Annotated in this window: 92 protein-coding genes, 3 tRNA genes and 1 pseudogene (2 of these 96 cut by a window edge); 64 read left to right on the forward strand and 32 right to left on the reverse strand. The window is 45.0% G+C overall.

What is annotated here, in order from left to right; translation table 11 throughout:
* From LWP20_RS05900 to LWP20_RS05910, 3 genes are all read left to right on the forward strand, one after another.
* On the forward strand, positions 1 to 718 hold the 3' portion of the coding sequence (locus LWP20_RS05900; protein WP_242927200.1) for a restriction endonuclease. 140 nt of this gene lie to the left of the window's left edge; 718 of the gene's 858 nt are visible here — the last part of the coding sequence; its start codon lies beyond the left edge, outside the window; the stop codon is at positions 716 to 718.
* Positions 719 to 794: 76 nt separating this feature from the next.
* Entirely contained in the window at positions 795 to 2309 is a 1515-nt protein-coding gene (locus LWP20_RS05905) for a thymidine phosphorylase family protein (RefSeq protein ID WP_242927201.1), read from the forward strand.
* A complete protein-coding gene (locus LWP20_RS05910) occupies positions 2306 to 3184 on the forward strand; it encodes a ribose-phosphate pyrophosphokinase (RefSeq protein WP_242927202.1) in 879 nt (292 codons plus the stop codon). Before LWP20_RS05905 ends, LWP20_RS05910 begins: the two co-directional genes overlap by 4 nt.
* 60 nt (positions 3185 to 3244) lie before the next feature.
* On the opposite strand, the gene ppsA is transcribed toward LWP20_RS05910, so the two are convergent.
* Positions 3245 to 5695 carry a phosphoenolpyruvate synthase gene (gene ppsA, locus LWP20_RS05915; protein WP_242927203.1) on the reverse strand — a complete coding sequence of 817 codons (2451 nt, stop codon included), beginning with the start codon at positions 5693 to 5695 and terminating at the stop codon, positions 3245 to 3247.
* A 623-nt stretch (positions 5696 to 6318) separates the two neighbouring features.
* Between ppsA and LWP20_RS05920 the strand changes: the two genes are divergently transcribed.
* Together LWP20_RS05920 and LWP20_RS05925 are read left to right on the forward strand one after the other, a co-directional pair.
* Positions 6319 to 6957, forward strand: coding sequence for a superoxide dismutase (locus LWP20_RS05920; protein ID WP_242928015.1), 639 nt, complete (start codon positions 6319 to 6321; stop codon positions 6955 to 6957).
* Positions 6958 to 7718: 761 nt separating this feature from the next.
* Entirely contained in the window at positions 7719 to 9179 is a 1461-nt protein-coding gene (locus LWP20_RS05925) for a M48 family metalloprotease (RefSeq protein WP_242927204.1), read from the forward strand.
* A 105-nt stretch (positions 9180 to 9284) separates the two neighbouring features.
* Here the strand turns inward: LWP20_RS05925 and glgP are convergent, their stop codons facing one another.
* Positions 9285 to 10937 carry an alpha-glucan family phosphorylase gene (glgP, locus tag LWP20_RS05930; protein ID WP_242927205.1) on the reverse strand — a complete coding sequence of 551 codons (1653 nt, stop codon included), beginning with the start codon at positions 10935 to 10937 and terminating at the stop codon, positions 9285 to 9287.
* 261 nt (positions 10938 to 11198) lie between these two features.
* On the opposite strand from glgP, the gene LWP20_RS05935 reads away from it, so the two are divergent.
* Positions 11199 to 12395: an MFS transporter gene (locus tag LWP20_RS05935; RefSeq protein WP_242927206.1), complete on the forward strand. Its 1197-nt coding sequence runs from the start codon at positions 11199 to 11201 to the stop codon at positions 12393 to 12395.
* A 28-nt stretch (positions 12396 to 12423) separates the two neighbouring features.
* Here the strand turns inward: LWP20_RS05935 and LWP20_RS05940 are convergent, their stop codons facing one another.
* From LWP20_RS05940 to LWP20_RS05955, 4 genes are all read right to left on the reverse strand, one after another.
* Positions 12424 to 13293, reverse strand: coding sequence for a pirin family protein (locus tag LWP20_RS05940; RefSeq protein ID WP_242927207.1), 870 nt, complete (start codon positions 13291 to 13293; stop codon positions 12424 to 12426).
* Between the two features lie 66 nt (positions 13294 to 13359).
* A complete protein-coding gene (locus tag LWP20_RS05945) occupies positions 13360 to 14010 on the reverse strand; it encodes a response regulator transcription factor (RefSeq protein WP_242927208.1) in 651 nt (216 codons plus the stop codon).
* A gap of 103 nt (positions 14011 to 14113) precedes the next feature.
* The gene (locus tag LWP20_RS05950; protein WP_242927209.1) at positions 14114 to 16888 is read right to left on the reverse strand and encodes a PAS domain S-box protein; all 2775 of its coding nucleotides are present in this window, start codon (positions 16886 to 16888) and stop codon (positions 14114 to 14116) included.
* Between the two features lie 171 nt (positions 16889 to 17059).
* Positions 17060 to 18481, reverse strand: a complete 1422-nt coding sequence (locus LWP20_RS05955) for a hypothetical protein (RefSeq protein ID WP_242927210.1) — start codon at positions 18479 to 18481, stop codon at positions 17060 to 17062.
* A 430-nt stretch (positions 18482 to 18911) separates the two neighbouring features.
* Between LWP20_RS05955 and cphA the strand changes: the two genes are divergently transcribed.
* From cphA to LWP20_RS06005, 10 genes are all read left to right on the forward strand, one after another.
* Positions 18912 to 21551, forward strand: a complete 2640-nt coding sequence (gene cphA, locus LWP20_RS05960) for a cyanophycin synthetase (protein WP_242927211.1) — start codon at positions 18912 to 18914, stop codon at positions 21549 to 21551.
* Positions 21552 to 21713: 162 nt separating this feature from the next.
* Positions 21714 to 22688: an isoaspartyl peptidase/L-asparaginase family protein gene (locus LWP20_RS05965; protein ID WP_242927212.1), complete on the forward strand. Its 975-nt coding sequence runs from the start codon at positions 21714 to 21716 to the stop codon at positions 22686 to 22688.
* Between the two features lie 97 nt (positions 22689 to 22785).
* Complete coding sequence (locus LWP20_RS05970) at positions 22786 to 23112, forward strand: hypothetical protein (RefSeq protein WP_242927213.1); 327 nt, start codon at positions 22786 to 22788, stop codon at positions 23110 to 23112.
* 101 nt (positions 23113 to 23213) lie between these two features.
* Entirely contained in the window at positions 23214 to 23855 is a 642-nt protein-coding gene (locus tag LWP20_RS05975; protein WP_496197211.1) for a DUF8091 domain-containing protein, read from the forward strand.
* Between the two features lie 231 nt (positions 23856 to 24086).
* Complete coding sequence (locus LWP20_RS05980; RefSeq protein ID WP_242927215.1) at positions 24087 to 24836, forward strand: DUF72 domain-containing protein; 750 nt, start codon at positions 24087 to 24089, stop codon at positions 24834 to 24836.
* A gap of 129 nt (positions 24837 to 24965) precedes the next feature.
* Positions 24966 to 25979, forward strand: a complete 1014-nt coding sequence (locus LWP20_RS05985) for an NAD(P)/FAD-dependent oxidoreductase (RefSeq protein WP_242927216.1) — start codon at positions 24966 to 24968, stop codon at positions 25977 to 25979.
* The gene (locus LWP20_RS05990; protein ID WP_242927217.1) at positions 25979 to 26302 is read left to right on the forward strand and encodes a 2Fe-2S iron-sulfur cluster-binding protein; all 324 of its coding nucleotides are present in this window, start codon (positions 25979 to 25981) and stop codon (positions 26300 to 26302) included. Before LWP20_RS05985 ends, LWP20_RS05990 begins: the two co-directional genes overlap by 1 nt.
* Before the next feature lie 198 nt (positions 26303 to 26500).
* Positions 26501 to 27790, forward strand: coding sequence for an erythromycin esterase family protein (locus tag LWP20_RS05995; RefSeq protein ID WP_242927218.1), 1290 nt, complete (start codon positions 26501 to 26503; stop codon positions 27788 to 27790).
* 88 nt (positions 27791 to 27878) lie between these two features.
* Positions 27879 to 28445: a dihydrofolate reductase family protein gene (locus LWP20_RS06000; protein ID WP_242927219.1), complete on the forward strand. Its 567-nt coding sequence runs from the start codon at positions 27879 to 27881 to the stop codon at positions 28443 to 28445.
* An 82-nt stretch (positions 28446 to 28527) separates the two neighbouring features.
* The gene (locus LWP20_RS06005; protein ID WP_242927220.1) at positions 28528 to 29082 is read left to right on the forward strand and encodes a GNAT family N-acetyltransferase; all 555 of its coding nucleotides are present in this window, start codon (positions 28528 to 28530) and stop codon (positions 29080 to 29082) included.
* A gap of 89 nt (positions 29083 to 29171) precedes the next feature.
* Here LWP20_RS06005 and LWP20_RS06010 read toward each other — a convergent pair whose 3' ends face one another.
* From LWP20_RS06010 to LWP20_RS06045, 8 genes are all read right to left on the reverse strand, one after another.
* Entirely contained in the window at positions 29172 to 29777 is a 606-nt protein-coding gene (locus LWP20_RS06010; protein WP_242927221.1) for an START domain-containing protein, read from the reverse strand.
* Between the two features lie 104 nt (positions 29778 to 29881).
* Complete coding sequence (locus LWP20_RS06015; RefSeq protein WP_242927222.1) at positions 29882 to 30184, reverse strand: hypothetical protein; 303 nt, start codon at positions 30182 to 30184, stop codon at positions 29882 to 29884.
* Between the two features lie 124 nt (positions 30185 to 30308).
* Positions 30309 to 31205: a cyanophycinase gene (locus tag LWP20_RS06020; protein WP_242927223.1), complete on the reverse strand. Its 897-nt coding sequence runs from the start codon at positions 31203 to 31205 to the stop codon at positions 30309 to 30311.
* Between the two features lie 22 nt (positions 31206 to 31227).
* Positions 31228 to 31638, reverse strand: a complete 411-nt coding sequence (locus LWP20_RS06025; protein ID WP_242927224.1) for a hypothetical protein — start codon at positions 31636 to 31638, stop codon at positions 31228 to 31230.
* A 25-nt stretch (positions 31639 to 31663) separates the two neighbouring features.
* Entirely contained in the window at positions 31664 to 32542 is an 879-nt protein-coding gene (locus tag LWP20_RS06030) for a TIGR02587 family membrane protein (protein WP_242927225.1), read from the reverse strand.
* Positions 32543 to 32576: 34 nt separating this feature from the next.
* Positions 32577 to 33359: a transporter gene (locus LWP20_RS06035; protein WP_242927226.1), complete on the reverse strand. Its 783-nt coding sequence runs from the start codon at positions 33357 to 33359 to the stop codon at positions 32577 to 32579.
* 688 nt (positions 33360 to 34047) lie between these two features.
* A complete protein-coding gene (locus LWP20_RS06040; protein ID WP_242927227.1) occupies positions 34048 to 34788 on the reverse strand; it encodes a (Fe-S)-binding protein in 741 nt (246 codons plus the stop codon).
* A 2-nt stretch (positions 34789 to 34790) separates the two neighbouring features.
* On the reverse strand, positions 34791 to 35636 hold the full coding sequence (locus LWP20_RS06045) for a hydroxymethylglutaryl-CoA lyase (RefSeq protein WP_242927228.1): 846 nt from the start codon (positions 35634 to 35636) through the stop codon (positions 34791 to 34793).
* 266 nt (positions 35637 to 35902) lie between these two features.
* On the opposite strand from LWP20_RS06045, the gene LWP20_RS06050 reads away from it, so the two are divergent.
* From LWP20_RS06050 to LWP20_RS06065, 4 genes are all read left to right on the forward strand, one after another.
* Positions 35903 to 36748 (forward strand): SDR family NAD(P)-dependent oxidoreductase, encoded by an 846-nt coding sequence (locus tag LWP20_RS06050; RefSeq protein ID WP_242927229.1) that lies wholly within the window; start codon positions 35903 to 35905, stop codon positions 36746 to 36748.
* A 9-nt stretch (positions 36749 to 36757) separates the two neighbouring features.
* Entirely contained in the window at positions 36758 to 38176 is a 1419-nt protein-coding gene (locus LWP20_RS06055; protein ID WP_242927230.1) for an aldehyde dehydrogenase, read from the forward strand.
* Between the two features lie 117 nt (positions 38177 to 38293).
* Positions 38294 to 38689 (forward strand): hypothetical protein, encoded by a 396-nt coding sequence (locus LWP20_RS06060; protein ID WP_242927231.1) that lies wholly within the window; start codon positions 38294 to 38296, stop codon positions 38687 to 38689.
* Positions 38690 to 38818: 129 nt separating this feature from the next.
* Entirely contained in the window at positions 38819 to 39445 is a 627-nt protein-coding gene (locus LWP20_RS06065) for a class I SAM-dependent methyltransferase (protein WP_242927232.1), read from the forward strand.
* A gap of 55 nt (positions 39446 to 39500) precedes the next feature.
* Here the strand turns inward: LWP20_RS06065 and aceA are convergent, their stop codons facing one another.
* Positions 39501 to 40781: an isocitrate lyase gene (gene aceA, locus LWP20_RS06070; RefSeq protein ID WP_242927233.1), complete on the reverse strand. Its 1281-nt coding sequence runs from the start codon at positions 40779 to 40781 to the stop codon at positions 39501 to 39503.
* A gap of 36 nt (positions 40782 to 40817) precedes the next feature.
* Entirely contained in the window at positions 40818 to 42416 is a 1599-nt protein-coding gene (gene aceB, locus LWP20_RS06075; RefSeq protein ID WP_242927234.1) for a malate synthase A, read from the reverse strand.
* A 162-nt stretch (positions 42417 to 42578) separates the two neighbouring features.
* Here aceB and LWP20_RS06080 point away from each other — a divergent pair, with 162 nt between their 5' ends.
* The 4 genes from LWP20_RS06080 (at position 42579) to xseB (ending at position 46603) form a co-directional block, all read left to right on the forward strand.
* Entirely contained in the window at positions 42579 to 44075 is a 1497-nt protein-coding gene (locus LWP20_RS06080) for a helix-turn-helix domain-containing protein (protein ID WP_242927235.1), read from the forward strand.
* 25 nt (positions 44076 to 44100) lie between these two features.
* Positions 44101 to 44637, forward strand: coding sequence for a GNAT family N-acetyltransferase (locus LWP20_RS06085; RefSeq protein ID WP_242927236.1), 537 nt, complete (start codon positions 44101 to 44103; stop codon positions 44635 to 44637).
* Positions 44638 to 44793: 156 nt separating this feature from the next.
* Positions 44794 to 46368 carry an exodeoxyribonuclease VII large subunit gene (gene xseA / locus LWP20_RS06090; protein WP_242927237.1) on the forward strand — a complete coding sequence of 525 codons (1575 nt, stop codon included), beginning with the start codon at positions 44794 to 44796 and terminating at the stop codon, positions 46366 to 46368.
* Positions 46346 to 46603 carry an exodeoxyribonuclease VII small subunit gene (gene xseB / locus LWP20_RS06095; protein WP_242927238.1) on the forward strand — a complete coding sequence of 86 codons (258 nt, stop codon included), beginning with the start codon at positions 46346 to 46348 and terminating at the stop codon, positions 46601 to 46603. Before xseA ends, xseB begins: the two co-directional genes overlap by 23 nt.
* A gap of 75 nt (positions 46604 to 46678) precedes the next feature.
* Here the strand turns inward: xseB and LWP20_RS06100 are convergent, their stop codons facing one another.
* Positions 46679 to 48886, reverse strand: a complete 2208-nt coding sequence (locus LWP20_RS06100; protein WP_242927239.1) for a bifunctional alpha,alpha-trehalose-phosphate synthase (UDP-forming)/trehalose-phosphatase — start codon at positions 48884 to 48886, stop codon at positions 46679 to 46681.
* A gap of 277 nt (positions 48887 to 49163) precedes the next feature.
* Here LWP20_RS06100 and LWP20_RS06105 point away from each other — a divergent pair, with 277 nt between their 5' ends.
* Positions 49164 to 50246 (forward strand): mechanosensitive ion channel family protein, encoded by a 1083-nt coding sequence (locus tag LWP20_RS06105; protein ID WP_242927240.1) that lies wholly within the window; start codon positions 49164 to 49166, stop codon positions 50244 to 50246.
* 614 nt (positions 50247 to 50860) lie between these two features.
* On the opposite strand, the gene glgB is transcribed toward LWP20_RS06105, so the two are convergent.
* From glgB to LWP20_RS06120, 3 genes are read right to left on the reverse strand one after another with little or no spacing between them, the layout of a single operon-like run.
* Positions 50861 to 53185, reverse strand: a complete 2325-nt coding sequence (gene glgB, locus LWP20_RS06110) for a 1,4-alpha-glucan branching protein GlgB (RefSeq protein ID WP_242927241.1) — start codon at positions 53183 to 53185, stop codon at positions 50861 to 50863.
* Positions 53178 to 56513 (reverse strand): maltose alpha-D-glucosyltransferase, encoded by a 3336-nt coding sequence (treS, locus tag LWP20_RS06115; RefSeq protein ID WP_242927242.1) that lies wholly within the window; start codon positions 56511 to 56513, stop codon positions 53178 to 53180. Before treS ends, glgB begins: the two co-directional genes overlap by 8 nt.
* Before the next feature lie 19 nt (positions 56514 to 56532).
* The gene (locus tag LWP20_RS06120; RefSeq protein WP_242927243.1) at positions 56533 to 58554 is read right to left on the reverse strand and encodes an alpha-1,4-glucan--maltose-1-phosphate maltosyltransferase; all 2022 of its coding nucleotides are present in this window, start codon (positions 58552 to 58554) and stop codon (positions 56533 to 56535) included.
* Between the two features lie 212 nt (positions 58555 to 58766).
* Here LWP20_RS06120 and treZ point away from each other — a divergent pair, with 212 nt between their 5' ends.
* From treZ to LWP20_RS06145, 5 genes are all read left to right on the forward strand, one after another.
* Positions 58767 to 60596, forward strand: a complete 1830-nt coding sequence (treZ, locus tag LWP20_RS06125) for a malto-oligosyltrehalose trehalohydrolase (RefSeq protein ID WP_242927244.1) — start codon at positions 58767 to 58769, stop codon at positions 60594 to 60596.
* A gap of 2 nt (positions 60597 to 60598) precedes the next feature.
* On the forward strand, positions 60599 to 63022 hold the full coding sequence (locus tag LWP20_RS06130; protein ID WP_242927245.1) for a DUF3536 domain-containing protein: 2424 nt from the start codon (positions 60599 to 60601) through the stop codon (positions 63020 to 63022).
* 6 nt (positions 63023 to 63028) lie between these two features.
* Positions 63029 to 65758, forward strand: a complete 2730-nt coding sequence (treY, locus tag LWP20_RS06135) for a malto-oligosyltrehalose synthase (RefSeq protein WP_242927246.1) — start codon at positions 63029 to 63031, stop codon at positions 65756 to 65758.
* Complete coding sequence (gene malQ / locus LWP20_RS06140) at positions 65755 to 67272, forward strand: 4-alpha-glucanotransferase (protein ID WP_242927247.1); 1518 nt, start codon at positions 65755 to 65757, stop codon at positions 67270 to 67272. The genes treY and malQ overlap by 4 nt, the downstream gene beginning before the upstream one ends.
* A gap of 362 nt (positions 67273 to 67634) precedes the next feature.
* Entirely contained in the window at positions 67635 to 68198 is a 564-nt protein-coding gene (locus tag LWP20_RS06145; protein ID WP_242927248.1) for a thioredoxin family protein, read from the forward strand.
* Here the strand turns inward: LWP20_RS06145 and LWP20_RS06150 are convergent.
* Positions 68173 to 69000 carry a murein L,D-transpeptidase catalytic domain family protein gene (locus LWP20_RS06150; protein WP_242927249.1) on the reverse strand — a complete coding sequence of 276 codons (828 nt, stop codon included), beginning with the start codon at positions 68998 to 69000 and terminating at the stop codon, positions 68173 to 68175. The two genes, LWP20_RS06145 and LWP20_RS06150, sit on opposite strands and share 26 nt — an antisense overlap.
* A 263-nt stretch (positions 69001 to 69263) precedes the next feature.
* On the opposite strand from LWP20_RS06150, the gene LWP20_RS06155 reads away from it, so the two are divergent.
* Complete coding sequence (locus LWP20_RS06155; RefSeq protein WP_242927250.1) at positions 69264 to 70163, forward strand: Ppx/GppA phosphatase family protein; 900 nt, start codon at positions 69264 to 69266, stop codon at positions 70161 to 70163.
* Between the two features lie 118 nt (positions 70164 to 70281).
* Here the strand turns inward: LWP20_RS06155 and ppk1 are convergent, their stop codons facing one another.
* The gene (gene ppk1 / locus LWP20_RS06160; protein ID WP_242927251.1) at positions 70282 to 72387 is read right to left on the reverse strand and encodes a polyphosphate kinase 1; all 2106 of its coding nucleotides are present in this window, start codon (positions 72385 to 72387) and stop codon (positions 70282 to 70284) included.
* 366 nt (positions 72388 to 72753) lie between these two features.
* On the opposite strand from ppk1, the gene LWP20_RS06165 reads away from it, so the two are divergent.
* Positions 72754 to 73704 (forward strand): DUF5996 family protein, encoded by a 951-nt coding sequence (locus tag LWP20_RS06165; protein ID WP_242927252.1) that lies wholly within the window; start codon positions 72754 to 72756, stop codon positions 73702 to 73704.
* A gap of 129 nt (positions 73705 to 73833) precedes the next feature.
* Here LWP20_RS06165 and LWP20_RS06170 read toward each other — a convergent pair whose 3' ends face one another.
* Positions 73834 to 74163: a DMT family protein gene (locus LWP20_RS06170; RefSeq protein ID WP_242927253.1), complete on the reverse strand. Its 330-nt coding sequence runs from the start codon at positions 74161 to 74163 to the stop codon at positions 73834 to 73836.
* A 153-nt stretch (positions 74164 to 74316) separates the two neighbouring features.
* Between LWP20_RS06170 and LWP20_RS06175 the strand changes: the two genes are divergently transcribed.
* The 8 genes from LWP20_RS06175 to LWP20_RS06210 all read left to right on the forward strand — a co-directional run bounded on the left by LWP20_RS06175 (position 74317) and on the right by LWP20_RS06210 (position 82647).
* The gene (locus tag LWP20_RS06175; protein WP_242927254.1) at positions 74317 to 74958 is read left to right on the forward strand and encodes an SIMPL domain-containing protein; all 642 of its coding nucleotides are present in this window, start codon (positions 74317 to 74319) and stop codon (positions 74956 to 74958) included.
* A 320-nt stretch (positions 74959 to 75278) separates the two neighbouring features.
* Complete coding sequence (gyrB, locus tag LWP20_RS06180; RefSeq protein WP_242927255.1) at positions 75279 to 77234, forward strand: DNA topoisomerase (ATP-hydrolyzing) subunit B; 1956 nt, start codon at positions 75279 to 75281, stop codon at positions 77232 to 77234.
* Positions 77235 to 77937: 703 nt separating this feature from the next.
* On the forward strand, positions 77938 to 78591 hold the full coding sequence (locus LWP20_RS06185) for a helix-turn-helix domain-containing protein (protein WP_242927256.1): 654 nt from the start codon (positions 77938 to 77940) through the stop codon (positions 78589 to 78591).
* Positions 78592 to 78650: 59 nt separating this feature from the next.
* Entirely contained in the window at positions 78651 to 79970 is a 1320-nt protein-coding gene (locus LWP20_RS06190) for a serine hydrolase domain-containing protein (protein WP_242927257.1), read from the forward strand.
* A gap of 441 nt (positions 79971 to 80411) precedes the next feature.
* Positions 80412 to 80975, forward strand: coding sequence for a hemerythrin domain-containing protein (locus tag LWP20_RS06195; protein ID WP_242927258.1), 564 nt, complete (start codon positions 80412 to 80414; stop codon positions 80973 to 80975).
* Between the two features lie 188 nt (positions 80976 to 81163).
* Entirely contained in the window at positions 81164 to 81589 is a 426-nt protein-coding gene (locus LWP20_RS06200; protein ID WP_242927259.1) for a hypothetical protein, read from the forward strand.
* Positions 81576 to 82250, forward strand: a complete 675-nt coding sequence (locus tag LWP20_RS06205) for an SCO family protein (protein WP_242927260.1) — start codon at positions 81576 to 81578, stop codon at positions 82248 to 82250. The genes LWP20_RS06200 and LWP20_RS06205 overlap by 14 nt, the downstream gene beginning before the upstream one ends.
* The gene (locus LWP20_RS06210; protein WP_242927261.1) at positions 82237 to 82647 is read left to right on the forward strand and encodes a c-type cytochrome; all 411 of its coding nucleotides are present in this window, start codon (positions 82237 to 82239) and stop codon (positions 82645 to 82647) included. The genes LWP20_RS06205 and LWP20_RS06210 overlap by 14 nt, the downstream gene beginning before the upstream one ends.
* Positions 82648 to 82663: 16 nt before the next feature.
* Here the strand turns inward: LWP20_RS06210 and LWP20_RS06215 are convergent, their stop codons facing one another.
* The 5 genes from LWP20_RS06215 to LWP20_RS06235 all read right to left on the reverse strand — a co-directional run bounded on the left by LWP20_RS06215 (position 82664) and on the right by LWP20_RS06235 (position 85385).
* Positions 82664 to 83563: a carboxypeptidase-like regulatory domain-containing protein gene (locus LWP20_RS06215; RefSeq protein ID WP_242927262.1), complete on the reverse strand. Its 900-nt coding sequence runs from the start codon at positions 83561 to 83563 to the stop codon at positions 82664 to 82666.
* A gap of 90 nt (positions 83564 to 83653) precedes the next feature.
* Positions 83654 to 84577 (reverse strand): NAD(+) diphosphatase, encoded by a 924-nt coding sequence (gene nudC, locus LWP20_RS06220; RefSeq protein WP_242927263.1) that lies wholly within the window; start codon positions 84575 to 84577, stop codon positions 83654 to 83656.
* A gap of 389 nt (positions 84578 to 84966) precedes the next feature.
* Positions 84967 to 85040 (reverse strand) — tRNA-Arg (locus LWP20_RS06225).
* 66 nt (positions 85041 to 85106) lie between these two features.
* A tRNA-Pro gene (locus LWP20_RS06230) sits at positions 85107 to 85180 on the reverse strand.
* Positions 85181 to 85298: 118 nt separating this feature from the next.
* Positions 85299 to 85385: transfer RNA gene (locus tag LWP20_RS06235), tRNA-Ser, on the reverse strand.
* Positions 85386 to 85731: 346 nt separating this feature from the next.
* On the opposite strand from LWP20_RS06235, the gene LWP20_RS06240 reads away from it, so the two are divergent.
* From LWP20_RS06240 to LWP20_RS06260, 5 genes are all read left to right on the forward strand, one after another.
* A complete protein-coding gene (locus LWP20_RS06240) occupies positions 85732 to 86706 on the forward strand; it encodes a VWA domain-containing protein (RefSeq protein WP_242927264.1) in 975 nt (324 codons plus the stop codon).
* Positions 86703 to 87671, forward strand: a complete 969-nt coding sequence (locus LWP20_RS06245; protein WP_242927265.1) for an aerotolerance protein — start codon at positions 86703 to 86705, stop codon at positions 87669 to 87671. The genes LWP20_RS06240 and LWP20_RS06245 overlap by 4 nt, the downstream gene beginning before the upstream one ends.
* A 161-nt stretch (positions 87672 to 87832) precedes the next feature.
* The gene (locus tag LWP20_RS06250) at positions 87833 to 88435 is read left to right on the forward strand and encodes a TetR/AcrR family transcriptional regulator (RefSeq protein ID WP_242927266.1); all 603 of its coding nucleotides are present in this window, start codon (positions 87833 to 87835) and stop codon (positions 88433 to 88435) included.
* A gap of 54 nt (positions 88436 to 88489) precedes the next feature.
* A complete protein-coding gene (locus tag LWP20_RS06255; RefSeq protein WP_242927267.1) occupies positions 88490 to 88999 on the forward strand; it encodes an acyl-CoA thioesterase in 510 nt (169 codons plus the stop codon).
* Between the two features lie 121 nt (positions 89000 to 89120).
* Positions 89121 to 89759: an HD domain-containing protein gene (locus LWP20_RS06260; protein ID WP_242927268.1), complete on the forward strand. Its 639-nt coding sequence runs from the start codon at positions 89121 to 89123 to the stop codon at positions 89757 to 89759.
* A 54-nt stretch (positions 89760 to 89813) separates the two neighbouring features.
* On the opposite strand, the gene LWP20_RS06265 is transcribed toward LWP20_RS06260, so the two are convergent.
* Positions 89814 to 90203, reverse strand: a complete 390-nt coding sequence (locus LWP20_RS06265) for a VOC family protein (protein ID WP_242927269.1) — start codon at positions 90201 to 90203, stop codon at positions 89814 to 89816.
* Positions 90204 to 90300: 97 nt separating this feature from the next.
* Here LWP20_RS06265 and LWP20_RS06270 point away from each other — a divergent pair, with 97 nt between their 5' ends.
* A complete protein-coding gene (locus tag LWP20_RS06270; RefSeq protein ID WP_242927270.1) occupies positions 90301 to 90750 on the forward strand; it encodes a PaaI family thioesterase in 450 nt (149 codons plus the stop codon).
* A 226-nt stretch (positions 90751 to 90976) separates the two neighbouring features.
* Positions 90977 to 91582: a hypothetical protein gene (locus tag LWP20_RS06275; RefSeq protein ID WP_242927271.1), complete on the forward strand. Its 606-nt coding sequence runs from the start codon at positions 90977 to 90979 to the stop codon at positions 91580 to 91582.
* 87 nt (positions 91583 to 91669) lie between these two features.
* Here LWP20_RS06275 and LWP20_RS06280 read toward each other — a convergent pair whose 3' ends face one another.
* Entirely contained in the window at positions 91670 to 94573 is a 2904-nt protein-coding gene (locus LWP20_RS06280; protein WP_242927272.1) for an alpha/beta hydrolase family protein, read from the reverse strand.
* A gap of 296 nt (positions 94574 to 94869) precedes the next feature.
* On the opposite strand from LWP20_RS06280, the gene LWP20_RS06285 reads away from it, so the two are divergent.
* From LWP20_RS06285 to LWP20_RS06315, 7 genes are all read left to right on the forward strand, one after another.
* A complete protein-coding gene (locus LWP20_RS06285) occupies positions 94870 to 96054 on the forward strand; it encodes an acetyl-CoA C-acyltransferase (RefSeq protein ID WP_242927273.1) in 1185 nt (394 codons plus the stop codon).
* 124 nt (positions 96055 to 96178) lie between these two features.
* Complete coding sequence (locus tag LWP20_RS06290) at positions 96179 to 96712, forward strand: HEAT repeat domain-containing protein (protein WP_242927274.1); 534 nt, start codon at positions 96179 to 96181, stop codon at positions 96710 to 96712.
* 31 nt (positions 96713 to 96743) lie between these two features.
* On the forward strand, positions 96744 to 98066 hold the full coding sequence (locus LWP20_RS06295) for a toxin-antitoxin system YwqK family antitoxin (protein ID WP_242927275.1): 1323 nt from the start codon (positions 96744 to 96746) through the stop codon (positions 98064 to 98066).
* 175 nt (positions 98067 to 98241) lie between these two features.
* Positions 98242 to 98916 carry a hypothetical protein gene (locus LWP20_RS06300; protein ID WP_242927276.1) on the forward strand — a complete coding sequence of 225 codons (675 nt, stop codon included), beginning with the start codon at positions 98242 to 98244 and terminating at the stop codon, positions 98914 to 98916.
* A gap of 156 nt (positions 98917 to 99072) precedes the next feature.
* Positions 99073 to 99624 carry a DUF4256 domain-containing protein gene (locus LWP20_RS06305; protein WP_242927277.1) on the forward strand — a complete coding sequence of 184 codons (552 nt, stop codon included), beginning with the start codon at positions 99073 to 99075 and terminating at the stop codon, positions 99622 to 99624.
* A gap of 124 nt (positions 99625 to 99748) precedes the next feature.
* The gene (locus LWP20_RS06310; protein ID WP_242927278.1) at positions 99749 to 100393 is read left to right on the forward strand and encodes a trimeric intracellular cation channel family protein; all 645 of its coding nucleotides are present in this window, start codon (positions 99749 to 99751) and stop codon (positions 100391 to 100393) included.
* Between the two features lie 95 nt (positions 100394 to 100488).
* Entirely contained in the window at positions 100489 to 101178 is a 690-nt protein-coding gene (locus LWP20_RS06315; protein ID WP_242927279.1) for a 2'-5' RNA ligase family protein, read from the forward strand.
* A gap of 54 nt (positions 101179 to 101232) precedes the next feature.
* Here the strand turns inward: LWP20_RS06315 and rlmH are convergent, their stop codons facing one another.
* Positions 101233 to 101706, reverse strand: a complete 474-nt coding sequence (gene rlmH / locus LWP20_RS06320; protein WP_242927280.1) for a 23S rRNA (pseudouridine(1915)-N(3))-methyltransferase RlmH — start codon at positions 101704 to 101706, stop codon at positions 101233 to 101235.
* 207 nt (positions 101707 to 101913) lie between these two features.
* Here rlmH and LWP20_RS06325 point away from each other — a divergent pair, with 207 nt between their 5' ends.
* Positions 101914 to 102249: a carboxypeptidase-like regulatory domain-containing protein gene (locus tag LWP20_RS06325; RefSeq protein WP_242927281.1), complete on the forward strand. Its 336-nt coding sequence runs from the start codon at positions 101914 to 101916 to the stop codon at positions 102247 to 102249.
* A gap of 97 nt (positions 102250 to 102346) precedes the next feature.
* On the forward strand, positions 102347 to 103978 hold the full coding sequence (locus tag LWP20_RS06330; protein ID WP_242927282.1) for an amidase: 1632 nt from the start codon (positions 102347 to 102349) through the stop codon (positions 103976 to 103978).
* Positions 103979 to 104069: 91 nt separating this feature from the next.
* On the opposite strand, the gene LWP20_RS06335 is transcribed toward LWP20_RS06330, so the two are convergent.
* Complete coding sequence (locus LWP20_RS06335; protein ID WP_242927283.1) at positions 104070 to 104828, reverse strand: GNAT family N-acetyltransferase; 759 nt, start codon at positions 104826 to 104828, stop codon at positions 104070 to 104072.
* Positions 104829 to 105256: 428 nt separating this feature from the next.
* On the opposite strand from LWP20_RS06335, the gene bioB reads away from it, so the two are divergent.
* From bioB to LWP20_RS06370, 8 genes and pseudogenes are all read left to right on the forward strand, one after another.
* A complete protein-coding gene (gene bioB, locus LWP20_RS06340; protein WP_242927284.1) occupies positions 105257 to 106258 on the forward strand; it encodes a biotin synthase BioB in 1002 nt (333 codons plus the stop codon).
* Between the two features lie 67 nt (positions 106259 to 106325).
* A complete protein-coding gene (locus LWP20_RS06345) occupies positions 106326 to 107456 on the forward strand; it encodes an aminotransferase class I/II-fold pyridoxal phosphate-dependent enzyme (protein WP_242927285.1) in 1131 nt (376 codons plus the stop codon).
* Positions 107453 to 108067: a dethiobiotin synthase gene (gene bioD, locus LWP20_RS06350; RefSeq protein ID WP_242927286.1), complete on the forward strand. Its 615-nt coding sequence runs from the start codon at positions 107453 to 107455 to the stop codon at positions 108065 to 108067. Before LWP20_RS06345 ends, bioD begins: the two co-directional genes overlap by 4 nt.
* A gap of 72 nt (positions 108068 to 108139) precedes the next feature.
* Entirely contained in the window at positions 108140 to 109420 is a 1281-nt protein-coding gene (bioA, locus tag LWP20_RS06355; protein ID WP_262914549.1) for an adenosylmethionine--8-amino-7-oxononanoate transaminase, read from the forward strand.
* 53 nt (positions 109421 to 109473) lie between these two features.
* Positions 109474 to 110640 carry a beta-ketoacyl synthase N-terminal-like domain-containing protein gene (locus LWP20_RS06360; RefSeq protein WP_242928017.1) on the forward strand — a complete coding sequence of 389 codons (1167 nt, stop codon included), beginning with the start codon at positions 109474 to 109476 and terminating at the stop codon, positions 110638 to 110640.
* A gap of 728 nt (positions 110641 to 111368) precedes the next feature.
* Positions 111369 to 111644, forward strand: a pseudogene (locus tag LWP20_RS18330) (immunoglobulin domain-containing protein); the annotation flags it as partial.
* A gap of 51 nt (positions 111645 to 111695) precedes the next feature.
* Positions 111696 to 113561 carry a T9SS type A sorting domain-containing protein gene (locus LWP20_RS06365; RefSeq protein ID WP_242927287.1) on the forward strand — a complete coding sequence of 622 codons (1866 nt, stop codon included), beginning with the start codon at positions 111696 to 111698 and terminating at the stop codon, positions 113559 to 113561.
* A gap of 520 nt (positions 113562 to 114081) precedes the next feature.
* On the forward strand, positions 114082 to 115343 hold the beginning of the coding sequence (locus LWP20_RS06370) for a T9SS type A sorting domain-containing protein (RefSeq protein WP_242927288.1). It continues 3064 nt past the right edge of the window; only the first 1262 of its 4326 coding nucleotides appear in the window; its start codon is at positions 114082 to 114084; its stop codon lies off the right edge, out of view.

The raw sequence follows: 115343 nt of genomic DNA on the forward strand, positions 1-115343 counted from the left end.
GCCCACGTTGTATGAAGGGATTCCCACCAAAAGAATTTATCGCCAGGCTTTTAGTATACTTAAGTCACTTTCTAAGCCAACGGCAGCCCGCTATAGTTTAAAACAAGGCATTATGCAACTGGGCCCTTCGGGGTTTCCGTTCGAAAAATTTGTTGCCGAAATATTGAAAGTTCAAGGCTATGCCACACGTATTGGTGTGTTCGTAGACGGGCATTGTAACCGCCACGAAATTGATATAATTGCTGTTAAAGACGGTTTCACACACATGATCGAGTGCAAGTTTCATAACCTGAGCGGCATTAAAAGCGATGTCAAGATACCGATGTATATTCAGTCGAGGTTTAAGGATATAGAGAAAGTACAGCTGTCGGAAGAAGAATTTGAAGTGCGTTTTCACAAAAGTTGGGTCGTAACAAATACCCGCTTCACCGATGATGCTGTGCGGTATGGCAACTGCATGAAAATGCAGCTGATGGGTTGGGACTATCCTGCCAATGGCAGCCTGAAAGATTTTGTAAACTCATTTGAACTATATCCGCTTACCTGCCTCACCTCGCTTACGCATACAGAAAAACAGCAACTTCTTGAGCAGCGCCTGGTGCTTTGCAAAGAGCTGCTGCATAACAAACAATTACTGCTACTGGCCGGCATCAAGCAAAACCGGTTAGAGAACATTCTGAAAGAAGTCAGGAATCTTTGCGGCCACAGCGAAGTATAAACCTGTTTTTATACTTATCAGCTATCTTTTTTACTTCACTCTCGCGCAAAATCGTTTAAGTACCAAAGTGTAAAGTATGCCAGAGCAATACAGCAATATCCTTAAGCTTCGTAAATTAGGGATAGACACCCACAGCGAGAACATCATATTTGTGCGATTCGACTCACAGATTTGTCGCTCCGAAGGCTTTACAGCAAGCACCCGCGTTGTTGTTAGTTTTGAAGGCAGAAGTATAATTGCGACTCTGAACGTGATCACATCGGGTTTGCTGCAGGATGGTGAGGCCTCTCTCTCTGAGTATGCATTTGAGCGCTTGAAGGCGCGCGAAGGCGATCTGATAACGGTTGTTCACCTGCGTCCAATACTTTCTTTCAGTGATGTGCGGGCCAAAATGTTCGACAAAAAATTTAACGAGCATGCACTGCAATCTATTATTTCGGACATCACAAAAGGCTATTACTCCCACATCGAAATTGCAGCGTTTGTAACGGTTTGTTCCGGCGATAACCTGGCCCTGGACGAAGTTATTTACCTGACAAAGGCCATGATAAATTCCGGCTCTATGCTAAGCTGGCCAAAACCGCTGATCATAGATAAACATTGTGTTGGCGGGCTGCCGGGCAACCGCACAACCCCTATCATTGTACCCATTATTGCTGCTGCCGGACTCACGATACCCAAAACTTCATCAAGAGCTATTACCTCCCCGGCCGGAACCGCCGATGTGATCGAAACCATGACCCCTGTTGATTTAACCTTAGAACAGATTCAGGATGTGGTAAGAAAAGAAGGCGGATGTATGGTTTGGGGTGGCGCAGTTAAAATAAGCCCTGCCGATGACATTATTATTTACGTTGAAAAGGCGCTTGACGTAGACAGTGCAGGGCAGATGATAGCGTCTGTGTTATCTAAAAAAGCAGCTGCCGGCTCTACTCATACTATAATCGATATTCCGGTTGGCGATACGGCTAAAGTGCGAACTAAAGAAGAAGCGTTCCTGCTTGAGTATTACTTCCGTGCAGTTGGCTTATCTATCGGCCTTGAGGTTGAGGTGCTCATTACTGATGGCTCTCAGCCTGTTGGTCGAGGCATTGGCCCAGCCCTGGAAGCCCAGGATGTACTGGCTGTTCTTCGCAACGAGCCCAATGCGCCACCAGACCTGCGGAACCGTGCTTTAAAACTGGCGGGTTTGATGCTGGAAATTGCAAATGTCGCTCCAAAAGGCAATGGTATAATACAGGCACAACAGCTGTTGGAGAGCGGCGAGGCATTAGCTAAGTTTTACAGGATCTGCGATGCACAAGGTGGCTTTAAGGAACCTGTACATGCCCGACTTTACCATCATGTGCCTGCCATGAGCAACGGCATCGTAACAAAAATTGATAACCGCAGGTTGGCGAAAATTGCCAAGCTGGCAGGTGCGCCAAAATCGCCGGGATCCGGCATTCATTTTAAAGCTCCTATCGGAAGCCGTGTTCAGCTGGGCCAGCCATTATTTACTATTTATTCCGAGTCGCAGGGCGAGCTTAATTATGCTTTAAGCTTTCTGAACAGCACTAACGATGTTATTCAAATTGATTCTGAAAGATGAAGAAAGTCTTCTTTTCATTGCCAGGAAACGAAACGTTAACGCAATCGTTGGCGGCTATACTTGGTGCAGAACTTGGCGAAACCGAGATCCGGCATTTCCCGGATGGCGAATCCTATGTACGTGTGCTATCTGATGTGAAAGCAAAATCTGTTGTACTGGTCTGCACACTCCATCACCCGGATACTAAATTCCTGCCTTTATACTTGCTGGCACAAACGCTACGTGAGCAGGGCACAACTGATATTTGTTTGGTTGCGCCCTACCTGGCTTACATGCGCCAGGATAAACAGTTTAAACAAGGCGAAGCTGTCACGTCCCGCTACTTTGCCCGACTCATCGAAAGTATAGCTGACAGCCTCATTACCATAGATCCTCATCTGCACCGCTTTCATACTATAAGTGAGCTTTATACTATACCTGCACGCGCCTTGCATGCGGCACCGCTCCTGGCCAGTTGGGTGCAACAGCATGTATCCAAACCTATACTTATAGGCCCCGACGAAGAAAGTATGCAATGGGTAAAAGAAGTGGCCATACTAGCCGGCGCCCCTTATCTGGTACTACATAAAACGCGCCTTGGCGATGAAAACGTGCAGGTTTCGCAACCACAATTAGCAGCTTATACTAACCATACGCCCGTACTGGTAGACGATATTATTTCTACTGCGCATACCATGATTGAAACCATACAGCATCTTAAACAGCTTACAATTCAGAAGCCTGTATGTATCGGTGTGCATGCTGTTTTTGCAGGAGGAGCTTACGAAAATCTGGTGCAGGCTGGCGCAGCAGCAATTGTAACCTGCAACACCATCCCACATTTTTCAAATGCAATTTCTGTAGATAAGCTGCTGGCCGAAGCTATACTTATTTAGTTTAAAGAGACTTAAGAAAATTAAAAGTATAAGCCAGGTATGAATTCAGAAACGAGTCTTTTATAGTGTATACTTTTGATTTTCTCTTTCCGGATCAGCCTGTTTTGCCTGCACTTTTTTCTCTGAGGCAAGTATGTTTTCTACCCCACGAATGAAGGCATCCGGATTAAAGGAAATACTATCAATGCCATTCTCTACCAAAAAAGCAGCATAATCCGGATAATCGCTGGGAGCTTGCCCGCAGAGGCCTGTTTTGGTACCTGTTTTTTGTGCTTTCCGCAAAGTCATTACAATAAGTTGTTGCACGGCAGGGTCAAAAGGTGTAAAGATATCGCTCAGCAAGCCGGAATCACGGTCAGCACCCAGGGTAAGTTGCGTAAGATCATTGGATCCTATGGAGAAGCCATCAAACAAGGCTGCAAACTCTTCGGCTAATAGTGCGTTGCTTGGTATCTCCACCATCACGTAAAGCTCAAGGCCATTCTTACCACGTTTAAGCCCATACCTGGCCATTCTGTCTATCACTTTTATCGCTTCATCCAAAGTTCTGCAGAATGGTATCATGAGCTTAACGTTTTCAAATCCCATTTCTTCCCGCACCTTCTTCATAGCCCGGCACTCCAGTTCAAAGCCTTCTTCATACAAAGGGTGATAGTAACGGGATGCCCCCCGAAAACCGATCATCGGGTTCGATTCGTCTGGCTCAAACTGGCGCCCACCTACCAGGTTGGCGTACTCATTCGACTTAAAATCACTCATGCGCACAATTACATCCTTCGGGTAAAAAGCCGCTGCTATTATAGCCGTGGCTTCGGCCAGTTTATAAACAAAATAATCTTCTTTATTGGCGTAATGGTGCGTGAGCTCTTCAATCTTTTGGTGTGCTGCAGGATCAGTTAACTTATCAAAATGCTTGAGTGCCATGGGATGTATCTGGATAGAGTTGTTGATGATAAACTCCATGCGCATAAGCCCTACGCCATCTGTGGGCAGAAAGGAGAATTTAAAAGCCTGTTCCGGGTCGCCAAGTATAAGCATGGCTTTTGTTTTTGGCTTCTCAAGCATACCAAGGTCGGTGCTGGTTTCGGTCCAGTTCAGTTTGCCTTCGTATACATAACCTGTTTCTCCATCGGCAGTAGATACGGTAACTACCTGCCCATCTGCAATAGCAGTTGTCGCATTGTCGGTGCCCAGTACGGCTACGGCACCAACTTCCCTTGCAACTATGGCAGCGTGGCTGGTGCGCCCACCCTGGTCGGTAATGATGGCGCTGGCTTTTTTAAGTATAGGGTCCCAGTCAGGATCGGTTTTTCGCGTTACTAAAACATCCCCTTCCTTTAATTTGTCTATTTCTTTAGGCGAATTCAGTACCCGGGCTATACCGGTAATAATGCGGCTACTGAGCCCGATTCCTTTACATAAAACGTTGCCTTTATCCTGCAGTTTATACTCCGTAAATACCAGGTGCTTTTTGCGCTGGCTCTGTACTGTTTCCGGCCTTGCCTGCACAATGTATATTCCGCCTGTTAATCCGTCTTTTGCCCACTCAATATCCATGGGCTGGTTATAATGAGTTTCTATTTTAGCGGCCCAGTCAGCCAGTTGTATTACCTCATTATCCTGAAGTACATACTTTTCTCTCTCTTCGGGTGCCGTATCTGTGTTTACTATCGCGTCTGCAGGATGCTGCAGTTGGCCACTCCTTGCTTCGGCATAAACCATAGTTTTAGCCTTACTCCCCAGCCGGCGCGATATAATAGGTTGTTTTACTTTCCCGAGTAAAGGTTTGAAAACGATGAATTCGTCTGTATTTACGGCGCCCTGCACCACGTTTTCACCCAATCCCCAGGAACCTGAGATAATAATTGCGTTTTCAAATCCAGTGTCCGGATCAAGAGTAAACATAACACCGGAGCAGGCTTTATCAGAGCGCACCATTACCTGTATGCCCACCGACAAGGCTACTTTCATATGTTCAAAGCCGTTATCGAATCTATACTTGATGGCCCTGTCGGTAAACAGGGAAGCATAACTGTAGTGGCAGGCATTTAGTAAATTATCCAGCCCGGAAACGTTCAGAAAAGTTTCCAGCTGACCGGCAAAGCTTGCCTTTGGCAAATCTTCGGCCGTTGCGCTGCTGCGTACAGCAAGCGATATAGTATCCCCGTATTTTTGTTTCAGGTAAGTATAGCCCTGCTCAATAGCTGCACATAAAGCTTCAGGCATTACGCCCTGAAGTATAAGCTGACGCGCCTGCTCCCCTACGGTTGCCAGGTTACTAAAATCATGAGTGTTCAGGGATGCAAGTAAAGGGCTGAGTTTCTGATGCAGGTTATTATGATCAATGAAATGCCAGTAGGCAGCAGCAGTAGAAGCATAACCGTCAGGCACTTGTATGCCTGACGGCTGCAGTTGGTTATACATTTCGCCTAATGAGGCATTTTTACCTCCTACCTGGCTTATATCTGCATAGCTTATTTCACTGAACAGTTTTATATAAGGTGATGCCATGGCGCCGGTGCATTTAATAAGTTAAATATATTTAAGCTAGCCCAGGTGAGGAACACAGTGTCTTAGCACGAAACAGGATGGCAGGTGCGGTCAGGAGTTTTAAGCAAGCGGCATTTATAAGTTATATAAACAAAAGCACCCTTCCCGGATAAGATTCCGGAAGGGTATGCCAGGCTTTTGTACCGAGTGCGGTTAAAGAAATTAAATATGCGAACCGGGGTTACCAGTAATGGTCATAATGCTTGCGAGACGGTTTTTCATGGCCATACAGGTAGTATACCATGTAAGCAATGCCGTATAGCGCCAGCACCAGGCCTACGATTAACGTTTCCATGGGCTTGTATGCATAAGGTGTTACATTTAATTACTTTAAACGGAAAACAGATTTAAAGTTGAACAATATGCATAATTTTTTGCTAACCATAACATATAAACCGCTGTTATTTAGGCCGAGCGCCATGTGTATAGTATAAATCCTATAAATAGGTAATATTAATAATAGCCTTTTCTGAAAAGGGTTAGGGGATAAGGCACATAGATACTATATTGCGATATAGTATATTTAAATTACCTATACAGTTACTTACACTATGAAAATCAAAACCCTGCTGTTAACACCCGTTATGGCATTCGCATTAGCAAATGCGGCATCTGCACAATTTAAGTTACCTGAGCTACCTTACGCCACTAATGCCCTGGAAGTAGCCATAGATAAACAAACCATGGAAATACACCATGGCAAGCACCACGCCGGTTATGTAAACAACCTGAATGCAGCAATAAAAGGTACTGATGCTGAAAAGCTTACTTTAGCTGATATTCTCGCTTCTGTTTCAAAATATTCGCCGGCTGTGCGCAACAATGCCGGCGGGCATTACAACCACTCTTTCTTCTGGCAGATAATGGCCCCAAAGGCGCCTGCTCCTTCTGCAGCTTTCACAAAAGTGATTGAAGAGAATTTCGGAAGTATGGATAAATTCAGAACTGCTTTTGCCGACACAGCTGCTAAACGATTCGGCTCCGGTTGGGCCTGGTTGGTTGTACAACAGGATGGTAAACTAAAAATAACCAGCACGCCAAACCAGAATAACCCATTAATGGATATTGCCCCGGTTAAAGGCACGCCCGTACTGGCCCTTGACGTTTGGGAGCATGCTTACTACCTGCGTTACCAAAACAAACGCCCTGACTATATCAGTGCCTGGTGGTCTGTTGTGAACTGGAAAGAAGTGGAGCGCCGCTACACCGAGGCTAAAAAATAAGATTACTCTTTTTTGATCCTGCCCGGCTTACAAGTAAATTTTAAAAAATAAAGCAGGGCAGGATCAATATTTTATACTCAGCCAAGTTGATTAATCTCAATTAGTTAAAAATCAGTGTCTGAGTTTATATTATCTTCGCTTAATTTATAGTTCTAGTTACATAAAGAGATGTTTATAGATATACCGGCACCCTTCGGTACCCCAAGCGTCACTTTTCAGCTTAGTGACATTTCACGAATTGAGGTTACAACTCTTACGCATTCTGGCAACACTACCCATTGTCTCTATCTGATTTTTGGCAAAGGCAAGAACGAACATTTCTATCTTTTCAACTATAAGTGTAGTAAAAACCTACGATTAGCTTACCAGGCATTATCAGCCGCGAGGAAAAACTCCAAAGTTAAAAACATAGTGATGCGTCCGGTAGCTGTAAAACCCGGCGTTACTGCTAAGGCAAACCGATAAACTCTTTTAAAGCGCTGACTGAAACTCTTTAAATTTTCCCGATTCTATACTTTATCAGGATTATTGTATTACTGTAAATCCAGACCATCAGGTTATTAAATTAACCTGATGGTCTGGATTTACCTTCGGGTGGTTCTACATAATACTACTTTCTCTCCTTCCTAATCCTTGTTAAAATCCGGTGCAACACGGTTTGCAACTTATCAGTTGCTAAATCGTTGCAATGAGATATATAAGCATCTCAAGATGTGTACTTCACATTGGGTTTTCAGCTTGGGATCATAACCACTAAAACGATGAAAAAATATACGTTAGGCTGCTTTATGCTAGCGGCTTTCCTGTCTTTAAACTCCTGCTCCACCAACCCGGTAACAGGTAAAAAAGACGTTATGCTCATGTCGGAAGCGCAGGAAATACAAATGGGCCAGCAAGCCGACCCTGAAATTGTAGCACAATTCGGGCTATACCAGAACGATGCCATGCAGCGCTTCATAAACGAGAAAGGCCAGAAAATGGCAGCTGTTTCGCATAGAAGCAACCTCAAGTATGAATTTAAGATTGTAGATTCGCCTGTAATAAATGCATTTGCCGTACCCGGCGGTTATGTATACTTTACCCGCGGTATAATGGCACATTTTAACAACGAGGCACAGTTTGCAGGCGTACTTGGCCACGAGATAGGCCACATTGCCGCACGCCACTCGGCACAGCAGCAAAGTAAATCGGTGCTGGCGCAAATCGGCCTGGTGGTAGGTATGGTAATATCTCCGGAGTTTGCCCAGTTTGGCGATGTAGCCTCGCAGGGCCTCGGCCTTTTGTTCCTGAAATTTGGACGCGATGCCGAACGTGAATCTGATGAACTGGGTGTAGAGTATTCAACTAAAATAGGATACGATGCGCACCAGATGGCAGATTTTTTCCAGACGCTGGAGCGCCAGAGCGCACAGAGCGGACAAGGCGAAATACCTGAATTCCTGTCTACGCACCCTAACCCGGCTAACCGCTATACTACCGTACACCAACTGGCCACCGACTGGCAGAAAAAGCTGAATGTGACCAACCCGGAAGTAGACCGCAACAATTACCTGAAGTTGATTGACGGGATTATTTATGGCGAAGATCCTAAACAGGGCTTTGTTGAGAACAATATATTTTACCACCCTGAGCTGAAATTCCAGTTCCCGATACCAACAGCCTGGGGTTACCAGAATACGCCACAGCAGGTACAAATGGCTCCGAAAGATGGTAAAGCCATGATGCTATTAACCCTGGCACCTGCAGGAACGCTTGAATCCAGCGCCCAACAACTGTTGCAAAAGTACCAGCTTCAGCCAATCGAGTCTAAGAGCACCACAGTAAATGGCTTACCTGCCCTTGCCATAGTTGCCGACCAGAAATCTGAACAGCAACAACAACAGCAGCAGCAACAGGTTGTTCGTACGCTAACGTACCTGATACAGTATGGCGGTAATAACTATGCGATGATTGGGGTTACAAGCTCCGATAATTTCAACAGCTATTTCCCGCTATTCAGCGGCACCATGCAAAACTTTAAGCAGTTAACCGATCAGGAAAAGATAAACCGAAAGCCTGAACGTGTTCGCATTAAAACTTTGAAAGCCAACGGCACACTTGGGCAGGCCTTGCAGAGTTACAACATACCAAGCAAACGCCTGGAGGAACTAGCTATACTTAACGGCATGCGCCTGGACGACAGGCTGACAGCAGGCTCTTTGATAAAAGTGGTTGAACAATAAAGTATAAGGACATTCGGATCTCTGTAAAAGTGATTACATAAATAAGCCCGCTGTAACTTTGTTACAGCGGGCTTATACTTTAAAGCAATGCCGGTTATACTTACATTAATAGTTATAAAGCTGTTCGTAATACTCGTGGCCCATGCGGTCGGAGCTAAAATGAGGAACAACATCGCGCATGCTGTTTTTCATTATCTCCAGCCATCGGCCTCTGTCATGGTAGTAGATCGGGAGTATTTCCTGCTCCAGAATACGCATCATATTATGGTAATCGGTTTCGTCCTGCACAGCATCAGGCAGATGGGTATCAACTACTGGAAGTACAAAACTGTTTTCGCCATGTTGTGCAAATTCGGGCAGCCAGCCATCCAGTACTGAGAAGTTAATGGCGCCATTCATGGCTGCCGTCATACCACTAGTACCTGATGCCTCGCGTGGGCGCCGCGGCGTATTCAGCCAAACATCAGCACCATGTTTCAGCATTCTCGACAGATTGATTTCGTAACCGGTAAGTACGGCAAAATTTGGCTGCCGATGCGAGAGCTTTACCAGTTTATCAAACACATGGATGGCACCATAATCATATGGATATGGTTTGCCTGCCCATACTACCTGCACCGGACGATCCTGGTTATTTATCAGGGCAAAAAAGCGCTCCAGGTCATGTAAGAGCAGGTCGGCACGTTTATAGGCCGCAAACCGGCGGGCCCATACGATGGTAAGCACATCCGGCCTGAAAATTTTCCCGGTCTGGTCTGCAATTTCATCAAACAGGGGCTTTTTCATCTCGGTTTTACGGTACACGAGCGCATCGTGGTTATTGTGTTCCAGGGCCTGGGCAAGGTTGCGGTCCATCCAGAAAGGCACGTTTTGGGCGTTGGTGATTGACTTGATCTCGCACACGCCTTCGTTGCCGTACCACATCTGGCGGGCCACTTCGCCATGCAGCTGCGATACCCCATTCGAAACTTTTGATAACCTGAGTGCTGCCAACGTATAATCGAACATATTGCCATGCATACCGGTAATCTTCCGGGCTTCCTCCAACGGCAAACCGTTAAAAAAGCTCATGTTATGCAACAGGTGTATATCATGTTCCTCGTTACCAGCTTTTTCGGGTGTGTGGGTTGTAAATACCATATGCTTGCGCACTTCATTCACATCCCGGAATTTACCATATAAATGGAAAGCAAGCGGCAAAGCATGGCCTTCGTTCATGTGGTAAATATCAGCACCGCCCAGGGCCTCCACTACTTTTGCGCCACCAATACCCAGTACAATGCTTTGTGCGATGCGAGCCATCGGCTCAGGGTCGTATAGTTTATGAGTAATGGTACGGCCAAGGTGATCGTTTTCAGGGATATCTGTTGTAAGGAAGTATAAAGGCACCGTTCCAAAAGTTTCAGGCTTCAGAACCATGGCTTTAACAGCAACCGAGTGGTTATTTACATCTACCCGAACCGTAATGCCGCTGTCCTCCAGGTAGGCGTAATACTTTTTCTGGAAGTGAGCCCGCATGGTCTGGTCAGGGTTACGCTCTTGGTCGTAATAGCCATACTTCCACAACATGCCAATGCCAATCACATTCTGGCGCAGGTCAAAAGCACTGCGCATGTGCGAACCGGCCAGAAAGCCAAGGCCGCCAGAGTATGTTTTAAGAGCCTGATCAATGCCAAACTCCATGCTGAAATAAGCAACCCGCTTATTATACTTTTCATCTATATCGTATGGGTGATACCACCTGTTATACATTGTCATAAGCTACTCTAGTTAATACCGTGTAACTGCACAGTTGCTTCAGAAAGTTTCTTTAGCCTCTATTAAATACAAAAATCAGATTTTATTCTCCCGATAGTGCTATTTGCAGAAGCTTCCGTTCATGCAGTTAAGTTTGTATATTGTTAAAGATTAATTTATTACGTACGTATTTTTTATACCTTTTAACCTGATTTATTACGAATAACATCAATTAGATATTTTAACTCCTGCAAGATTTGTACAATTATAGAGCCGAACCGGATGCCCTCACCGAAAATAATTACGCGTAATATCTGGATACTATCGTTGGTTAGCCTTTTTACAGATGTGGCCAGCGAAATGCTATACCCGGTAATGCCTTTATATCTCAAAAGTATTGGGTTCACTATTGTCGCAATTGGCGTGTTGGAAGGATTTGCAGAAGCAACAGCCGGCTTGAGCAAAGGCTTTTTTGGCAACTGGAGCGATAAAGCAGGCAGGCGCCTTCCGTTTGTGCAGGCTGGTTATGGGTTAAGCGCTGTTTCCAAACCCATGATGGCATTGTTTACCTTCCCTTTCTGGATATTTCTGGCCCGCACGCTCGACAGGCTTGGAAAAGGCATACGAACCGGAGCCCGCGATGCACTTTTATCAGATGAAACTACCCCCGAGCATAAGGGCAAAGTATTTGGCTTTCATCGTTCTATGGATACGCTGGGTGCTGTTGTTGGTCCTGCTGCTGCCTTGCTTTTCCTGCATTACTTCCCAGATAAGTATAAGCCCCTTTTTATACTTGCGTTTATACCCGGTGCTATCGCTATCATATTTACTTTCCTGATCAGAGAACATAAGGTCAGGCAGGTAGCATCAAACAAAAAGGCTCCGGCATTTTTTGACTTTATGCATTACTGGAAAAGTAGCCCGGCGCTGTACCGCAAACTGATAATAGCCCTGCTTGTATTTACACTTTTCAATAGTTCGGATGTGTTTCTGCTGCTTAAGGTTAAAGAAGCAGGCTTTGATGATAGTATGGTAATTGGGGTATACATTTTTTATAACCTGATCTATGCCTTTAGCTCTTACCCGATGGGGCTTCTGGCTGATAAAATAGGTATGAAAAAAGTTTATGTAATGGGGTTGTTCCTATTTGCCATCGCTTATGCCGGTATGGTTGTAGCGGATGCCAAATGGATTTATTTTGCCCTGTTTCTGGTGTATGGTATGTATGCTGCCGCTACTGAGGGTATTGCCAAAGCCTGGATCAGTAACATGGTTCCGAAAGCTGAAACAGCTACGGCTATAGGTACTTACACGGCATTTCAAAGTATAGCAACTTTACTTGCAAGCAGCCTGGCAGGTTTTATCTGGTATAACGCTGGCTCTGCTGCTACCTTCCTGCTTTCGAGTATGGCGGCGGCAGCGGTAGCATTATACTTGTTAACATTTAAAGTAACAGCAACACCGCAAATGGCCAGTTAAGTATAAACTTCCTTTTTTATACTTTACGTTACTCTATCAGCATTCCCATTTTGCCCATCTGGTAGTCGCGCATGGCCTGCATAATCTCACTTTGGGTATTCATTACAAAAGGACCATGCGACGCGAGCGGCTCCTCTAATGGTTTGCCCGCCATCAGTAAGGCCTGCGTATCTTTTAAAGCGGTAAAGGTACAGCTTGTGCCATCGCGCTTAAAAACAACAGCATGCAATTCATCTGACAGGCCAAAGCCTTCTACTGATATTTTGCCGTGCAGCAAGTATAAAAAGGCATTATAGGATTCGGGAATCGGGAAAGTATAAGTAGCGCCAGCTTTCATATCGATACGTAGCGCCAGTACTGGGCTTGGCGTTTTGATAGGGCCACTGATTCCTTCAAAATTACCAGCTACTACGCCTGCTCTTACGTTGCCATTTTCAGCTTCAAATACTGGTGTATCCTGGGCTTGTAACGGGTAATAAGCCGGCTGATCCATTTTATTGGCTTTAGGCAAATTAACCCACAACTGAATAATTTCCTGCTCCCCTCCGTGTTCGTGTATATCTTTTGGCGGGCGCTCGCTGTGTACCACGCCCATACCCGCTTTCATCCATTGGGTACCACCTGCATAAACCACACTATCGTTGCCACGCGAATCGCGGTGATGAACGCCACCTTTATAAACAAATGTAACAGGAGAAAAGCCCCTGTGCGGATGCGGATCAACGCCGGATTTATGAGGTATGGCTCCTTCAGGAACTTTAAGAACAGCATGATGCAATAAAAGGAATGGATCGATCTGCTCAACGTGCTGTGTCGGAAATGCCTGCCTAACCGGAAAGCCGCCCATATCTATTTTTTCGGCATACAGCAGCCGCTCAACTGTTCTGTTCTTGCTCATACTTTAAAATGTAAGTATAACTTTTTCTTAGTTAAAATTCAGGCAGGAGATTACTTTAGCAATGCATCAGGCAATAATGCCTTTTTGCAATGCATACTTTATCAGCATGGCTGTGTTTTTGGTGTGCGTTTTTTCAAGCAGGTTCTGGCGGTGAGTTTCGATGGTGCGCTTGCTTGTAAAGAGCTTGTCAGCAATTTCTGCATTGGTAAAACCTTCGGCTATAAGGCTTAAAACCTCAACTTCCCTGCGCGATAATTCCTTGTTCATTTTTAAGGAAGTATCTCCTGAAACCGGCATGTCTGAATTGGATTTACGCAACAGGCCCATGGCAACATCAGAACAGATGTATGGCGTACCGCCAGCCACTAATTGTATAGCAGAGCAAAGCTCTTCCTTTCCCGCATTTTTAAGTATATAGCCTGAAGCACCGGCCTCCATTATTTTTGTAATGTAGCTCTCTGAATCCAGCATGGAAAGCACCAGCACTTTCAGGTTTGGGTAATGCTCTTTCAGGTAGCGGGTTGTTTCAAAACCATCTTTCTGCGGCATGTTAATATCCATCAAAACCACATCGGCATCTAGCTGTGGTAACAGTTCTATCAGCTCATTGCCGTTGGCGGCCTCCCCTACTACTTTAATGTTCGCCTCATTCATAAGCAGGGACTTTAAACCATCCCGGATTATCTTATGATCATCAGTAAGAATTACATTTACCATACTTATGTGAGGGTTATTTAAAGTAGCAAATCTTCTGTTTTATACGCCATAATAGATGCAAATGGGTTATGGTTTATACTTTGGGCGGACTATAAATCAGCAATTAGGACGCTTGCATGGCAGAAGCTGCCATATCTATTTCAACTAATGCACAAGTACCTTTGCCTGCACAGGTATCGATCGAGAGTTCACCATTTAACAGCTTCAGTCGATTCTGTATACTTCTAAGACCAATCCCGTGCAACATATAATCTTTTGCTTTGTCAATTCCTTTCCCGTTGTCGCATACGCTGAAGTATAATTTCTGGCCTTTAAAGAACACTTCAATTTCGGCAACAGTGGCACCGGCGTGTTTTATCACGTTATTTACCAACTCCTGAATGATACGATAAGCAGCCATTTCCATACTCTTCTCTAATTGGTCCGGAACGTCGTAGGTAACCAGCTGTACATTAACGCCAGCACCGGAGAACTTGCTGCACAATTCTCCTAACGCCACCCTCAGCCCAAAATCTTCCAGGATGATCGGCATGAGTTCGTGCGATATGGTGCGGGTTTCTTTAATAGCTTCTTCCAGTAAGGTTTTAACCTCATTGGTAGCTATCGGGTTATTGTTGTCTGCTTCATAACTGATCTGTTCCAGGTATAATTTTGCCGCATAAAGTAACTGCCCCAATCCATTATGCAGCGCCTCCGCAATCCGTTTTCGTTCGGTTTCCTGCGTAAAAAGTATGGCATTCATTACCTCTTTCTGCTTTGTTAACTCCTGGGTCATGGTGAGTTCTTTCAGCTTCAGGCTTTCTGTTATATCATGAACTATACAAAGGCCGCCAGTCAGTTGCTTATCTTTATCGAAGGTAGGCACTAGGTTGGCATCCCAATAGCCGGCGCGGCTACGGAAAGGCAAATTTCTCAGTTTAGCACGTTTACCACTTAGTACCTGCTCAAACTTTGCACCGATCTCGGTGTTAATGATGTGAGGGAAAACTTCGAAAATATTTCTGCCTAAAGCCTCCTCGCTTCTGATAGCCGTAAATTCTTCCAGGGTTTTATTCCAGGCGAAATAGGTCCCGTTTTTATCAAAGGCGCTGATGCCATCGGTGCTATACTCGATCAGGTTTTCGCTTAACTTTTTCTCCAGGTTCGCCTGGTATTCTGTTTCTTTCAGATGCGTGATATCGGCAAATGTAACCACTAACCCGTCATCGAGTTTAACAGCTACAATCTGATACCAGGCCTTCAGGTGGTCATGGTCGTAGTATAGGACCTGGTTAAGTGTTTCGCCTGTGTTTATAGTATGCACAAACTGGTCGAAAAGCCCGCTTGTTTTGTTACCCGGCAAAATATGAAGTACCGTTTTCCCGATGAGGTTGCTGGCAGGGTGCTTTAATAGCTGTTCTGCCATTTTATTTACGTGCACCCATTCAAAGTCTGTGATCTGATTCTTCGCATCCCGAATAGACTTTATAGCTATAATACCATGTATGGAGCTATCAAGCACGCTGTTTAACATATTCTCTTTCAGCTTTGCATCTGTAATATTGCGGCTTAGTGTGAGTACTGTTTTTATGCGACCATTTGCACCAAATTCAGGAACCGCGATGAGATAAAAATGCTTGACTCCGGTTGGCGTATCAAGTGATATATAATTATGCATTTGCTTACCCGTGCGGAAAACTGCCTTCACATTTTCTATTACAGGCAGATAGGCTGTTTCCGGAACACCGATCTGATCTACGTGCTTACCTAAAATATTTTTTGCCTTCAGACCTGTTTCAGGAAATACAGAATCGCTTACAAAAATAAGCTCCATTTCGGGATTAAAGCGGGCAATTATATCGGGGGTGTTTTGTACCAGGGTGCGCCATTTTTCCTCGCTTTCTATGAGTGCAGCAGTAATTTTTTTTCGCTCCTTTATCTCGTTCAGTAATTCCCTGTTAGTTTTTTCCTGCTCGCTGTTACGGTCTTTACATTCCTGTTCACTTAATATAGTATGTGTAATATCGCAGGCAGTACCAATCAGCAACAATTTCTTATTGCAATTTTCTATTACCTTAGCCTCTACCTTTATGTAACGCATTCTGCCATCAGGCCCGTTAAACCGGCGTACTAACGATACAGGCTGTCTTTTAAACAGTGCTCTCCTGTAATTGCTCCTTAACATTTTCCTGTCGCCTGGGTGCGTATACCGTAACAGGTTTTTGAAGCTTGTATCGAAAGCGCCGGGCTCAAATCCATGTACCCGGTACATTTGGTCAGACCATCGGAGCTCATCGTTTTCAAAATCATACACCATACTGCCTACCCTGGCAATAGCCTCCGATTCGCGTAAAAGGAGTTCCTGTTGTTTTAGCTTTTCTTTTGTATTTATCTCCTGGGTAATATCTTTAGCAATGGCACAAAAAGCCAGCGTGTCGCCTTTACTGTTTTGCACCGGTGCCAGATTAAGGCTTAGCCAGCAGTTGGCCTGGCTACTTTGGGTATACCCGATTTCATATTCCTGAATAGTTTCTCCACTAAGCAATCTATGTAAGGTATGTTCCCATCCAGGCTGCTCTTTTGTACTTAATGCAATGGTTATACTTTGACCAATAGCCTCTGCTGAAGTATAGCCAAATAGCTTCTCAGCTGCCGGGTTCCAACTTAAGATGTGCTGCTGTGTGTCAAATAAAATAATGGCATCATGAGAGGCAGCAAAAACAGAAGTATAAGTATGAAGTAAGAAGGTTGAGTCGACAGTGGGATTTGGAATTGGTTTTGAACTTTCAGGCCTGGTTTTAATACCCGGAATTATATTGCCACTGCCGCCATCTGATACCACCGCACTGCCTGTGTTGACTTCTGATCCAAGGGTTTTATGGAAGACCGGATTTGCCATTTTTATTTACATTAAAGTATAAATGAGCTGATGTTTTCATAAAAAATTAACAGCTGTTTTGCATGAAGAACAGAAGTATAAATAAACAGGAACCGGAATAAGAAGGGGTTGTTAAGAAACTAAAAAGAGCCTGCAAAGCTGCAGGCTCTTTTATCATTTATGCAGGAGTTCTTAATATCTATCGCTTTCGCTTGACCAGTTACGGTCTGATGAAGAACTATAACCTCTGTCTCTATTGTCTCTGTCTCTGCTACTGGAACTGCTTCTGCCGGATGATTCGGAGCTGCCGTAGCTGCTTCTGCCCATAGACTCAGAACCGGAACCATAGCTTCCACGACTTCCCATCGAGCCCGACCCGCCATAACCTGAACCAGAGCCGCCATAGCTGCTTCTGCCAGATGATGAACCATATTGGCCGCCACTGTATCGGGAGCTGTCGCCGTAGCCTGATTGGCCACGCGAGCCATAATCGCTTTCTCTTGCGCTGCTGTAACCTGAGCCACTCATAGAACCGGAAGTGCCATAGTTGCCCGACGACGAACCATAACTACCTCTGCCCATTGAACTGCCCTGAGAACCCGACGAGCTACTGCCATAACCGGAACCGCCATAGGAGCTACCCATACTACTGCCGCTATAACCACCGCGGGACGATGAACCATAATCTGACGAACCGCGATCGCTGCTCATAGAACCTGTGCTGCCATAGTGGCCGCCACCAAATGAACCTGCACCAGCGCCAAAAGATCCGCCGCCCATCGAGCCTGAGCCACCGCTTCTGCTATAACCAGAGTCTGATTCTCTCATGGAACCATAACCAGAAGATGAACCTCCATAAGAGCTGCCTCTTGAACCCATGTCGCCTCCTCTGGAGCCATAATCGCCACCGCTCATAGCGCCATATTCTGATGACCCGCCGTAGCCACCACGAGAACTATAGTTAGAGCCGCCATAACCTGAACCGCTGTAGCCACCCATAGAACTGGAGCCATACCCACCTGTTGAGCCACCGCCCATGGAGCCGGAGCCTCCGCTATATGTTTGTCTGCTGCCCATGGAGCTTTCGCGCCCCGAGGAGGATCCGTAATCTCTGCCCATTGAGGAAGATGAGCCATAGTTTGAACCACTTCTGTAGCCAGAACCATAACCCTCGCCAGAGCCACTGCTTCTTGAGCCCTCATAGCCTGAGCCGGTACTGTACCTACCTGATGTGCCTTGCTGCGAGCCGCCATAACCTGATGTTCCATAACCAGACCGGCTGCCATAAGATGAGCCACTTCCGTAGCTACCAGATTTGCCATAATCAGAAGAGCCATAACCGCCTCTGTCGTAATCGCCTGATCCGGAATAAGAAGATCTGCTTCCTGAGCTACCGTAATCAGAAGATCGGTATTGCCCTCTTTCGCGGTTACGATCTTCTTCCTCGCTGCTGCCGCCAGTCACATTCTCCCAAACATTACTTAAAGTTTCCCCAATGCGTCCAAAAAAGCCACGGTCCTCATCTGACTCATGTCTGTCTCTTGACGAACCATAATTTCTATCTTGGGAGCCGTAGCCACCCTCGTCGTAATTACGCTGATAATCTCTTGCCATTTGCTTTCAGTTTTAGATTATTGTAATTGAATAAAACACATGATTTTAAACGGAAGCAAATGGATGGAGTTGTCAGATCGGCAATATAAAAACTGCTTCATACAACTATATAGCTACATAAATAATATGAGCTTAAATCTTAAAATTCAAATACATAAATATAAATATTCCATCATACTCAATTCATCAATGTTTATACTTAGCCTTTTTTGCAGTTAGTAAGCCTTTAGGAATTAACTCACATAATTTAACACTAAAAGGTTATGTAAAGTAATTTAACTGGCAGCGGAGTGTTCTCAATTTGCGTACAAAACTACGGGTAGAACGACGCCAACTTTAAATAACACCGGCTAACCTGTTTTATCCTCCGTACATACTTGCTCGTTGCTTACAACTTGTGCAGGTATAGCCTATAATAAACATACATGCTATGAACATCTTAGAATTACGAATTATGCGTGGCCCTAATTACTGGTCCATTAAGCATCCAAAGATAATTGTGCTCAAACTTGATCTGGAAGACCTGCAGGATGTACTTACAAACGAAGTTCCCGGCCTGCCAGAGCGCCTGGAGAAACTGTTTCCGGGTATTTACAAACACCGGGCATCGGAAGGCACTGAAGGAGGATTTTTAAAACTTGTAGCAGAAGGAACCTCATTTAGCAAAGTGGTGCAGCATATCGCTCTGGAACTACAAACTATGGCCGGTATGGACAGTGGCTACGGCAGGCGCTATCCATCGCGCGACCAGGGTATAGACTTCGTTATTTTCTCGTACCAGCAGGAACGCGCCGGCGAATATGCCGCCCATGCTGCCGTAAAAATTACAGAAGCACTGGCCAGAGGTAAAAAAGTAAATATTGTACAGGATGTAGCCAAGCTGCACCAGATAAGGGAAGATGAGTATTTTGGCCCAAGCACCGAGGCTATCGTGATGGAAGCAGTAAGCCGAAACATTCCTTACATAAATAACCAGAAACGCAACATCATACAACTCGGCTACGGCATACACCAAAAACACATACAGGCAGCGCTTTCCAGCCAGACATCCTTTTTTGCAGTAGAAGCCGCCGGTAACAAAAACGATACAAAACTAATTCTGGAAGAAGCCGGAGTACCTGTTCCCAAAGGGCTGATAGTGCACAATACTGATGAACTAGAAGAAGCTATTGATGCACTCGACTACCCGCTGGTACTAAAGCCACTGAACGGCAACCAGGGCAAAGGCGCAAGTATAAATATACAAAACTGGAAAGATGCAATTAAAGGCCTGGCAGAGGCCCAGCGTTACTCTGAGGCTGTTATGGTTGAGCAGTTTATAGAAGGATTTGATTACCGGTTGCTTGTTATCAATGGCAAGTTTGTGGCAGCAGCCAAACGCACTCCTGCGCTGGTAACAGGCGATGGCATTTCTACCATACAGGCCTTGGTAAAAGAAGTGAATAAAGACCCCAGACGCGGCATTGGACACGAAAAAGCGCTTACACATATTAAAATAGACAAAATATCACGGGCTATTCTTCGCGAAAAAGATTTGACCATGCAGTCGGTATTGCCAGCCGGCGAGGTGCTGCACCTGAAACGCACAGCCAACCTGAGCACAGGCGGCACCGCTACTGATGTTACTGATATTGTGCACCAGTATAATGTACTGATGGCCGAGCGAATTGCAGGTATAATCGGGCTGGACATTTGCGGAATAGATGTGATGACAAACGATATTGCCATTCCGTTACCCGAAACCCGGGGTGCTGTAATAGAAGTAAATGCCGCGCCTGGCCTGCGCATGCATATATCTCCTACCGAAGGTTTACCAAGAAACGTTGCCGAGCCTATCATTAATATGCTGTTTCCGCATGGCTCGCCCAGCCGCATACCTATTGTAGCCATTACCGGCACCAACGGCAAAACCACCACTACCCGCCTGATTGCACATATGCTGAAGTTTAAAGGTTTCCAGGTTGGGTATACTACGACCGATGGCATTTATATACAGGACCGTAAGATCATTAAAGGCGATACCACAGGCGCATACAGCAGCGAGTTTGTTCTGAAAGACCCGACTGTAAACTATGCCGTACTGGAGTGCGCCCGTGGTGGCATGCTGCGCTCAGGCCTTGCTTTCAGAAACTGCGATATCGGTATACTGATGAACGTAACTGAGGACCACCTTGGTTTAGGAGATATCCATACAGTTGAAGAAATGGCCGAGGTAAAAGCTGTGATCCCGCGCACCGTTTGCCCCGATGGTTACGCCATACTTAACGCCGACGATGATCTGGTATATGAAACTGCTAATGGCCTTAACTGCAAGGTCGCTTTCTTTAGCCTTGATGAAGAAAACCCGCGCATACTCAAGCATATTGCCAAAGGCGGCCTGGCCGCAGTTTTTGAGAACGGGTTTATTTCCATCTTTAAAAACACCTACAAAATACGTGTAGACCGTGTAGCAGATATTCCGCTTACATTTGGTGGGCGCGCTAAATTCAACATCCAGAACGTGCTCGCTGCTACGCTAACCGGGTATATCAATCATTTTGAGATCGCTGAAATCAGAACATCGCTGCGTACTTTCCTGCCTTCTCCGGAAACTACGCCTGGCCGTATGAACTTGTATAAACTGCCAAAGTATGAAGTGCTGATAGATTATGCTCACAACACAGCCAGCATGCGGGCCATCGGCGATTTTATTGGTAACGTGGAGGCATCGCATAAAATTGGCATTGTAGCCGGTATCGGCGACAGACGCGATGAAGACACCCGCGATATTGGCAGGATTGCGGCAGAGATTTTTGATGAGGTAATTATCAGGCAAGATAAAGACCTGAGGGGCAAAACCGGCGATGAAATAAATCGATTGGTTATTGAAGGCTTAACAGCTGTTAAACCTGATATACAGTATAAAGAGATCAGCCAGGAATCGCAGGCGCTGGCACATGCATTAGAGTATGCACCCGAAGGCGCTTTTATTACTTTATTTGTTGAAGATTATACGGAGGCTATAAAACTCATAGAAAGCTTCCGTATTATTCAGCACCGCCAGGTAACTGCCAATCAGCACAATACTTAGCATTAAAAAGAGCAGTTTAAAAGCCAGGTCCATCCTGTTGAGGAGGTACCTGGCTTTTTTATTTCTATAACCAGCTATCAGGAGTTAAACATCCTCTTTAACCATAGTATACCTGCAAGCGTAACTAGGCTTGCTAACAATTGCTCGCATTAAAACAGACTTATGAAAAAATTCGCGATAGCTATACATGGTGGAGCAGAAAGTATAAAACCATCTGAACTGGATAAAGAAAAGGAAGAGAAGTATAGAGAAGGATTGACAGTAGCATTACAAGCCGGATATAAAGTACTGGAAAAAGGTGGTACCGCTATTGATGCCGTAGAAGCTGCCGTAATGACTATGGAAGAAAACCCGGTATTTAATGCCGGCCGCGGTAGCAGCTTAACCCAGCGTGGCGAAGTTGAATTTGATGCTGCCATAATGGATGGTAAGACCTTACGTGCGGGAGCAACCGGCGCAACCCGTTATGTGAAGCACCCGATTAGTCTGGCAAAAGTGATACTGCAAAAATGCGATCATGCACTGCTGATAGGTACAGGTGCCGAGGAGTTTGCCTTACGCCAGAAGCTGGAGCTGATGGACCCGGAATATTTTGTGACCCCCGAAAAAGACCAGGCCTGGCGGGATAAACAGCAAGAAGGCCTGAAGAAAAAACATGAAAAGATGGGCTCTATGGCAGATACGGTAGGTGCCGTAGCATTAGACATGGACGGAAACCTGGCTGCTGCTACCTCTACCGGCGGGCTTACGGATAAAATGAAAGGCCGTGTGGGTGATTCGCCAATTATTGGTGGCGGCACCTATGCCAACAACGAAGTATGTGCCGTAAGCTGCACCGGAGAAGGCGAAGTAATTATGCGGGGCGTAGTGGCGCACGAAGTATACGCAATGCTGAAGTATGCCGGAGAATCGCTGCAGGCCGCTGCTGAAAAAGCTTTACATCTGCACGACGACCTTTTGCAGGGCGACAAAGGCCTGATAGCAATGGATACTGAGGGCAATGCAGCATTTGCCTATAACACCGGCTTTATGAAACGTGGTTACCAGGAAGCGGAAGGCGAGCCTTTCATTGCCCTTTGGGAGAAAGAAGATCAAAACTATAAATCTATCGGCAAGGCTAAAAAAGCAAAAAGCTAATTTCATACTTAACCTGCAAAGTATAAACGAGCTAACGTGGAAGCCTCTGCCCTTTACAACAAAAAATAAACTTTATACCTGAACTTAATTTTTACCCATGGTAACACAAAACAGGTACCTGGCTGTAGATGATTTTCTGAACAAGCTTAACGCTACAAGTCTCACCGGCAATGAAATGTCTCAGCTTCTACTGAATGAGGTTAGACGGATAGAAAGATTAAAAATCGCGCTCGTGGACGAGGACATACATAACGATCCGGCATCAGTGGTACTGATAGTAAACGACATTGATTCTTACATCTTAACACTTCAGGAAGTATTGGCCGACCTAAAAGCAGACAGTTATTCCCGCGAAGTACTTTCTTCCTCACGCGTTAGCCAGATACGCGACCAGATCATAAAACTCATTAATAGGGAGAGCTAGTTTAAAGCGGCGGTTTATACTTTGTTTTCGCTAATCCGGAGCAGGAGGAAATACTGGCAGCTAAAGTAAGTAACGGTATAGGTATACGCAACGAACGCTCGCTGCATGCAGCCCTGAAGCAATGGTATGCCCAACCCGAAGATCGCTTTGAAGTACCCCTGGATAATTTTGTAATAGACCTGGTGCGCGGAAACTCTTTGGTAGAAATACAAACACGAAATTTCTCTGCCATCCGTGGTAAGCTGCAGGAGCTCGTACAGAAGTATAAAGTACATGTATTGCATCCGGTAACTATAGAAAAATGGGTGGTGCAGGTAGATAAGAAAGGCACCGAAATTATTTCCCGCAGAAAGTCACCTTCACGTGGAAATCTGCTTGACCTTTTCGAGGAAATGGTGCGCATACCGGAGCTTATCAACCATCCAAATTTTACAATTGAATTTCCGCTGATACGCGAGGAAGAAGTTCGTTGCAAAGATGGTAAGGGCAGCAAGCGCCGCAAACGCGAAAGTATAAAAGACCGCCGCCTGATCGATGTGATCGAAAGTAAAGTGTTTACCTGCAACCAGGATTTCCTATCTATACTTCCGCCAACGCTGCCCCAACCGTTCTCTACCAAATGCCTGGCAACTGCCCTTAATTTACCTCTCTACCGCTGCCGCCAGATTACTTACTGCCTCCGCAAAATGGATGCGATTGTGGTAGTTGGCAAAAGAGGCAACGAGCTGCTGTACGAATGGTAGGCCATGTAGCGTGCGCAGCTCCTGCGAGCGTCTGAAAATCAATCTGACTCACCTTGTCTTTTAAAATGTACCAAACCTCCAGGCGGATAAGCTTTTACTTACCACTTTATACTTGCTCACTTTTGTTGAAAGTAAACTCAGACGTGTGCAGGAGCTGTGCACGTTGCATGGTCTTAACCTAACATTCCACGCCCAAGTATACCTGTGTTAGTCTGAAACAAAAAGCACAACATGGAACAGCGGCAGATATACATCGGCACTTCGGGATGGCATTACAAACATTGGGTAGGCAACTTCTACCCGGCCGGGCTCAAATCGAAGGATTTTACCAATTTTTATCTCCGCTTCTTCCGCACTGTGGAGATCAACAACTCGTTTTACAAACTGCCCACCTCCGAAACTTTTGCAAACTGGCGCACGGCTGTGCACGATGATTTTGTGTTTGCCGTAAAAGCCAGCCGCTTTATCACGCACATGAAAAAACTGAAAGACCCGCAGGAAAGTATAAAACGCTTTTTTGAAAATGTAAATGCTTTGGAAGAAAAGCTAGGGCCTATACTATTTCAACTACCTCCGGGCTGGACTGTAAACGAGGAACGGCTGGCGGCTTTTCTGGCAGTGCTCCCACCCTACTACCGCTATACTTTTGAGTTCCGGCAACCGAGTTGGTACACGCCGGCCATACTTGATTTGCTGCGCAAGTATAATGCTGCCTTTTGTATTTATGAATTGGAATATCACCTATCGCCGCTGGAGGTAACTGCTGATTTTGTGTATGTGCGCCTGCATGGGCCAGCTGCAAAGTATGCTGGCAACTACTCTGAAAGTACACTGCAGTGGTGGGCTAACAAGCGCATCGAATGGCAGCAGCAAGGTATGGATGTATATGTCTATTTTGATAACGATCAGCTTGGTTATGCCGCTTTTAATGCGCAGCATTTACAGCAATTGGTGCAGGAACAAATCAGCCCGAAAACATAGTTGTACATACATAGGTTTACTTGTTAAAGCAGCCGTAAGCGAGGCGAAAATATAGCAGAAAGGTTTATGCTTGCTGGCTGATGCGCCTTATCTTTACTATACAATTTAACTGAACATCACGCTTAAAAGATGGACAAAATAACAACAGATATATGCATTGTAGGGGCGGGTCCGGTGGGCCTGTTTGCCGTGTTTGAAGCTGGTTTGCTGAAAATGCGCTGCCACGTGGTGGATGCCCTGCCAACTGTAGGAGGCCAGCTGGCCGAAATTTACCCTAAAAAACCAATTTACGATATACCCGGCTTCCCTGAAATTCTGGCAGGCGACCTGGTTACTAACCTGATGAAGCAAATTGAGCCGTTCCACCCAACTTTTACATTGGGCGAGCGCGTGGAGCAACTGCAGAAACAGGAAGATGGCTCGTTTAGAGTTGTCACTTCTGATGGCACCGAAATCAACTGCAAAGCGGTTGTAATTGCCGGAGGCTTAGGTTCTTTTGAGCCAAGAAAACCAGCCATTGAGCAGCTTGAAGATTTTGAAGGAAAAGGCGTGGCCTATATGGTGAAAGACCCGGAGAAGTTCCGCAGCAAGCGCGTGGTGCTGGCCGGCGGTGGCGACTCTGCCCTCGACTGGGCCATTTTCCTGTCGGGCGTGGCCGAAGAACTGACGCTGGTGCATCGTGGCACTTCGTTCAGGGGTGTGCCGGAGTCTGCAGAAAAAGTGGTAAGTATGGCCGAAGAAGGCCACATTAAACTGCTGCTGAAATCCAATGTAACCGAAGTGCACGGAAACGGCAAACTGAATGCCGTAACTGTTATGGTAGACAACGAAACGCCTTATACTATTGAGGCCGATTACTTTATACCTTTGTTTGGCCTGGTGCCAAAACTGGGCCCGATCGAAGACTGGGGACTGGAGCTGGATAAAGGCGCTATAAAAGTTAATACCCTAGACTACTCTACCAACATCGAAGGTGTATACGCCATCGGCGACATTAACACGTACCCGGGCAAACTGAAGCTTATACTTTGCGGTTTCCATGAGGCGGCCCTGATGGCGCAAAGCGCTTTTAACATTATTAACCCGGGCAAAAAGTATGTACTGAAGTACACTACCGTAAACGGCATACAGGAACTGCAATAATGGAAGACGCGATTAACATACACGTAGAACTGCACGATGGCAGCCGCGTAACCCTGGAGGCGCCAACAGATATGGGCTTATCGGTGATGGAGGTGATGAAAGCAAATGAGTTGGATTTAGCTGCCATTTGCGGCGGTATGGCCATTTGCGCTACCTGCCACGTAGAAGTGCTGCAAAGCAGCGAGCTACCGGAGCCAAACGACGACGAGGCCTACATGCTGGAAACGCTGCCTCATGCCACCCAAACCAGCCGCCTTTCGTGCCAGCTCAAAATAACCCCTGAACTCGACGGACTGGTAGTACGGTTGATGCCGGAAGCGTAAGCTGATATATAGTTTTAGAGTATAAACGCCATGCCTTTACTAGGTATGGCGTTTTTGTTTTATGCTTTCCTTCATGCAACTAATCAATTAAAATATTATATTAGAGTGATAGTACATTTACTAAACTATACATCCCGTACATAATGCAGATAAACGTAGGTATACGTTTATACAGTAGTTGAGCAAAAATCAGAAGACATGAAAAAAGTTTATGTTATAACCCTTCTTGCCTTTGTTTCCTTACACGCATTTAGCCAAGAGGCCCTAAAGAAATATATCACAACCAGCACTCACCCCATCCACAGCATTCAACCTGATGACATGGACTTTGCTGACCTTGAAGTGATTGGCCAGTCCATTGGTGATTCAAGAGTTGTTATGCTGGGCGAACAGAACCATGGGGATGGTGCGACCTTTTTAGCTAAGAGCAGGCTTGTCAAGTACCTGCACGAGAAGAAAGGCTTTAACGTACTTGCTTTTGAGAATGACTTCTTCGCCCTAAATTCTGGATGGGACCTGGTCGAAAAAGAACAACAGCAGATCACGACCTACCTAAATGACAATATTTATTCCATTTGGTCTCATAGCATGCAATGCAGCGACCTGTTCTATAACTATATTCCCGGCACTTTTCAGAGCCATACTCCTTTAACTGTTACAGGCTTTGACTCACAGGTGTATATGGATTATTCACCGCGTAACCTGCAAGACTTCGTACACAACTATCTTAAACAGAAAAATATTCCATTCACACAGACAGAAGAATATCAGGTAAAGTTCTTGCCTGCAATTGGAGGACTTACTAAAGGCTGGTTAGCAAAGGGTAAAGAGCAAGAGCTTCTGGAATTGGAAGAGCGTGCGGGGATAGTCCTGCAGCAGTTAGGTAAATACAAGAATGAGTACGAGTGGCTGCTCATCAAAAACATTCAGTCCTTCGCCGCCTCTACCCGCCTGGCCAAGGATGTAGAAAAAGCCCTTGAAATTCGGGATAAGCAGATGGCTGAGAACCTGGAGTGGGTTCTTAGGGTGAAGTTCCCGAACGAAAAGGTAATAGTGTGGGCGGCCAATGCCCATATTGCCAAAAATGCTACGACTGCCTTTAAGTTTGAAAGATCAAGGAGAAAGTGGATGGGTACAGTTTTCACCAGCAACAGCCAAAACAATGTCAACACCTATGTAATCGGTTTTTCATCTAAAAACGGCTCACAGAAAAGAATACACGAGGCTTCTCCATCTTTGGTGAGTAGACCGTTGAAGCATGGCTTTGAGAACTGGGTCTCTGATAAGCACAGCTATGCATTCATTGACTTTAAACGCTTCAGAAAGGAGAATCCATCTTTCTCAAAGCAGTTTGCCATGAAAGGCATTGGCCACAGCAGCGATATTGCCGACTGGACTAGCGTTTTTGACGGCATATTCTTCATAAAAGAAATGACTCCGAGCGAAAAAATAGAAAAAGATCTTGGCTCAACAAACCCTATAAGGTAGCTGCGCCACCTCATAGCCCAACACGTTATAATTTATTGTAGGAGAGCATCGCAACTAATTAAAGGATTAACGATTTAAGAGCAAAAATATGCGAAAGCTAGTTGCAGCAATCAATATCACACTTGACGGGTTTTGCGACCATACACTCATAACCCCAGATGAAGAAATACATCAACATTATACTGACCTGTTAGATAATTCAGGCGTTGTTCTATATGGAAGGACAACATATCAACTTATGCAATTCTGGCAAAATCTGGTAAAAAATCCTTCTGGTGAAAAATCAATGGACGACTTTGCTATGGCTATAGACAGGGTTCCTAAAATTGTTTTTTCCCACTCACTTACGAATCTAGAATGGGAAACTGCAAAATTGGCTAATCGAGACATTGAAGAAGAAGTTTTAGAACTCAAACATCAATCGGGTAAAGACATTTTAGTTGGCAGTCGGAGTTTAATTATACAGCTAATGAAACTTAATGTGATTGATGAATACCAATTTTGTGTTCACCCTATTGTTGCAGGAAGCGGTTTGCCACTATTTGAAAATATAAACAACAGGACCATTTTTAAACTCATAAAGACAAAAACCTTTAGCGGTGGTGCTGTAACGCTTTACTATAAACCGACAAACAAAACAACATTGAACCGCTAACAAGAGTATTCGTCAGGTATAAAATAAACTAAGCACTACAAAGGCTGACAAACATGCGGTTATACCGCGCAAAAAATAAACGATGGACAAACGCTTAACCGTACGCGAACTCCAGGCTGAAGACATTGCGTTAATTGCCAACTACTGGTTAGAATCTGATCCTGAGTTTTTGGTAAGTATGGGTGTCGATCTGGAGAAACTTCCGACAAGAGAAGGCCTTACCAACATGCTGACCCGGCAGGTTAACTTACCGTTGCAGGAGAAGGTATCGTACGCGCTGATCTGGCTGGCAGACGGGACTCCTGTCGGGCATACAAACGTAAATGCGATTGAGTTTGCCAGCTCTGCTTTCATGCATTTACACCTGTGGAAAACGGAAAACAGGCAACAGGGAATTGGAACAGAACTGGTAAAAAAATCGCTGCCCTACTTCTTTGAAAACCTGCAACTGCAGGAGCTCTACTGCGAACCGTATGCCCTGAACCCGGCACCAAACAAGACGCTTGAAAAAGCAGGGTTTGAGTTTGAGAAACGATACACCACCATTCCGGGCTCCCTTAATTTTGAGCAGGAGGTGAATCGCTGGAAACTGACGAGAGACAACTATGAAAAAATAATGGCGGGCACTAAAGTATAGGCACCTGCAATTGCCTGCACCATAATATTATTACAGCAATTACAGGAAGTGGCAGGCTAAACGTACGTTTCAAAAGCACTGCCCTGATGCTACTTTTTCAGAAGCTCTCGCAGGTTAGCGAAAGTTTCGTAAGGGCCTTTGGTTACAAACAGGTTAGAGATCCAGGCTGGAATGGCGCCTCCGGGATCCAGGTCGAGAAAGTAATCCACTCTGATCTTATTCCTGCCAACAGATTTAACCTCCCAGCGGGCTGCCAGGTTTGGTACACGCACCTTGCCATTATTTACAGGCATGGCTTTTGGCAAACCAACTGTATTTATAGTTAGCGACTGGTTTGCCTTGTTTTCAGTCATCTTCATCCGGATAGCGATATCGCGGTTGCTGGCCGGCCATGGTACTTCGGTTTCTACGTAATACAATAACTCTGACGCGCTTGTTTTCTTTAGCAGCTTCGAGCTTTTGGTAGCATATACCCAGTCCTGCTGTTTGCTTACATCCTGAACCACCGCCCAGAGTTTTTCGGGTGTTCCGTCCAGCACTGCAGATACTTTAATGGATTTGAGAGCAGAAGATTCGGAATCGGAAGTATAAACAAGTATACCGTCCTTATCTTTTACCAGTTGCCAGCTTTTATCAGAGGTAGGTTTGCCCCCGGATACAAGTATAAAAAGTATGATTAAGAGGTTGTGCAGCATAGGTCGGGTGAAAAAGTAAAGGTAAAAACATTCAGGCAAAGTGCCTGTGCATTTACCTTTAAAGCAACAGACTCCCGGAAATGGTTCAAAGTATAAACTTACATTCAGGCCTTTGTAGTATGGGCCAGCCCCCTCCTTCCTGCCAGCAACCAGCCTGAAATAAGTATAATTTCACCCGCAGCATCCAGCAGGTATATATTTGAGATAACATTGTTCAGGCTATAGTATACATCAATAAAAATAAGCCCGGCAGCGCTTAAAATTCCCAGCCATTTTATCTCTTCTGTAACTCGGTTTTTAAAGCCTGCTAACACTAATACTATGCCTATAACAGCAATCAGCACTGCTACCGTACGTACCAGCCACAGATCGTTTTTAGGGCCGGTTACCGCTAAAAAACTGGGCATATGCATCAAGGGCCAGATACCGGTAATCGCCCAATACTGCCCCTGCAACTTTGCTATAAAAGAAACATTTCTTATCAAACCCAAAGTATAGTTTACAGCTTTTAAGTATGAACTGATTGGAGTATTACAGGTGCAGTTGGTCGTAAATTGGCAGGTCAAAAGTTTCTTGATCGGCCATCAGATGTACCCGTAAATCGCAAACCGTAAAAGGCTCGCCGTTGCCAATCTCGTAAATAGTGGAGCGCGAAATATCAGATCCATCCACAACGGTTATTAAGCCGTTACCAACTACTTCTATATGCTTGCCTTCGGTAACAAGTATGGCAGTGTCTTCCTCAAGCCCTATGCCCACGCAACCCGGATTAGTGGATATGGCCTGCGCCATGCGCACGATGCGGCCGCGGGCAATAAAATGTGTATCAATGGCTACATTTTTCATAAACTCCAGCCCAGTTGTGATGCGTACATCGCCTTTTATCATACCTCCCTGCGTTTCGCCTTCATAAATCATAGGTGTAGACATGGCTGCTGCACCTGCACTTGTTCCGCCAACTATAATTTCTTCATAAGTATAGCGCTCCTTCATTACCTCCAGTATAGCCGTGCCTCCTAAAATAGCTGTCAGCCGCAGCTGGTCGCCGCCGGTAAACATAATGCCCGCCGCCTTTTCAATTATTTCCCGGTATTCCGGTTTTTTGGCGTCGGCGCGATCTTTGATATTTATTATTTCAACATTGGTTACCCCTAGCTTATTAAAAACCTTTATGTAGTCGTTGCCTGCTGCTTCGGGCTCGGTGGAGGCAGTAGTAATAACGGCTACCAGCGGATTTTCGCCCTTTAGTTCATCCACATATCGCTGCAGAATCTGCAAGTCAATGAAATCTTTATTTTCCTCCTGTATGTCGGTTTTTTCTATGTCTTCTCCTTTGCCTTCTTTACCACCTATTGCCAGTAACTTACCTTTCGGCACGGGTGGCTCTTTTTTGTTCAGGTGTTTTGCAGTTTCTCTTTTCTTAGCCATAACATTGAAATTTGAAATAAATCTACTCAGGTTTTTTATAGCTTATTACCCGTGCTGTAAGGGTATCGGCAGTAGCGGGATCTGTTTTAAAATTTACCCAGCCTTCGCGTTCTGAAGCCCGTGGTGAAAACGGGATCTGAAGTTCTGCCACTTCCAGTTCCTCGCCGGCCTTTTCCAAAACAAGTTCTACGTTTACTTCTTCCGCTGTTTCCCCACCCTGGTTTTTCACCAGAACATGGTAGCGGTAAGGTGCATATTTTGATGGATCGTGTTTATAAACTGCCGTCAGATCCGGAGGCGAAGACACAAAGGTAAAAGCTTTGTAGCCGAGGTAGCCAAGTATAACGATGACTAACAGTAAGCTTACATAAAACACCACCCACTCAAGTAGATTTTTGCTATCATCGGTAGTGGTATGTTCTTTATGGTTCATACGAAGTATAAATGTCTTTCAGATTTTATTTAATGAGCAAACGGCCTGCCGAAGCGCCAAGCGAGGAAAGTACCCCAAGTACAATGCACTGTGAAAAAGCCACGTAAAAATTAACGCCACCGAAGCGCCCGAAAAAATACAGGCAGACTGCTGATGCCCCCAGAGCTGTTAAGTAGGAAAGGCATGTATCAGTTATAACATTAACAGCCAAACTATTTGGCCCACCCTGTGTGGTGGCTCCTTTAAAATCACTAAAAAAAACGATCAAAGCGCTTAGCACCAGCGAAAAAACAGCCATTAACAGAATCTGGAACGGTGTTGCCTCAAATGCCATTAATACAACCTCTTCGGTGGGGGCTACATTGCCGCCTACAAGTATACTGCCGCACAAGGCCAGCACCACCAGGCCCAGTTTACGCTGCCACCATCCGGCATTTTTCCAGAACTCTTCGTTAACTTTATCACGCTCTTTTTCCTCATCGTCATCGTTGCCGCCTCCAAGTTGGGCCGTACCAATAGATACCCCGATCGATACGATCATACCTTCGACTATAGTTTTACCCACAATTTCATCCAGCGCCATACTATGCCATTCAATGCGGTTAAGTAAAAGCAGTACAAAAAATGCGATCAGTATGCCAATGCCCATCTCTTCTACCGAATCTATAAAAACGGTACGCCAGGAGGCATCTGCCCGCAAACCGGCAAAATGGTTATAGCCCAGCAGTAAAATATAGGTGGCCACAATCATGGCTATCAGTTGCAGCGGCGTAACCATAAAGCCTGTCCACCATACTTCCATAGTATAAAGCAACGGAAAACTAAACAACAGGCCGCCTGCTATGCCACGGGCATATTCTTTCAGGGATTTATCTAGTGGTCGGTTATCTCGTTTGTCCATCATATACTTTCTGCATCAGCTTATTGAGGGTCTATACTTATTCGGGGAGCCGCGCACTTATTCCGGCTGTTATAAAATAGTCAGGGGCAGCACTGGTCAGTTTTGTGCCAGCCGCTACGTCCAGCTGCAGGTTATCGCGCAACAGAAAAAGAAGGCCGCCATCGGCCTGGTGCGCTGCAGTTTCGCCTTTGGGTTTATTCCCAAAAACTTCTGCATAAACCGTAAATTTATCGGTAAAGTCCTGGCTTAAGGCGGCTGTATAACCTGTATTGCTGATTCCGCTCACCCAGCTTTGCACCAGGTTATAGTTAAAGTCTGTTTTATCTGCTAGTTTATTCGTGAATGATAACCGAAGTTGAGGTTCAGGATTATCAGGGCGCAGTGCTTTGCTGCCAACAGGTAAAGTAATCATAAATATAAAGGCGCCCTCCGGTAGCAGGCCTTGCCCTTTCCAAAGGCTGGCCTTGGCACCAACACTTACAGGCGCAATACCTTTTATTCTTTTTTCGGTTGATCGCTCAATTACGGAGTCTTTTAATGCAGTTTGTAAACGCAGTTCCAGTTTATGTAGCAGCCCGTAACGAAGCAGTACGCTTGGATAAGCAATTGTTTTCAGGGTTACCTCTCCTGCTTTGTCTTTCTGGTATAACCAGCCGGCTTCTATTTGCAACGATTGCTTTGGAACAACAGTAGACGACACACCCTGGTCCGGCCTGTCTGATTCCAGTTTCTGCTTTTCCTGGGCTTGGGCACAGTAAGGTAATAAAGTTGTAAAACCAATAATTACAAACAGCTGATGCCAATTAAGTTTACCAAACATAGCGCAGTATTTAGCATTTCAGGCTATATACGCAACAATGCTTAATAAAGTGAGGTTGCCTCACAAAGTGGTACTTTATACTAAAAGGAAAGGTGTTTTTACGTAAATATACTGCAGGCACATAGCCATACTTATACGCACAGCTTTAATCCGGAAATGCTTATTCAGGGCAATATAAGCTATAGTTTATGAAGGGAAATTTGAAGAGGATTGTAAAAGTAAAGAAAGGGAGCCAGCCCAACCACCTGTAAGTTAATCTAACTATACCGGCTCCCTTTCTAAACATGGTAATAGCTACCTATAGCACCCATTTACAGGCAGCTTACCTTTGGGGTTTAAAGTATATGGCGTAACACACAGGAAGTACCTGATTAAAGTATTTCCTGTTGAGTTGCAATTACAATCTTAGCTTAACCAACCTAAAGCTAACCTGTAATCAGCTCCTCCGAATTACCATAACTTCCTATACGGTGCACTTTCCCTTTTGTAATCCTGCCAGGCTTTAATTCAGGGCTTATCACTTTAAAATACGGATTTATACAGCACTACTACGTATTTATACGGACACCATTTATAGTACAGGAGCGGGTATCAATTTGACTAACAAGCACATAAAACAGCGGTGGCCTTACTTATGCAAGTAAGGCCACCGCTGTTTTATACTTTAAACTGATTTCAGAGTATATACTTACCAGCCGCTGGCCAGCACATCGGCAATGTGCATGGTTTTGATAGGTTTTTTCTGCTTTTGAATATAGGCCTCCAGGTGCATCAGGCAGCTGCTGTCTGTAGAAACTATGTAATCTGCACCGGTAGCAATGGCGTTATCAACTTTCTGCTCGGCCATAGCCGTTGAAATAGCTTCGAACTTAACGGCAAACGTACCACCAAAGCCACAGCATGTTTCATTGTCTGCCATCTCTACTAACTCAAGCCCTTCTACATTATCAAGTAAGGCACGCGGCCCAGCTTTTATACCGCACTCACGCAGGCCGCTGCAGGAATCGTGGTAGGTAAATTTACCCGGCAACGAAGCGCCCGGTATACTTGTAATGCCCATTACATCAGTCAGGAACTCGGTCAGTTCATACACTTTTTTCTGCATCGCCCTATACTTTACCAGGTTCGATGATTTCACAAAAATATCCTGGTAGGTGTTGCGTACCATACCCACGCAAGATGCCGACGGAGCAACTATATAATGCGAGGTTTCATTCGAGAAATCATCCAGAAACTTGATTGCTACCTCACGGGCTTCATCAAAAAATCCGGCGTTAAAGGCTGGCTGTCCGCAGCAGGTTTGGTTAGGGTTATAGTTTACTTCACAACCAACGCGCTCCAGCACTTTTACCATGTTCATAGCCGTATCCGGAAATAACTGGTCTACAAAGCATGGGATAAAAATATCTACTATAATTCTGCTTGCCATAATTAAGGAAATACAACGCCCGACTGCACCATTGCCGCCTCAAACGCTGTTTTGTTCAGGTTCAAATTTATGCCTTTATTTTCGAAGTAGCGCACCAAATTTTCGGTGGCCATATTGCCCACAAGTTCGTCTTTTGCCATTGGGCAACCACCAAAGCCACGCATGGCGCCATCAAAACGGCGACAGCCGGCTGTATAGGCTGCTTCTACTTTCTCCTGCCACGTGGCAGGAGTTGTGTGCAGGTGCGCTCCAAATTCTATACTTCCGAAAGCAGGTACCAGGTGGCCGAACAGGTAAGAAATGTTTTCGGGGTCAGAAACTCCAATCGTATCTGAAAGCGATATGATCTTAACACCCAGTTTATCCAGATCTTCCACAAAACTGATCACAGTTTCGGCATCCCAGGCATCGCCGTAAGGGTTACCAAAGCCCATGGAAATATAAGTTACCAGTGTTTTATTGTGTTTGCTGCAAATATCCTGGATGTGGGCCAATTGTTCCATTGCCTCGGCTATACTTTTGTTTGTATTGCGTTGCTGAAAAGTCTCGGATACAGAGAGCGGGAAACCCAGGTAAGTTATCTCTTTATGCTGCGCTGCTTCTTCGGCTCCGCGTATGTTGGCAATTATGGCCAGTAGTTTAGAGCTTGTAGTTTTAAGGTCAAGGTTAGCCAGCACTTCGGCCGTATCCACCATCTGGGGCATTGCCTTCGGCGATACAAAACTGCCAAAATCTATGGTATCAAAACCTACCTGCAACAAGGTATTAATATAATCGATCTTTGTTTCGGTAGGTATAAATTCTTTCAGCCCCTGCATCGCATCGCGTGGGCATTCGATTATTTTCATAAGATAAAGCTATACTTTATACTTTATACTTTGTTTTTATCGCTTTGTATAGATAAGTCCGGTTGATGTTACTAAAGCGTAATTCTCCAAACTTCGAGTATTTTCAACAAACCGTTTCTCCATTTTCAGGCACATCTATACTTTCAAAGATACAAAATTCCGGTTTGCACACTGCCTGCCGCAAGGCTATACTTTTAATTATGTATTAGGTTTTGTATATTAAAGGAAGTTTTTGCCTGCTTTCCCATACGCTTTACTTCACTAACATGACTAAAATAGCTAACAGCACCGTGCTTATAACCGGAGGTGCCTCAGGAATAGGCAAGTTAACTGCTCAGCGGTGCCTGCAATTGGGTGCTACCCGGGTTATACTCTGGGACATTAACCAAGGCAATTTAGACCACTTTACCAAAGAATTACGGGCGCAGGGCTATAAAGTATCCGGCTATGTGGTAGATGTTGCCGATGCCGCCGATGTGCAGCAGGCAGCAGAACAGGTACTACAGGAAACCGGTCCGCCCGATATATTAGTGAACAACGCCGGAATAGTGGTAGGAAAACTCTTTGCAGAGCACTCCTTCTATGAAATCGAACGTACTTTAAATATAAATGTATCGGGGGTGATGATGGTAACCCGGGCTTTTCTGCCTGCCATACTAACGCGTGGCAGCGGGCACATTGTAAATATTGCCTCGGCAGCCGGCCTGATTCCAAACCCGCGCATGAGTGTGTATGCGGCAAGTAAATGGGCTGTGTTAGGCTGGTCAGAAAGTCTGCGGCTAGAGTTGGAGCAGACAGGCAAAAACATGCACGTAACTACCATCACTCCCAGCTATATTGATACCGGTATGTTTGCCGGCGTAAAAGCCCCGGTTCTTACCCCTATTATGCAGCCGGAGCATTTTGTAGAAGCGATGCTGGATGCGATTGGAAAGAACAAGATTATACTTCGGAAACCAACTATAGTACACCTTTTACCTCTGTTTAGGGGCCTGTTACCGGCCCGTGTTTTTGACTTTATAGTTGGAAGAGGTTTTAAAGTTTATACTTCCATGCAAAACTTTACCGGCAGAGCGCCTGCCGAGGCAGTACCGGAAAAACGACACCACTAACCCATACCTATGAAAACAACATTATCACCCGCCTCCCCAGATACCAGGATGCAACAACCTATAGTTGAGTTGCTGCAGAAACAACGTGCCTTTTTCTCAACTGGGCAAACCTTATCGCTCGATTTCAGAAAGGCCCAGCTGCGCAAACTACAACAAGCGATAAGCCAACACGAACAGGAAATTTTTGATGCCCTTTATGCCGATTTCAGAAAACCTGAATTAGAGTCTTTTGTAACCGAAGTTGGTTTTATTGAGCAGGAAATTCGGCTTGTACTTAACAAAATCGGAAACTGGGTTAAACCGAAGCGCGTGAAGGAAACCCTGGTTAACTTTCCGGCCAAAAGCTATATTTACTCCGAGCCTTATGGCATTGCCCTGATCATCGGCCCCTGGAATTATCCTTTCCAACTGGTATTTAACCCACTCATCGGAGCTATTGCAGCAGGAAATTGTGCCATCATAAAACCGTCTGAATTAACCGTAAACACATCGGCCGTCATTTCGAAAATAATCAGGAAGACTTTTGATGAGGCATATATTGCAGCAGTGGAGGGCGGCCCGGAAACTACACAACAATTACTTGCCCAGCGCTTTGACACCATCTTTTTTACCGGAAGCACGCATGTTGGGCGTATAGTTATGAAAGCCGCCGCAGAGCACCTGACCCCGGTAACACTCGAGCTTGGAGGTAAAAGCCCCGCTATTGTTGCCGCTGATGCCGACCTGGACCTGACCGCGCGCCGCATTGTTTGGGGCAAGTTTCTGAATGCCGGGCAAACCTGCGTAGCTCCGGATTACCTGCTGGTGCAGGAAGAAGTTAAAGAAGAGCTCATACAACTGCTTGGCCACTATATCACACAGTTTTACGGCCAGGAACCTGCCACAAGCCCTGATTTTGCCCGCATCATAAACGGCAGGCATTTTCAGCGCCTGAAAAGTATGCTCGGAAACAGCAGCATCCGGGTAGGTGGCGCAACTAACGCGGCAGAAAACTACGTTGCCCCAACTGTTCTGGATCGGGTTAGCTGGGAACACCCGGTTATGCAGGAAGAAATTTTTGGCCCGCTGCTGCCTGTGCTTACTTTCCGGGAAATAGAAGATGCCATCCGAATGGTGAATTCGCATGAGAAACCGCTGGCTTTATACTTTTTCTCGTCTAACAAAGAGCAACAGGAGCAGGTGTTACAACATACCAGTTTTGGTGGAGGCTGTATAAACGATACCCTCTCGCACCTGGCCAACCCTAACCTGCCATTTGGTGGTGTGGGCGGCAGCGGCATTGGCAGTTACCATGGCCAGTCGAGCTTTGATGTTTTTTCGAATCAGAAAAGCATTCTGAAGCGCGGCACCTGGCTCGACCTGCCCTTGCGTTACCCACCTTACAAAGGCAGGCTGCCCATGCTGCGCAAGGTTTTCAAGTGGCTGTAGCAGACCTCTCACACATATAAAAGCAAATTTACCTATAGCTGACGGTAACTATAGTTGAAGTGCAAAGTTTTGCATTGTGCTGCGTATACTTAACAATACTCACTTTACACTTGAACTATGGAAAACCTTGTAAAATATTTGGATGAGTCGCTGGTACCACTGGAGCTGAAAGTGAAGGAATACCTGGATACGGAACGTGACATCAGGTTGCTGGAAGTTGAACTGCTATCGCTTCAAAGTATAACTCCCAATTATGACCCGGATAAAAGCGACATGGAACAAGCCCTGAAAACCGGTAGCCAGAATAATACCCTTACCGAAAAAGAACAAAAGCTATCGGACCTGCTGGAAAAGTATAAAAACCTGCGCCAGGAAGTTGTAAATATGCTGCCCGGGCCTAATCAGGTGGTTGAATTAAATCTTGGCTACGGCCCCAGCGAAGTTGGCTATTTCACTATCGATCATGAAACAGGTATAAAATTAGATGAACCCATACTCAGGGTGATACATTAAACAGCACGAACCTAAGCCTGGCGAAGTGTAAATCGGTTGCGACGCAACAGTTTATTTATACTTCGTTTTTTTATAGTATTGCAGGCAGCTTAACGGCCAACTTCAGGCCGCTTATACTTACCAGTACCCATGAATATCAGACAAGCATATAATACCTGGGCTTCGCAATACGACACCAACCATAACAAAACAAGAGATCTGGAAGGCGAAGCGCTTCGGACAACCCTGGGAAGTATACCTTTCGAAACCTGCCTCGAAATCGGCTGCGGAACGGGCAAAAACACCGAATGGCTTATTCAGAAGGCAAAACAGCTAACAGCCATAGACCTCTCGGAAGAAATGCTGGCCAAAGCAAAGAGCAAGATCAGATCTGGTAATGTTGAGTTCATACATGCCGATATTACAACTGACTGGGATTTTATTCACCATCAATACGATCTGGTAACTTTCAGCCTTGTTCTGGAGCACATCGAAAACCTGGAACCTATACTTCAGAAAGCCGCTGATGTATTAAAACCCGGCGGGCATATATACATTGGCGAACTTCATCCTTTTAAGCAATACGCAGGATCGAAAGCACGATTCGAAACCGAACAAGGTCTGCATGTAGTAGAGTGCTATAACCATCATGTATCAGACTTTACACGGGCTGCTAAAAACCACGGGCTTACACTTACTGCTATAGAGGAGCATTTCGATAATGATGACAGAAGCGAAATACCAAGAATACTAACTTTACTTTTGCAGAAAGTATAAAACACAACAGCCGCTGCATTACTGCAGCGGCTGTTGCTTTCAGTTTTATTCACTCCTAATGAAACTGTTCTTCTTCGGTAGAGCCAACCAATGCAGCAGTTGAAGTAGCGCCGGCAGTAACTGTATTCTGTACGGCATCGAAATAGCCGGTACCCACAAAAGACTGGTGTTTTACAGCTTTAAAGCCATCTTTAACAAGTGCAAACTCGCGCTCTTGCAGCTCAGAATAACCGGCCATACCACGCTCTTTATACGCTTTGGCTAACTCAAACATACTTGTATTCAGTGCATGGAAACCTGCCAGTGTAATAAACTGGAACTTGTATCCCATGGCCGCTAATTCTTCCCGGAACGTTTCCATTTCTTCTACTGAAAGTTTAGCAGCCCAGTTAAAAGAAGGAGAGCAGTTATAAGCCAGCAACTTACCCGGATACTCGGCATGTATGGCTTCTGCAAACTGTCTGGCATAGGCTATATCCGGGTTAGAAGTCTCCATCCAGATCAGGTCGGCGTAAGGCGCGTAGGCTAAGCCACGTGCTATACCTTGCTCAATACCATTCCGTACTTTGTAGAAGCCTTCGCAAGTGCGCTCCCCTTCAAGTATAAATTCATGATCGCGCGGATCGATGTCGCTGGTGATCAGGTTGGCTGCATCGGCATCGGTACGGGCAACTACCAGGGTTGATACACCCATCACATCTGTAGCCAGGCGGGCAGCTACAAGTTTATTAATGGCTTCCTGTGTTGGTACTAACACTTTACCTCCCAGGTGGCCGCACTTTTTAGCTGATGATAACTGATCTTCGAAATGCACGCCGGCAGCCCCGGCTTCTATCATCATCTTCATCAGTTCAAAAGCATTCAGGTTACCGCCAAATCCGGCTTCTGCATCGGCAACAATAGGTACCATCCAGTCTATGTTTCCTTCTCCGCTTACAGACTGTATCTGGTCGGCACGCAGCAGTGCGTTGTTTATCTTTTTAACCACAGCTGGCACACTATCAGCAGGGTATAAACTCTGATCAGGATACATATGCCCGGCCAGGTTTGCATCGGCTGCTACCTGCCAGCCACTCAGGTAAATAGCGTTCAGGCCGGCCTGTACTTCCTGCACGGCCTGGTTACCGGTAAGAGCACCCAGACCAGCCACATAAGACTCCGAATGTAGTAACCGCCATAACCGCTCCGCCCCTTTTTTAGCCAACGTATACTCAATTTTTACAGAACCCTGCAGCTTTACAACTTCTTCGGCACTGTACGTTCTCCGGATACCTTCCCAGCGTGGATTCTCGATCCAGTCTTTTTCGATCTCGTTGATTCTCTCCTTCTTGTTCATGGCAGTATACTTTATTTTTGTTTGAGATAATTGAAATCAGTCGATATACTTGTAGGCTGGTAATGTCAGAAACTCTACAAAACACTTGCTCAGAACAAGTTCAGAAAACAACTGGGAAGCACGTTCGAAGTGGCAGTTCTTGAATCTGGCCAACCCTACTTCTTCTTTAATATGCTCTGTTTCTTCTTTAATAAGCTGCAGCACACGTGCTTCTGTAATTTCCTGTCCGTCGGCGGTTTTAGTATGATCGTGGTGCAGCCATTGCCATACCTGCGCGCGAGAGATTTCGGCAGTGGCGGCATCTTCCATTAAGTTATGGATGGCCGCAGCGCCAGTTCCGCAAAGCCAGTTACCCAGGTACATAATGCCCACGTTGATATTCAGGCGTAAGCCGGCTTCTGTTATACTTGCACCATCCATTCTGAAATTAAGCAGATCAGCAGCTTTAACATCCACATCATCGCGCAGCACCTCTTTCTGGTGGGGCTTATCGCCCAGCACTTCATCAAAGGCAGCTTTGGCCACTTTTACGAGGTCCGGGTGCGCTACCCAGGTTCCGTCAAAACCATTCCTGGCTTCAAAGGCTTTATCGGCTGCTACTTTCTCAAAAGCGGTTTTATTAATGGCCGGATCGTGGCGGTTAGGTATAAAGGCAGCCATCCCCCCCATTGCATGTGCCCCGCGTTTGTGGCAGGTTTTCACCAGCAGATCGGTATATGCTTTCATAAAAGGTACCTGCATGGTAACAGCTGTCCGGTCAGGGAAAACTCTATCCTTATGGTTGCGGAATTTCTTGATAGCACTGAAAATATAATCCCAGCGGCCGGCATTAAGCCCTACAATATGCTCGCGCAACTCATACATGATCTCGTCCATTTCAAAAGCAGCAAGTATGGTTTCGATCAGAACGGTAACTTTAATAGTCCCTACCGGAATACCTAGTGCTTCCTGGGCTGCTACAAACACATCGTTCCAGAGACGTGCCTCCAGGTGGCTTTCCAGCTTAGGCAGGTAAAAGTATGGCCCGGTTTGGCGCGCTATAAGTTCTTTTGCATTATGAAAGAAGTATAAACCAAAGTCAAACAATGAAGCAGAAACGGGCTTTCCGCCAATGGTCAGGTGTTTTTCGGTCAGGTGCCAGCCCCGGGGCCGGACCAGCAGCACAGCCACTTTTTCATTCAGCCGATAGGTTTTCCCGTTCTGCACCGTAAAATCGATATCCCTTCTGATAGCATCGCGCAGGTTCAGTTGCCCTTCCAGCAGGTTTTCCCAGGTTGGGGAGGTTGCATCTTCAAAATCAGCCATGAACACGTTAGCACCAGAATTCAGCGCATTGATCACCATTTTGCGGTCTACAGGACCCGTAATTTCTACCCGACGTAGCTGTAGGTCTTGTGGTATACTTTCTACTTTCCAGTCGCTTTGCCTGATGTGTGCAGTTTCTTCTAAAAAGTCTGGAAGCTCGCCGGCATCAATTCGTTTCTGCCTTTCCGTTCGTGCCAGTAGTAACTCCTCGCGCCTGTTGTTAAATTTAGTATGGAGCATCTCCAGAAACTCCAGTGCATCTGGTGTCAGAATTTCTTCAAAGCCTTTGCTTAATTTGCCTTTTACTTCCACAGTGCTTTCTATGATCATGGCCTTAAAATAATATTGTTATACTTGGTAAATTTTATACTTTTACATCTATACGCGAATTATTTATTTTTAGCGAATTTTCGCTAATAATTATTTTTATGTTATTTCTTTAAATGTCGCTACTTCTTATTTATTCATTAAATTAGCAGAAAAGAAACTTAAATGAGGCTACAGGAAGATGTGATCCGGCTTATACTTGGATTGAAAATCAAGGAGTTGCGAAACGAAAAAGGGATTTCGCTTACAGACCTTGCAATGGCCACTGATATTTCTGTATCTTATTTAAATGAGATCGAGAAAGGTAAAAAGCATCCCAAGCCAAGTAAAATAGCCATTATAGCTGATGCCCTGGGTGTAAACTATGATTATCTTGTTTCACTGCAACTCTCGAAGCGCCTGCAACCCGTTGGTGAATTGCTGCAGTCGAACATTCTGTCTGATTTGCCATTAGAACATTTTGGCTTGGATATAAGCCGCTTGCTGGACCTGTTTGCTACTGCTCCTGCCAAACTCAGCGCTTTCGTAAATACCTTACTGGAAATGTCGAGAGCCTTTGACCTGAGTGTAGAACAATTCTACTTTTCTGCCTTACGATCTTACCAGGAACTGCACGACAATTACTTTGAAGAGTTGGAATTAGAAGCAGAGCGTTTTACAGAGAAGTATAACCTGGCCCAGAATACCTTCCCTACTCACGAGCAACTTGCACAACTGCTTCAAACCGAATTTAACATAATTATTGAAACAGAAACAATTGCCAGTTATCCGGAATTGGCAAGCCTGCGCTCTGTTTTTATACCCGGCGCTACGCCACGCTTGCTGCTAAATCCCAACCTTACTGCACCTCAACAGGCCTTTGCGCTGGCACGCGAACTGGGCTTTCAGTACATGCAATTAAAAGTGCGGCCTTATACTACTACCTGGGTTAGGGTGGGCTCCTTTGAGGAAGTGCTCAACAATTTTAAAGCATCGTACTTTGCCGGCGCCCTGCTCCTTAACCGCGATTTGCTCGTACAGGACCTCCAAACCTTTTTTAACAGCCCAACCTGGAACCCTTCCCTTTTACAGGATATACTTATAAAGTATAACACTTCGCCCGAAACACTGCTACACCGGCTTACCTCGCTTTTGCCACGGTTCTTTAACATCAAGCAGCTTTTCTTTTTACGTTTTCAGCATGGGCCGGAGCCGGACTACTTCTCGCTAACAAAAGAGCTGCACTTAGCGGGTTTGCACAACCCACATGCCTCGCTGATGAATGAGCACTATTGTCGCCGCTGGATCTCGCTCACCCTTTTTGAGGAAGTAGAACGCCATAAGCAGGCAGGAAACCTGGAGCAGCCCATAATTGGCATACAGCGCTCTTCCTACATTAATACAACAAACGAGTACCTGGTATTTGCCCTGGCACAACCTGCCGATCAGCTTAACGGAACTGTAAGTATAGGCTTGCTGATAAATGAGGACCTGCGCCGCAAAGTAAAATTCCTGAACGACCCTGCTATTCTGCACCGGTATGTTAACCAGACCTGCGAACGCTGCCCTGCCCTGGATTGCCTGGAGCGCGCTGCGCCGCCCGTTATACTGGAGAAACTCCAATGGCAGGAAGATGTGATGAAAGTGCTCTCTGAGTTAAAAGCAGGTATAAAGCAGCCTTAGCTGAAGCAATTATACGTGTATGGAAATGAAGCTTGTACTTATAAAAGATCGGCATTTCAGTCAGCTGCAACAATTGAGGGAGCTTTATGAGAATGCTTTTCCGGTAAAGGAACGTCGTAATTTTGATGATCTTCTGACAATACTACACGAGCCGGCGATGCATTTGCATGTGGTGATGGCAGAGAAGAACGTGATAGGTTTAAGCATACATTGGGAACTTGAAAATATACTTTATCTCGAGCACCTGGCCATAAATCCCGAATACCGCTGCAAAGGAGCAGGTACGAAAATAATGCGTTGGTTACTGCAGCAAACCCAACACCAGATAGTACTGGAAGTGGAGCGCCCCGAGGATGAAACTGATCAGAAACGTATTAATTTTTATGAAAAGCTCGGTTTTATACTTCATCCTGAATTCGATTACCAGCAACCTCCTTACAGACCAGGCGAAAAACATGTGCCTTTATACCTGATGGCACAGCCACATATACCAACTCAACAGGCTTTTTTAAAAATAGCAAAATTGATCAGGCAGCAGGTATACGAGCGGTTCTATACTTAACACTTCTCCTTCATCCTCTGATATATAACTAAAAAGCTATACTTATTTACTTAAAAAGCTACAGTCCTTCTTTTTGTGCTACGGTTACAATCACTTATATTCGAATGCTGAAGTATGCAAAACCGGCTGCTTCTATAATTTTTCCATTGCTACTACATGGCCCAGTTCCTTTTCCGGCAAACCACTTTTGAGGAGTTTGAAGCTCCTTTGTCGCTCTTCGAGCTGCACCAGCAGATTCGGGAGGAGCTGGAAGTGGCATTTCCGGAGAGCTATTGGGTGGTGGCTGAACTGGCCCAGGTTAGCCCGGACAGGCGCAAAGGCCATTGTTACCTGACTTTGGTTGATAAAGGCGATGATCCGCGCGGGCAGATCTTGGCACAGGCTCGGGCAACTATCTGGAGCACCCGTTACCAGATGTTGGGACGCTATTTTGAAGATAAAACCGGGCAGCCACTAAAGGCAGGTTTAAAGGTGCTGATGCAGGCAAACGTTCGATTCCATGAACTGTATGGCCTGAGCCTCGACATCGTAAACATTGACCCCAATTATACTATAGGCGACCTGGCCCGCCAAAGGCAGGAAACCCTGAAACGCCTGGAAACGGAAGGCCTGCTCACAGCCAATAAAGAACTAGAACTGCCACTGGTGCCACAACGGCTGGCCATAGTTTCATCGGCTTCGGCAGCTGGTTACCAGGATTTTATACATCAGTTGCAGCACAACGCTTACGGCTATACTTTCAGTACAAGGCTGTTTCCGGCAATTGTGCAGGGCAATGAGGCTCCGGCTTCTATTCGCAAAGCCATGGATCTGATTGCCAAATATGCCGAGCAGTTTGATGCCTGTGTAATTATACGCGGCGGAGGCTCGCAAACGGACCTGGGTTGCTTTGATGATTACAGTGTTGCGGCAGCTATTGGTAACTCGCCTTTGCCTGTACTTACCGGCATCGGCCACGAGCGCGACGAAAGTATAGCAGACCTGGTAGCGCACACCCGATTAAAGACACCAACAGCAGTAGCCAACTTTATTATAGATACCTGCCGGGATGCTGAGGAAGAATCAGAAAGCTTATACTCCAGCATCAGGATGTTTGCCGCTCAGCAATTAAAACTAACCGGCGACAGGCTGGAGCGCCATAGTTTGCGTTTGTCTAACCTTACCACCGAGTACCTGCATGGAAACAACCAGAAGCTGGAGCAATTATCGCGGTCTTTGTTACTAAAGCCGAAATCTTACCTCGATGAGCAAAAGCACCATTCCGGTATGCTGGAACAAAGTATAAAAGCTACTACCAAAGATCTGCTGCACCTGCGTGAGCGTAATTTAAGTGAACTGGCTGTTTGCGTGGAAGGCAAAAGCCAGCGTTACCTGCACATGAAGGAGCACGAGCTAAACCACCAGGTGCATTGCCTCGAAACCGAGGCCAAAGAAGATTTGAAGACTAACCAGCTTCAGTTTGCAAAGTATAACGAGCAGGTAAAGTATAAAACCCAGCATAAACTACAGGCCGAAAATCATAAGCTGAACCTGCTTGACCTAAGTATAAAAGCCAATGACCCTGAAAAATTATTGCTGCGCGGTTATACCTTAACTTTATTAAACGGAAAGATAATTAAAAGCGCCAGCCAGGTTAAAACCGGCGACGTGATAGAAACCAGACTACAAACAGGCACCCTTCATAGCATGGTCGTAAACATAGATGAAAATGACAACGAAAGACATACATAACATGACCTACCGCGAGGCCACCCAGGAGCTCGAGGAAATTCTGCGCGCCATCGAAAACGATGCCGTAGATGTAGACGAACTTACGCAGAAAGTGCAGCGCTCATCGCAGCTTATTAAGCTTTGCAAAGAGAAACTGCGCAATGCCGAAAATGCCATTAACCAGGTTTTCAATGAGGAGAACTGCGATACCAGCAAAAATAATACGGATGAAACCCCGAATGGGCGCTTGTTTTAATCTGGCTCATACTTCTAAGTAAACAAAAAAGCCTCCCTGAAATAAAATCAGAGAGGCTTTTTTGTTGAAGTAATTTTAGCTCATTTCCTGTGGTTGCTCCGATGCTTTTAGCTGCAGTAACCGCGATAATAAGCTCCGTACCTCTCCGCAGGAATCTACGTGGTACTTGGCCACCGAATATGAGTTACCTACTTTTATAGTATAAGCGTCGCGCGGCATGGCTTTAAAAATATCTTCATCGCCCCAGTCGTCGCCAATGGCAACTATAAACTCGTGCGGATATTGGTTCAGCCAATGCGCTGTAGCCCTGCCTTTGCTTACTTCCTGTGCTTTAACTTCTACCGCCATTTGCCCATCCAATACCTGCAGGTTACTATTGCTAGCCAGGAAATTCAGGTGGCTTACCAGTTCGCGGGCGCGTAGCTCGCCAAGTCCGGTTTCAACGCGTCGGTAATGCCAAACCAAAGAGTATTCTTTTTCTTCAATAAAAGAACCAGGCGTGCGGTCTACATACAGGTCCAGGATTAGTTTTATATCGCTTTTCCAGTCATCCATCAGGCTCATCATGGTTTGCCAACCGGTACTGTTCTGCTTTATCCAGACGCCATGCTCCGCTACCAAATCCACAGGAACATGTCCAAGCCACTCCTGCATATTATCTTTTTCGCGGCTGCTTACTACTACCACTTTGTTTTTTGGGTCGCTGTTCAGGCGGCTCAATAACTCTATCAGCTCAGCATCGGGCCGGGCCATGTCCGGTTTAGAACTATACTTCACAAGTGCTCCATCATACTCCAGAAAGAACAGGCGTGTGCTGGCGGTTTCGTAAGCGTCGCTCATTTCGTGGAAAGTAGCCTCGTCGAGGTAGCTGGTTGCCAGCGAAAGCTGCTTGATCTTTACATAAGACAGGCGATCCATGAACATACTTACCCAGTGGTGTATATTATAACGTCTCAGGGATTCCTGCATCAGTACCATGTGCTGTTCCTGCTCTTCTTCAGGCATGATCAAAGCTTTATGGATGGCATCAACCAGCTGGTTTATGTCGTTGGGGTTTATGAGTAAAGCCTCCGAAAGCTCTTTTGATGCACCGGCCATTTCGCTAAGTATAAGCACACCCCTCTTATCTAATTTACTGGCTACAAACTCTTTGCAAACCAGGTTCATACCATCGCGCATTGGCGTTACCAAAGCAACATCGGCCATGCGGTAAAAAGCCGAAAGCGTTTCGAGCGGGTAAGAGCGGTAAAAATATTGAATCGGGTTCCAGTTGATGTTGCTATACTTTCCGTTTATGCGGCCAACCAGTTCGTCTACTTCTTCTTTCAGCTCTTTATACTTGCCTACGGCATCGCGCGAAGGCACTACCAGCATTACCAGTGTTACCTTTTCCAGGAACTCGGGATACTTCTCTAAAAAAAGCTCGAAAGCCAGTAGGCGCTGCGGAATACCTTTAGAATAATCAAGCCGGTCTATAGATAGTATGATTTTCTGGGAATTAAGGTTAGCCTGGTAAATAGCTTGCCGCCTCTTTACTTCTTCGGAGGCAGCCACAGCGGCATACTTATCATAATCAATGCCCATCGGGAAAGAATCTACAAGCAGCGACCTGGTACCTGTATTTATCCAGCCATGCATACTGCCGTGCCCGATAATCCGGTTAACCGAACTGAGAAAGTGGCGCATGTCGTCGTAGGTATGGAAGCCGATAAGATCGGAACCAAGCATACCTTCCAAAATTTCTTTACGCCACGGCAATAAACGGAATACCTCGTAAGACGGAAACGGAATATGCTGAAAGAAACCTATTGTACTGTTTGGCAGCCGCTCGCGCAACATACTTGGCAGCAACAGCAACTGATAATCGTGTACCCAGATCGTATCTTCGGGCTCGGCCTGCGCCACAATTTCATCACAATACTTTTGATTGACAGCCATATACGTTTCCCAGAGCTGCTGTTCGTATATGGCATACTGGCTGAAATAATGGAAGGTGGGCCATAAGGTCTCGTTACTGAAACCCTCATAAAATTCTTTGATTTCGGTTTCGGTCAGGAAAACCGGGTACATATTTTCAGACTGCAGATCGTGTATTATTTTTTGCTGTTTATGCTGCTCTTCTATCACCAAACCGGGCCATCCTATCCAGAGGTTATTGCCTTCTTTATAGATAGAGCCCAAACCGGTAGCTAAGCCGCCTTCGCTGGTCTGGTAAACTAATTCACCCTCCTTTTCCTGTAATTTAATCGGAAGTCTGTTTGATACAATGATCAGTTTTGCCATGTATTAATTCAGATTGTGCTCACACAACTTTAAAGCAGCCTTTGGGTGCTAAGGTCACTCATAAGATTTGATTAGCGCTTTTAAAAAGATATAGTTTGCATACGGCATTAAATAGATACACGTTATCATGACATAACACTTTTAAAATAAAGTTAAAGCTGCATCCGAGTTAGATTTCTACTGCCTTACTTCCGAACCTATCCCTTCATATCAGAGTAACATTCCTGAAAGTTTATACATGCGTGCAGGCTTTCAGGAAGTATAACAATTGATTTTTATGAAGTTAGCAGACATATTTTTCGGCAGTTTTGATAACCTGATGATTGGTATAATGCAGCTTGTAATCGGAGCTTTTGTTGGCTTGGTGCTGGCATTTGTTTTTTTTAAGCTGCTGGACTTATACAACAAGCGCGAATCGCCTCAGTTAACCAAATCTATATCAAACCACCTGGGTGCTCCTGTAAAAGTATTTCTTCCATTGTTATTTGCAGCTTTTACGCTGGCGCTCACGCCTTTTAATATGGAGCAACGGTTGTTTTTCCGCCGTTTCCTGGAAATAATGAACATAGCTGTATTTGGCTGGATGCTGATAAAAGTAACCTATGTAGTGCAGGATATGCTGCGGCACAAATACCAGATATCCAAACCCGATAACATACGGGAGCGCAGACTTTTTACCCAGCTACAGTTCATTAAAAAGATCACCATTGCACTGATAGCTTTTCTTACAGTAGCTTTTATACTTTTCAGTTTTGAGCCGGTGCGAACGCTGGGCACAGGCTTGCTTACATCGGCGGGTATTGCAGGTGTAGTTTTAGGATTTGCAGCACAGCGCTCATTGGCTAACCTACTGGCTGGCTTGCAGATAGCATTTTCGCAGCCCATTCGCATAGATGATGTACTGGTAGTCGAAAACGAGTTTGGCCGGGTAGAAGAAATCACACTTACGTATGTGGTATTGCGCATCTGGGACCAGCGCCGGCTCATACTTCCGCTCAACTACTTTATCGAAAAACCTTTCCAGAACTGGACTCGAAGCAGTGCCGACATACTGGCTACCGTATACCTTTACACAGATTATACCATGCCTATTGATGAACTTCGCAAAGAGCTCATGCGGGTGCTGGCTGCCACCCATCTATGGGACGGAAAAGTAGCGGGCCTCGACTTAACAGACTCCCAGGCAAACTCTTTACAGCTACGTGCTTTAATGAGTGCCGATAACTCCAGTATCGCCTGGGACCTGCGTTGCCACGTACGCGAAAAGCTGATAACATTTATACAGAAAAATTATCCTGAATCGTTGCCAAAAACACGCACTGAATTTACAGGAAACCCTCTGCAGAAGTATGAGAGTTAATGAGTTAAAGTATAAACTTACCCCACCCCCTCCGAGGAGGGAATTAGGTTGATGCTATAGTTAAAAGTTATAATTCTATAATTGCAGTCTTTGAGAGCGGACAGGTCACGACATGTCCATACGGAAATACAATCAGGATTAAGTTCGAAGCTTATCCTTTCAACTTATAGAACTGCTGTGGCTATGGGAAAGATATCAGTTTTTCTGTGAGGCGCCTTGTGAGATTCTGGTGCCGTAAGGCATTGCGACGTCAGGAGCAAAAGAAGGGAACACAGCGCCGAATAGGAAAACGAGGCCGCCCGGCCTGAGGGAACCAAAGTATAAATTGAAACGAATGGCAAGTAAGACTGAGGGCAACAACTAAATTGGAAGTATAGCTAAGTGCAAGCAAGTATAAACTGCAACTATACTACACCAGATTTCTCGCTAACACTCGTAATGACAAAAGAAATAAACGCAAAGGCAGCAACTATAAAACTCAGATTTCTATCAGCTACACTAGCTCTTTTCGATCTCAAGCGGGCTTAGATTGACAGTGAATAAAGCAGATATTAAGAACCCCAACGCCTTTGCTTTGAAAGTAAAAGCGTTGGGGTTATACTTTCAAAAAACATTTATACTTTAGAAACCTGAGCAGGTTTATACTTTAAGTATACGACTGCCAAAGGCGGCAACCGAAGCTCTAGTGAGAATGCACGGCCATGGTAAGGTTCCGGAACAGATTGCAAAGGCGCAGTATTCTGTACATTACTACCTCCGAAACGGGCATCATCCGTGTTCAAGATTTGCAGCCAATGGCCCTCTTCCGGCACACCCAACCGGTAATGGTCGTGTACTACAGGTGTCAGGTTACAAACCACCAGTAAATGGTCATCCGGTGTACTGCCTTTCCTTAAAAAGCTGATAACGCTGTTATGGGAATCTTCAAAATCAACCCATTCAAATCCCCGGCCGTCAAAATTATAAGTATACAGGCTTGTTTCCTGCTGGTAGATGTGGTTTAGCTCACGAACCAATTCTTTTACTCCCGAATGAAAATCATACTGCAGCAAGTGCCAGTCTAAACTACTATCGTGGTTCCACTCGCTGCTTTGGGCAATCTCACCACCCATAAACAAAAGCTTGGCTCCCGGATGCGCATACATATAAGCATAAAGCGTACGCAGGTTGGCAAATCGCTGCCACTCATCGCCCGGCATTTTACCTATAAGCGAGCCTTTGCCGTGCACTACCTCGTCGTGGGAAAGTGGTAGCATAAAACGCTCAGAAAAAGCATAAATGATACTGAACGTGATGTCGCCCTGGTGGTATTTGCGGTAAATAGAATCGGTAGAAAAATAACGCAGCGAGTCGTGCATCCACCCCATCATCCACTTCATATTAAAGCCTAAGCCGCCATGTTCCAAAGTGCCTGTAACAGCCGGCCAGGCCGTAGATTCTTCGGCTATAGTTTGCACATCCGGATACCGGTTGTGAACGGCCTCGTTAAATTCTTTAATGAAAGTAATCGCCTCCAAGTTCTCGCGCCCACCGTATTCGTTCGGAATCCATTCGCCGTGTTTGCGCGAATAATCCAGGTATAGCATCGAAGCCACAGCATCAACGCGCAGGCCATCTGCATGGTATTTATCCAACCAGAAAAGCGCGTTACTGATCAGGAAGGATTTTACCTCGTTGCGGCCATAGTTGAAAATGTAACTGTTCCAGTCGGGGTGAAAACCTTTGCGGGGATCATCGTGCTCATACAAATGCGTGCCGTCAAAGTATACCAAGCCATGCTGATCCGATGGAAAATGAGAGGGCACCCAATCAAGTATAACACCGATGCCTTCCTGGTGCAGTACATCTATCAGATTCATCAGATCTTGTGGCGAACCAAACTGGCTGGCAGCGGCAAAGTAGCCCGTGATCTGGTAACCCCACGAACCATTGAACGGATGAAACATGACAGGCATAAACTCTACATGCGTAAAGCCCATTTCCTTTAAGTAGGCAGGTAATTCTGCGGCAAGTTCACGGTAAGTAAGCGGCCGGTTGTTATCTTCAGCTTTGCGTCGCCAGGAGCCTATGTGCATTTCGTAAACAGCAAAAGGTTGCGGTTGGCTGGCCTGTGTTTTGCGGCGTTGCAACCAGGCATCGTCGTGCCAGGTATGGTGCAGGTCGCAGATAACAGAAGCAGTTTGGGGCGGCGCTTCGCGAGCAAAAGCAAACGGATCGCTCTTCTCTACATGGTAAAAGTTATAGCGCGACCGGATATGATATTTGTATAACATACCAGCTCCTACAGCAGGTATAAAACCTTCCCAAATACCCGAATGATCTTCTCTGGCCCGCAGTTGATGGCTTTCGCGGTCCCAGCTGTTAAAGTCGCCCATTACGGAAACCTGCTCGGCATTTGGCGCCCAAACGGCAAAGTAAGTTCCTGTGGTTCCGGCATGCGCCATCGGGTGCGAGCCCAGCTTATCATACAAAGTATAATGCTTGCCTTCTCTGAAAAGGTAAATATCGAACTCGGTAAAGCGGCTGATGTTGTAGTAAACAGCCTGACCGAGTTCTGACGAGCTTATACTTTGTATTTGTTCCGAAGGTGGTGTAGCCCTTTTTCCCCGGCTTTTGGGTGTAGTTATACCTGGAGCTACTGGCGATACTACCTTATCTTTTTTACCTCTTTTCACAGGTTGTAAAGGCAAGACAGGTTGTGGCGGCAAATCTGCACTAGCAGCTTTTTTCGCTTTTCCGCGGCCAGCTGGTTTTGCAGCAATTGCTGTGCTTATACTTTCGTCAGTAAGAGGTTCAGAAGCAAGGGGCATACCCATTTCTGCCAGTGGCGCATCGGTCTTTTTAGGTCTTCCGCGTTTTGGCGTTGGTTGGTTAGCAGCTTCCTGCCCTATTCCGCCTGTCTCAGCTTCCGGTCTTATACTTTCCTTCTTTTTAGCCATTGCCATACTTCCTCATGATATACTTAATGCCCCTGATCGGGATCAATACCCAATCCGGACGATTATTCAATTCATACCCTAGTTCATAGATCGCTTTCTCAAGCAGGAAGGTCTCAATCAGCACTTCAAAATCTTCTTCCTTTGCTGGTATAACACCTGTTCCGTGTGCCTTATCCAGGTAAGCGTGCATAAAGAAACCGCTGGCATAATGGTACCATTGCTCTGCCCACTGCTCTAGGTAGTCGGCATCTTCTTTTCGCAGGTTTTCTTGCTGAAACAAAGCATTATAGGCAGCATAATGGAATGAGCGGATCATACCTGCCACATCGCGTAACGGTGAGCGCTTCAGGCGCCTTTCGCTGAACGGGCGTGCCGGTTCTCCTTCAAAATCAATGATCATGAAATCTTTGCCGGTAAAGAGCACCTGCCCCAAGTGGTAATCGCCGTGGCTGCGTATCTTAAGTGTATCTATTTTCCGGGAGAAAACTCTTTTTAACAGTTCCAGAATTTCGGTCCGCATCTGCAGTACTTCTTCCGCTTCGGCACGCACATCGTCCGGCAATTTTGGAAGATGTTTTCGGAGGCTATCGAAATTTTTACGGACAAGCGAAGTAAGCGAAGAAAAAAGCGAACGCTGGTAATGCAGCGAAAAATCTTCCGGAGCAAAATCTTTTTCCTGAGGCATTGAAGCCAAGGCCAGGTGCATTTCTGCTGTTCGAAGGCCCAGCAGTTCCACCCTTTCTACATAAGCGCCGCCTAACTGCATTTGTACTTCTTCGGGCATATCTGCAAAAGCTACCGGCCTCGACAGTGAGCCTACAGGCTCTTTCACGCGAACTTGTTCATGGCTGGTCTGCAATCGTTCCAGGAATCGCTTAAGCGAGTTTTCAAGGTATACCCAGGCATCGCCCTGGTTGGGCACCAGTTCCTGCAACATTACCAGTACCATAGGCGGGCAGCCATGCTCTACATGTTCGATAGCACCCAGAAAGCGGGGCACATTCTGGAAATCGGTTTTATTCGTGAGTGCCTGCACAATTTCCACATCCGGGTTCAGGGTGCGGTCGAGTTTGCGGTATACTTTCAGAAAAAACAGGTTGTTGTAAAGTATTGATGTATTGCTCTGCTCCGCTCCCAGAATCCTGGAGCTTACCGGCAGTTCTGCCTCTTTCAGCATTGCATTTATACTTCTGGTACCGTAGCCCACCAGCTCTGCCCCATCTGCTTTTATACTTCGGCGTTTTGCCATCATCTGTAACAGCAATTGCCGGAACTCTTCTGAATAAAGGGCATCATATAATATACCTTCCATGCCATTAACGGAAACACGGGCTATTACACTGCCTGGCTGTGTAGTCAGTAGGTTTTGTTCCTCGTCACCGGTGGCGAAAGCTATTGCCAACTGATAAAGTTCGGGTAAACCTTCGTTGTAATGAACTTCTATAAACAGCAAAGCCGCACCATTTTCACCTACATGCATCGGGGTGCTGTTAATGATCTGCATGCGTTGGATACGGCGTGCTTTGCCACCAAACCAGCGCTTGTTCAGAATAAAAGGCGGCAGCACTTTCGATTCCAGTGCCTTCAGTATTTTAACCTCAAGCGGGTTACGCAGCGAGGGTAGCTGCAATGTTACTTTTGTAAGATCCTGGCCTGTGCTGATGCCGGCTTCCTGTGGCTGTAATTCAAACCAATAATAACCATAAGCACCCATGGTAAACAGGTAACAGTCATCTTTTATAAGCGGGAATTTATTTTTGCTGAATACCTCCACCGGCACATAACCTTTAAACTCAGGCAGGTCAAGCTCTACCGCTTCCGGAAACCTGGAAAGGTTTGCAATTACAAGTATATTCTCTTCTTCATAAGAACGGATAAAGGCCAGCACTTTAGAGTTTGCAGGGTTCAGAAAACGAATGGTGCCACGGCCAAAAGCTTTGTAGCGCTTGCGCATATTAATAGTGCGGCGCATCCACCAGAGAAGCGAGTTGGAGTTGTGCTGCTGTGTTTCTACGTTCACCGATTCATACTTATACTCCGGGTCGATGATAACAGGCAAGTATAATTTCTGAGGATTGGCGGTAGAGAAACCTGCATTACGGTTGTCGTTCCATTGCATGGGCGTGCGCACGCCGTCACGGTCGCCGAGGTAATAGTTATCGCCCATTCCTATTTCATCGCCATAATATACTACCGGCGTGCCGCGCATCGAGAAAAGCAGCACGTTCATGAGCTCTATTTTACCACGGTCGTTGCCCAGCAGCGGCGCCAGGCGGTGGCGAATACCCAGGTTAATTTTGGCAAGCGGATCGCTGGCGTATACTTTATACATGTAATCACGCTCCTCGTCGGTTACCATTTCCAGGGTCAGCTCGTCGTGGTTGCGCAGGAACATGGCCCACTGGCTTGTTTCCGGAATTTCAGGTGTCTGGTCAAAAATATCGATGATCGGGTATCGGTCTTCCATTTTTACCGACATAAACAGGCGCGGCATTATCGGGAAGTGATAGTTCATGTGGCATTCGTCGCCGTTTCCAAAGTATGAGGCAGAATCTTCGGGCCACATATTTGCTTCTGCCAGCAGCAATTTGCCGCTATACTTCTGATCAACGTGTGCCCGCAGTTTTTTCAGGAAATCGTGGGTTTCCGGCAGGTTTTCGCAGTTGGTACCATCCCGCTCGAACAAGTATGGCACAGCATCCAGACGGAATCCATCCACACCCATATCAAACCAGTAATCCAGCATCTTAAACACCTCTTTCTGTACTTCGGGGTTATCGTAGTTCAGGTCTGGCTGGTGGTGGAAGAAACGGTGCCAGTAATACTGGCCGGCTACAGGGTCCCAGGTCCAGTTAGATGGTTCGTAGTCTGTGAAGATGATGCGTACCTCGTTATACTTGTTCGGGTCGTCGCTCCATACATAGTAATCGCGGTACTTGGAGCCTTTTTTGGCACGCCGTGCACGCTGAAACCATGGGTGCTGGTCGGAGGTATGGTTGATAACAAGCTCTGTAATTACTTTTAGCCCGCGCCGGTGCGCCTCCTTCACAAACAGCTTAAAATCCTGCATGTTGCCGTAGCTTGGGTTAATGCTGTAGTAATCGGCAATATCATAGCCATCGTCTTTTAATGGCGAAGGGTAAAATGGCAGCAACCAGATGGCCGTAACACCCAGATCTTCGAGGTAGTCCAGTTTTTGCATCAGGCCTTTAAAATCGCCTATGCCATCGCCGTTACCATCCTGGAAAGCTTTGATGTGCAATTCATAAATAATGGCATCTTTATACCAATGTATGTTGTCGTCTAACACGGTGTTCTTTTCTGACATATAGGTTTGTGATAGGAAATTATTCGTTTGATCCCTTTCCCTGTGCAAGCCAGGTATCGTCTAAATTCTGATGGCCCATGCCCGGTTCGCCGGCTTCGATCCGGAATACGTGCACCGGCATTTCGTGCGGGCGCAACTCCACGTAATTCCATTCATTTGTCCAGGTATACTTGCGTTCGGTAAGCAGGTCGTGTACTATGTATTGTTGCTCGTTCGGGATATTAAGCTCACGTAGTGGTACTTTTACCCAGCCGGACTGCGTGTGGTGGGCATCCATGTTTACTACCATCAGCATTTTGTTGGTGCGGGCATCATCCCATTTGGCATAACACAACAGTTGCGGGTTGTCGGTATCGGCAAAATGAATGTTCCAGGTGGTTTGCAGCGCCGGGTTTACTTTTCGTATCTTATTAATGAGCGTGATCACTTCGCGTATCTTGGTCAGTTTGCCCCAGTCCCAGTGTTTTACTTCATACTTCTCCGAGTCATAGTATTCTTCTTTGCCCGGAACCGGCTCGTTTATGCCAAATTCATAAACCGGGCCATACAAACCATAGTTTGAAGACAAGGTAGCCGCCATAATTACCCGTGTGATGTGGGCAGCTTCGCCGCCGTGTTGTAAGGATTCCGGAAGTATATCGGGTGTGTTGGGCCAGAAGTTAGGGCGGTAATAATCGCGCATATCTGATCTGGTGAGTTCAGTCAGGTACTCCCGCATTTCCTCGGCCGTATTGCGCCAGGTAAAGTAAGTATAAGATTGCGTAAACCCGATCTTGCCCAGGCGCTCCATAATGCGCGGGCGCGTAAAGGCTTCGGCCAGGAAAATAACCTGCGGGTGCTGGTGCCTGATCACATGTATAACCCACTCCCAGAATGCAAACGGTTTGGTGTGCGGGTTATCCACCCTGAAAATGTAGACACCCTGCGCTATCCAGTGCAGCAATATATTTTTAAGCTCCTGCCACAGGTTCTGCCAGTCTTCGGTTTCAAAGTTTACGGGCAATACATCCTGGTATTTTTTAGGTGGATTCTCAGCATACTGCACAGTGCCATCAGGCCGCCATTTAAACCATTGCGGGTGTTCTTTTACATACGGATGATCGGGGGAGCACTGGATGGCAAAATCAAGCGCTACTTCAATGCCATGCTCGCGTGCTTCGAGCACAAACTGCCTGAAATCGTCGAGGGTGCCCAGTTCGGGCAGTATACTTGTATGGCCACCGGATTCTGCACCAATTGCCCAGGGAGAGCCCGGTTCGCCGGGTTCTGAAGTTACAGAGTTGTTCTTGCCTTTCCGGAAACTATGGCCTATCGGGTGAATGGGCGGTAAGTAAATCGTATCGAAACCCATTTCGGCAATGCGGGGCAAAAGGCGGGCACAATCCTTAAAGTTGCCATGCCGGCCCGCTTCCTGCGCTGCCGAACGTGGGAAAAACTCATACCAGGTACTGAACAGAGCTTTCTGCCGCTCTACATCTACTTCCAGTATTTTCGAATAAGTAGTAGCATTCCGGTGTTCGCTGCAGGCATTCATCAGCTCGGTTAGTTCTTTGCTGGTGGCCAGCTCCACGGCTTCTGCAGCAGAGCCATAGTAACGTAACTGTTCTGCCCATTTCTTCAGCCTTTTACTTTGCCCTGTTTTTGCTGTGCTGGCGCTCGCTTCCAAGAACTGGGCACCAATCTGCAACTCAACACTAATATCCTGGTTGGCTTCATACTTTTTGGTAAGCCCTTTTTGCCAGGTGCAGAAATGGTCTATCCAGCCTTGCAAAGTATAAACGTAGCGGCCCATGCTGTCAGGAGCAAAGGAAGCCTGCCAGTGGTCGTTGCCCAGAAACTTCATGGGCACTTCCTGCCATTTCTTTTGCTTGGCGTGGCGGTACAGCAACATCGCCCTGACCTCATCGTGACCATCACCGAAAATGTCTGCCGTTACCCGCACCTCCTCTCCTACTACACGCTTTATCGGGTACTGCCCGCAGTTTAGCTGAGGTTTTACATTCTCGATAACTACTCGTTTTGTTCCTTCCAGTGTTTCCATGTATGATAGTTCCAGCTTTAGATTCTTGTAGTTACTACGTCAGGTCAAAATATGTTTCGACCTATATATGCTCGAAAAAATACCGTTTATACTATACTTCACTTTTAACCACGCCTGCCATACTTGTTGTATTTATGCATGATCTTAATCAAAAAAATAAAACTTAAATCCTGAGTACGCAGTAATTCTGCTAGGCATTAACGTTGTCCGAAATGGGAATTATTAGAGAGATTGGAGCAAGTTTTTCAGCAGATAAAGGCACTGTTTTTACCGTTTGGGCCCCCAGGGCCACTTCAGTAGAAGTTGTACTGCAAGCCCCTGAAAAAGAAGTATTAGCACTACAGCGTGAGGCCTACGGCTACTGGACAGGCCTTTCAGAAAAAGCCGGGCCGGGCTCGCGCTACTTTTTCAGGTTGAATAATGAACTGCAACGGCCAGACCCTGCTTCCCTATCACAGCCTGAGGGCGTACATAAGGCATCAGAAGTAATAGACCATTTTGCATTTAGCTGGACCGACCATAACTGGAAAAACCTGCCGCTGGAGCAACTGATTATTTACGAACTCCATGTGGGCACTTTTTCCGAAGAAGGCACTTTTGCAGGCATCATTAAGAAACTACCGGAGTTAAAAGACCTCGGCATAACAGCCATAGAGTTAATGCCGGTAGCGCAGTTTCCGGGTAATCGCAATTGGGGCTATGATGGCATTTACCCTTTTGCCGTGCAGGGGTCTTACGGTGGCCCGGATGGCCTGAAAAAGCTTGTTGACGCCTGCCACAATGCTGGCTTAGCCGTTGTACTGGATGTTGTATACAACCACATGGGTCCCGAAGGAAATTACCTGAACGATTATGGCCCATACTTTACTTCCAAGTATAATACGCCCTGGGGCGCTGCTTTAAACTTCGACGATGCCCACTCCGATCATGTGCGTAATTTCTTTTTCCAGAATGCGCTGATGTGGCTGCGCGATTATCATATAGATGCCCTTCGCCTGGATGCCGTGCATGCCATACTTGATACCGGTGCAAAACATTTTCTGCAGGAACTGCAGGAACATGTAAACCAGTTGGAGGAACAAACAGGCAGATACTATACTTTGATTGCCGAAACAGACCTGAATGATGTGCGCCTCATTAACCCGGTTTCGGAAGGTGGCTACGGGTTGGCAGCACAATGGATGGATGATTTTCACCACGCTATTCATACCTTAGTAACCGGCGAAAAAGATGGCTACTATGCTGATTTCGGGAAGCCCGAACACCTGGTTAAAACCCTGAAACATTCCTTTATCTACAATGGCATTTATTCTGAATACCGGAAACGCACCATTGGCAGCGATGCCACAGCTAACCCGGCCAGGCAATTTGTAGTTTGCTCCCAGAACCACGACCAGGTAGGTAACCGCATGCTGGGCGAACGCCTTACAAAACTCGTTTCCTTTGAGATGCTGAAAGTAATAGCCGGCCTGGTTATACTTTCGCCTTACACCCCGATGCTGTTTATGGGCGAAGAATACGGCGAAGAGAACCCGTTCCTATTTTTCGTGAGCCATACTGACAAAGATCTGGTAGAAGCCGTGCGTAAAGGGCGAAAAGAAGAGTTTGCTGCCTTTGCCTGGCAAGGCGAAGCACCGGATCCGCAATCAGAAAAAACATTCAAACACTCCAGGCTACAGCACAGCTATAAACAAAACGAAAAGCAGAATCAGTTACGTGAGTATTACAAAACGCTCATCCAGCTCCGCAAAACTATACTTATAAACCCCGGCAAAGAGCAGCTCGAAGTATATTTTAACGATTCAGAAACAGTATTATACCTTACCCATACCGGCTCCAGCCCTAAACTGCGCTGCCTTTTTAACATCAGTAAGCAACCACAAAGTATAACCATGGATGATAACAGAAACTGGCGTATACTTTTGAATTCTGCTGATGCGAAATGGGGCGGCTCTGAAAAAGGGAATTATACTTCTTCGGAAGCGCAACAGACACTGACTTTACAACCGGAATCATTGATCATACTTCAAAACAAAGTATAAGTATGAACCGCTACATCTGCATACACGGGCATTTTTACCAGCCACCGCGCGAAAACCCCTGGCTGAACGAAGTGGAGATACAGGATTCTGCCCATCCCTTTCACGACTGGAACGAACGCATTACCGAGGAGTGCTACGCCCGAAATTCAGCCTCGCGCATACTTGGTGCCGAAGATGCTATTGTAGACATTGTAAACAACTATGCCCGCATGAGTTTCAATTTCGGGCCTACGTTGCTGGAGTGGATGCAGAAAAAGAGCCCGGACACTTACCAGGCCTTACTCGATGCCGATAAAGAAAGCCAGAGTCGTTTTTCAGGGCACGGCTCGGCACTGGCGCAGGTATATAACCACATGATCATGCCACTGGCCAACGAGCGCGATAAGCATACGCAGGTGTTGTGGGGCATGTATGATTTCAGGAAGCGCTTTGGCCGCGACCCCGAGGGCATGTGGCTGGGCGAAACAGCTGCCGATTATGCTACTCTGGAAGTACTGGCTGAGCATGGAATCCGGTTTACTATACTTTCGCCTTACCAGGCAAAAAGCTTTCGGATGATCGGTGAAAAAGATTGGCAGGATGGCACAGGAGCCAAAATAAACCCTCGCAGGCCGTACTCCTGCAAGCTGCCATCCGGTAAAACCATTACATTGTTTTTTTACGATGCACCGGTATCACAGGGCATTGCTTTTGAAGGACTGTTATCGAGCGGCGAAAAGTTTGCTGACCGCTTGGTTGAGGCATTTGACGAGGAAGACACAGAACAACAACTGGTACACATTGCCACCGATGGCGAAACGTATGGCCACCACCACCGCTTCGGCGAAATGGCCCTTTCGTATGCCCTGAACCATATACAAACAGAAGAGCTTGCCAACACCACTATTTACGGCGAATTTCTGGAACGTTTTCCGCCTGCTTACGAAGCAGAAATAGTAGAAAACACCTCCTGGAGCTGCGTGCATGGAATAGAGCGCTGGCGTAGCAACTGCGGTTGTAATACTGGCACCCACCCCACCTGGAACCAGGAATGGCGCGGCCCTTTGCGGGCAGCCTTCGACTGGCTCCGCGACCAGCTTATACCTATATATGAGCAGGAAATGAATAAGCTCAACATCGACCCCTGGATTACCCGCAACAACTACATCCAGGTTATAATGGACCGATCGGAAGAGAATGTAGACAATTTTTTACGCACCTATACCAAGCACGAACTCAGCAAAGAAGAAAAGATACGTGTGCTAAAACTCCTCGAAATGCAGTACCATACCATGCTGATGTATACCAGTTGCGGTTGGTTTTTTGATGAAGTGACCGGCATAGAAACCATGCAGGACATTTTATACGCGGCTCGTGCCCAGCAGCTTGCCCGCGATGTTACCGGCCATGACTATGAAACAGAGTTTGTAAATATGCTGGAGAATGCAAAAAGCAATGTTAAAGAGTATGGCAACGCTGCAAATGCTTACAAAAGTGTGGTAAAACCAACCATGTTGGACCTGTTGCGGGTAGGCGCGCATTACGCCGTTTCTTCCCTGTTTTCAAATTATCCAAAGGAGCTGGACCTGTATAGTTATAAGGCAACCACGCTGCAATACAAACTGCAGGAAGCCGGCCGCCAGAAGCTGGCAGTCGGCAGCGCTTTTATCAAATCAAAAATTACGCTGGAGGAGGTTACCATCTCATTTGCAGTGCTTCACCTCGGTGACCACCAATTGTTTGGCGGCGTGCGTGAGGTGATGTCTGACGATACTTTTGAAAAAATTCAACAGGAACTATCAGAGGCTTTTAACAAAGGAAGTGTGAGCGAGGTAATCATGCTGCTGGACAAACACTTTGAAGCGCATAATTATTCTTTCTGGCACTTGTTTAAGGACGATCAGCGCAAAATACTGGACCAGGTGCTGGGCCAGACGATGCAGGGTGTAGAGAACGATTTTCAACAGGTATACGATAACAACTACCCCTTAATGGCAGCCATGAACTCACTTGGCATAAGCCTGCCGCGGCCTCTACAGCTAACTGTGGAGTACATCGTAAATGCGAAATTACAGCGGGTTCTATCGGCGCTGGAACTCAACATGGAAGAGCTAAAAAGGCTTCATGCCGAGATAGACCGCATGAAAATTAAAGCTGACCTGGAAACGCTCAATTTTACGGCTACGCAACGTGTGGATAGTATGATGAAAGAAGTTGAGCAGCAGCCCGAAGACATCGAGAAGATGAAACAATTAACGGAACTGATCAAAGTGTTGGACGAATCTCCCCTTGACCCGGATTACTGGATGGTACAGAATATCGCATTTAAAATGAAGCAAACCGTTTACGAAGAATACAAAGCCCAGACTGGCAGCCTGAACAGCCAGGCCGTTGCCTGGTGCGAAGAGTTTGATAAATTATATAACAGCCTGAATTTAAAAGCCTAACAAAATATGGTATATGTTCCATCGGCCACGTACAGGCTGCAGGTATCTCCCAAGCTTAAGCTGCGCGATATAAAAAAGCTTATTCCATACTTTCATAGTTTAGGGGTCAGCACGTTATACTTTGCGCCGCTTTTTTGTGCCCGCCCCGGCAGCGAACATGGCTATGATGTTACTAACCCGCTGCAGCTGAACCCCGAAGTAGGCACTCTGGAAGAGCTGGAGGAAATTTCTGCCTTACTGAAAGAGCATGACATGGGCCTTTTGCAAGACATCGTGCCCAACCACATGGCCTTTCACCCGAACAATGGCTGGCTGATGGATGTGTTTGAAAAAGGGCCGAAATCTGAATTTTATACTTTCTTCGATATCAATTTCCAGCACCCGGATTTTAAAGGGAAAATAATGGTGCCTTTCCTGGGCGAGCCACTGCAGAAAGTGCTCGAAGCCAGGCAACTAAAACTTGCATTCGGCGAAACCGGATTTAGCCTGCAGTACTTCGACAGCAAGTATCCGCTAAGTATAGAAAGCTACGAAAAGCTATTGCAGAACGTAGCTGCAAAAACATCAGATGTTAAAGCTAAATCAGCTTTTGCATCTGATGTTGATAAACTCCTTAAGTCAGCTTCTGCAAGTAAAGTTGCTAAAGATGAATGGGCGGAAGCAAAGGCTATACTATATAAAAACATACAGCATCATAAGGCTATAAAACAGGCTCTGGTGCAGCTGCTTGAAAGTATAAACAAAGACCCGCAAACGCTGCAACAACTCCACGATGCCCAACATTTTATACTTTGCCACTGGCAGGAAACAGAGAAAAGAATCAATTACCGGCGCTTTTTTACGGTTAACGAGCTCATCTGCCTTAGTATGGAACGTCCGGAGGTATTCAGTAAATATCATGAGCTGATTAAAAAACTGACGGATAAGGGTATTTTCCAAGGCCTGCGTGTTGACCACGTAGATGGTTTATTCGACCCGGATTCTTACCTGGAAAAACTCCGAAAACTTGCCGGTGATGAGACATACCTGGTTGTAGAAAAGATACTGGAAGGAGAAGAAAACCTCCCTGATTACTGGCCCATACAAGGCAATAGTGGCTACGATTTCCTGGCTTGGGTAAGCAACCTCTATACCGATGCTGAAGGCGAGAGAAAGCTTACAAGACTTTACAAAAAAATCGTACCCGACGCCGCCACCGATTACGATAAACTGGTTTTCGAGAAGAAGATGTTTATCCTGAAAACACAGATGCCGGGAGAGCTGGAAAACCTGTTAAAATTGCTCCAGGAAACTAGCCTGATCCCGACTGGTGAAGATGAAAATACCTGGCGAAATGCGTTGGGCATACTGCTGGCATCATTCCCGGTGTACAGAATTTATACTCGGCAGTTTCCGTTATCAGAACTGGCGGAAGAAGTGATCGCACATGCATTTAAAGAAGCTGAAAAACGAGGCCCGGAACACAAAGAAAAACTGCAGCACCTTCGCACGCTGTTTATACATGAGAATCAGGATTCGGAGCAGCGCCTGCAGTATAAGTTATACTTTGTGATGCGCAGCCAGCAGTTTACAGGTCCTCTGGCAGCAAAAGGTGTGGAAGACACAACTTTCTACAACTATAACCGCCTTATTTCGCTTAACGAAGTTGGCAACAGCCCTGAACTTTTCCACCTACGCCGCCGTGATTTTCATGAGCTGATGCAACACAAACTCAGCACTTACCCGCACTCGCTAAATGCTACGGCCACACACGATACTAAACGCGGAGAGGGCTCAAGAATGCGCCTGGAAGTACTAAGCGAGCTGCCCGATGAATGGGAAGAGCAGGTACAGAACTGGCTGGAAATTGTGCGGAAACATCCTGCTGCCAAAACACTTACAGCAAACGATTTATACTTTATACTTCAGACGTTGGTGGGTGTAATGCCGCTTGAAGGCACCGTAGATGAAACGCTTGTAGAGCGCGTACAGGAATACCTGATAAAAGCATTCCGGGAGGCAAAAGTAAGTACCAACTGGATATCGCCAAACAATGAGTACGAACAAGCAGCGAAAGACCTGGTAGCGCATTTGCTACAGGAAAAAGGGGAATTTTTGGCGGCTTTCCTGCCTTTCTTTTTTAAGCTGTCGCACTATGGCTGGCTATATTCGCTTTGCCAGACCATGCTGAAACTGAGCAGCCCCGGAGTGCCCGATATTTACCAGGGTTGCGAGCTCTGGGATTTCAGCCTGGTAGACCCTGATAACCGCCGCCCCGTAGACTACGAACTGCGACAGAGCTTTTTGGATGAACTAAAGCAACTCGACAAAAAAGAAAGTATAAAACTGCACCAGCAACTGCTGCAAAACCCTGCCGATGCTCGCGCAAAACTATACCTGATCTGGAAAGTACTAACCCTGCGAAAAACTCAAAAAGCAATATTTGATCACGGCAATTACCAGCCACTAACTATAACCGGAAAGTATAAAAACAATGCAATGGCATTCGCGCGAGCGTATGAGGGCAGTTGGTACCTGGTAGTAGTGCCGCGTTTACTTACACAGGTAATTTCAGAAAACGAGCTGCCGCTGGGGCAACAAGTATGGCAGGACACCGCTGTTACTTTACCGGCAGAGGCGCCAAAACAATGGGAAAATATCTTTGGTGAGACAAGTATAACAGGACAGGATTCTTTGCCGCTGGCAGCTATACTTCAAACATACCCGGTAGCACTTTTAACCGCAACAACAGCATGATCATAGAGAACAGAAGCAGCGGAATTTTACTGCACATTACATCATTGCCTTCTGCATACGGAATCGGTGACCTGGGCCCGGAAGCGTATAAATTTGCCGATCTGCTGGATGAGGCCGGGCAACGTTTCTGGCAGATACTGCCCCTTAACCCAACCGAAACAGGCATGGGTAATTCTCCTTACAGCAGCCACTCAGCTTTTGCCTTTAACCCGCTACTGCTCAGCCCCGACCTGTTATTCAAAGATGGCTTGCTGGAGAAAAAAGACCTGAAGCCGAACTATACTTTCAGAAATGATCGTGTAGATTTTGAGGCAGTTACAGCATTCAAAAAGGCTATCTGCACAAAAGCATACATTAATTACAGGCGCAAGGATAATTTTAAAATGCAGCAGGCTTTCGAATATTTCCGGGAACAGCACCAGTCCTGGCTGCAGGACTATAGTTACTATGTTGCTTTCCGCAATTATTTTAATGGAAAAAACTGGCTGGAGTGGGATAAATCTATCAAAAACAGGAAAGAGAAAGAATTAAAAAAGCTTGCCGAGAAACTGGAAGAAGAAATAGAACGCGAGCAGTTTCTTCAGTTTTTATTTCACAGGCAATGGGAACAGCTACAAGATTATTGTAACAAGCGCGATATTCATTTTATTGGTGATATGCCTTTTTATGTAAGCCACGACAGCGCCGATGTATGGGCAAACCCCAAAGACTTTAAGCTTGATAAAGAGGGTAGACCAACGTCAGTTTCCGGCGTTCCACCGGACTTTTTCAGCGAAACCGGCCAGCTGTGGGGCACACCAGTATATAACTGGAAAGAGCTGGCCCGGAATAATTTTGATTGGTGGATGCGCCGAATCGATCATAACCTACGCCTGTTCCGACTGCTGCGCCTCGACCACTTCCGTGCCTTTTCGGCTTATTGGGAAGTGCCTGCCGGCGATGATACTGCCATTAACGGTAAATGGGTAAAATCGCCTGGGCATGAGTTGCTAAGCCTGATCATGAAATATCATCCGGAAAAGCCAATTATTGCAGAAGATCTGGGAGATATAGATCAGCCTGTGCGCGAACTGATCCATGCATTTAACCTGCCGGGTATGGTAGTGCTTTTGTTTGCTTTTGAGAGTAATGATATCGCTTTTGAAAGTTCTTTTCTACCCCATAACCACGTTAAGAACAGCGTAGTTTATACCGGGACTCACGACAACAGCACAACCTGTGCCTGGTTTCAAAATGCTACTCCAGCTACCAAACAGATTTTCAGTGATTATACCAATCAGAAAATAACTAAAAATAACGCACACGAAGTAATGCTACGCCTGGCTTATGCTTCGGTGTCGCAGCTTGCTATAGTACCCATGCAGGATGTTCTGGGATTGGGTGCTGAGGCTACTTTTAACAAACCATCTACTATAGATGGCAACTGGGAATGGCGCCTGAAGCCCGGGCAGTTCACGAAAGCCCATGCTAAAAAACTTTATAAACTGGTGAAGCTATATGGCCGGCTACGCTGATACTTTTATACTTATACCATTACGCAAATCCCTAATGTTATCGTCCCGAGAGGATTAGGGATTTGTGTAATAGAGTGAGGCCCCGCCGCGTTACATTCTAAGTATAAAATAAAAAGTAGCCTGAGGCTAAGAGAGGCGGGCAAGTGAAATAAATTATCGCTGTTTTGGACGAGGATGTAACCATACAGGTAGCTTCCAGACAGAGATGACGGGAAGATTGAATTCTTCTTAAGTTGATGGCACTGGGACAAGCATGGTCTTAACTTTCTGGTATTTTGTTTTTTATCTTCTGAAAAAAGTTTATTTTAGATGCACAAACAGGCGTTGCCTGCATTGCCTTACACATCAGATAAACTTAAACTATGGCCTACTCTTCCAATGAATTTGCGCTGGGTACTGTTGCCCCGGATTTTGCCTTACTTGATACCGTATCAGACAAGCTGATTTCGCTGCACGATCTGGCCTCTACAAAAGCAACTGTGGTAATGTTTATCTGTAACCACTGCCCGTATGTAAAGCATATTCTGCCACAGGTTGTTGCCCTGGCAAAAGAGTATCAGCAGCAAGGTATAGGTTTTGTAGCTGTAAATGCCAATAACGCTGCCGACTCGCCTGAAGATGGCCCGGAGCAAATGAAAGCACTTGCCACAGAATTAGGTTTTTCATTCCCTTACCTATACGACCAGACACAACTGGTAGCACGTAGCTTTCATGCTGAGTACACACCCGAGTTTTATGTTTTTGACCGCAACATGCGCCTTGCCTATCATGGCCAGTTTGATGATGCCCGACCAAAGAACGAGCTACCGGTTACAGGCCAGGACCTGCGCCACGTGTTAGATGATCTGCTACAAGGCCGACAGCCTGCCGGAGAGCAAAAACCCGGTATTGGTTGTGGCATTAAATGGAAGCGTCGGGCAGCTTAGCGCTTTGCTCATTTACCAGTTCGGTAAACGCGGTGGCATGGTCCAGGTAATCCGAAGTATAAGCATCATTGGCAGCATGTATATATAGGGTGGTTTTACCCATTACCGCATTAATAATTTCTTCATGATCTTCCATTGGCAAGGCCGGGCAACCGAGGCTACGGCCTAACCTACCCTGTTGCGCAATTACTTTTTCGCTGGCATACTCGGCGCCGTGCATTACAATGCATCTGTCCAGAGCGTTAGAATTAAATGCTTCATCCATTCCATCGAGTTTGAGTGAGAGACCGTGCTTGCCGTGGTAAGTAGCCTCGGTTACATAAAAACCAATGCTGCTCATGTAGCTGGCATTATCATTCGAAAAACTCTCAGCATACTCTACTCCTGAGTTGCGGCCATGCGCTACATAGGTATTAAATAGTACTTGTTTTTTTTCCAGATCGAGCACCCACAACCTTTTTTTGGTTGATGATTTTGTAAAATCCACTACCGTGATGATGGGCTTTTCAGAGAGTTTACCATCATGTTTCAGATTATAATAACCGGTAAGTGCTTTGCTAAAAACCTCAAACCGTAGCCCGGCTTTTTGCAGGTTCATCTCATCGTATAAACCATAAGCCACCTGGTCAAATTTCATTACTTTATAGTTCAGTATTTTAGCCTTAGTACGCTTTGCATCCGACTTGGCCATGGTAGCTCCACCTACCGGAATAGAAACAGGTGTAAGTATGAGCGGCGCAAACAACGGCAACAAACGCTTGGCAACTTTCTTTTTTGTATATCTCAACCTTATTTTTTTCATAACTTTTTGGGTTGGCCTAATTTCTTTGTACGACCTACTGCTGCCATAGTTCTCAATTAAGCCCTATCTACAAGTATAACCAGCCGGTACCGTGTACAAATTCTTACTGCGTAAGCAAGTTTATGAAAGTGTAAGTGTGTAAGGCTTTTTATAAGTATAACTCCGGAACCTAAATAACCAGTTGATTCGTACCTATACGCCTGTCAGTTTTTCAGCATTTCTGTTTATCTTTACAAGCATTTCTAACATAAAATCACAAGCTTTTGAAGTTAGCTGCCATCGATATAGGATCTAACGCAGTTCGTTGCCAGATCTCCAATGTGCTCAACCAGAATGGTAACGTTATTTTTAAACGGGTAGAGTATGTGCGCTATCCCATTCGTTTCGGCGAAGATGTTTTTAATACCGGTTACATCAGCGAATACAAGATCCAGAAATTTATAAAACTACTGCATGCGTTTAAGTTGCTGCTGGATGTGCACGATGTAAACTACCACATGATCTGCGCCACTTCGGCAATGCGCTCTTCTGAAAATGCACCTGAAATACTGAACCGGGTACGCGAAGTGCTGGGCATGGAAATAGAGGTAATTGATGGCGAAACAGAAGCAGAACTGATAAACAAAGTAATTGTTAATTTCCTGGATGAGCGCAACTACCTGCACATAGATGTGGGCGGCGGCAGCACTGAATTTAACATTTATGTGAACCGCGAGAAAATGGCTTCACAGTCGTTTGAGCAGGGCTCGATTCGGCACATGCATGGAGTGGATTCAGAGGAGCTTTGGAATAAAATGCGCCACTGGATCGAAGAAAATACGCGCAAATACCATTTATCCCGCGCCATTGGCACAGGTGGTAACATTAACAAAATCTATGATCTGTCGGGTAAGCTGGGAGGCAAACCTATTTTCCGTAAACAGATAGAGGAAATTGTAGCCCAGATCGGAAGTTTGAGTATGCAGGAGCGCATGACAGAACTACTTCTGAACCCTGACCGCGCCGACGTTATTTTACCAGCCGCTGAAATCTATTTATCAGCCATGAAATGGGCGAAACTGGAAAGTATGCTGGTGCCTGCCGTGGGCCTTAAAGATGGCATGCTGCACGCCTTGTACGAACAGCATTACCCCGAGCGCTTCATTATCAGCAACATCAGTTAGTAATACTTTGGCTCTACAGACTTCTGAGAAAATGAAGTGTATGAAGACAAAGTATAAAAGCAGAAAAGGCCCGGGATGATCTTCCGGGCCTTTTCTGCTTTTATACTTATACATTGGGCTAAACCAACTCTGCTTCTACTACTTCCGTGCTGTAAGCGCGGCTGTAAAATAGCTTGTGCACATCTATTACTTCTTCGTTTGCGGCAGGGCGCTTTTTAAGGTAAGTACCATCTTCGCGCATAATGTAAGAATTCACATTATCCAGCAGGTTGTAATGAAGTATGTTAATGGCTTCGCGTTTCAGTTCTTCGTTTGCGATCAGGAAAAGTGCTTCTACACGACGGTCGAAACTACGCACCATTATATCGGCACTGCCCCCGTATACTTTTGACTCACCATTATTATGGAAATAGTATAACCTGCTATGTTCCAGGTACTCGCCAACTATAGAACGCACTGTAATATTCTCGCTCAGCTCTTCTCGGCCCGGCCGCAGGCAGCAGATACCACGCACAATAAGTTTTATAGGTACGCCTGCTTTAGAAGCTTTGTAAAACTCATCAATTACTTCCTTATCCTCCAGCGAGTTTATTTTAATAACGATACCACTTTTCAGTCCTTTCTTAGCATTCCGCGCCTCATTCCGGATAAGCTCAATGAGTTGCTGGCGCATGCTGTTTGGCGATGTAAGCAGGTACTTATACTCGTTAGGGCGTGAATGGCCTGTAATTACATTAAAGAATTCAGACACGTCGTGGGCGTATACTTCGTCGGTTGTCAGCAAACTCACATCGGTATAAAGGCGGGCTGTTTGCTCGTTGTAGTTACCACTGCCAATGTGTACATAACGCGTAACCTTCTCTCCTTCTTTCCGGATGATCATCAGCATTTTTGTATGTGTTTTATACTTGCTGATACCATAGATAACGAAACATCCGGCCTTTTCTAAACGCTCGCCTTCTTTAATATTACGCTCTTCATCAAAACGGGCTTTTACCTCGAACAATACCGAAACGTGCTTTCCGTTTTCAGCAGCCTTCAGCAAAGCAGCAGTTACTCTTGACTGATCTGCCAGGCGGTAAATAGTTTGCTTAATACCAAGTACGTAAGGGTCTTCGGCGGCGCGCTCCAGCAGAGCTACTACAGGCTCCATGCTATTATACGGGTGGTGCAGCAACACATCGTGCTCCTTCAGGTACTCAAACATATCCACGGTTTCGGCAGGAAGGCTTAGCGGCGTTACTGGTGGCGGTTGTTTAAAGCATCGTTCTTTGAACTGACGGTGGTTGATGATCTGCCAGAGCGAGCGCAGGTCTATCAGGCTGGCCATGGTGAAAACGTTGGCATTATCAATTACCCAACGCTCCTTCAAAATCTTCATCATCAAAGGCGAAGGGTTCCGCTCTACCTCCATGCGCACCACACGGCCTTTCTTTCGCGTTCGCAGCTTTACCTTTATCTCCTGTACAAAATCAGCATCAATATCATCCGATTCTTCCAAAGTAAAGTCGCCGTTGCGGGTTATCCGAAACAGGTTTACCGATACGATCTCCACATTGCGGAAAAGCTTCTTGATCTTCCAGCGGATGATCTCCTCTATCGGTACAAAAATTATTTTATCCTTGCGGTTGATCTCATAGAAACGTGCCAGGTTACCCGGAATCTGTACAAACGTAACACGGTCCTGCGCTTTCTGCTCTTCGGTGGTGCGTGTAACCACGCCAAAGGTAAGCAGTTGATTCATCAGCAACGGGAAACCGTGGTAGTTATCGTACACCATGGGTGTAAGCAGCGGGAAGATCGTGTTCTTAAAGTATGAATCTACTTTTTTCTGCTCTATTTCAGTCAATTCTTCTACCTGCAGCACATCAAAGCCATGCTTCGAGAATAAGGGTTTCAGTTCGTTGCTATAGGTCAGGTACTGGTCGTTTACAAAACGGTGGGCATAATCGAGCAGCTTTTTACGGAAAGGTAATTCTCGCAAACCTGAATAATCATGGCGCTCTTTACCATAATCGATATAGTTGTATAAACTGCCTACCCTGATCATGAAAAACTCATCCAGGTTAGAGGCTGTAATGGCCATGAATTTAAGCCTATCGAAAATGCTTTTGTTTGTATCGCGGGCCTGGTCAAGTACCCGGTAATTAAATCGCAGCCAGCTCAGGTCGCGGCTTATGTATTTACTTTTCTTTATCTGGTCAGAAACCTTATTGACAAGCATGTTTTCAGGGTGTTAATCGGCAGCAATTTGCAATGCGGCTACCGCTTTGTGGTATGGGCTGTGTATACGTTTTTCGCCCAACTGCTAATATAATTTTTGTAACTGAAATTGAATAATTTTTCGTGTGATTAAGTATAAAATAATCCACACAGTTAACTGCATCGCCTATTTTCAGGATTGTTTTTTTTCTGGCATGGCGCTATACAGCTATTTTACTTACATGCTAAATTAGGTGCTTTGCACCATTTTTTGATACACATCATCAAAAACAGCCAATTAATTACAGATATTATACAATAATACGTAAACCTATTTAATGCTTCCTCCAAATAAAGGAGCATTTTGGTACTTAATACTACTATCGCCATGGCACCAGCAGTAACTCCTAACGATGATGTAGCCGTTGTGTTTCCGCCTTTACCATTAAAAGATTGGGAGCCAACCAAAGATACGCTGCATTTGTACCTGCAAATAATAGGCAAGATCAGGCTAAAACAAATGCCTCATCAAAATCACTGGTGGCATGTAACGTTATACCTTACCGCTAGGGGTTTAACTACCGGGCCCATACCTTACAGGTTTTATACTTTCCAGATAGACTTTGATTTTATCTCGCATCAACTCATTATAGAAACAAGTTTAGGGACTACCGAAACCATAACACTGCACAACGGCCTGAGTGTGGCGCAATTTTATACTTCTGTTTTCAGTGCTTTAACAGCACTGGGCATTAAGGTTGCCATACTTGCCAAACCCTACGATAACAAATGCGCAACTCCGTTTGCTGATGATCACGAGCATGCCACTTACGAACCGGAGCAGGTAACACGTTACTGGCGCATACTTGCTGTTATTGATGGCATTATGAAAGAGTTCAGCGGGCGCTTTTATGGCAAAACCTGCCCGGTACAACTTTACTGGCATCACTTCGACCTGGTAGTTACACGTTTTTCGGGCAAAGCGCTACCCATACGCCCCGAAGCAAGTATAGTAGAAAAAGAGGCCTATTCGCATGAAGTAATCAGTTTTGGATTCTGGCCCGGCGACGAACAGGTCCGTTTTCCGGCTTTTTATTCTTATACTTTCCCTTCGCCCCACGGCCTGGACGAAGAACCATTATTACCTAGAGAAGCCGCCTGGGTAGACTCTAACGGCAGCCCGATGGCACTTTTAAAGTATGACGACATGCGCACGGCCGACAACCCCAAACAAGTTTTGCTAGACTTTATGGAAAGTGCTTACCATGCAGGCGCAAGCCTGGCGGGCTGGCCGGTAACTGAACTGCGGTCAAAGCCATTAGAAGAGCATGAAGTATAAAGTATAGTTTCACCTGCCTTAAACTTAGCTCCTATTAAAATCAGCTTATTAACCACACACAATTACTTCCGGCTGTTCTCAGCAAATATTTATACTTCCTGAATTCAATTGCGGCTTAATTTTCAAGATCTACCACTTCCTGAAAACAAAGAATACGGCTAACAGAATCAGTATAAACCCTACTATATAATTCCATTTTACCTCTTCGCGCAGGTATAGCACCGAGAAGCCGATGAACACCACCAGCGTAATCACCTCCTGTATTGTTTTAAGCTGAAAGGCTGTAAACTGGCCATGACCGATCCGGTTTGCAGGAACCTGAAAACAGTATTCAAAAAAAGCGATCAGCCAGCTGATAAGTATAACTTTCCAGAGTGTCACGTCTTTGTACTTCAGGTGGCCGTACCAGGCAAAGGTCATAAAAACATTGGAAATCAGTAGCAGTATAATGGTTTTCATATTATTAAAGTATAAACCTTAAAGCTGCAAAATTTTGCCCGGAAGTATACATAAAACAGGTTGAAAATACACTACTATTCGCATGTGTTTATACTTCTATTCTGGCATGATTCTCGTTAGCAGTTCACTATATACTATAACCCTATACTACCTATGAAGAAAAATCTCCTTCTGGCACTAATTTTTATAACAAGTATCGGCTTGTTAAGCAGTTGCGAAACCCGTAATTCTACTTCGGAAGATAATTACATTGAAGTTATTGGCGAGTATGAGCAGCCCGCCCCCGATGCCGGTTACCGTTTAAACCTGTCGTATAACGGACCCATTAGCTTGCGCCCCAGGTTTCAGAAATGGGCCGATTCGTTGCAGCAGCAATTCCCAAGCATGACTAAAATGAATGAAAATATCTTCCTGAATTATATGCCCGAACAAATGGGGAAAAACATAAACCGGAACATGTACCAGATTGGAGTTTCCTATAACCTGACCGTTTCTGATACTGCCTCTTACAACCGGATCACCCGCGAAGCCCTGAAGCGTAATATTCCTTTTAACCTGAATGTAACGGGCAGTTTTATAGAGCCAGGCAAGCGCCTTGCCGTTCAGAAAGAAATGCTTCAGAAAGCCATAGAAAATGCAAAATCAAAAATAGAGACACTTAAAGGCACTCCTGAAAAGAAGTATGTAATAGTAAGTATGGAGGAAATAGATAGCTCTGTACCATATAACCCTGAATATTATGATTTTAACAGGCGCATGGTAGCCCGCATTAAAGTAAAGGCCCGTTTGCAGTAAATATTAACCCTGGTTCCGGTGCCTGACAGGCGCAACTAAAGCGGCAAACCCGGATATACTATTTTATTTCTGATACAGATCTTAACCTTAAAAGTATAGCTACCGGTGCGGCTATACTTTTTTGCATTTTATCAGCGCCAAAATCAGCTGTCAGGCACTAATACAAGGTGATTTTTGTTAAATTACAGACATGCAGGTACAACATCAGGGAGTAGCTCCGGGCAAGGCATCCGGCAGCTGCAAAGCTGTGTTTAAAAGTATAGCATAAACGAAATAAAAGTGGTAATTTTACCTACTATTAATCTACCTTAGTAACACACATGAGTGAAGTAGAAGCACAAAGAGCAAACAATTATTCAGCTGATAGCATACAGGTACTGGAAGGACTCGAAGCAGTTCGTAAGCGTCCGGCCATGTATATCGGCGACATTGGTATAAAAGGCTTGCACCACCTGGTATGGGAAGTAGTAGATAACTCTATCGACGAAGCCCTGGCTGGCCATTGCGACGAGATCAACGTCACTATAAACGAAAATAACTCTGTCACGGTATCGGATAACGGCCGTGGTATTCCAACAGATTTCCACCAGAAAGAAGGCCGCTCTGCCCTAGAGGTAGTAATGACGGTATTGCACGCCGGTGGTAAATTCGATAAAGACACCTATAAAGTATCTGGTGGTTTGCACGGCGTGGGTGTATCCTGCGTTAACGCCCTTTCCACGGACCTGCACGTAACCGTGCACCGTAACGGTAAAATTTTCGAGCAGCATTATAACATTGGTGCGCCTGCTTACCCGGTTCGCGAGATCGGAACAACTGACAGAACAGGTACTACGGTTACCTTTCAGCCGGATGCTTCCATTTTTACCGTAACCGAGTATAAATACGATACGGTAGCCAGCCGTCTACGCGAACTTTCGTTTCTGAACAAAGGCATCCGTATTAACCTGAAAGACCTGCGCGAAATGAACGAGCAGGGCGAGCCACTTAACGATACTTTCTACTCGGAAGGTGGTCTGAAGGAGTTTGTTGCTTACCTAGACGAGACCCGCGAGAACCTGATACCGGAGCCAATTCACGTAGAGAGCGAGAAAAACGGTGTACCTGTTGAGATTGCCCTGCAGTATAACACGTCATATGCCGAGAACATTTTCTCGTATGTAAACAACATCAACACCATAGAAGGTGGTACGCACGTAGCCGGTTTCCGCCGCGCCCTTACCCGTACCCTGAAATCGTATGCCGATAAATCAGGCATGCTGGATAAGGTGAAGATTGACATTGCCGGTGATGACTTCCGTGAAGGTTTAACGGCTGTAATTTCTGTAAAAGTAGCTGAGCCACAGTTTGAAGGCCAGACCAAAACCAAGCTGGGTAACTCTGAAGTTTCCGGTGCGGTTGATGTTGCCGTTGGCGAAATGCTGACTCAGTTCCTGGAAGAAAACCCGAAAGAAGCCCGCATCATCGTTCAGAAAGTTATACTAGCCGCACAGGCCCGTAACGCAGCCCGCAAGGCACGCGAAATGGTGCAGCGCAAGAGTGTACTTTCCGGCACCAGCTTACCTGGTAAACTGGCCGACTGCTCTGACAGCAACCCTGAAAACTGCGAAATATACCTGGTGGAGGGTGACTCTGCGGGTGGTTCTGCCAAGCAGGGCCGTAACCGTAGGTTCCAGGCTATACTTCCGTTGCGTGGAAAGATCCTGAACGTAGAAAAAGCACAGGAGCACCGCATTTACGAGAACGAAGAGATCAAGAACATGATCACGGCCTTTGGGGTAAGCTTCGGAACGGCAGATGGCGAGAAAGCCCTGAACATGGAGAAGCTTCGCTATCACCGCATTATCATTATGACGGATGCGGACGTGGACGGATCGCATATCCGAACCCTGATCTTGACATTCTTCTTCCGTTACATGCGCGAGCTGATCGAGAACGGTTATGTATATATTGCCCTTCCGCCGCTTTACCTGGTTAAAAAAGGTAAAGAAGAGCGTTATTGCTGGAGCGAACAGGACCGTATGGATGCCATTGCTGAACTTGGAAAAGGTAAAGACGAATCGGTTGGTGTGCAGCGCTACAAAGGTCTTGGTGAAATGAACCCGGAGCAGCTCTGGACCACGACCATGAACCCGGATGTAAGAAGCTTAAAGCAGGTAACAATTGAATCTGCTGCCGAGGCAGACCACCTGTTCTCGATGCTGATGGGCGATGAGGTTGGCCCTCGCCGCGACTTTATTGAGCGTAACTCGAAGTATGCACGCGTAGACGTGTAAGTATAAAATAACAGTAATTGAAAAGCCGGCTATACTTTAAAGTATGGCCGGCTTTTTTATTGGCAAACTATAAGTATTAATGCAGGAATAATGTATCTTCAGGATTAGTAAAATTAGGTAATATACCTTCGCACATAGTGCAGATAAGCGTATGTTTTCGTTTATCCGTTAGTTCTCTGTAACCTGATTTAATAAAAAATGTATCTCTAAACTTCATGATTTTTTATGCTTCTATTCTTAGGGTGCAAAGAATCCGAAGGAAGCTTAGAAGATGAATGTAAAGAATTCCTGTTCCCTGGACCTTTAAAAGGCGAGAAAGCAGATATACAATTCATTTTACGTGTAATACATGCAGATTACTTGGAATATAAAGCCTGGGAAGTACTACATAAGCTCTGTGGAGGCTACATCGACAACTTTACAGTAGACTTGAGAATCTAGAAGGAAAAGCCTGAAACAACACCAAAAGAGCATTAAATAATATGAATCCAGCTGATGCACGCATCAAATCAGAGGCATTACAGGGCTTCTTCAGATTCTTCTCTGTAATTTTTAATAAATGATCACAGAAACCAGTTTCCCGGAGAAGTCTCTCCAGTAGGTGTTAAAAGAATACTACTGCATCCATATACAGAATGATAGTGTTATAAAGCACATACCTGTCATAGACGATTGCTGCTATGATTTTGTGTTCTTTGAAGAAATGGATGCCGACTTTCTTTATGGAAGCAAGACAGAGTTCATTCCGATAAACAACCAAGTCTTCACCATTCATGGCCTAAAACCACCTTACAGAATTGCGATCAGGAACACACTTACATTTTTTGCCATCAAAGTACAGCCTTGGGTTAATTCTTATTTTTTCTCTAATGTAAAAACCAGAGGCGTGGTGGATTTGGCAAACGTAGATTCAAGCTTATTGGATCTACATGAGGATTTATTCAAAGAACAACCTTTGGCCAGCCGGTATTCAATTGCAGATCTGTATATGCTAAATAAATGTATCAGGCTAACACCCACAATGGAAGTTGTGAAATCACTTTGTGTTTACATTTATGACAAACAAGGAATTCTTACGGTTAATGACCTTAGCGCTGTTTTTAATAAATCCAGGCAATACCTGAACAAGGTTTTTAAGAAAGAGGTCATGTATAGCCTGAAGAAGTTTATCATTACGGTACGCATTCTTGCTTTGGTAAAACACAAGGTAAAAAATACCGAACTATCCCTCACCCAGCTAAGCTATGAATTCGGATACTTTGATCAATCTCACTTTATTCGTGATTTTAAAAATGTTTGTGGTGTAACACCCCGTCATTATTTCAATAATATACCTGAGTTTGTACTTCGCCACTAAAGTGGTTTCCATTTTTACAATTAAGAGCGCATAACTTGTTTTTCCTTTGCGAAAAAAAGATGAGGTATATTTTAACTTTATGTATTGCATTCACTTTCACGGGTTGTAGTCCACGTATTCACTCAGAATCGGATACCACTATCGCAGCAAAAGATTCATTGAGTATCGTAAGCGATACTTATCTAGCCCGGCTTACCAAATTAGAAAAATTCAACGGTGTGGTGCTACTGGAAAAGAACGGGCACATCATCTTGAGAAAAGCTTATAACATAGGCACAGACACCTCCTCGTCGCTTTTTGTAACTGAAAAAAGCCAGTTTGACTTGCGGTCAGTTGCAAAGTTGTTTGCGAAAGTAAGCCTGGTAAAACTAGAAAATGAAGGCAAGCTTAAAAGAACGGATCTGCTGGAGAGATACATTCCCGGTTTTCCGAATGGCGATAAAATAACCATCCAGCATCTTATGGATAACCGCTCCGGTTTACCCAGAGAATTAGGAGCAAGCGTCAAGCATCCCATTGAGCTCACTGCTGATGAAGTGGTTGCCCTTGCTGCCAAAGAGGCTTTAGAGTTTTCCCCCGGTACTAAACAGCAGTACTCCAATGTTGGTTTTCAACTTTTGTACTACATAATTGGTCAGCTGCATGGGGGTTCCTTCTCGGGTTTTCTCGAGAACGCTTTTTTCTGGCCTTTAGGCATGAACCATTCAGGAGGTAACTTTGATGAAGATCTAGGTCGATTAACAGATTATGCCTACGGACATTACCTGAATGACGATAATAGCATTGTCTGTGAATGTTCGGTCCTGGAGAATGAAATGAAGATGGGGAATTTACATTCAACCGCAGATGATCTGGCCTTATTCCTGAAAAAGCTGGACCAACAGAATTATAAGTCAATAACCCATAATGGGAGCATTTCTCATGCCGGAGGAACCCGCGGGAAAAGGGCGTATGTAGAGAGAAACTTTGAAGACCAGTATACCATCATTTTTCTCGCTAATTACGATGCGCTTCCTTTTGAAAAGCTTGTACGTGATTTACAAAGTATCCTGAGAGGGCAAACAGTTAAAATGCCGGAAGCCATTGATCGTAAATCAGTTTACATTTCACCTGCTATTCTTAAGAAATATGAAGGGACTTATGATCTTGTAGATGCTGGTCACCTAACGCTGACCATAAAACTTGAAAATGATAGTCTATATGTATATCAAAAAGGTATCAATAACGGAGTATTATATCCCGAAAATGAGAATACATTCTTCTCAGATAAAACATCTGAAGAGTCTATCAGATTTGTAGAAGATAAACCAGGAGAGTATTTTATACTAATGGATTTTCAAGGTGTGCAATGGAAAGGAATCAAGACATATGGGAATTAACGCTTGCCAATAACGCCGTTGCAGTAGACACTCGGGTAATTGAATCAGACTTAATTGAAGGTAAAAGTATTGTCATATGGAGTTAAATATGGTTTGACAAAATAGCATCAGAGAACATGGTATAAAAGCCATACTTCGGCTACGCCTCGTCTGCCTTTTATACAAGACGTTATCACTTATACTTTGCTGTATTTTAATACCCAATCAAAGAGGCAATAACTTTAAAAACAGGATACACCATTCAGTTTAAAGTGTATTCTGTTTCTTTGTTTTAATCAGAACGATAGCCAAGTAAACCCCATCATTTCTGCTTAACATATTAACACAACTATACACTTTCTTTCTTTCCCATCCATTTTTCATTACTACCAGGTAATCAGATAGTTCGTAATATAAAGTACTCTGTTTAAGAGGTTTATTTATCTACTAAAGTATAAAACTATGAAATATCCGGTTTTAGTAATGACTATAGTGCTGACAGCATCACTTTCCTTACAAGCTCAAAATCATAAAGACAGCACGCATTTAAAACAACCCAAAGAGAAAAAAACTGCTACTGCTATGAAATTTCAAATTCCCAAATCTTTGAAAGCGGAGCATGAAGAGCTTCATCAGAATTTAGAAAAGTTTACCAGATTGCCTGGTAAAACCGGTGTGGCCGCTAAATCTGTTGCTAAAATGCTGCATCCCCATTTTGTGAAAGAAGAAGAGTATGCACTACCGCCTCTTGGCTTACTCCCTGCTCTGGCAAAAGGACAGGCTCCTGCCGATGCAAAAGCTGCTATTGCCATGTCTGAAAAACTAAAACAGGAATTCCAGCAAATGCTTAAAGAACACCAGCAGATAGTAACTACTTTAGAAGCTTTAAATAAAGCTGCCACAGACGAAAAACATTCGGAAGTTGTCCGTTTTACCGAAGCCTTAAAACTACACGCACAAACAGAAGAAGAAGTGCTATATCCTACCGCCATTTTAATAGGCGAATACCTTAAACTCAAGCAATAGTAATCTATATAGTTGCTCCCGGCCTAATCCGCGCCATTATAATCATCTTGGGTACTGAGCCTGAGTTCCATTGGCATGCCCAAACCTTTACAAAATAAACATGCAAGGTAAAATAGCTATAGTATAAAGTTCTTTTACAACTCAGCATCTTATACCTTACCTTTGCAGTGCAGATCAATCAGCTACTCATGAAAAGATTACAGGTACTACTTGCGATCACGCTTCTGTTTTTGGCAGCCTGCAAGAGCGGCCCGTCCGAGGAAGAACAAAAGGCTACTTTAGAGAAAACCGTGCTGGATGTGCACGACGAAGCTATGGCTAAAATGGGTACTATACATCAGCTTAAACGCCGGCTCCAGCACCTCCAGGATTCGCTTCAAACAGCAGATACTGCCGCAACCGGCTTGTTTAAACGCCAGGAAACATCTCTAGACAAAGCCGATGAAGCCATGATGAGCTGGATGCACCAGTACCAGGCTCCTGACAGTTTGCAGTACAAAGAGGCCATGCAATACCTGCAGGAGCAAAAGGCTAAAATAGAAGGAGTGCAACGCCAGATGGACAGCACCATTACGGCAGCCCGAAAACTAACCGAACAATATGAACCTAAATAAAGAAAAGTATAAATTCATTGGTTTTATACCTGCCTTAACGTTGGCTGCTGGCCTGTTCTATGGCTGCAATAACGCCGAGCAAAAACTGCCTATACTTGGCGAACGCGATGTAGTGGAGCGCGAAGTAAACGGCCAGACCGTTGCCGATACCCTTTACCCGAAAGTACCGGATTTCGCTTTCACAAACCAGGATGGCCAACAGGTAACCAACCAGACCTTTGCAGGCAAAATATACATTACCGATTTCTTTTTCACTACCTGCCCCACCATCTGTCCTAAAATGAAAAGCCAGATGCTGCGCGTGTATGAGCAGTATAAAGATAATCCGCAGGTGATGCTCCTCTCCCATACTATAGACCCGCAACACGACTCTGTGGCTGTTCTGAAAGAGTATGCTGACAGGCTAAGTGTAAAGGCTCCTAAGTGGAATTTTGTAACCGGCCAGAAAGACAGCATTTACGACATTGCCCAGCGCTACATGGTAACTGCCCAGGAAGACAAGGCCGAAGCAGGCGGCTTTGTGCACAGCGGCGCTTTTGTATTGGTTGATGAAAACCGCCACATCCGGGGCATTTACGATGGCACCGTTGCCGAAGAAGTAGATAAGCTTTTAAAAGACATTCCAGTACTGTTGAAAGAACAGCAGCATGAGAAAAAATAAACTGCTTACAGCATTCATTGGCTTTGCGCTGCTGGCTACCCTTACGCAGTGTTTCACCAAAAAAAAGAATGAGGGCGAGAAACTGTATACCGCCAACTGCGCAAGCTGCCATATGGACGATGGCAGCGGCCTGCGTGGTGTAATTCCGCCCATTGCAGGCTCTGATTACCTTGTAAAACACCGGCGCTCACTTGCTTGCCTTATCCGGCATGGGCAGGCTGGAGAAATAACCGTGAACGGGCAAAAGTATAACCAGGCCATGCCCGGCGTAGAGCACCTGAACGATGGCCAGATCCTGAACCTGCTCAACTACATCCAGACCAATTTCGGTAACAAAAATGAACGCTATACTTTAGTAGAAGTTAAATCAGACCTGGAGATCTGCCCATCGCATTAAAAGATAGCTAGCTGGTTTAACCGGCAATTGTGTTTTCGCTTTTCTCTTTGTAGCAATCACTGTTAAAGTACATGCTGTGGTAAAAGGGGTACGTTACCCAGTTCGCTTCACTTTTATTTCTGAACACTCCTTTATGTGCAGGAGAAATGGCCGTTGAGATATTGAAAAGCTTACTGTTTTCATCAATACCTTTGCTCTCAAGCCACTGCATGGTTACCGCTATTTTATCCACCCCCTCCACATGAAGGTTATACTTTCTTAAGTCTACCTGTATCCATCCTGTTTGCCTATCTCTAATATCAAACTGAATATCCTCCTTCAGCAGCGATTCCTGGGGTAAGCCCTCTCTTACAGCATATAAATTCAGCCTGAATCTGATGCTTTTAAACTCATTGTAGTTTACATAAATATTAAAGTCGTTTAAGTAACAGCTTTTATTTATGGAGATGATGTTGCCGGTTTCTTTGCCCAGTTTATCATCTATTACATCATATCTGGTAAAAAACACAGCACTTGTAAAATACTCCCGGTCGTTCTTGCCCAGCACTTTTGCCTTCAGCTTTCGGGGCCTTACTGCAACTTCGTGCAGGCCAATTGCCTGAGGTTTCAGCTTTACGGCAAGCGTACCATTTCCCGCATACTTTACCGGCAGTTCTTTTTGCTCGTAACCTATACTTGAAATAATGAGCTTGTCTATATCAGTTATACTTTCGGCAGGAATTTTAACCTGAAAGTTGCCCTGGCTGTTGGCAATTGTGCCTAATTCTTTTCCGGCTACTCCCACCGAGGCATAAGCAATTGGCTCACCCGTTTCCATATTGGTAACCTTGCCCTTTACAAGTATGGTTTGAGCAATAAGTGGGGTACTGCTGCAAATCAGCAGCAATAGAAGTAACAGCGGCAGTCTGGGTCTCATGGTCTTATAGATTACATAGTATAATTGCTATATATAACAGAAGCCAGACGCATCTAGTATATTTTTACACCTGTTTAGTTTAAAATCTTTCTACAATAAGTCTTCCAGCTTATACTTCGCATCCAGGTTAAACCAATCCTGAATAAGTCGGTACGATATGGATACCGGCGATGGTAATCGGAATGTGCCTGCCTGCAAGCTTTCCGCAATTTCCTGGCGTGTAAACCAGCGGGCATCCTCCAGCTCATCGTAGTTCACATTTATACTTCTGCTGGTTGCAGTAGCCATAAAACCCACCATAATGGTTCCCGGAAAAGGCCACGGCTGCGACGAATGGTAAGTTATACTTTGTAATGCTACGCCAGTTTCTTCGTGCGCCTCGCGGGCAACGGCTTGTTCCAGTGTTTCGCCTGGCTCCAGAAAGCCGGCCAGCGTAGCATATTGCCCCGGTGCCCACATGGCCTGGCGCCCCAGCAAGCAGGCATCTCCTTCCGATATCAGGACAATAACGGCGGTATCAGTGCGCGGAAAATGTAATTTACCACAGTTTTCACAATGGCGTTCGTGGCCACCTGCCTGGCTACGTGTTGGTTCACCACAATCGGAGCAGTGCTTGTGGCGTATATGCCAATAAACCATTGCCCTGGCATGCGCCAGCAGCGCACTATGTTGTCTCGGCAAAAATGGTGTTACGCCCCTCAAATCCTGGAATGTATAAGTATGACCTAACAAACTTTCTACTTGCTCATGCTGCCCCTCTAAACCAAGTGCAACATAGGCCTCCTCTCCTTCTGTACCCAAAAACACCTGTATTGGCGCTAAAGTAAGTATATCATCCAACTCTGCACGTAGCAGAAACGCCACCTCCGGCTGTTCCTGTCTTCTCAGCAGGCTTTTGGCATCACTCACAACAATAAACCGCGTGGTTTCTGCATCCAGATATTGCTTCATCAGCGCATTATCAGTTCGAAGCTCAGCCCTGCGGTTTAAGGGATTATCAGAGTAAAAATTCATAGTAGATGGATTTTGCAGGAAAGTTAGGTAATCAAATTTTATACTTAGTTAACTGTAGGAGTAATTTCGGATTATTTTAAACCATATTAAAAGATCAGCACCGGCATTGGTCTATTATCTATCTTGATAATCAATTTACCCTATCAAATTTATGCTGCTGATGGCTGATAATCTTATACTTTAGTCTTTCAAGAAAATAAGTATAAACCAGGAAAGAGATATTACAGAGCCTTTTAAATTAAATGCAGACTAGGTATTGCAGTAGTATTATAAATAGGAGAAAATTGAATAGGGAATTTATATTTTAGGAAGATTTCCCAACAACATAATTGAAAACGTTATTAAACAAAAAAGCCAGACAACTTGTGTTATCTGGCTTGATTATCAAGTGATCCCATTTGGATTCGAACCAAAGACCTACTGCTTAGAAGGCAGTTGCTCTATCCAGCTGAGCTATGAGACCATTGCTACGGAGTGGTTACCGTATCCCTTAAATGAAAAATTTCGGAATTGCTTCCGAAATTTTTAGTCGGGGTGGCAGGATTCGAACCTACGACCTCCACATCCCAAATGTGGCGCGATACCGGGCTACGCTACACCCCGAACTATTTTTGCTTTCAAGTCCATTTTCACTTTTTCAAGTGACCTTTTCGTTGATTGCGATGCAAAAGTAAGCGAAGTTTTTAAATAGTCAAAATTTAATTTAAAAATATTTCGCTTGCGGAGAGAGGGGGATTCGAACCCCCGGTACCGTTTCCAGTACGGCAGTTTAGCAAACTGCTGGTTTCAGCCACTCACCCATCTCTCCGGGTATCTTCCTGCTGAAGATGATGCAAACATACGACATTCTATCAGAACGCACAATACCTGCCGGAATAATTTACTTCATTTTAAACCTTAAAAAGCGCATTTTATACTTCGCCAACGCATAAGTAATTGATAATATTAATCTTGCTGCCTCCTAAAAACTTCAAAAAAATTTCGCCCGAAGTATAAAAACCCCTTACCCTATCATATATCTAAAGTATAGCCAACTGATTTTTCCCGCAAACTAAAGTGTAAGCCGAAAGATTTACTCTCCAAAGTATAGCCTGCTTTAGTATATTTGCTATTGCGCGGTGCAATTTTATGCAAAGCACCCGTTACGTTTACACATGAACTGGTACCAGACCCTGACCCTGCTTGAGATACTTTTCGGCGCCCTCTTTGTGGTGCTGTACTTTGGGTATTTGCTGCGGGTATGGCGGGTAGCAAACTTCTTTAAACAGCGGCCGCACGCCATCTGGGTAAAATTTGTGCTGCGCCATTTATATGTCGGCCTCATCCTCATTTCCATACTTGGCCCGTCTTTCGGTGCCATGAAAAAGGAGATTAAAACCATAGGCAAAGATTTATACATTGCGGTAGACCTTTCCAGATCGATGGATGCGACGGATGTACAGCCATCACGGCTGAACAAAGCCAAAAACGAAATTCAGCGCCTCATCAGCCGATTTAACTCTGATCGTATCGGGCTCATTGTTTTTTCTAACGAAGCCTTTATCCAGAGTCCCCTCACCTACGACCAGAACGCCCTGCAACTTTATACCCAAACGCTGCACACCGGCCTGATGCCAAATTCCGGCACCAGTTATAGCCCGGTGCTACAACTGGTGCTCGATAAATTTAAACAGCAACAACCCGGGCTTCAGGCAGAAGAACAGAAAGCCCGCATATTGGTTCTGATAAGTGATGGAGAGGACTTCGGCGAAGATCAGGAGCGGCTGGCAGAAAAATTGCGCGAACAAAATATACGGGTGTTTACACTGGGTATTGGATCCACTGAAGGCAGCCGCATACCCGAAGGCCGTGGCTATAAGCTGGATCAGGAAGGTAAAACTATTATTACCCACCTTAACCCTGATGGTTTAAGTGAGCTGGCTGACCTTACCGACGGACAATACTTTGAAGTAAATGAGCGCGTGAGCGAGGTAAGCAGGCTTATCAGTGCTATTAATAATATAGAAGGTGAGCTCCGCGAAAGCAAAACCGTGGACGTAACAGCCAATAAGTATATTTACCCGCTGGCAATGGCCCTGTTTCTGATCGTACTGGATGTTTTATTAACTATAAAAATCATCCGGATATGAAGTTTTCGCTGCTGCTTATTTTCCTGGTAAGCCTGCTCACCGGGGGCATAAAAACGATCTCAAAGGTTAACCAGTACGCCCAAGAGGGTGCTGCCGCTTACAGGCAAAAGGATTACGCCAAGGCTATGACTGCGTACGAGTATCTCCTGAACGACCTGGAATTACAGGACGATCAGGTGCGACTGAACCTTGCCCATTCATATTTCGAGGCAGGCCTGTTAGATCAGGCACAGCAAACGTATCGCCTGCTGGCAGATAACCCGTCGGCACATATGCGGGCAATTGCTCATCTGCAACTGGGACACATCAGCGCCAGCCAAAAGAAGTATAAACAAGCACTCTCTTTATTTAAGAATGCATTAATAGCCGAGCCAGACAATGATGCCGCGCGCTATAACTATGAATTGCTGAAAAAATACCTGGACCTTCACCCAGACAAAGCAGCTGAAGAAGAACAGGATAACCTTCCGGAACCGGAAGGCCAGCAACCAATAGATACATTGCAACCGCCACCTGCCGGAGAACAGGAGCCTAAGCCAAAAAAGAAGCCCGACAGCCAGGGCAACCAGGAAGCTGAAACTGAAACCGGGCAGAACGAAGAAGCAGACAAAGGAAAAGCAGAAAATAACCCGACAGGAAAACAGGACAATGCAAACAGCAGGCAGCAACCTGACCAGGGAAACCAAAAGCGTGAACAGAAAACCGGAAACGAGGAAGGTGACACCAAAGGCCTAAACCAGAACGGCGACTTCGATCCTAAGCAGCCGCAACGCAACACATCAGAAAACATCAGCGATCAGGATGAACGTGCCCGTACGCAACGTAGCCGGTTGAAACAAATGAACATCAGCCCGGAAAAAGCAAAGATGCTCCTGGATGCCATGCGCAGCGCCGAGTTGCAATACATCCAGCAACTACCTAAAAAGTCAACTGTCAAACCCGATCCTTCTAAACCGGACTGGTAATATAACCGGGCATTATACCTGTTGGATTATACTTCAAATTTCGCTTCATAAAGCACCCTGACTGCCCAACCCAAGGGACTAACCAGTATTTATACTTTCTATCATTATACTAAAGTTTGCAAATTATAAACCGATTGGTTTATTTTACGTTTAACTAACCTATGCAAGCAACAAGTAAATCGGAGCGAACACGCCAGCTTATAGTTGAAAAATCGGCACATCTTTTTAACTCAAAAGGATTTGCAGGTACCTCTATGCAGGATATTATGCAGGCAACAGGTTTAACCAAAGGCGGCATTTACGGGCATTTTCAAAGCAAAGAAGAAATTGCGCTGGAGGCTTTTGAACACGCCTCGGGCCATGTGATCAGGTTATTGGGAGAAAAGGTGGCAGCTCAGGAATCTGCCGTTGATAAACTGAATACCCTGATCTCGTTCTATAGAAATTACGTTACAACCCCTCCTATTGTAGGCGGATGCCCGGTTTTAAACACGGCTGTTGAGGCAGACGATACTAACCCACTTCTAAGGGCAAGCGTGGTAAAAGTGCTGAACAAACTGCACAAATCTATTGCCAACATAGTAAAACTAGGTATTGCAGCCGGCGAATTCAAGGCCACATTCAATGCTGAGCGCTTCTCTGTTTTAATGGTAAGTATGATTGAAGGCGGCGTTATGGTTTCGTGCGCATACGGCGATGCCAAATACCTGAACACAGTGCTCGACCAGTTACAGGCAATGGTAGAGCAAGAACGAATACTCTAAATTTTTTTACCCTAAAATAAACCGATTGGTCTTTTTTGATTTAAATTAACAACTATGACAACTACACCGAAAGAAAAAGTACTGGAAAGCAAGGCGCTAATCCGTTTTGAGGATTGCGACCCTTTTGGCCACCTGAACAATGGCCGCTACATTGATTATTACCTGAATGCGCGCGAAGACCAGCTGCGCGATAACTATAACCTTGATATTTATGCTCACTCCAAAAACACAGGGCAGGCATGGGTAGTGGCTTCTAACCAGATCGCATACCTGCGCGAGGTAAACTTCATGGAAACGGTAACTATAAAAACATCGCTGCGCTGGTACACCGACACCGATCTGCTGATGGAAGGCCAGATGACCGACATTAAAACCGGAGCTATAAAATCCGTGATCTGGACCCGCTTTACTTATATCGATATCCGGAAAGGTGGTAAAGCCCAGCACCCCGATTACCTGAAGCAGGTTTTCAGCGAAGTAGCACTTGATGGGGAAGGTAAGGTTGATGCCTATTTTGAGGATAGGGTAAAAGAACTCAGATCACGGGCTTTGGCTTTATCATAAATAGCTTAGCCAGTACCAAAAGGTAAACAGCTGAAATTCTTATTTTATAATTATACTCATAATCTATAGTTTAGTGTTACCTTTGCCCCCAGTATACGAACCTACCTAATCCGATAAAATTATGAAAAATGAATTACGTAAAGTGCTGGAGGTGCTGGCGCTTGCTGAAAAGCTGAAGTATGAACTGCGCCACAGCTGGCTGTCGAACGGCAGACAGGAAAGTGTAGCCGAGCATACCTGGCGCATGGCATTAATGGGTGTATTGCTGGAGCCGTACCTGGACCAGGAAATAGATACTACCCGCATGCTGAAAATGGTTATAGTACACGATCTGGTAGAAGCAGAAGCAGGAGATATTCCGGCCTTTGATATTACCAGCACCGAGATAAAAGAGCTGAAACAGCAAAAGGAAATACAGGCTATAGAAAACCTGCGTACACAATTAGGCAGCGCCATTGGGCAGCATATTTACGAACTGTGGCACGAGTTTGAAGAAAAGCAGACCTACGAGGCCAAAGTAGCCAATGCCCTGGATAAACTGGAAGTTCAGATTCAGCATAACCACGCCGATATGTCTACCTGGTTGGAAATAGAGCAGGAATTTGTGTTTTTGATGGGCAAACATACCGGGTTTGATTCGTGCCTGGAGCAACTAAAAGAGCTGATTGAAGAAGATGCCGTTCAGAAAATGGAAAAAGCAGGCATCTGCACTACAAGTGTAAAGGCGCGTATGGCTGCCAAAGTTTTCTCGTTGAATTAAAAGTAATATACTATAAACAAGAAACCCCGGCTTTGTAAGGCCGGGGTTTCTTGTTTATAGTTTGATATCCGGGGTGTGTGCTACCTCCAGCACAAAACCATTGGGGTCGCGGAAGTCTACGGTATAGTACGTGGCATCGTAATGCGGCATTTCCTGCGGGCCGCGTATTATATCGGCATTTATACTTCTCAGCCACTCTCCTACCTGCTCCACCACCTCGCGGCTTGTAGCATGAAAACAAATATGCCGCACTCCCAGGCTGTCGTAAAAAGCTACCGGCATCTCTTTAAAGTATATTTCGTGGTTGCCGCAACTATAAGAAGTATGCGTTAGTTCGTACCAGCCAATCATCGGGAAAAGCCGGCTGTAAAACTGCAATGATGCTTCGAGGTCTTTTACCCAGAACTCCAGGTGGTTTATACCCGGCCCATACTTATAGCTCATAGATTTGTGGTTGTAGTTGCGAAAACGAAGGTATAAATTTCAGCTTAAAACCAGAATCATTTCCTATACTTACAGCGCAATTACCAGAACCAACCCTATGGAAGCAGAAGAACATTACAGACGACTGGAGCATTTATACCACCAGGCCAACATACAGGAAATTTTCAGCAACAGCGAAATAAAAGTTAGCAGCGAGCGTGCCGAGATTACTTTGCCTGTAGCAGCAAAGTATAACCACGGCGCCAATGCCATACATGGTGCGGTATACTTTAAGCTGATGGATGATGCGGCTTATTTTGCTGTAGCCTCGCTGGTGCGCGATGTGTTTATAGTTACGTCTTCGTTTCAGTTAAACTTGTTGCGGCCTGTTACCGGTGGCACACTAAAAGCTGTGGGCACAGTACGCTCAAAAGCCAAGAACTTATTCGTAGCCGAAGCCACGTTATACAATGATAAAGGAAAAGAAGTAGCCTTTGGCACCGGACAGTTCATGCGCACAACTCAACCGCTCAGCAGTCTTCAGGGATATGGGGAGGAAGAAAGTTAGAAAGTTTATGAGGGAGATGACTGAGTTCTAGAGCTGCCAGTTTATACTTTTAGAGGCGCTTTGTTTTAGCTTTTATTCTTCTACTTTTTATACCGGATTTTTCATTCACTAGTAAAACTTGCCCTCTCCCATTTGTAGCAGTGCTGCTCACCAGTCTTTTCATAGCAGGTTTTAATTTAGACACTACGGCCTCGTAGGTATGTTTCATTTTAAAAATTATAACACTATGAAAAACTTTATCAAAAACACAACCGGTTATGTGGCACTCTTTGCCCTCCTTTTCGGCTTTAATGCCTGCGACCAGTCTGAAGTAACACCAGAGGCAAACTTATCAGCCCAAAACTCAGAAGCTGCTCACCAGACAAACTCCATGAATCTGAACAAAACTTATACGGTAGAGCTAATGGAACTGAACGGCTCAGGGGTACACGGCATGGCACATATCGAACTAATGGGCAATGAAATTGAGGTTAATTTAGAAGCCGCCGGGCTAACCCCCGAAATGGAGCACATGCAGCACATCCATGGCTTTACCGAAAATAACAAGAATGCTGTTTGCCCGCCGTTGTCTGCTGATACCAATGGTGATGGTTTGATAAGCTTGGCTGAAGGTGTACCATTTTACGGACCAGTATTAGTAGCGCTTGATCCTTACCCTACGGCTGATGCAACAGGTATGGTAGATTTTATGGATCAGTATACTATAGCAAGAGCAGCCAGATCGCTTCAGAATAATGTGATTGTATTACACGGCATGTATGTAGATGGTGTTTATGACCCAACTATACCTGTAGCCTGCGGCCAGATAAAAGTTGTAAACCAAGGCAACTAGTAAGCTTTAAGTTAAGACTACTTTACAAAATAAAAAGGGAGCAAGTATAAGCCTGCTCCCTTTTCTTTATTTATACTTCAAGTATAATTACTCCTTTGCTTCGCCGGCAACTTCAGGCTCTACCAGTTCAAAGCCAAACTCTTTGCCTTTTACGGTAGTTGGTACGCCTTTTTTCATCCAAACCGGCATAGGTTTGCCTTTCAGGTAGTAATCAAAGAACTGCGACATACGCACCGAAAGATCTTTGCGATTTTTGCGCTGCACCAGGTTATGGTCTTCACCATTGTAAACCAGCATCCAAACCGGCTTGTTCAGGCGGCGCAGTGCCATAAAGTACTCGATACCCTGGTACCATGGAACAGCACCATCCTGGTCGTTGTGCATGATCAAAAGCGGAGTCTGAACGCGGTCAGCAAAGAACAATGGTGAGTTCTCAATAAACTGCATCGGTTTCTCCCACAGCGTACCACCAATGCGGCTTTGTGTGCGCTCGTACTGGAACTGGCGGCTCAGGCCTGTACCCCAACGAATACCGCCGTAAGCACTTGTCATGTTAGAAACCGGGGCGCCTGCCATAGCTGCTTTAAACAGATTCGTACGGGTAACCATGTACGCGATCTGGTAACCACCCCAGCTCTGGCCTTGCAGCGCCATGTTCTTTTCGTCTACAAAACCCTGTGCTACTAAACTCTGCACACCAGGTATGATGCAATCCATGGCGCTCTCGCCCGGGTAACCATTTGTATACACGATATCTGGCACAAAAACCAGGTAATCATTGCTTACAAAGTATGGGATGTTGATGGTGGAGGCACTTGGCGCAGGCGTGCGATACTGGTGCAAACCATCAGAAGAACGCTCATAGAAGTATACCAGCATCGGGTATTTTTTCTTCGGATCGAAGTTCTCGGGCTTAAACAGCAAACCTTCCAGCGGTGCACCGTCTGTAGATTTCCAGTTCACCAGTTCCACATTTCCCCACAGGTACTCGCTCATTTGCGGGTTGGCGTTGCTCAGCTTTTCGGCTTTGGCGAAGTTTTCATCAGCTGCATAGATATCAGTAAACTCACGGAAGTTTCCTTTGCGATAAGTTACTCTGCCATCGTTCTTCGCTTTCTTCAGGCTGATGTAAGAATGAGGCGTCATCACCAGTTTTTCCGGCTGCACAGTTTTGTTTACATAATCGCGGAAGTAACCATTCGATTTATCTGTATAGTTAAAGGCAGTCAGGTATAACGGTGAGTTAGCAGGTATAAACTTCTCATCCTCGTTCAGCAACTCGTAACGCAGGCGCAGGTTGTTCTGTCGGCCATACTTGTCGGTCAGGTTAAGGGCAGCTTTTTTACCACTTGGGTCCAGTTGCCATACATCGTGCTTATCGTACACTAACAGGTAGCTGTCTTTTTCAACCCATCCAGCCATACCATACTCGCCCGGCAGCATCGGCATGTCGTTAGTCTCGTCGTAGAAAGCAACTTTGGTTTTCTTTGTCAGATTAAGGTTAGCGACGTTTTTTACGTTAAGTGAATGCCAGCTGCTGTCCATTGGTTCGTACCAGTATACGTACTGCCCCTGTGGCGACAGCCGTGGTTCGCCTCTTGTTTCGCTTAAAATCTGCTTGCGTGTCCCTTTTTTCAGATCGATCAGGAAGGCGTCTTTTTTAGTTGGCGTATCATAGCCAATCGTCATTTTATACTTCTCGTCGCTTACACCAAGCGCCACATCGCCCTCGCTGTAGGCATCCAGGTATACATCAGGCACTTCCAGCGTAGCCAGCTGGCGTGTCTTCTTTTCTTTAAAATCATACATGGCCAGGAAGGAACGCTTCAGTTCGCGGTCCAGCTGCTTTAGCTGCATCGGCTGAATAAGCGGATCTTTGTATGTCCAGATATCCAGGCTCACTTTTTCTTCGTCCAGTTTGGTAGTATCTTTTTCGTAGCGAGTTGGGCGCGGGAACGTGCCGAAGAAAAGACGCTTGCCATCTTCAGAGAATTTCAGGTTGCCATGTTCGCTAACCATCCAATCCTTCGTCATGCCTTTGCTCAGGGTATCGGCCAGCACACGATTTTTGTTTTCTTTTCTGGTCCAGTAGTTCAGGTTAAAGTACCGGATATCAGCCCCCACAGTATCTTTGGTAGCTACGTAAGCCAATTGTTCACCGGCTTTATCTGCGCTCAGGCCCTTGTATGTTACCCTGCCAGAATCGATCGGAATAACTTTCAGGTCTTGCATACTTAAGGCATACACACCGGCTTTGTGCAACGAGTCCAGCTCATCTTTTGCAAAGTATAGCATGTTGCCTTTTTCAGAAAGTATATAGTCTACTACGCGCTGGAAGCGGTGCTCCTGCCCTGTTTGCAGGTTACGCAATACCAGTTCCGTGCCTTCTGATTTTTTAGCTTTGCCTTTGGCAGCAGGTTTTGCAGCAGTAGCTTTCGCAGTTGATTTAACCTCGGATTTCGGAGCTTCGGCTTTTTTGTCTTCAGCGGCAGGTTTAGTTTCTTTTTTAACCGGCAGCTGTTTTTCCAGTTGGTAAGCCAGCCAGTTGCTTCCCTCTTTCGGCAGCTTAAACGATTTTACACGCGGTATCTTTATCAGGCTCATGTTGTCCAGCGAAAGTATAGCCAGGGAATCTTTTGGCAGATCGTCGGCTTTTTTCTTTTTCAGCTTGAGCTGGCGCACCTTGTTATACTCCGGCTTCACCTGGAAAACGGCATAGCGGCTGTCGGTGGTAAACTGTGCTTTGTAGCCGCGGCTATACTTAGCCATGGCATTGTTCACATAGTTTTTAATGTAAAGCTCGCCATCACCCTCTTGTGGGTTAACATTGAATAGCACGTACTTGCCGTTGTTGGAAATTTTGTCGCCCTCCACGTTTTTCCAGCTGTCGTACACATCGTGGGTAAGTGGCTTTTTACCGGCTTGCTGCTGGGCATAACTATGGTTAATACCGGCACCGCAGAGAGCCATCAACAATAAAAGTTTTTTCATTGAATCAGGTAATTTACTAGAAGTTTAGGTTGTTATAGTATTGTTAGTTAGTACCTCTAATCTAAGTATAATTCTGCTCAGCTTTATAATTGTATTAAAAGACAACCATAAAAGGTGAGTTAAGTACAAGTTGATGCTGCAACATTAAAGCCTATACTTCTGTTAAAACCAGCTGGAGGGGGCTATGCTTCAAGTATAAAACTGCCTGATGCTGACAGCCATATTGCCTAACAAACGTTTGGTTTTATAGCTAAATCCTGATAATTTCACACAATAAAATAACAGAACACATTTCAATGCAAACGAAAGAAGTTTATATAATATCGGCTGTTCGTACTCCAATCGGCAGCTTTGGTGGTGCTTTGGCAAGTTTATCTGCTACTGACCTGGGTGCGGCTGCTATTAAAGGCGCTGTAGAAAAAGCAGGTATCAATAAAGAGCAGGTGCAGGAAGTTATCATGGGTAACGTACTGTCTGCCAATGTTGGCCAGGCTCCGGCGCGCCAGGCGGCTGTAAAGGCTGGTTTGGGTTACAACGTGGAGTGTACTACAGTAAACAAAGTATGTGCATCCGGCACAAAAGCTATCATGTATGCGGCGCAGGCAATTATGCTGGGCCATAAAGATGTGATTGTGGCTGGTGGTATGGAGAGTATGAGCAACGTGCCTTACTATGTTGACAAAGCCCGTTGGGGTGCTAAAATGGGCCATACCCAAATGACAGACGGTTTGATCAGAGATGGTCTGTGGGATGTTTACAACGACTTCCATATGGGTAACGCTGCTGAGAACACTGCCAGAGAAATGCAGATCACGCGCGAAATGCAGGATGAATATGCCATCAATTCTTACAAAAAATCGGCGGCAGCTGCTGAGGCCGGCATGATGAAAGATGAGATTGTTCCGGTTGAAATTCCGCAGCGTGGCAAAGACCCTATTCTGGTAACAGAAGACGAAGAGTATAAAAAAGTAAGCTTCGATAAAATACCTGGCCTGCGCCCTGTTTTCGATAAAGCGGGTACTGTAACGGCTGCCAATGCTTCTACTTTGAACGATGGTGCTGCAGCCCTTGTACTGATGAGCAAAGAGAAAGCGGAAGAGCTGGGCGTGAAACCAATAGCTAAAATCCGTGGTTTTGCTGATGCAGAGCAGGATCCGATCTGGTTTACGACTACGCCATCACTAGCTATACCTAAGGCGCTGAAGAATGCTGGTGTTACTCCTGAGGAAGTAGATTTCTATGAGATCAACGAAGCGTTCTCTGTAGTATCAATCGCTAACAACCAGAAACTTGGCCTGGAAGGCGGTAACGTAAACGTGTTTGGTGGAGCGGTTTCGCTTGGTCACCCACTTGGTGCATCTGGTGCGCGCATTGTAACTACACTTTGCAATGTGCTGAATAAAAAAGGTGGCAAAATTGGTGTAACCGGTATCTGTAATGGTGGCGGTGGAGCTTCTGCCCTGGTTATCGAGAAAGTATAAATTGCTGTTTGGCATACATTATTCAGGAAGCCTTACGTTAATGCGTAAGGCTTCTTTTTTATACCTTCGCCTCACATTAAACTGTTTTCTATACTTTTAGTGTTTATCTATACTAAAGCAACGAATGTCATTAGAAACTGAATTAGCTAAATTCTGGCAATGGGCCAGCATGACTCCGCAAACCTATAACGAAGAAAGAGGATTAGGCGAGTGGGAAATTGATTATCCGGGCTGGGAAGCGCTGTACAAAGCTGCAGACGAGGTGATAGAACAGCTAAACAAAGAGTTTAACCACGACCTGGCACAGCAGTTGGTTTACGCCTTAGCTATAAATAACGAATCCGGAACTATACTTCAGAAAGTAAATGATAAGCTGGAATCTATGCTCAGGTTTGTAAGAAAGGCTATTTTCTCAGATCAACCACAGGCCAGGTGGCAGATTGCCGAGCTGCTTGGAAATACAGAAGTGGAAGACCGCGAGAAATTACTCGTTAACCTCTTCAACCGCGATAAAGACAAGTATGTTATCCGGAGGGCGCTGATGAGCCTGGAAAAAGTGAACCATACTAAAGCTGCTGAGTTTGCAAAAAACTATGTAAGAGACCCGGATCCGTTTATGAAACTGGTAGCCAAAGAAATCATTAAGAAGAAAGTATAAACTTATACTTCACGCATTGCATTCTATACTTATGTATAAATTATTGTCACCCTTAATCATACTTTGCACGGTAAGCACTTTAGCTTTTGGGCAAACCCGCAAAGTAACCACCTACCACAACGATGCGCATACTGCTGTAAAGGAAGTATACTATATGACCGCCGACTCGGCTATAGTTGGTAATTATGTACGCTACTACCCTACCGGCGAGCGCGAAGCTTTTGCCAAGTTTGTAGACGGAAAAAAAGACAGCGTGTTTACTGAGTTTTACCCCAGCGGCAAACCTAAACTACAGGTTACTTATAAGCAGGATGTGAAACAGGGTCCTTTTAAAGCCTATCACCCGGATGGCCGCTTGTTGCAGGAAGGCAGCTACGAAAACGATAAACAGAGCAGCATTTTTAAAACGTTTTACCCTGATGGCACCATCCGTAAAGAGACCAGCTTTGTAAATGGTTTTCCGGAAGGATTGGTAAAAGAATATTATCCGAGCGGCAAGGTTAAATCTGAAATCAACTATAAAAACAGCCAGCAAAACGGGCCTGCCAAAACATACTATGCCAACGGTCAGCTGGAAAGCGAGGCCAACTATAACAACGGCATGCTGGAAGGCTCTTACAAAACATACTTCGACAACGGCCAGCTGGAAACCGAAGTTGTAAATGTGGCAGGCCAGAAAAACGGAACTTACAAAAGCTACTACCGCAGCGGCAAACTTAGCACCGAAGGCAGTTTTGCAGCTGGTAAAATGCATGGCCCATCAAAATCATACTATGAAAGCGGAAAGCCCCGCAGCATCATAACTTACCGCAACGGCCAGATAAGTGGCACCGGCCAATACTTTTTTGAAGATGGCAAATTAAAAGAAGAGGTAAGCAGCAGCGGCAACGGAGACGATACCAAAACTACACGCTATTACCCATCGGGCAACGTGCAGGCTGAGGAGCAAATAAAAGATAAAAAGAAGCATGGCAACTGGAAAACATACTTCGATGCGCCAGGTAAAAAGGTACAGGTATCTGAAAACTATACTGCAGATAAACTGGTAGGCGAGCGCTTAACGTACCATGAAAATGGCCAGGTAAAAGAAAAGTATAAGTATGAAGATGGCAAGATAGTTAGCCTGAGCTATGCGTATTACCCATCAGGCAAACTGCTTTCCGAAACCAACCATAAAGACGGCCTTCGCTTTGGGCCTTACAAGCAGTATTTCGAGAGCGGCAAAACAGAAGTGCTGGGCCAGTTCAGGAACAACCGCGAAACCGGCACCTGGAAATACCAGGACGAAAATGGCAAACTCCTGAAAACCCGCCTTTACAGAAACGGCCAGATACTGGAAGAGAAAGTGAAGTAACGTATAGTTGATTTTATAAAACAAAAGCCCCTGCTGAACTAAGCAGGGGCTTTTGTTTTATGTATAGCTTTAGCTATATTTAACATAAATCTTATTACGTTTAGCCGCCATATTTAGGTGTATAAACGTAATAAACTCCGTTTATACAGTAGTTGCCTGTAATCTAAATAATGAAATGAAATACGAATTGGAGAAAAAGATATGGACAGATGCAGACTTCGAGCAGATGGGCTGGCATGACTGCCGTATTTATAAGATTCGCTTTTCGGAGGATTTAGAGTTAGACATAGATTACATTCTTCAATGGAATAAGCCTGACCTGGAAGGACTTCCTTTTACCTTTTGGGTAGCTCCTGCTACAATGGTATTCAAACGGGTCAAGAAACTGAACTTCGAAATTGACACAGCCTTCGATGAGGCAGTTGAAATTGAAGATATAGAGAGAAGAGTTGATAAAGAAGGAATGGTTTGGACCATATTGACTCAACAAGGGGAGATTGAATTTTTAGCTGATGGCTATGAGCAGTTTATCCGGCAAGAGCCTTCTTTCCAATTTGGTCAGACTATCCCATATATCGAGAGGTATGGCTCCTCGCTTGAGAGAACCACAAGTCAAGATAACCCTAACAGGCTACGTGAGGATTTACAAGCACAAAGGAAGAAGGATTTGGAAGATTACGAAAATGCGAAGAAGAGGCATTTGCTCAGACAGGAGAAAGAGGCTTTAAGCGAGTCAAGGGAAGGGAGAAAGCTGAGTCTGAAGGATTACCTTGTGAGGAAAAAGGAAATTGCAGAGAAGCTTGAATACTATGACCATTGGCTACAGAATACAAGGTTTGAAGCCTGGTAAAAATAGCCTTCAGACAACAAAATGTATACTTTATGCTGCGGCTGAAAGCCTTGCACATCATCTACACTAATACGTTACCTTCTATATAAGTAGACAGTCTAACCCAGCATTGCAAACGAGTAATTAAACAACCCAACCAAATCCGAAACAACCAAAATGGAGTTATCACCTGAACAATGTGAAGAACTACTCAGCGTACTGAAAACACGTTTTGAGAAAAACATGAACCGCCACGAAGGTATTGAATGGGCTAAAATACAAGCAAAGCTGGAAGGTAATTCTGATAAGCTATGGTCTCTGTATGAAATGGAACGAACTGGTGGCGAACCAGATGTTGTTGGTTTTGATGAAAAAACGGGTCAATACATTTTTTATGATTGCGCAGCCGAAAGCCCCAAAGGCCGCAGAAGTGTTTGCTACGACCGCGAAGCCCTGGAATCCAGGAAAGAACATAAACCTCAAAACAATGCGATAGATATGGCTACTGCTATGGGCATTGAGATCTTGACTGAACAACAATACCGGGAGCTTCAGCAACTTGGGAAATTTGATCTGAAAACATCAAGTTGGGTGCGAACGCCTGATGCTATTAGAAAACTAAAAGGTGCTCTTTTTTGTGACCGCCGCTACGACACTGTCTTTTTATACCACAACGGAGCAGAATCTTACTATGCTGCAAGGGGTTTCCGTGGCTCGCTCAAAGTATAAATTTTGCTTCTAATCCTGCCCTTTCACAAGTTTGCAAAAAGTTAGTCGTACTTAAAGGAGCCCATTATTCATAGAAATTGAATAATATTGTTACACACATCCGTTAACAATTAAAACTATCTTTTTGGAAGGGATCTTTATAACTATACTTGATTTAACCGGGACGTTCGTATTTGCCATAAGCGGCATAAGGCTCGCCTCGGGCAAAAACATCGACTGGTTTGGTGCCTATATAATTGGCCTGGCAACTGCTATTGGAGGCGGAACCACAAGAGATGTGTTACTTGATGTAACGCCTTTCTGGATGCTGGACGGTAAATATTTCCTCACAACCGGGGTAGCGCTACTGGCAACTTTACTTTTTAAAAATAAGATCTTCAGATTAGGAAATACCTTGTTCCTGTTCGACGCCATAGGGCTTGGGTTATTTACAATAGTCGGCATCAGCAAAAGCCTTGAGGCTCAATTGCCTTTCTGGGTTTGCATTGTAATGGGAGCAATTACAGGTTCAGTTGGCGGCCTTATCCGGGATGTGCTATTAAACGAAGTGCCACTCTTGCTGCGAAGAGATATTTATGCACTTGCATGCGTAACCGGCGGCGTTGTTTATTTTATGTGTTTGCAACTCAACTTTTCGACAAGTATAACAGAATTAACTGCTGCTTTGGTAGTTATACTTGTCAGAGTGGTTGCGATGAAGTTTCATATCCATTTACCCGTGTTAAATTCGCTTAAGAACCCTTACAGCGACAAAACCGACAAATCCTGAAACTGCCAGCTTTGGAGAGCAGCAAGTATAAAGTATTAAATACCTGGCACATGGCCTTTAGCAGCAATTTTAAGTATAAAATCCGTGAAGTATAAATGAACCAGGAACAACTAGCCTATCATTATAACCATTTATACCAAGAGTCTGCTAATAAAATCCTCAATAACAACCTCACTATCGACACTTTAATCGATTCGACTACCGATAGCAGATTTGGAATAACATTGCTTATCAGGCCTAATGCTGAGGTAAAACAAAATATTGAGAAATTTCTGGAAGAGATCAGGTTAAATGAGCCGGACCAATATTACTATCCAGCTTCAGATTTACATGTTACGATACTATCCATCATATCCTGCTACGATGGGTTTGATCTATTTCAGATCGCAGTAAATCAGTATTCAGATGTAATCCGAAAAAGCTTGGAAGCTGTAAGAGATTTTGAAATTGAATTCAAGGGCGTTACTGTTTCAGATGCCGCCGTAATGATACAGGGTTACCCCAAGGATGAATCTTTACGGAATTTGCGGGAAAACCTGCGGGAGAATTTTAAACAAAGTGGCTTGCAGCAGAGCATCGATCAAAGATACTCTATAGTTACTGCGCATATTACCGTAGCCAGGTTTAAAGCTAAGCTACAGAATGCCAATGCATTTCTGGAGAGCCTGGACAAGTATAAAAACCATCAGTTTGGCATTTCCAAAGTCAGCAAAGCAGAATTAGTTTACAACGATTGGTACCAAAGAGAAAGATTTGTGCAGAAGTTAAAGGAGTTTGAATTATAAGATTTTAACCCGGCAAAGTTTATACTTTGCTCCGGGAAGCGGTGGAAGCATGGTTTAATCGTGATGGTACTTTTCGCCCCGAAGTATAGTGAAGCCGCGGTAAATTTGTTCTGTAAAAAAAAGCCTAACCATCTGGTGCGAGAAGGTCATTTTAGAAAGCGATATCTGATCGTTTGCCCTTTGGTAAATAGCCGGCGAAAACCCAAAAGCGCCGCCAATAACAAAGATCAGGTTGGTGTTAACCACATTCAGTTTCTTCTGAAGAAAGGCTGCAAACTCAGAAGAAGTGAACGTTTTCCCTTTCTCATCCAGCAACACAACATGGTCGCCATCCTGTACCTTCTGAAGTATAAGCTTGCCTTCGGCTTCTTTCAGGTTATCGGCCGTAAATTTGCCGCCCTGTTTTATATCCGGAATAATAATAAACTCAAACGGATGATAATGTTTTAACCGCTTCAGGTATTTCTGAATACCTTCCTCCAGAAACGCTTCGTCTGTTTTGCCTATCGCAATAAGTTTGATCTTCATCTGCTGCCAGCTTTTCGCCAATATCGCTTTAAATGCAGTATTTTCCAATAATATGCTAAACGCTGCGCCTATTACCGAACAGGTAAAACCTATACTTTATACTTTAAATCAGCTGGTTATAAACTATTCTGATGTGGAAGTAAAACCTTAAACTTTTATCGGTTTTATCTGAAACAAGAAACCCTTATATTCGCTCTGCCGCTATACATGAACCGGATCTTCACCATGAAAAATATACTTCCCTTTTTAACTATTGCCTTGCTTATGGCTTCCTGCACCTGCGACCAGCAGATCAGCGGCATTGTGCTCGATAAAGACACGAACAAAGTTATCAGGGAAGTATACGTGCACAAACAGGGCAATACCAACCAGGGCGACTTTACCAACGAGAAAGGCCAGTTTAAACTCGAAGGCCTGGCCACAAAAATATTTAACTGCCCTAGTATGGATGTAACACTCAACAAGAAGGGCTATAAAAGTATAACTGTTAGCGTACCTAATGCCGAAACAAAAACCATTTACCTCGAAAAAACAAAGCGTTAAGCATTCAGGGAATTTTATACTTTAAGCCAACAAGCCGGGCGTAAATATTTTTGATTTAGCGGCCAAAAAGTTATCTTTCTTTGTAAAATCTCACCTTATGCACAGAAGAAACTTTTTAAAGAACGGCTCGCTCGCGAGTTTGTCGCTTTCTACCCTTTTTCTTAGCTCCTGCAGCACTACAACCACAGAACAAAGCGAAGAAAAAGCTACCTCAGAAAATACTGCAACCGCTTTTGCCTTAAGCGAAGCAACTATAAGCGAACTGCAGCAGAAAATGCAGCGCGGCGAGTATACTTCCAAAGCCATCACCAAACTATACTTAGACCGCATAGAAGCCATTGATAAGAACGGCCCTAAACTAAATGCAGTAATAGAAGTAAACCCCGACGCGCTAAGTATAGCGGAGGCGATGGATGCTGAGCGCAAGGCCGGTAAAGTACGTGGCCCGCTGCACGGCATTCCGGTACTGATAAAAGACAACATTGATACCGGCGATAAAATGGATACCACAGCCGGCGCGCTGGCAATGGTAGGTAATAAAGCTGCAAAAGATGCTTTTATGGTTGCCCGGTTGCGTGAGTCCGGGGCTGTATTGCTAGGCAAAACAAACCTGAGCGAGTGGGCCAATTTCCGTTCTACCCGCTCTACAAGTGGCTGGAGCAGCCGGGGTGGCCAGAACAAAAACCCATACATTTTAGATCGTACGCCTTGCGGATCAAGCTCAGGTTCTGGCGTTGCCGTATCTGCTAACCTTTGCACAGTAGCCATTGGCACCGAAACAGATGGCTCCGTTGTATGTCCTGCTTCCGTTAACGGGCTTGTAGGCATAAAGCCAACAGTTGGTTTGCTAAGCCGCTCCGGTATTATACCTATTTCCCATACCCAGGATACTGCCGGCCCAATGGCCCGCACTGTTCGCGATGCAGCCATACTTTTAAGCGCATTAACAGGAGTTGACCCCAAGGATGCTGTTACAAAAGAAAGCACTGGTAAAATGCAGCCGGACTACACTAAGTTTCTGGATGAAAATGGCCTGCAAGGCAAACGCATTGGCATAGAGAAATCCTTCCTGAAAGGCCACGAAGACATAGATTCATTGCTGCAAAAAGCGCTTGAGCAACTCAAAGCAAAAGGTGCTACTATTGTGGAAGTGGAGATCATGAAAAAGATAAACGAGTTATCTGCCACAGAATTTAAGGTACTGCAGTATGAATTTAAAGATGGCGTTAACAAATACCTGGCTACGCATAATGCCCCGGTTAAATCGCTGAAAGAAGTAATAGCCTATAACAAGCAACATGCTGATAAGGCCATGCCATACTTTAAACAGGAAATCCTGGAAACCTCGGAAGCCCTCGGCGACCTTAACAACAAAGAGTATAAAGAGGCGTTACAGAAAAACCTGACCACTGCCCGAAACGCCATTAACTCGATCATGAAAGAGAACAAGCTGGATGCAATTTCCGGCCCGACTTATGGCCCATCTTGGTGCATCGACTTAATAAACGGCGACTCTTTTACTGGCTATGGTTTGTCTACTCCGGCGGCCATTTCCGGATATCCGCATATTACAGTTCCGATGGGTTTAGTGCATGGTTTGCCAATTGGTTTATCATTCTTCGGCGGAGCTTATACCGAGCCTCAGTTAATAAGTATAGCCTACGCCTATGAGCAGGCATCTAAGAACAGGGTTGCTCCTGGTTTCCTGAAAACCACTAATCCGCTATAACAGCAATTTTGCCCGCAGGTCAGAGCTCCGGTACTATAGCACTGGCGTTTCGACTTGCGGGTATACTTACTTCGTAAAGCTATACCCTGCTCTAAGCTGTTTTGGGTTTACTCGCTGTTGCTATATCATACTCTTTCAGAAGTTTAGGCGGCACTGGCGGCATCGTGACATATTTTCTCTTTAGCAACCAGGTTTCTTGCAGCAAACTGTAAGGAGAAAACCCACACCCTCTACAACCTTTCAGAGAAGGAATGTTGTTTAACTTAACAAAAGTTATCACTTCAGATGCTCCAATATCTGCAGCCTTTTCAGCAATCTGGCACATGGCATCAGGCATAATACCTAACCCACGGTAGGCGGGATGCATATAGGCCCCTTCCAGAAGCGCCTCGTTAGCTTTTAACTGGGGAAACAAGCCATTAAATGTACTGCGGATTTTGTGATTATTTGCCGGGCCAACAAGCCATTGCATATAGCAAGGCTTACCATCTTCTGTAACCGCCACAAAACAGGTTTGTAAATTGCTGTTTACCAGTTTACGCTGGTAATTTATTTGCTTCACCTCTTTTTCGGTAAGGCCAGTAGTATCTAATAAATAATCAATATCGCGCTCTTCTAAAGGGCGAACCGTAATATTGATTTTTGCTTTAGGATTCTGAAAATCATCAACCAGATATCTCTTTAGCCCATACCAGTAACGCGTCGAATAAATCCTTTCTTTAGCAGCAATGGAGTAAAGCCGATTATTTGTTAATTTCCATGCATCTCTTACATTCCCCTTTGCCAAAAGCTCCCACCCTTTCCTGACCTTGCCATAAAAGTCATTTCTTTTAATTGCTACCTCTTCCATACTAACACCTAAATTAAAGCCCAAACAATTATTAGTATAATTTAAATACGTAATAGGATTTAATTTGCTTAATTTAAATTCACTTTTGAAGTGTAGGGTATCAATTTCAAGCCGAGCAATAGAGTATACTTATTCAACAGCTATACAGCGGCTTTCCAGAAATGGTAATTACCTGTATTTAAAGTATAGTTCAACCGGGCGGAATAGAACAATAAAATTTATGGCAACCACACAAGGCATGCATCAACACATCTTTGTTGCTTACACCGCTGTGGAAAAGCGCTTTCCAACAAATTAACAAAAACGATTTATCCACAGAAATACATCAGAAGCTTAAGTAGTTAACTATTTATCCACTGAACATACCAATATCTTGGTTTTTTATTCCTAAATCTTCAAATTACCTTCGTATCCCAAACATGAGTACCATGATGCAAAACGGAGAAAATACAGACATCCGCAACAACTGGAGTCTGGAAGAGATAAAGGCCATATATAACAAGCCTGTTCTGGAACTGATCGTAGAAGCGGCCAATGTGCACAAGCAATACCAGGCTACCGGCGAAGTACAGGTATGTACTTTGTTATCAGTTAAAACTGGTGGTTGCCCTGAAGACTGTTCGTATTGCCCGCAGGCTGCCCGTTTCCATACGGATGTGGAGGTACATAAATTATTAAGCCAGGAGCAGGTAATTTCAGCTGCGCAACGCGCAAAAGATGGCGGCTCTACCCGTTTTTGCATGGGTGCTGCCTGGCGCGAGGTACGCGATAACCGCGACTTCGACAAAGTGCTGGACATGGTGAAAGGCGTGAACGAAATGGGGCTGGAGGTTTGCTGTACTTTGGGCATGGTGAACGAGTACCAGGCTGAGAAGTTGAAAGAAGCCGGCCTTTATGCCTACAACCACAACCTGGATACTTCGGAAGAAAACTATAGCAACATCATTACCACCCGCACTTACGACGATCGTCTTGATACAATTGAGAATGTGCGGAAGGCAGGTATTTCAGTATGCTCCGGTGGTATAATCGGCTTGGGTGAAACAGATGAAGACCGTATCGGCATGCTTCATACTTTGTCTACACTGGTGCAGCACCCGGAGTCTGTTCCGGTTAATGCGCTGGTTCCAGTTAAAGGTACACCCCTGGAGAACCAGCCACTGGTAACGGTATGGGAAATGGTGCGCATGATCGCAACTGCCCGTATTCTTATGCCAAAAACGATGGTGCGTTTATCGGCTGGCCGTGAGCGCATGAGCGTTACAGACCAGGCACTTTGCTTCCTGGCGGGCGCCAACTCCATCTTCACAGGGGAGAAGCTGCTGACGACCCCTAACCCGGATTTTGACGCAGACAAAGCCATGTTTGACCTGCTGGGCCTGACACCACGCAAATCATTTAAAGAAGAAGCGCAGCACGTTTGTTCTTAAACACAAGATTGCAGACACAAGACACAGGACTATTAGTCTAAATTTAAAGTCTTATATTTTACGTCTTATGTCTGAAATCCATAAAAGATTGCAGCAGAAACTGGCGGAACGGGCAGCACAGGGCAACCTGCGCACCCTTAAAACTACCTCCGGCCTGATTGATTTCTGCTCGAATGATTACCTCGGCCTTGCTCGCTCTGAAAAGTTACGGGCACTCATCCATAAGGAAGAGGATAAGTATAAACTACTACCATTGGGGGCAACAGGCTCCCGTTTGCTATCAGGCAACCACCTGCTATTTGAAGAGCTGGAAAGTATAATTGCGGATTACCATAAAGGCGAGTCGGCATTGCTATTCAATTCTGGTTATATGGCAAATGTTGGCCTGCTGTCAGCACTGCCGCAGCGTGGCGATACCGTATTTTATGACGAGGCCAGCCATGCGTCTATGAAAGACGGCCTGCGCCTGAGTTTTGCAAAGACTTATCCTTTTCGCCATAACAGCGTGGAGGATCTGAGGCAGAAACTAAAGCATGCAACCGGGCAGGTATATGTGGTAGTAGAGTCGGTTTACTCAATGGATGGCGATAAAGCCCCCTTGCAGGAACTGGCACAACTCTGTACTGAATATTCGATTGCATTAATTGTAGATGAGGCCCATGCCGTGGGTCTTTATGGTGAGAAAGGCGAAGGAATGACTGTGGCTTTAGGGCTGCAGGACCAGGTATTTGCACAGGTTATTACTTACGGCAAAGCCATGGGCAACCATGGCGCTGCAGTGGTTGGCCCAAAAGTGCTGCGCGATTTTCTCATCAACTATAGCCGTGCATTTATTTATACTACGGGCTTACCAACGCATGCGCTGGTTGCCTTAAAGTGCGCTTATACTTTGCTGCCACAGCTTTCCAGCGAAAGAGAAAAGGTAAAAGAGCTGGCGCACCAGCTGTACCAAAAGCTAAACAAACTTAGCAGCATACGCTGCACCCCGGAGAACAGTGTTATACTTTCTGTTTTCCTGCAACAGCCCCGGCACCTGAAAGAACTGGCGGCTGCGCTGCAAACTGATGGATATGATGTACGCCCCGTGATGGCCCCTACTGTGCCCGAAGGCACCGAGCGGCTTCGCGTAATCGTGCATGCTTTTAATACGGAAGAAGAAATTGAGGGCCTCGCGCAGGCCATAGCTAAAGGTACATGAAACAATATTTTGTAACAGGCATTGGAACGGACGTTGGCAAAACAGTTGCCGCTGCCATACTTACCCAGGCACTACAAGCTGATTACTGGAAACCCGTTCAGGCGGGCGGACTTGACTTTACCGATACAGACATGGTTAAGAGTCTGGTTTCGAATGAGAACTCTGTATTTCACCCGGAAGCTTATCGCTTAAAAATGGCATCTTCGCCACATAAAGCAGCAGCAGCTGAAGGCATTGAAATTGACGTACACGGCCTAAAGCTCCCTGAAACCAGCAATAACCTAATCGTGGAAGGTGCAGGCGGGCTGATGGTGCCTCTGAATAAGCGCTACCTCGTACTCGACCTGGTGCAACAGCTTGGCCTGGAGGTTATACTTGTCTCCAGAAACTACCTGGGAAGTATAAATCATACCTTGCTTACAGCTGAGGTGTTGCGTTATCGCAAGGTTCCTGTGGCCGGCATTATCTTTAACGGTGAAGAAAATCCTACCTCCGAAGACTTTATCATCAAGTATACAGGTTTGCGCCGTTTGCCATCTATCCGCCAGGAAGCCGATTTTTGCCAGGATGCGGTTGCTGCGTATGCTAAGACATTTGAGGGTTATCTGTAAGACTTAAAACGCATTATTATAGAGAAAAACTCTACATAAGATTCAGTCATTCATTTAGTCAGTTATTCAAAATTGAGTTTAGCCGAACGCGATCATAACGTTATCTGGCACCCGTATACCCAGATGAAAACTGCTGCCCTTCCTATACCTATAGTTCGGGGCGAGGGTGCGCTTTTGTACGCTGAAGACGGCACAAATTATATTGATGCCGTTTCGTCGTGGTGGGTTAATTTGCACGGCCACGCACACCCTTACATTGCGCAACAGGTGGCTGAACAGTTGCAGACACTGGAGCACGTTATTTTTGCCGGTTTTACACATCCGGCTGCTGTTACGTTTGCCGAGCGCCTTATAAAGATTCTACCGCAGGGCCAGAGCCGGATTTTCTATTCAGATAATGGTTCTACAGCTGTAGAAGTAGCCTTGAAAATGGCAATCCAGTATTGGGAGAACGTCGGTACTCCTAAAAAAAAGATCATCGCCTTCCGCGACAGCTACCATGGCGATACCTTCGGGGCTATGTCGGTGAGTGCCCGCAGCGCGTTTACGGCACCTTTCTGGCCATACCTGTTTGATGTATCTTTTATAGATGTACCCATTCCCGGCAATGAAGCGGAAACTATACAACAGCTTGAAGCACTAGCCAAAACAGGCGACATGGCAGCTTTTATTTACGAGCCTCTGGTATTGGGTACTGCCGGAATGGTAATGTATAAACCAGAGGTATTGAATAAGCTAGTTCGGATTTGCCAACAGCACAACATCCTGACCATTGCCGACGAAGTAATGACAGGATTTGGACGCACCGGTCGCATTTTCGCAAGCGATTACCTTGAACTTAAACCTGACATGACCTGCCTTTCGAAAGGTTTGACAGGCGGAACAATGGCTTTAGGAGTAACTTCCTGTTCACATAGAATTTACCAGGCTTTCCTGCACAACGATAAAAGTAAAACATTCTTCCATGGGCATAGCTATACGGCCAACCCTGTAGCTTGTGCTGCCGGCCTGGCAAGTATGGATCTGCTGCTGCAACCCGAAACACAACAAAGTATAAACCGCATCAGCAGCAGCCACGCAGCTTTTGCCGAAAGTATAAAAGTACTGCCAAACATAAAAGAAGTACGCCAACAAGGTACTATACTGGCTGTGGAATTTGAAGTTGGCTGCACTTCCTACTTCAGCAACCTGCGCGATACGCTTTATAATTTTGCCCTGGAGCAGGGAGTTATACTTCGTCCGCTCGGAAATATCATTTACATAATTCCGCCTTACTGCATCGCAAAAGACCAACTTGAGAAAGTATATCAAACCATACTTGGGATGCACGAACTGGTAGTTGCGGCAAAGTAATTTATACACTGGTAGCAGCTAAACAACATATTGTTATCCGGGGCACAGGTGTTATCTCGCCGCTTGGTCATGATGCTGCGTCTGTTAACAAAGCTTATACCGCAGGCCAGCCCGCTTTTAAAAACATACTTCATAATGGCGAGCTAACACCAGTTGCACCCTTAGCTGCGCGTGCCGAAGATGAGCTGCAAAAGCTGCTGAAAACTAACCCAAGTTACAAGCAACTTGACAGATCGGTATTGCTGGCCATGTATGCAGCCAGGCAGGCGGCAAATGAAGCAGGCTGGCTACATGAAAATGCACCAGTTTCAGATGATCTGGCAGTAAATATTGGATCATCACGCGGGGCGACGGGCCTATTTGAACAGCATTTTGAATCCTTTCAGCAAAGTATAAACGGACAAACACTTCCGGGCGCATCGCCTACTACTACACTCGGTAACTTATCCAGTTGGGTAGCCCATGCTGTAAATGCAGGCGGCGCTCAAATAAGCCACTCGATTACCTGCAGTACTGCTCTGATGGCAATTGCCAATGCTTCGGCGTGGTTACGTTCAGGTATGGCTCAGCGTTTTCTGGCTGGAGGCACTGAAGCCCCTCTTACCCCCTTTACCATTGCACAGATGAAAGCGGTAGGCATTTACTCAAAACTGACTGATTCCCCCTATCCTTGCCAACCTTATACTTTAAGTAAACAGAATACTTTCGTTCTTGGTGAAGGTGCCGCTGTTTTCGCGCTGGAGTTAGCGGATGAAACCAGTTTAAAGCAGGGCGATATAATAATAGAAGCTGTTGGCCTGGGTTTTGAAAAGATTGTAAGTAAAACCGGCATATCAACGGAAGGCATCAACTTTCAGAAGGCAATGCGGCACGCGCTGTCTCAACTTCCTGCAAACGACCAAAAAATTGACCTTATTGTCACCCACACCCCCGGAACCAAAGCCGGAGACAGTGCCGAACTACAAGCTATTGATGCCATATTTAAGAATGAATCAGTGGCCATAACAACAAATAAATGGTTAATTGGCCATACTTTAGGAGCTTCTGGCGCTCTTAGTTTACAGTATGGTATGCATTTATTATCATCACAATGCATGAACCAACTCCCCTATTTTTCTGAAAATATTTTCGCTTCTAATTATCCTATCCTTCGCATACTTATAAATGCAGCTGGTTTTGGCGGTAATGCTGCCAGCATTGTCCTTAAGGTTATACCTTAACCGACTTTAGTTCATTTATTTATCAGGTAGTTACCAATTCAAAGTATAAACATAATTTAATCTTATCCATTATCTAAATAATCAAAATAGATATTTCAACTAATCCAAATAGTACTATTTAAATCATTTTAGTTATAACTAAAAATAGCTGTTTTTAATTTCTATACTATATAGTAATAAATCTATATAGTATATTGGGTCATAATTGTATCTTTTAACCACTATAAACTTATACTCTTATGACTTAATATTAAATTATTTATCAGATACACAATAACTTATCCCTCAATATAACTTAGTTTATTTTAAATATTACTTTAGTTAACTCCGTGAAAACTGCTTTTAAATTACTCTTCAATATTTCTACTTTTCTTATTGTAAATCTTATTTGTACTAATAGTAAACTTTTAGCCCAGTCTCAAACTTTTACAGTACAACCTCAAAATCAGTATATTTGCTCCTCAGGAGCTCAGGCTACTTTTAATGCTACATTAAGCTCTGCTAATGGCAATGGAAATGGTGTCAGACTAAATACATTCTGGCAAGTAGACAAAAAAGACGGTGTAGGCTGGCAATTATATGGCACCATAAGTTACCCAGCTAAAACAGCAAATAATCTTTATACCATTTCACTTTCAGTAACCCCAACTGCAGCTGAGTTAAATTACTCGTATAGAGCTGGATTTAGCGAGGGTGATGGCAAACCAGCTGTTTACTCAAATATTGTTATGATAAGTAATGCTACTCCATCAACTGCACCAACTACATCAGGAGATATAAGGACAGGACAGGGCACGGTAACCCTTAAAGCTTCCGGTGCCCCAGTAGGAGGTAATTACAAATGGTATAATGTCTCAACGGGGGGCACATCGATTTATACTGGAAATACTTATTCACCATATTTTGATTCTCCTGCTACAACTACAGTTTATACATATTATGTTTCTATAGTTAGTGCTCCTGAACAAGGCGGATGCGAAGGGCCAAGGTCAGCAGTTACTGCAACTGTACATCCAGCATTTTCACCAATTGTTGCCAATGATGTTATAACTAATATGAACTTGATCTCAAATAGTGATGGACCGATAGCTATTGATGCATTAAGTGCTTCTTATCCAGAGAATCCTGCCTCTCCTCCTTATACTGCCTCTTATATAATTACTCCTCCTCCTAGCACGCAAGGTGTACTTTATGTTGATACTACCCCTATAACAGCAACCCGAACAATTACTCCCGCAGAGGCAAAGCTGCTTAAGTTTGATCCAGCATCTACTTTTTATGGCGTGGCTTCTTTTACATTTAAAGCAATAGATAATAGTGGGAATACCAGTTCCAATGATGCTACCTATAGTCTACCTGTAAATGCTGCACCAGTAGCTTTCAACGTATCTTCAGGAAACCTGACAAAAAATGTTAGATCAATAATACCTCTGCTTAACGCAACAGACCCAGACGGAAATATTGTAAGCTATACCATAGTTAGTTTACCTACACCTAGCCCAGATCAAGGAGAACTCTATTTAGGACCTTCAGGAGGATCGCCATTAACTGTTAATCAAGTAATTAATACAAACCAGCTATATTATGAAGCACCAAACGCTAATGGCCTCACCCGTACTTTCACTTACAGAGCTACAGATAACAAAGGTGTAATTTCGAGCACAGCAACTTATTATTTATATGTAGGAACTACTACCCCGCCCACTGCAGCTAATGTCACAATTGCAACAATGCCTAATACGTCTGGATCAACTACTATCAGCCCTTTAAGCGCAATAGGTGGTACAATAACCAACTATGGCATTTTAGCGTCATCTGTACCTACCTCTGCTATTGGGTTATTATATACCGGCTCCACTTTAGTCACTACACTTACATTGGCAGGTGGGTATTATACTTTAACTCCTGCTCAAGCTGCTAATTTAAATTTCGATCCAGCTTCCACTTATTCAGGTACTGTTACTTTTACTTACACAGCAACAAGCTCGAACGGTACGTCTCCAAATGCCACCTATACCATACCGGTAACTTATCCCCCTGTGGCAAAAGATCTTACTTCCTTAATAGATCCTAACCTATCAACAGCACAATCAATTGCAGCTTTATCTGCCACAGACCAGGATGGAAGTATTTCTAACTTTATAATTACTTCTTTACCAGCTCTAACTCAGGGCAAACTAACTTTATACGGTGCGGATGTTACTGGGAACCAGGTATTAACACCGCTTCAGGCAAAAGACTTAAAATTTGTAAAAGGGTCAAACTTTACAAGCCCGGTTACTTTTAAATACAATGCCACAGATAATATGGGTGTTAAGGCTGGAAGCGATGCAACTTATAACATTAAATCTTCTGTTCCCCTGCCAGTAGAGCTGGCCTATTTTACAGGCACCTACAACGGCAGCACGGTTATGCTCAAATGGCTGACAGCTTCGGAAAAGAACAACGAGAAGTTTATCATCGAACGTAGCAGCAACGGCAAAACCTTCGAGGTTATCGGGCAGGTAGCTGGCCAGGGCGACAGCTTCCAGGCCACCCGCTACAGCTTCACCGATCAGCAGCCAGGTGGCCACCACCTCTACTACCGCTTAAAGCAGGTAGACTTTGACGGCACCTCTACCTACAGCAAGATCATTGCCCTGACCGGCACAACTGCTACCCAAAGCCAGCTGATCCTGACGGCCTACCCTAACCCGACAAAAGGCTTATGCACGGCCTTGGTCACAAACCAGGCAGCCGGCAACAGCCACATCCAGCTTCTTGATCTACAGGGCCGCCTGGTGCTGCAAAAAGAGCTTTACCTGGAAAAAGGCCTGGCCGAGATCCCGCTTGACCTAAGTAATACTGCCACGGGCTTATACCTGCTGCAGGTGCAAACCGGTAACCACACCCGGCAAACCAAGGTCCTCATCAGCAGGTAAAACCTATACCACTCCCACAGCACACCAAAAGCCGGACATCGTGCCGGCTTTCTCATTTTTATACTGGTATACTGGTTAACTGAATTGAACCGCCAAATGTAGTTGCACTGAAATTTAGTTAAACCTTAATTAATAGCAAGTTGAGTATGAAGATGAAAAGCAAAACCTCATTAGGCTATTGGCGCTATAAACTATAATTTTTCAAATAAAGCTTTTCCAGTATCACTATTTTTTATTCCATTTTCTGGAAAATTCATTCCTATTAATAGAAAACCTTTCCTAGCAACTATGCTTTCAAATCTTTTTAAGTTTCTGAATTCCCCTAATGAAATATCTAAAACACTAATTAATAACTCATTATAAGTACTTAATAAATTAAAAATATTACATATAAAGATAATACTCTAAGGCACGGTTTTATCATACTATAAAGAATATATAACATATCTGATTAAGGCAAATTGCACTTTTAAGATATATTATTTAATAAACCTGAAGGCATTAGTATTTTATCTTTCAAATGAAATTTCCTAGTTTGTTACGCTCGTTGAAGTTTATAATTGCGATTATTTTGTTTGTTTATACTTATGCTTCTCAGGCTCAGACACTTGGTTTGATATATAAACCAGCAACAAACGGAGGTAACAAAATTCTGGATCCAAATGGCGACGGGTATGTTTCTAAAACAACTTCTGGTTTTCCGGGGGCTAACATGGACGAAGGTGCTGCTTATAGCGAGATCCCATACCAGCCCTTTCCGGTATTCATGAACGAGCCCCTTTCAGACCTTTCTACTGGTTCTAAAGGCGGCCATACCGACTATGCTCCTAAAGTTTTTGACGCATCTGGTAAACCAATCGGATCCCCTTTGGCAACATACTTTGATGGCACAAATTTCCTCTTTCGTGTCAGGCTGGGTGGTCAATCTACAGCATCTAAGGGTTATAGTATTCTGATAGATATAAATAACGATGTAAGCGGAACAGGTATAAATCCAGGATTTGAATTTGAAGTGGTATTGGCCACTAACTTCGATGTCCGGATTTACGATCACAGAACAAACACTACAGGCGGCACTATTATTTTTAACGGTTCAGTAGATCAGTATTCCCAAAAAGCAATCGCGGCCTCGCTAGGAGGTGGCGATGCTGATTATTTCTATGATTTCTACGTGCCAATGGCGGCATTTAACGGCGGCATTACAGCAAGCACAACTTTGCGTATGACAGGCGTAACAGTTACCAGTGCTAAAAGCGGCATATTTGGAATAGCCTCAGACTTAGGAGGAGTTGATGATCAGAAGTATAGCGGCAATATAACCGGCGCCTGGAAAGATGCAATCAATAATGCTCCTGCCACATCGCCTACAGGCATACAAACAGGAGGCTTTGCGGCGGTTTATGCCAAAGCACCGGTTGTTACAGCCCCCATACTTACAACCAGCACATCTGTTACAGGCTACTCAGTTGAAGCTGCAGGCTCTGTAATTAGTGTGTATCAGGGCTCAACGCTACTCGGTACAACAACAGTAACATCAACCGGCACCTGGACACTCAGCACCTTCTCTACTCCGCTGGTAGCAAATGGCGTTATTACAGCCACCGTAAAACCTGCGGATAAATCCTTATCCCCAAAATCTGCAGAAGTTATAGTTAAGACGGTGCAAAGTATGTGTAAGACTTCGCCTCCCATCATTACAGGTAGTGATGGTAGTAAGGGTTTCTTTATCACTACTTATGAATCCGGCACTCTTAGGATCTTTAAACTTACTGCACCTAATAC

Source organism: Pontibacter vulgaris (assembly GCF_022758145.1).
Lineage (GTDB): Bacteria > Bacteroidota > Bacteroidia > Cytophagales > Hymenobacteraceae > Pontibacter > Pontibacter vulgaris.

Excerpts from the sequence above, each read along its gene's own strand:
- LWP20_RS06200 (WP_242927259.1), top strand. The coding sequence starts at position 81,164 with ATGAAAAGATTACAGGTACTACTTGCGATCACGCTTCTGTTTTTGGCA.
- LWP20_RS06270 (WP_242927270.1), top strand. The coding sequence starts at position 90,301 with ATGGAAGCAGAAGAACATTACAGACGACTGGAGCATTTATACCACCAG.
- LWP20_RS06190 (WP_242927257.1), top strand. The coding sequence starts at position 78,651 with ATGAGGTATATTTTAACTTTATGTATTGCATTCACTTTCACGGGTTGT.
- LWP20_RS05925 (WP_242927204.1), top strand. The coding sequence starts at position 7,719 with ATGAAAAAATATACGTTAGGCTGCTTTATGCTAGCGGCTTTCCTGTCT.
- LWP20_RS06080 (WP_242927235.1), top strand. The coding sequence starts at position 42,579 with ATGAGGCTACAGGAAGATGTGATCCGGCTTATACTTGGATTGAAAATC.
- glgP (WP_242927205.1), bottom strand. The coding sequence starts at position 10,937 with ATGACAATGTATAACAGGTGGTATCACCCATACGATATAGATGAAAAG.
- LWP20_RS06275 (WP_242927271.1), top strand. The coding sequence starts at position 90,977 with ATGAAAAACTTTATCAAAAACACAACCGGTTATGTGGCACTCTTTGCC.
- rlmH (WP_242927280.1), bottom strand. The coding sequence starts at position 101,706 with ATGAAGATCAAACTTATTGCGATAGGCAAAACAGACGAAGCGTTTCTG.
- LWP20_RS05910 (WP_242927202.1), top strand. The coding sequence starts at position 2,306 with ATGAAGAAAGTCTTCTTTTCATTGCCAGGAAACGAAACGTTAACGCAA.
- LWP20_RS06045 (WP_242927228.1), bottom strand. The coding sequence starts at position 35,636 with ATGAAAATAATCGAATGCCCACGCGATGCGATGCAGGGGCTGAAAGAA.
- LWP20_RS05990 (WP_242927217.1), top strand. The coding sequence starts at position 25,979 with ATGGAAGACGCGATTAACATACACGTAGAACTGCACGATGGCAGCCGC.
- LWP20_RS06260 (WP_242927268.1), top strand. The coding sequence starts at position 89,121 with ATGAAAAATGAATTACGTAAAGTGCTGGAGGTGCTGGCGCTTGCTGAA.
- malQ (WP_242927247.1), top strand. The coding sequence starts at position 65,755 with ATGATCATAGAGAACAGAAGCAGCGGAATTTTACTGCACATTACATCA.
- LWP20_RS05980 (WP_242927215.1), top strand. The coding sequence starts at position 24,087 with ATGGAACAGCGGCAGATATACATCGGCACTTCGGGATGGCATTACAAA.
- LWP20_RS05940 (WP_242927207.1), bottom strand. The coding sequence starts at position 13,293 with ATGAGCAAGAACAGAACAGTTGAGCGGCTGCTGTATGCCGAAAAAATA.
- LWP20_RS06055 (WP_242927230.1), top strand. The coding sequence starts at position 36,758 with ATGAAAACAACATTATCACCCGCCTCCCCAGATACCAGGATGCAACAA.
- LWP20_RS06255 (WP_242927267.1), top strand. The coding sequence starts at position 88,490 with ATGACAACTACACCGAAAGAAAAAGTACTGGAAAGCAAGGCGCTAATC.
- LWP20_RS06130 (WP_242927245.1), top strand. The coding sequence starts at position 60,599 with ATGAACCGCTACATCTGCATACACGGGCATTTTTACCAGCCACCGCGC.
- LWP20_RS06185 (WP_242927256.1), top strand. The coding sequence starts at position 77,938 with ATGGATGCCGACTTTCTTTATGGAAGCAAGACAGAGTTCATTCCGATA.
- ppk1 (WP_242927251.1), bottom strand. The coding sequence starts at position 72,387 with ATGCTTGTCAATAAGGTTTCTGACCAGATAAAGAAAAGTAAATACATA.
- LWP20_RS05995 (WP_242927218.1), top strand. The coding sequence starts at position 26,501 with ATGAAAAAAGTTTATGTTATAACCCTTCTTGCCTTTGTTTCCTTACAC.
- LWP20_RS05905 (WP_242927201.1), top strand. The coding sequence starts at position 795 with ATGCCAGAGCAATACAGCAATATCCTTAAGCTTCGTAAATTAGGGATA.
- LWP20_RS06145 (WP_242927248.1), top strand. The coding sequence starts at position 67,635 with ATGGCCTACTCTTCCAATGAATTTGCGCTGGGTACTGTTGCCCCGGAT.
- LWP20_RS06175 (WP_242927254.1), top strand. The coding sequence starts at position 74,317 with ATGAAGAAAAATCTCCTTCTGGCACTAATTTTTATAACAAGTATCGGC.
- LWP20_RS06215 (WP_242927262.1), bottom strand. The coding sequence starts at position 83,563 with ATGAGACCCAGACTGCCGCTGTTACTTCTATTGCTGCTGATTTGCAGC.
- LWP20_RS06030 (WP_242927225.1), bottom strand. The coding sequence starts at position 32,542 with ATGATGGACAAACGAGATAACCGACCACTAGATAAATCCCTGAAAGAA.
- aceB (WP_242927234.1), bottom strand. The coding sequence starts at position 42,416 with ATGATCATAGAAAGCACTGTGGAAGTAAAAGGCAAATTAAGCAAAGGC.
- bioD (WP_242927286.1), top strand. The coding sequence starts at position 107,453 with ATGAAACAATATTTTGTAACAGGCATTGGAACGGACGTTGGCAAAACA.
- LWP20_RS06345 (WP_242927285.1), top strand. The coding sequence starts at position 106,326 with ATGTCTGAAATCCATAAAAGATTGCAGCAGAAACTGGCGGAACGGGCA.
- LWP20_RS06025 (WP_242927224.1), bottom strand. The coding sequence starts at position 31,638 with ATGAACCATAAAGAACATACCACTACCGATGATAGCAAAAATCTACTT.
- treS (WP_242927242.1), bottom strand. The coding sequence starts at position 56,513 with ATGTCAGAAAAGAACACCGTGTTAGACGACAACATACATTGGTATAAA.
- LWP20_RS06290 (WP_242927274.1), top strand. The coding sequence starts at position 96,179 with ATGTCATTAGAAACTGAATTAGCTAAATTCTGGCAATGGGCCAGCATG.
- LWP20_RS06005 (WP_242927220.1), top strand. The coding sequence starts at position 28,528 with ATGGACAAACGCTTAACCGTACGCGAACTCCAGGCTGAAGACATTGCG.
- treZ (WP_242927244.1), top strand. The coding sequence starts at position 58,767 with ATGGGAATTATTAGAGAGATTGGAGCAAGTTTTTCAGCAGATAAAGGC.
- LWP20_RS05945 (WP_242927208.1), bottom strand. The coding sequence starts at position 14,010 with ATGGTAAATGTAATTCTTACTGATGATCATAAGATAATCCGGGATGGT.
- LWP20_RS06170 (WP_242927253.1), bottom strand. The coding sequence starts at position 74,163 with ATGAAAACCATTATACTGCTACTGATTTCCAATGTTTTTATGACCTTT.
- LWP20_RS06205 (WP_242927260.1), top strand. The coding sequence starts at position 81,576 with ATGAACCTAAATAAAGAAAAGTATAAATTCATTGGTTTTATACCTGCC.
- LWP20_RS05935 (WP_242927206.1), top strand. The coding sequence starts at position 11,199 with ATGCCCTCACCGAAAATAATTACGCGTAATATCTGGATACTATCGTTG.
- LWP20_RS06020 (WP_242927223.1), bottom strand. The coding sequence starts at position 31,205 with ATGGCTAAGAAAAGAGAAACTGCAAAACACCTGAACAAAAAAGAGCCA.
- LWP20_RS06365 (WP_242927287.1), top strand. The coding sequence starts at position 111,696 with ATGAACTTGATCTCAAATAGTGATGGACCGATAGCTATTGATGCATTA.
- LWP20_RS06305 (WP_242927277.1), top strand. The coding sequence starts at position 99,073 with ATGGAGTTATCACCTGAACAATGTGAAGAACTACTCAGCGTACTGAAA.
- ppsA (WP_242927203.1), bottom strand. The coding sequence starts at position 5,695 with ATGGCATCACCTTATATAAAACTGTTCAGTGAAATAAGCTATGCAGAT.
- LWP20_RS06120 (WP_242927243.1), bottom strand. The coding sequence starts at position 58,554 with ATGGAAACACTGGAAGGAACAAAACGAGTAGTTATCGAGAATGTAAAA.
- LWP20_RS05970 (WP_242927213.1), top strand. The coding sequence starts at position 22,786 with ATGGTAACACAAAACAGGTACCTGGCTGTAGATGATTTTCTGAACAAG.
- glgB (WP_242927241.1), bottom strand. The coding sequence starts at position 53,185 with ATGGCTAAAAAGAAGGAAAGTATAAGACCGGAAGCTGAGACAGGCGGA.
- LWP20_RS06330 (WP_242927282.1), top strand. The coding sequence starts at position 102,347 with ATGCACAGAAGAAACTTTTTAAAGAACGGCTCGCTCGCGAGTTTGTCG.
- bioB (WP_242927284.1), top strand. The coding sequence starts at position 105,257 with ATGATGCAAAACGGAGAAAATACAGACATCCGCAACAACTGGAGTCTG.
- LWP20_RS06100 (WP_242927239.1), bottom strand. The coding sequence starts at position 48,886 with ATGGCAAAACTGATCATTGTATCAAACAGACTTCCGATTAAATTACAG.
- LWP20_RS06085 (WP_242927236.1), top strand. The coding sequence starts at position 44,101 with ATGAAGCTTGTACTTATAAAAGATCGGCATTTCAGTCAGCTGCAACAA.
- LWP20_RS06300 (WP_242927276.1), top strand. The coding sequence starts at position 98,242 with ATGAAATACGAATTGGAGAAAAAGATATGGACAGATGCAGACTTCGAG.
- LWP20_RS06280 (WP_242927272.1), bottom strand. The coding sequence starts at position 94,573 with ATGAAAAAACTTTTATTGTTGATGGCTCTCTGCGGTGCCGGTATTAAC.
- LWP20_RS06065 (WP_242927232.1), top strand. The coding sequence starts at position 38,819 with ATGAATATCAGACAAGCATATAATACCTGGGCTTCGCAATACGACACC.
- LWP20_RS06010 (WP_242927221.1), bottom strand. The coding sequence starts at position 29,777 with ATGCTGCACAACCTCTTAATCATACTTTTTATACTTGTATCCGGGGGC.
- LWP20_RS06165 (WP_242927252.1), top strand. The coding sequence starts at position 72,754 with ATGGCACCAGCAGTAACTCCTAACGATGATGTAGCCGTTGTGTTTCCG.
- LWP20_RS06035 (WP_242927226.1), bottom strand. The coding sequence starts at position 33,359 with ATGTTTGGTAAACTTAATTGGCATCAGCTGTTTGTAATTATTGGTTTT.
- LWP20_RS06000 (WP_242927219.1), top strand. The coding sequence starts at position 27,879 with ATGCGAAAGCTAGTTGCAGCAATCAATATCACACTTGACGGGTTTTGC.
- LWP20_RS06015 (WP_242927222.1), bottom strand. The coding sequence starts at position 30,184 with ATGCCCAGTTTTTTAGCGGTAACCGGCCCTAAAAACGATCTGTGGCTG.
- aceA (WP_242927233.1), bottom strand. The coding sequence starts at position 40,781 with ATGAACAAGAAGGAGAGAATCAACGAGATCGAAAAAGACTGGATCGAG.
- nudC (WP_242927263.1), bottom strand. The coding sequence starts at position 84,577 with ATGAATTTTTACTCTGATAATCCCTTAAACCGCAGGGCTGAGCTTCGA.
- LWP20_RS06295 (WP_242927275.1), top strand. The coding sequence starts at position 96,744 with ATGTATAAATTATTGTCACCCTTAATCATACTTTGCACGGTAAGCACT.
- xseA (WP_242927237.1), top strand. The coding sequence starts at position 44,794 with ATGGCCCAGTTCCTTTTCCGGCAAACCACTTTTGAGGAGTTTGAAGCT.
- LWP20_RS06335 (WP_242927283.1), bottom strand. The coding sequence starts at position 104,828 with ATGGAAGAGGTAGCAATTAAAAGAAATGACTTTTATGGCAAGGTCAGG.
- LWP20_RS06250 (WP_242927266.1), top strand. The coding sequence starts at position 87,833 with ATGCAAGCAACAAGTAAATCGGAGCGAACACGCCAGCTTATAGTTGAA.
- treY (WP_242927246.1), top strand. The coding sequence starts at position 63,029 with ATGGTATATGTTCCATCGGCCACGTACAGGCTGCAGGTATCTCCCAAG.
- LWP20_RS06315 (WP_242927279.1), top strand. The coding sequence starts at position 100,489 with ATGAACCAGGAACAACTAGCCTATCATTATAACCATTTATACCAAGAG.
- LWP20_RS05950 (WP_242927209.1), bottom strand. The coding sequence starts at position 16,888 with ATGGCAAATCCGGTCTTCCATAAAACCCTTGGATCAGAAGTCAACACA.
- cphA (WP_242927211.1), top strand. The coding sequence starts at position 18,912 with ATGAACATCTTAGAATTACGAATTATGCGTGGCCCTAATTACTGGTCC.
- LWP20_RS06325 (WP_242927281.1), top strand. The coding sequence starts at position 101,914 with ATGAACCGGATCTTCACCATGAAAAATATACTTCCCTTTTTAACTATT.
- LWP20_RS06240 (WP_242927264.1), top strand. The coding sequence starts at position 85,732 with ATGAACTGGTACCAGACCCTGACCCTGCTTGAGATACTTTTCGGCGCC.
- xseB (WP_242927238.1), top strand. The coding sequence starts at position 46,346 with ATGACAACGAAAGACATACATAACATGACCTACCGCGAGGCCACCCAG.
- gyrB (WP_242927255.1), top strand. The coding sequence starts at position 75,279 with ATGAGTGAAGTAGAAGCACAAAGAGCAAACAATTATTCAGCTGATAGC.
- LWP20_RS05985 (WP_242927216.1), top strand. The coding sequence starts at position 24,966 with ATGGACAAAATAACAACAGATATATGCATTGTAGGGGCGGGTCCGGTG.
- LWP20_RS06105 (WP_242927240.1), top strand. The coding sequence starts at position 49,164 with ATGAAGTTAGCAGACATATTTTTCGGCAGTTTTGATAACCTGATGATT.
- LWP20_RS06285 (WP_242927273.1), top strand. The coding sequence starts at position 94,870 with ATGCAAACGAAAGAAGTTTATATAATATCGGCTGTTCGTACTCCAATC.
- LWP20_RS06265 (WP_242927269.1), bottom strand. The coding sequence starts at position 90,203 with ATGAGCTATAAGTATGGGCCGGGTATAAACCACCTGGAGTTCTGGGTA.
- LWP20_RS06195 (WP_242927258.1), top strand. The coding sequence starts at position 80,412 with ATGAAATATCCGGTTTTAGTAATGACTATAGTGCTGACAGCATCACTT.
- LWP20_RS05920 (WP_242928015.1), top strand. The coding sequence starts at position 6,319 with ATGGCATTCGCATTAGCAAATGCGGCATCTGCACAATTTAAGTTACCT.
- LWP20_RS06210 (WP_242927261.1), top strand. The coding sequence starts at position 82,237 with ATGAGAAAAAATAAACTGCTTACAGCATTCATTGGCTTTGCGCTGCTG.
- LWP20_RS05965 (WP_242927212.1), top strand. The coding sequence starts at position 21,714 with ATGAAAAAATTCGCGATAGCTATACATGGTGGAGCAGAAAGTATAAAA.
- LWP20_RS06245 (WP_242927265.1), top strand. The coding sequence starts at position 86,703 with ATGAAGTTTTCGCTGCTGCTTATTTTCCTGGTAAGCCTGCTCACCGGG.
- LWP20_RS06150 (WP_242927249.1), bottom strand. The coding sequence starts at position 69,000 with ATGAAAAAAATAAGGTTGAGATATACAAAAAAGAAAGTTGCCAAGCGT.
- LWP20_RS06040 (WP_242927227.1), bottom strand. The coding sequence starts at position 34,788 with ATGGCAAGCAGAATTATAGTAGATATTTTTATCCCATGCTTTGTAGAC.
- LWP20_RS06050 (WP_242927229.1), top strand. The coding sequence starts at position 35,903 with ATGACTAAAATAGCTAACAGCACCGTGCTTATAACCGGAGGTGCCTCA.
- LWP20_RS05955 (WP_242927210.1), bottom strand. The coding sequence starts at position 18,481 with ATGGCAAGAGATTATCAGCGTAATTACGACGAGGGTGGCTACGGCTCC.
- LWP20_RS06060 (WP_242927231.1), top strand. The coding sequence starts at position 38,294 with ATGGAAAACCTTGTAAAATATTTGGATGAGTCGCTGGTACCACTGGAG.